This window comes from Mesorhizobium japonicum MAFF 303099, assembly GCF_000009625.1.
Taxonomy (GTDB): domain Bacteria; phylum Pseudomonadota; class Alphaproteobacteria; order Rhizobiales; family Rhizobiaceae; genus Mesorhizobium; species Mesorhizobium japonicum.
On sequence record NC_002678.2, the window covers coordinates 844,682 to 958,760 of the forward strand.

Consider the following 114,079-nt stretch of genomic DNA (forward strand, 5'->3'; position numbering starts at 1 on the left):
ACGCCCGGCCGGAAATTCTCCATCACCACATCGGCGCCGGCGATCAGACGTCGGGCGACTTGCTTGCCTTCCGTGCTCTTCAGATCAATGCCGATGGAGCGCTTGTTGCGGTTGGCGCAGAGATAGAAGCCGCTGACTCCTTCCACATAAACGTCAGCACCCGACCACCGGCGTTCATGGGCCCCATCGATAGGTTCGACCTTGACCACATCCGCTCCCATGTCGGCGAGATATTGGGCGCCCGCAGGACCCTGCAGAAAATGGCAGAAGCTGACGACTTTGATGCCGCTGAGCATTTCTCTTCCCTTGGTTCCGCGCTATTAGTTGCGCCTTTGTGAAATCGTTTTCACGCCTTTTCTTATAGCTGTCAAGCCCAATTTGAAAGGCTTTGTCAAAGAAAGATGGTGTAGCCTTCAGAAAAGAAGTGTGTCATTAGGAAAACGGTTTCTCGAAAACCGTCGGATTCGAGGCTCAATGGATATCGAGGATGGCGGAGCAAAGCTGATTGACGTGGCCAGGCTTGCGAACTGTTCGCCGGCCACCGTCTCCCGCGTGCTCAACGGCAATCCCAACGTGAACGAGGTCGTGCGGGATCGTGTTGTCCGGGCGGCGCGTGATCTCGGCTACGTGCCCAATGGTTCCGCCAGAGCTCTGCGGTCGACCCGGACAAGGTTAGTCGGCGCGATCATCCCCACATTGGACCACGCTATCTACGCCACGATGGTCGATGGACTTCAGGCGCGGCTTTCCGAAAAAGATGTTTCGCTCATCATCAACACCTCGGGCTACGATATCGAACTTGAATACGAGCAGGCACGTCTGCTGGTCGAGCGCGGGGTCGAATCAGTGGTGCTTGTCGGGTCAACGCACCGGCCAGCCACTCTGGCCATGTTCGAAAAGAAGCGCATCAACTATGTCTACACCTACACGTCGACGGCGACGGCGGCAGGTGCGGCCGTGGGGTTCGACAACGAAAAGGCAGGGCGAACCGCCGCCCGTTACTTGCTCGACCTCGGGCACACCAAATTCGCAATGATCGCCGGCATCACCCAGGACAATGATCGCGCGGCAGGTCGCCGCGACGGTTTCTTGAACGAACTCGAACGATCCGGCATCGATCAAGGCATGGTTCCGGTCGTCGAGGGAGCCTACAGGCTGGATGACGGCCGCACCTGCATGCGGCGGCTGATGGAAGCCCCCCGAAGACCAACCGCGGTATTTTGCGGCAGTGATATCCTTGCCGCCGGCGCCATCAAGTACTGCCACGCCGAAGGCATCGCAGTCCCGCAGGAGGTTTCGGTTGTCGGATTCGACAATCTGGAGATTGCAGAATTGACCTCGCCCGAACTGACCACATTGGAGGTGCCCGCGCGCGACATGGGCCGGATTGCCGCCGACTACATCCTGGCCTCACCATCGCAGCGACTGCATCTCAGACAACGGGAACTGTCCATTAGGCTGATTGTCAGGGGAAGCACGGCTGTCGTGAGACGCTAACAACATGTCGGTCGCGTGAGCCATACCTATCCTGAGGCGATTGGACCGAATGACCGCTAGGGGGCCGCTAGCGGACTGTCTGCTTATGGGGCGAAATCGCAAATAAGCAGTCCTCCCGCCCGCCACCAAGCGCGTCATAGCAGAGCCGACAATCGATGAAGCGAAACGACCGGTCTTCTCATAGCTTAGGGCGAAGGTTTCCATCTCGAGGCTCCATCTCAAATGATCGGGTTAGCTCTCGGTCGTCTTCGACCAGACGGATGAACCATTCGCCGGAGGCTTCGATCACTTCAACGCGAGGGTGGACCTTGCCATTCACGCCACCACGTCAATCAGCGCTACCAGCTATTGGATGGTTCTAAAGCCAGGCCCGGCGGCTCTGTGCCGAGTGCAGTTCTCGACTTTCCCGCATCCTTGATCATCGTGCCTCCCGTGAATGTCGAGGCAGATGCGGTAATTGCGGAGGATGGGGGTGTCTTACCATGACAACCTCCTGCGCTAGCCGCAGAGACGCCTTTAAGCTCTTCGGCCTGTTTACAGTTTCTTCCCTGAGGTCCCCCTCGCCCACCAGTCCGAACCTGAAGCCAGGAGGGGTGTTGGGCATTCATGAAGCCTCGTGGAATCACACGTCGCCGAGCAAGGCCGCACTCCTGCGCTGCCTGGCTTGCGGGTTGACGATATCGGCATGTCCTTCGCCACTCATCATCGCCCACAGGTTCTTGGCCGCATGCCAGCCGATGGCCTGAGTTCCTTCAGTCGTCCAGGCGGCGACGTGCGGCGTGCACAAGACGTTGGGTAGCGAAAACAGCGGATCGTCGGTCTTCGGCGGCTCCTGGTCGAACACGTCGAGAGCCGCACCCGCGATTTGGCCATTGGCCAGCGCTGCTCGCAGGGCCGTGTAGTCGATCAGCGATCCGCGCCCGGTGTTCACGACGATAGCTGACGGTTTCATCTTCGCGAACGCGGCAGCGTTCAGGATGTGATGGTTATCCGGGCTCGGCGTTGCGTGCAGCGTCAGGAAGTCGGATTGCTCCACCAGGGTGGGGAAGTCGACGAGTTCGATGCCTGGAGGCGCTTCCTTCAGGAAGGGATCATAGGCAAGGATGCGGGCCTCCCAGCCCGACAGCCGTTGCGCCACGCCACGGCCGATGCGGCCGAGGCCGACGATGCCGACGGTGGCGCCGCGCAGCGTCGCGCCGTGTGTCAGGCCGCGCCACCCGCCACGCCGCATGAATTCGGGCGTCCACGTGCCAAGTTGTTTGGCAACCGCCAGCATCAGGGCGACCGCGTGCTCGCTGACCGTGAAGATCTGAAAATCGTTCGGCGTACTCGAAACCAGAATGCCGTGCTCAGTGGCGGCGTCGATGTCGATGCTGTCGACGCCAATGCCATATTTTGAGATGTAGCGCAGATCCGGAAGCGCCTGCATCACGCGCCTGGTGATGCGGGTGCCGCTTGCCCCCATCAAGGCGATACAGCCATGCGCCTTGGCAATCAGCTCATCCTCGGTGAAGCGCTTGAACGGCATTTCCCAGAGCGCATTGCCGAAAATGACGTTGACCCCACGCTCGCGCAGCCAGTCTAGCGAGGCGTCAGTCGGGTCGTAGCGTTCAAACGCGAGAACGCTGGGCAAGCCTTGAGCGCTCATGATAGTGGCGATCTCCTCGAATACCTTCGATTGTCCCGACGGAACAGTTCTTGCCGATTTCAATCCGCTTCGAGGCGCCGTCAGTCCAGCAAGCTCGCCAGACGCCAGCCACAAACGGCTGCGCATCGCTCGGGCTCTTGAAGGGTGAGGCCGCCACCAAATCACTGACGCTCCATTTTGGATTGCCCGCTAGGAATAGGCGAGCTTCCTCCTGCGCCTCAGGAACGCGACCGGCGAGGGCAAGCGCGGGAACCAGGTGCTCCCTCGAACCCGTCCCGTACGTTTCTTCCCGGCTCAAGGACGCAACAGCTTCTTCGTAGTGACCGGAGGAAATCTGCGCAATTCCCATGATCCAGAAATACCAACCGGGCGGACGAGGATTTATACGGAGCGCCGCGCCACAAGCTCTCAGCGCCGCTTGCGGATCGCCTAAGTAGATTTGAAGCTCACCCATCCATGCAACCGCATCTGCATTGTTGGGATTAAGCCGAACGGCAGCATCGAATTGGGATTTTGCTTCATCCCAGTTGCGCTCATAAAGCTGAACGCAGCCCAGGATCCTGCGAGCGTGGGAATCGTCGGGATCGATTTCCACGGCCCGTTGCGCGTGTATCAGAGCATTTGCGCGGCCGGGTTCCTGTGGCTCTCCCCAGATAATCCAGCCAAACAGCAGTGAGATGGCAAGATTGCTGTGCGCCTCGCAGTAGTTTGGATCGATCTGAATGGCACGTTCCAGGTCAGCACATGCCTCACGGTTGTCCGACCTGGAATTGTTGCACTTGCCTCGCGACCTAACACAAAGATCATAGGCTTCGAGATTTGACGGTCGGGAACGGGCAACAAGTTTCTTTTCACCAAGCTTGCCAGAAATCGCTTCAACAACGCGTCGCGTCACCTCGTCTTGAACATCGAAGATGTCGGCAATTTCGCGGTCGAAGCGTTCGGCCCACACGTGGTTGCCGCCTTCTCCCGCATTGATAAGCTGCACATTGACGCGCAACCGCTTGTTGGATCGCCGGGCGCTGCCCTCGAGGATATATTTGACGCCCAGATCGCGAGAGATCTGACGGACGTCGGTGGGCTTCCCTTTATAGGCAAAGGTGGAGTTGCGGGCGATGACGAAGAAGCCGGACACATTCGACAGATCGGTAATGATGTCCTCCGTCAGCCCGTCAGTGAAAAACTCCTGTTCGGAATCGCCCCTCATGTTGATGAAGGGCAGCACAGCAATCGAATGATTGTCGGGCGGTGCAAGCGGCTGCGAAAACTTCTCTAGAACAAGGGGCTCAGCTGGTGCCGCGGGCTTTGCCTTGGTGGGAACGCCGACCTGTAGCGAATAGACCCGGACTGGCTCGGCGATGTTCTTGAGCTGAACCGCACCGCGATCGTTGATCGCGATATCGAGCCTTGACTTAACCTGCCAGTAGGCTTGCTCGGAAAGACAGATATTGCCGGGTTCGCAAATGCCTTCCAGGCGCGCAGCGATATTGATGCCATCGCCCATCAGGTCGCCATCGCGTTCTTGCACGACGTCGCCCAGGTGAATGCCGATCCGGAACTCGATGCGACGATCATCCGGCACCCCGGCATTGCGCTCGAGCATGGCGTTCTGCACTTCGATCGCGCATCGAACTGCTTCCACCACGCTGCTGAACTCGACGAGGCTCCCGTCACCTGTGCGCTTGACGACGCGACCTCGATGAACGGCGATGGTGGGGTCGATGAGATCGCTGCGCAGCGCCCGCAGCCGTGCCAAGATGCGATCTTCATCCACGCCGGCTAGTCGGCTGTAGCCGACTACATCCGAGACCAGAATCGCTGCTATTTTGCGGGTCTCCCTCATGTCGTGCTCCCTCCATCCAGTCTGGCACTACTGCCAAGCCAAAGGAAGATAGCTCTGAGTCGGTTCTCGGCTGACAGCGGAATGAGGTTTCTGGTGTCCGAAGAAGGATAGTGGAAGTTCTGCCCAGTTGTGCGGACGTTCTATGGCGGCTAGTTGCGCATAGATGCGAGTGCTAAGCTCCCAATAGGAGGCATCGTGGCGCGCCCGGAACGAAAGCTTGTGGCGGTTTTGGCAGCGGACGTAGCTGGCTACTCGCGTTTGATGGGGGCCGATGAGGCAGGGACTCTCTTCCATCTAAAGGCGCTGCGCGCCGAAGTGATCGATCCAAAGATCGCGCAATTCAGGGGTCGGTTGGTCGGCACCGCTGGTGACAGTATGCTGATCGAATTTCCCAGCGCTGTCGATGCCTTGCAGTTCGCAGTCGAGACCCAAGAGCGAATAACGCTGCGCAACACTGACCTTCCGTCGGAACGGCGCATGGCCTTCAGAATGGGCATCAACGCTGGTGAGGTCATCCTGGATGAGACGACCATCTACGGCGATTGCGTAAACGTCGCCGCAAGGCTGGAAAAGGTCAGCGAGCCCGGAGGCGTCGTCATTGGGCGCAGCGTTTATGATCAGGTAAGTGGCAAACTCCCTTACGAGTTCATCGACCTTGGCGATCATACGATGAAGAACATAGCTGGGGCGGTTCGTGCCTACCGGGTAGGCACGGGAGAGCAGGCACAAGAAGGTCCGGTCGCCATCGCCTCGGCGAACGATTTGCCGCTTCCGTTCAAGCCGTCGGTCGCCGTGCTTCCCTTTGCCAATATGTCGGCGGATCCTGAACAGGAGTATTTCTCGGACGGAATAACTGAAGACCTGATCACGGAACTGAGCCGGAGCCAAAGCCTGTTTGTGATCGCTCGCAATTCATCATTCGTCTTCAAGGGAAGGTCCGTAAACACTACTGAGGTGGGAAGGAAGCTGGGGGTACGCTACGTCGTCGAGGGGAGCGTTCGGAAGGCTGGAGCACGGGTAAGGATCACGGCGCAGCTAATAGAGGCTTCGTCCGGAAATCACGTGTGGGCTGAGCGTTATGATCGAAGCATCGACGACCTCTTCGCCGTCCAGGACGAGGTGACAGAACGAATCGCCTGGGCACTGGTCGGCAAGGTTGGAACCGCAGAAATCGCCCGGGCCAGGCAGACGAAAACAAGCCTTGGTGCTTATGACGCATTCCTGCGCGGTATGGAGGCCGCGCACCGTTTTACGGAAGACGACACCATCGCCGCTATCGAGTTCTTTAAGTTGGCTCTTCGCGGGCAGCCCGATTCGGCGCGGGGGCATGCATGCTTAGCGGACGCCTACGCGACGCTCTCCGCCTTCAGGGCCGACGGGGGTCTCAAGGCGTTGGCGATGCAGTCGGCCTTGCGAGCGATTGAACTCGGCGATGCCAGCGGACTCGCAGAGGCGGTTGTTGCTGCTCTATACGCATGGAAAGGCGACTTCGAGGCTGCTGAGACCCATGGGCAACGCGCACTCGTCCTCGGACCTACAAATGCTTTGGCACTCAACTGGGTTGGCTACATCTCTCTTTGGGACGGTCAGCTCGCCAGGGCTCGCGAGATAGGCGAGCGGCTGCAACGGCTCAATCCGCTAGAAGACCGCGATATCCACGAGCTACTCGCCTTTACGCATTATCTACTCGGCGACTATGAGGCGTCACTGCGGTCTTTCCGCCGTTGGGATAACAACAACTATGATCGGGGATTTGCCAATCTGGCTGCATGTTTAGGCCAGCTAGGACGGGCCGAAGAGGCACGATCGGCCTGGGGCAGATGCCTTCAATGCAAACCAGGTTTCACTCTGTCGGACTACAAGCGCGACTCACCATATCGCCGCCAAGAGGACTTGGAGCACTGGCTGGAGGGCCTGCGGAAAGCAGGCATTGCGGATTGACGGATGAGCGATGAACTCCGAAGCGAAACTGCCGCCAATCAGTGACCCGTCACGATTTTCGTCCAGGTGCGCGTAGCCACGCGCTGCGTCTTCTGATCGTACGGAAAGACTGTGAAAAGCTTCTTTAGGGTGGCATCGTCTGGATAGATCGCCGGGTCGCCAAGAATGCTTCTTTCAACGAACTTTTGTGAAGCTTTGTTGCCATTGGCGAAAAACACATAATTCGTGTTCTTGGCGGCGACTTCAGGCTTCATCAAGTAGTTGATGAACGCAGTCGCTTCGTCCGCGTGCGGTGCATCTTTTGGGATTGCCAGTTGGTCGAACCACATGACGGTGCCTTCCCGAGGTACCGAGTAGGCGATTGTGATGCCGTTACCGGCTTGAGCGGCGCGATCGCGCGCCTTCAGGACGTCGCCCGACCAGCCAATCGCGAGGCAAATATCGCCGTCCGCCAAAGCGTTGATGTACCCGGACGACTCGATTTTGCGGACGTCGGGGCGGATACGCATCAACGCCTCTTCGGCCTTACCGAAGTCTTCCGGCGAGGTGCTCTCCGGGTTCAGTCCAAGATAATTCATCGTGATGGGCAGGATTTCGGTGGGCGAATCGACCACATAGACTCCGCAACTGGCAAGCTTCTTCAGCTTCGCGGGATCGAAGAAGACGTCCCAACTGTCGAGTCTGTCGACACCAAGCGCAGCTTTGATCTTCGAGGTGTTGTACCCCAAACCCACCGTGCCCCACATGTAGTTCACGGAATATTGGTTGTCCGGGTCGTACTTGGCGGTGCGCTGCTCGATGACGTCCCACAGGTTGGCGATGTTGGGCAACTTCGATTTGTCCAGCTTCTGAAAGACGCCGGCTTCGACCTGGCGGGCCAGGAAACTGGCGCTCGGCACGACGACGTCGTAGCCGGAGCCGCCAGTAAGCAGCTTGGTCTCGAGGATCTCGTTGGAGTCAAAAACGTCGTACACGACCTTTATACCGGTTTCCTTGGTGAAGTCGTCGATGACCGTGGGATCCAGGTAGTCCGACCAGTCGTAAAGGTTGACCACCTTGTCGGCAGCTTGCGCGGACAGGGTCATGAGCCCGGCAAGTAACGATCCAGCCGACCAAAGAAGCGCCTTGCGGATCATGTGCTCCCCATTGGTTGCAGTCCCAACATGCGAATGCCGTACTTTGTACACGGCCGCGCATGGTTGCTATATTAGCACAGATGAAGGGAATGTGCCCCGCCATGACGTGCAGTGTAATTAGATCGTCTGCGGAAGAAGCCGCCTACAAGACCAGTTGCGAAGCTGGTTGGCGATGTCGGGGAACTGGCGCAAACGTGCCGCGTCGGCTGTTCGCTCGGATGTCCGCTTTTAGGATAGGGGTAGGATCTGCTCAACGACTTACATTGGGCGCAAAGCAGCCGTTCAAAAGATAGCACGCTTGGAAGTTTTTGCTGACGCGCTATCTGGCGCATGTACCAGAAGTCGATGCCCACCCTCAAAACTATCCAAAAACCGTATCTAGCGTCCCACTTTGTCCATAAGCACCCGCAACTCGGGCTGAAGCGCGACCCAAAAAGTTCGAAAAGCTTCCAGGAACCCCAGCCAAACCGGACGCTGGGCAGGCAACTTCGCTCCACTAGCCTCATTCGCCCTACGGCAGGAACTACTTCGGAAATAACATCAAAGGGTTGTCCGAAGACCTTACGAATTCTGCATTGGCTCCACTGCAGTTCGATAGATCGGGCTTAAGCAGACGGTTGCGTCGTTGATCATCAGCCAATAGAGAGGGGATAAATCAGGCAAAAGGACCACCAATGACCAACGAATCCGATACGCGCTCTGCCGAACTAGCTGAGCTAACCGCCGACATTGTCTCAGCATATGTCAGCAACAATCCATTGCCGGTTTCTGGCTTGCCGGACGTGATAGCATCGGTTCATGCTTCGCTGTCCGGACTTGGCACGCCCATCCCACCGGTCGCTGAGCCGCAAACTCCCGCGGTCAACCCGAAGAAGTCGGTGACGCCGGACTTCATTATCTGCCTGGAAGACGGCAAAAAGTTCAAATCACTGAAGCGGCATCTTAGCACGGACTTCGGCCTGACACCGGACGCCTATCGCGCCAAATGGAACTTGCCGCACGACTACCCTATGACAGCTCCGAATTACGCTGCTCAGCGCTCGCAACTGGCGAAGTCCATCGGACTTGGCCGCAAGGCTGAACCCGTCGCACCAGCCAAGAAGGCAAGGAAGCGGAACGTCAAAGCGTAGTCCGCCGCCACCTGACGCGACGGAAAGGCTCAGCTATGTTTTGAGACCGGCGGACCTGAAAAGGACCGTCTGGCCGGTGCCATTTGGGCAACCTCCCAGCGAGGGTGCCGGCCTTTTTCCTAGCGGGGCTCTGCAACTGATACTGTCATCGGGCGCTTGGCGACGATCGACGACCGCCTCGGCTCATAGCTCGTGCCGTGGTCACCGAGCGTTCATCCTCTGACTATCCCGTCACTTCTAGATTGCAAAATGGGGATGAGATTTCGAGAGTAGTTCGCCTGTGTTTCTTGCGCGGGCCCCGCTCAACCTTCTAGGCTAGCTCAAACTCGGCGAAAGGCGTCGCCTCATCCAGTTCGCCTCCGACATCAACCCAAGCACTAATTGGCGGAGGCGATGGGACCGGTGATCGCACTCCTCATTTTCCGGTTGGCCCGGGTCGACCGACCACACTCTGTTGGCAATTGATCCGATTTCTATCCAGACATATCCCCTGCTTCTACTGCCTCATTCAGCGGCTTTTGTTTCCGATGCACATACCCACTCATGGCCGCGCAACTGCATGACCAAGGGTGTGGGAGCGTGCTCGAGCCAGCTCCCATGTTCCCGACGTCGGACATTTGGGGAGCCTGATGGACAACAGGAAATTTTTGACTGCTGAGGAAGTCTCGGAACGCTATCGCGGGAGCATCTCTCTCGGAACGCTGCGAAATTGGCGAGCCAAGAGGATTGGACCGGCGTACGTCAAGCTTGGCAAAGCCGTGTTGTACCCAATTGAGGAACTGGAGACGTGGGATAAAAAGAATACAGTGGCGTGCCGTGCGTCAAAGCGATTCAGCATGAACGGCGCTGAGTGAGCGTGGTTAGTGACGGAAGGAGCATCCAATACCGCCCCCAGAGGCCGCTCCTCACGTTCTCGAACATAGGCATTTTTACAATATCTTTCAATAAGATAGCTTACAGCGAGAGGGAGTTCCACAAGCAACCCGCTCGATACCCGTCGGGAACGGTGGATCACGCCGGGTCACGCTCGAATCAAAATCACTTTGAAAAGGCGTGACTCGAGCATCTCTTTCGCGGAGCAAACTCGGCGCGCGCCGGGTTGATCGAAAACAGAATTAGGCAGTTGTCCTGTGAGGTCGCTATTTGGGGGAAGAATTGCGCCCTTCCCTGCCTCACAATGCAATGCCGATCTCACGCCCCTGCCTGTGATCGGGAGGACTGAAATGGGCCGAGAGCGGTCCGTCAGCTTACGGAGCGATAAGGCCGAAAGCGGTCATTATATTGACAACCCTCCAGAGCTCAGGAGGAGTGTCACTCTTCCCTGAACGCCCGCGCTATCTGATCGGCCAGGGGCTTTACCAGATAGGACAGCATGGTTCGGCTGCCGGTGGCGAAGAACGCCTCGACAGGCATGCCTGGCGCCAGGGTCAGGCCCTTCAGTTTCTTCAGCTCCGTGCGCGGCAGGCTGACGCGAACCGTGTAGAAGCTCGCGCCGCTGCGCTCGTCGACGCTGAGATCGGCGGAGATCTCGCTGACCACACCGCTCAGTTCCGGTGTCACGCGCTGATTGAACGCCGAGAGTTTTAGGGCCACGTCCTGGCCCAGCGAGAGCTGATCGATGTCCTGCGGGGCAATACGGGCCTCGACGGTCAGATCATCCGCCACCGGCACCACGAGCATGATCACCTCGCCCGGCGAAATGACACCTCCGATCGTATGGACGGCAAGCTGGTGGACCACGCCATCCTGCGGACTGCGGATGTCGATACGCTTGAGCTGGTCCTCGGCGGACACCTTGCGTTCGACGAATTCGGATATTTTTCCCTGAACATCGCGCAGCTCGGTCGCGACCTCGCTGCGCAGATCCTGGTCGACCTGGATGATCTGCAACCGGGTTTCGGCGATACGGCCCTTTGACTGGGCGATCGACGCCGTCAGTTGCCCGTGCTCGCCATCGAGCCGCACCGCGTCGCGCTCCAGCGCCGTCATGCGGTCGATCGAGACCAACTTCTTCAGCCAGAGCGTGCGGATGCTTTCGAGCTCGGTGCCGATCAGTTCGATCTCCCGGCTCTTGGCCGTCCGCTGCTCGGTGAGCCCCGAGGCCTCCTCTGCAAGCTGCGCGATGCGCTCTTCCAACTGCGCCTTCTGCCCGGCGCGGGCCTGCCGGCGAAACTCGAACAGCGACTGTTCGCCCGCCATGGCGCGCGCAACGGCGGGGTCATCGCGCCGCGATGTCAATGAAGCCGGAAAGGCAATGCCGGCACGGTCGTCGCGCTCGGCTTCGAGACGGGCCAGCCGCGCCTCGAATTCGTCGAGCCCCTTGGTGACGATCGCCAGGTTGGCGCGAGTGACCGTCTCGTCGAGACGGATCAGCACCTGGCCGGATTTCACCGCATCGCCTTCGCGCGCCAGAATGTCGCCGACCACGCCACCGGTGGGATGCTGCACCTTCTTGACGCTGGAATCGACGACCAGCTTGCCCGGCGCGATCACGGCGCCGGAAAGCTCGGTGACCGCCGCCAGGCTGCCCGCGCCACCGACCAGAAAGATACAAGCCGCCACGCCGCCAAGCAGATAGCGCCGGATGGTCCGGTCGATGGTTGGGGCCGCGGCCATCAGGATGCGTTCTCCTCGGGCGCGGACACGACCTTCAGCGGCACGCCGCCCGGCCGGGTGACCTTGTTCAGGACTTCGTTCTTGGGCCCGAAGGCCTGGACCCGGCCATTGGCCATGACCAGAACCTGATCGAGGCTCGCCAGCGCGCTTGGACGATGCGCCACCACGACGGCGATGCCGCCGCGGGCGCGAACGCCCTGGATCGCCTCGGTCAAGGCGGCCTCGCCTTCGGAATCGAGGTTCGAATTGGGCTCATCGAGGATGACCAGGAACGGATCGCCATAGAGCGCACGCGCCAGCGCCACCCGTTGCCGCTGGCCGGCCGATAGTGCCGATCCGGCCTCGCCGATGCGTGTCTCGTAGCCTTCCGGCAGGTGAACGACCAGGTCGTGCACGCCCGCCGCACGGGCGGCGGACAGGATCTTGTCCGAAGGCGCCTCGGGCTCGAAACGCGCGATGTTCTCGGCAATGGTGCCGTCGAACAACTGTACGTCCTGCGGCAGATAGCCGACATGCCGGCCGAGCTCTTCCGGCGACCACTGGTCGAGTGTTGCACCGTCCAGCCTGACGGCCCCGCGGCCCGGCAGCCAGATGCCGGCGATCGCCCGCACCAGCGAGGATTTGCCGGAAGCACTCGGCCCGATGATTCCGAGGCCGGCGCCCTTCTCCAGGGCAAAACCCGCATCCTGCACCACCACGCGCCGCTCGCCTGGCGGGGTGACGCTGATGCCTTCGACCACGAGTGCGGCCGTCGGCGCCGGCAAAGAAACCGTCGTCGCCGTCTCGGGAAGCAGCGCCAGCAGCTGGGTGAGCCGCGCCCAGGCCTGGCGGGCGGTGACAAAGCTCTTCCAATGCGCGATGGCCAGTTCGATCGGCGCCAGCGCCCGGCTCATCATGATGGAACTCGCAATCATGATGCCGCCTGTCGCCTCCTGGTGAATGACGAGCCAGGCGCCGATCGCCAGTATGCCGGACTGCAGCATCATGCGCAGGATCTTGGAGATGGTTCCGAGCGTGCCGGCAAGATCGCTCGCCTTGGCGTTGGTGCCGAGATACTCGGCGTTGATATCGGCCCAGCGTCCGGCGATGCGCGAACCAAAGCCCATCGCCTGCAGCACCTCGACATTGCGCCGCGTCGCCTCGGCCAGGGTGTTGCGCGCGGCGGCCTGGCGGTTGGCTTCCTTGGCGGGCTCGCGCGTGCGGGCCTCGGCAAACAACGTCAGGCTGAACAGGATGATCGCACCGGCGAGCGCCGTCATGCCGATCCAGAAATGGAAGAGAAAGCAGATGCCGAGATAAAGCGGCATCCATGGCAGGTCGAAAAGCGCCGTAGGCCCCGCGCTCGACAGGAACGACCGCACCTGGTCGAGGTCGCGCAGCGACTGCAGGCCGTCGCCGGCGAGCTTGGTGCGCAAGGGCAGCCGCATCAGTGCCGCATAGACCTGGCCGCTCAGCTTGGCATCCAGCCCCATGCCTATGCGCACCAGCAGCCGCGACCGAATGAGTTCGAGCACGCCCTGGAAGACGAACAGCGTGCCGGCAAACACGGCAAGCCCGACCAGCGTCGGCACGCTGCGCCCGGGGATGACGCGGTCATAGACCTGCAGCATGAAGAACGAGCCGGTCAGCGCCAGTATGTTGACGACACCGCTCATCAGCGCGATGCCGGCAAAGGCACGCCGGAAGGAACCAAGAACCGCCGCGAGGGTCGTTCGCGGCGGCTCTGACGGACGGGACTGCGGCATCGCCTTCAAATGATTTCCAGTTCAGGCATCAGGCGGCGATGAACTGGAAATCGTCCTGATGAAGATTTGCCAGCGCAACATTCTTCAGGGTCAGCGTATTGCCGGCGTCATGGGTGATCACCGTGTCGGCACCGACCTGCGTGGCGGCGGCGAGCACGGAAGCGAAGTCGGCGAAGACGTCGTTGCCGAACTGGATGACATCCTGAGAGCCCGCCCCAACCACGAAATCTGTGATTTTGTCTGAGCCAAAGTTGGTGTGGAAGATGAAGGTATCGCTCCCCGCACCACCAGTCAGCGTGTCATTTCCACCGCCACCTGAGATTCGGTCTGCAACATTGAAGCCGGTGATGGTGTCATTGCCGGTCGTGCCCGCCTGATCGAGCAGAGCAACCCGGATGTCGGCGCGGGTCCAAGTCGTTCCATCAGCGAACACGACCTTCTCGACGCCCCAGCTGTTGTTGTCGTCCAATGTGTTTTTGATCAGCACCGAGCCGCCATCGCCAGCTCCCGGCGCACTCTCGGCGATGACGACGGTCAGGTCGTTGCCATTGCGCACAAGCGAAACGCCGGACGGGTTGATGTCGGTGAATACCAGCCGGTCGTTGACGTCCCAGAAACCCTCGTTGACCGTATCGTTGCCGTCGCCACGGGCATAGAGGTAAGTGTCGTCACCGCCAGCACCGTTCAGCGTGTCGTTCCCGGCTCGGCCATGAAGCGTATCGGCAACATTGAAGCCGGTGATGGTGTCGTTGCCGGCCGTATCCGCCTGATTGAGCAGAGCAACCCGGATGTCGGCGCGGGTCCAAGTCGTTCCATCAGCGAACACGACCTTCTCGACGCCCCAGCTGTTGTTGTCGTCCAATGTGTTTTTGATCAGCACCGAGCCGCCATCGCCAGCTCCCGGCGCACTCTCGGCGATGACGACGGTCAGGTCGTTGCCATTGCGCACAAGCGAAACGCCGGACGGGTTGATGTCGGTGAATACCAGCCGGTCGTTGACGTCCCAGAAACCCTCGTTGACCGTATCGTTGCCGTCGCCACGGGCATAGAGGTAAGTGTCGTCACCGCCAGCACCGTTCAGCGTGTCATTCCCGGCTCGGCCATGAAGCGTATCGGCAACATTGAAGCCGATGATGGTGTCATTGCCGGTCGTACCCGCCTGATCGAGCAGAGCAACCCGGATGTCGGCGCGGGTCCAAGCCGTTCCATCAGCGAACACGACCTTCTCGACGCCCCAGCTGTTGTTGTCGTCCAATGTATTCTTGATCAGCACCGAGCCGCCATCGCCAGCTCCCGGCGCACTCTCGGCGATGACGACGGTCAGGTCGTTGCCATTGCGCACAAGCGAAACGCCAGACCGGTTGATGTTGGTGAATACTAGCCGGTCATTGACGTCCCAGAAGCCCTCGTTGACCGTGTCGTTGCCGTCGCCACGGGCATAGAGGTAAGTGTCGTCACCGCTAGCACCGTTCAGCGTGTCATTCCCGGCAGCACCTCTTATGATGTCGGTCGCACTCGTACCGTTAATCGAGTCGTTGCCTGTTGTACCAAGGAGATCCACCAACTTCCCAACGATCGTTGGCCTGGTCCAGACAGTGCCGTCAGCAAAAAGGATTTTGTCGACGCCTTGACTGATGAAGTCGCCAAGTATGTCCTTCAGCACGATCGATCCTGCATCGCCGGCTCCCGGTGAGCTCTCGGCAATCACGACTTTTACGTCGCTTCCGATGCGCACCAGACTTACCATGGATGGATCGATGTCAGTAAACACCAGTCGGTCATTAATACCGTTGCCTGAGCCATCGGTGACCGTATCGTTGCCGTCGCCGCGAGCGTAGATGTAGGTGTCATTTCCGCCGACACCGTTCAGCGTGTCGTTGCCTCTGCCGCCTGTGATGGTATCGGGGGAATTCGATCCCGTGATCGTGTCATCTCCGGCGGTGGCCCCTAGGCCGAGTATGGCCGCCCGGAAATCATCCCGGGTCCATGCGGTGCCGTCGGCAAAAACGATCTTATCGATGCCTTGGCCGTAGTAGTTAGCGAGCGCATCCTTGAGCAGGATCGAGCCCCCATCGCCGGCGCCTGTCGTGCTCTCCGCAACCACAACCTTAACGTCGTTGCCGATGCCCACCAGCGTGACGTCGTCAGGATTGATATCGCTGAACACCAGCTGGTCGTTGTAGCCGTTGTTAACGCCGTCGATGATGGTGTCGTCGCCACCACCGCGCGCGTAGTGGAAAGTATCGTCCCTCGAAAACCCGACAAGCGTCTCGTCAGCCGTGGTGCCGGTCAGCAGGATGTCGCGCAGTTGCGCCCTGCTCCAATTCGTGCCGTCGGCGAAAACAATCTGGTCGATACCCCGGCCGGCATTGTCTTCGAGAGTATCCTTGAGAACCACCGAGCCTCCGTCACCGGCACCCGGCGCACTCTCGGCTATTACCACCGTCACGTCGTTGCCGTTTCGCACAATCGAGACAGCACTGGAATCGATGTCAGTGAAGGTGAGACGGTCGCCGTAGTCATTATATCCTTCTGTGAGAGTGTCGTTGCCGTCACCACGGGCATAGACATAGTTGTCGTTGCCTCCCGCCCCGTCGATGGTGTCGTTGCCGGCCTTGCCGCTGATGGTGTCGGCAACATTGAAGCCTGTTATGGTGTCGTTGCCGACCGTGGCCGTCTGATCCAACAGCATGACCCTGATGCCGGCTCGAGTCCAAATCGTCCCGTCGGCGAAAACAACCTGGTCGACGCCCCGATTGTGATCGTCGTCCAGTGCGTCCTTGAGCCTCACCGAGCCACCGTCACCGGCGCCTGGCGCACTCTCGGCGATGACAATCGTAACGTCGTTGCCGCTGCGCACAAGTGAGACGGTGCTGGAATTGATGTCGGTGAAGGTCAGGCGGTCACCGACGTCGTTATACCCATCGGTGATGAGGTCATTGCCGTCACCACGAGCATACACATAGTTGTCGTTGCCGCTCGCACCATCCAGGGTGTCGTTGCCCTTGCCTCCGTGCATTATCCCCGAAGCGGCGCTACCGACCAGAACGTCGTCACCATCGGTTGCTGAATCGGAGACTGACATCTGCCGGAGGATGTCGCTGTTCCAAATGGTGCCGTTGTCGAACTGGATGCCTTCTATGCCGTATTGGTCGTAATGATAGATGCCATTCTGAGGCCCGGTGACGGTGAGGGTTCCGGCATCGCCCGCACCAGGTGCACTCTCGGCAATCTGGATAACAAGGCTGCCGTTGAGGCGTGAGAAACTCACCTTCGACGGGTCGACGCTGTGCAAACGAATCCTGTCATCTGAACCTGCTTCGACCTGCGTCTCGAAGATCACATCGTTCCCGTCGCCGCACGTGTAGTCATAGACGTCATTGCCAAGACCACCCGTCAGCGTGTCGTTGCCAGCGCCTCCGGCCATGGTGTCATTGCCGAGATAGCCGTCGAGCGTGTCGTTGCCCAGTCCTCCCAGCAAGGTGTCGTTGCCCGAGCGTCCGTCCAGGAAATCGTCACCGGCCCCGCCGACAAGCCAATTGTCGGAGCCGTCGCCACGGATCTCGTCGCTGAATGCCGTGCCCGTAACGTTTTCGAGACCGCGCAAGGTGGCCACGAGCCGCAAGGCTCCAACCTGCAATGAAGGACCATCGCTGGTCTTCGCCTCACCCTCGTTCTCGACGAGGTCGACATGGATGGCCGCACCGAAGTTTTCAAATGTCGCGGTATCGATGCCTATGCCGCCGTCGAGAGCATCGACATCACCAGGTTCGGCAACGCTCAACGAAAGTGTGTCATTGCCGGTATCGCCAAAGATCAGATCGGCGCCACCCTTTCCGTCTATGAAATCGTTGCCGCGACCACCTTCGATGCGCTGGTCCAGATAGGAACCGATGATCGTGTCGTCGCTACCGCTTCCCGCGAAGAAGGCAGAGCCTTCCTCAGCCCAGAAGCGGATGTCTTCGCGACTCCAGATCGTGCCGTCGGCAAACTCGAAACAATCGAGCCCTTGCCCGAACATCGGCCGCCCCCAGAAGGAGCCTTGATCGATTATTCGCTGCCCGGTGGGAATGATCGTTATGTAAAGGTCATCACCGTTCCTCGAGAGCGCCACATCCTCCGGATTGATGCCCCTGAGATCTAATGTGTCGACCTCCTCAAGCGAACGAGATCCGTCGAAAATCGTGTCGTTCCCGTCGCCGAGATTATAGATGAACCTGTCGTTTCCGGTATTTCCTTGATAAAATGCCGAGATGATCCGGTCGTCGCCCAGACCACCGATAAAAGTGTCGTCGGCGATGTCCGTGCTCTGAAGCGTGTCGCCGGTGTTGGTTCCGCGGTACACGACATTGTGTGCAAGGGTCCCCCTGTCCCAGACGACACCGTTGGCGAATTGCACGGAATCGACGCCAACGCCCCAACCCCAGAAGAAACCCTCATTGGTGATCGTCTGCCCGGTTACAATGTCCTTGATGAGAAGGTCGTTGCCGGACTTCGAGATTTCGACTTCGTCATCTTTGATGTTGGTGAGGACGAGGCGGTCGACGTCGGTAGTCGATGCAGAACCATCAAAGATCATGTCATTGCCGTCGCCGCGACCATAGACGAACGTGTCGCTGCCATTTGATACACCACCGTTAGCGCCTCGGCCGCTGGCGGAAACGATGATGTCATCACCCAGGCCGCCATAGAAGGTCTGGTTCCACGCCGAATTGTCCTGCAACCAGTCGCGTGCGCTTGTGCCGCGCAGCCAGCTCGCCTCGGCATGCTCGCGCATTTGAGATCGATTCCAGATTATGCCATCGGCGAACTCGATCTGATCGATGCCCGATCCCGTTGTCCCATCCTGATAAAGAAAATCCTCGCTGGTGACTGTCTCGTTCGTCACCAGCATCCTTATGACAAGACTGGTACCGCTGTAGGAAAGCTCTACCTGGTCCGACCTTATGTCGGACAGAACCAGCCGGTCTACTTCGGCGAGGGATGCTGAGGCGTCGGAGATAACGTCATTTCCATCACCCTTGCGGTAAACGAAAGTATCGCTTCCGCTATTACCGCCTCCAAAGACCGTTCCACGATAGATTCCAGCCTGTATGAAGTCGTCGCCTTTGCCGCCATCGAACGTGTCATTCTCGACACTTGAGTCCATCAGCGTATCCGAGCCTTCGCCGCCAATCAGCGTGTCGGTTCCGGCTCCGCCTACCAGCGTGTCGTTTCCCTTGCCGCCGTAGAGCAGATCATTGCCGTCACCACCATCGAGGTAATCATTGCCGGCGGCGTCCGGCGTGACCGAGCTTCCGTATCCGTCTAGCGGCGCATCGCCGAAGAGGATGTCGTTGCCCCCGCGGCCCACCAAGGAATCGTTACCGGCACCGCCCGTGAAAAAGTCGTTTCCGCTGCCTCCAGTTACCGAGTTGTGCCCCGCTACTTCGTGGAACACGTTGTCGTAGTTGTCGTTGCCTTGGGCATCGACATAGCCCGAAAACACGTCATTGTTGCCGATATGACCTGGGTCGCCGATTATGTGCCCGGAATTGCCGAATTCATCGGTGAAATAGGCCCATTGCAAATTTCCATTGACGTACTCTGACCATGTCCAGAAGTCTCTGCCAAGGTAGTCTTCCCCCGTCTTGTGGAAGATCTGCTCCCTGTTCAGCGTCGTCCCACCCGCGAACGTGATCTGATCGATGCCGTATGCGGTCAGTCCCCAATCTTCGACAAGATTGCCGGCCGAAGTGAAGAAGCCAGCGATCGATATGACCTCTCCCGTGGACTGCACGCTGATCTGGAGATTGTCGCCGCTGTAGGAGAATTTTACGTCGCTGACGTAGACATCCCTGAGAATAAGCTTGTCGATATCGGCGGAGTTGTTGACGTTGTCAACGATGTAGTCGCTACCGTCGCCTTTCTTCCAGATGTAGGTATCGGCGCCGACGCCGCCGTCCATGATGTCATTGCCGCGACCACTGGTGAACGTGTCGTTAAGGGCCGAGCCGGAAAGGCCATTCGCCTTGTCGTCGCCGCGGATCCAGGCCTCCTTGAGGATCGTCTGGCGGTCCCACACCGCACCGCCTGCAAACTGGATCCTGTCGATGCCGCGTCCATAGTCGTTCCAGTCGTTCAGCTGGTATGGAGCCCCGCTCTGGACGAAGAACGACTGATCCGTGATGGTTTCACCGGTCGCCAGGATCTTGATTGTCAGCGCGTTGCCGACACGGGACAACTCGACGTCGGAGGGCTTGAGATTGGCAAGCACCAGCTTGTCGATCTCCGTCTTGACGCCACTGGTGTCGGTGATGACGTCGAACCCGTCGCCGGCGGCATAGAGGATCGTATCGTTGCCGGCGCCGATCCTGATTTCGTCGTCGCCCTTGCCGCCCTGCAGGACATCGTTGAGCGGCGAATCCTGGACGAGGTTGTCGCGGCCGTCGCCGACAGTGGTGGTGTGGCTGCGGATCGCCTCGCGATCCATCAGCGAACCATCGGCAAATCGGATCTGGTCGATTCCGAGGCCCTTCTCACCCCAGTTGGCGAAGAAATCCTCCGATATGATTTTTTCGTTGGAGCCGGAAATCTTCACGATTAGCGTATCGCCGATCCGCTCGAAAGTGAGGTCCGTTGCCGCCAGATTGGTGAGGAACAGAGTGTCTTTTTCTACCAGCGACGCTGAGCTGTCGCGGATGTAGTCGGTGCCGTCGCCGCGCGTATAAACGAACAGGTCGCTGCCGGCGCCGGAGATCAGCAGGTCGTCGCCTTTGCCACCGACGAACACATTGTCGCCGTCGGTACGGACCAAGCCATCGGCGCCCTGGGTTCCAAGTGCTGCCGTTCCGCCAACGATCTCCGTGGCGATCAACCGCAGGTCATGGTCGGCAATCGTCGACAGCACAGGAGTGGCGGTCGTCAGATAGGCTGCATGGTCGCCATTGAAGGCAACCGACACGATCCCGTCCAATCCGGAGATCGTCTTGACCAGATAGCTTGCCGCCGCTCCCGCCGCCTCGGGCATTATCCCCTTGATGAGGTCGAGCACCATGCCGACATTGCCGGGCGTTTCCGGCGGCTGGGTGCCCGCCGGCCATTCGTGCCGGAAATCAAGCAGCGAATAGAAGAAATAGGGGCTTTCCAGCGCAGTCAGCAAATCTCCGCCGCGCGCAATCGTGCTTCCAGCCGTTTGGGCCAGGAACGCCGTCAGCATGACGTCGACGATCTGGTCGAAGCTCGCCTCGATGTTGGCGCCGAACTCTTGTATCTGCGGAGAGGTTGCCCATTGCTCTCCTCCTCCGTGGACTTCCTTGTAGCCGACACCGAAGAACTTCTCGACAAAGGCCAGATGCTGGGCATCGACATATTGCCCGCGCGTCCCCTCGGCGACGTCGTCCACGGAGGCCCAGCGCAGCAATAGATCCACGAAGGCAGAACGCAACTGCTCCGGCGACAGTGTCGCCGCGGCATCTGTCAATGCGGTCCAATCGGCCTTGAAGGCGCCATCCTGGGTCGCTTTCCAGGCGATCGAATTGATCTGCCCCGACCCGGCCAGCTGCGGCAACTTCTCGACGCCTTCCGATGGCGTGAAATTGGGCGTGTTATCGGCGCGCGTGTCCTGTCGGTCTGTCTGGAAATAGATGGTCTGTGCGTTGCCAGTCGTGCCGTCGGCGCGGGTGAACACGGCCTCATAGCCCACGTCATGACCAGAGTTGGTCCCCGCAACATCGGTTCGCGTCAATGAAATCGAGACGATGCCAGCCTCGGCCAGCGTCATCATCTCGCCGGCATCGGACACGCCATCCTGGTCGAGATCTCGCCAGACCCGGAGCGTGCTGAACACCGCGTCGGACGCATCGATCTTGCCGTCGCCATTGGTGTCGAAAGTTTCCAGCACGGCAAAGCCGTCCTGTGTAGACGAGCCGAAGAGTTCGGACACATCGTCGGCGATGCCGTTTCCATTGGCGTCGCGCACAAGGATACCGTCGTCGGGCGAAACCCAGCCAGTACGTTCGGCGAAGCCGTCACCGTCATAGTCAAAATGGACAGTGGAGCCGGCCAACGGCGAGAGGTGGATGCCGTCGCCGTTGAGGTCGAGGACGAGCGGGTCGTGGTATGTGTTGAAAAGCGGTGATATTAGCGCGCCAAAATCAAAAGCCAATCCTTCGATCTTGCCGGCTATCTGTTTCGCTAGATAGTCGATTGCACCGACGCCAAAATAATCAACGACCCCCACAGCAATCAGCACAGCAATAGCTATAGGAAATACTGGAATAACAGCTCCTAACTCTACAACACCAAGAATCTCTGCGACTAAAAGTGGTAACCTTAGGGCCGCAAGACCTGTATAATATCCTGCCTGAATCGTCACGTAGCATGACGCAATACCGGATGCTAAAATCTGGACCTTATCTCTAGGGTTCGTCGCCGCATCCGCAGACGCAAGAACGCCAACAAGATCAATGACGGCTCCCAATTTATTGTAAATAGCGGGGACCCTAACCCAATCTGGATTAGCACCACGCAACTTGACCGCGACTTCCACAAACCCTTGGGTGAAGCTAGTTAAGAAATTAGCCCAATAAGTCGCATCTTGGTCAGTCGGGTTGGTCAGCAAAGCTCCCGAATATGCATCAAAAGTGAGTGCTCCATGATTAGCAGACGTGAGTGTATAATAAGTTGGATCGCTCATTTCGCGTCATCACCAATTTTTTGATTTTTGACAAAAAGGAAAACATCAGGAAACGCCAGCAAGCATATAGAAATCAAAAACCCATACGCAAAAGATTCAGCTACGGTCAGAGTTTTGTCGTTGACAACAAAAATAGAAAGAGCCACACAAATATATATAAACTTTGCAAAATTACTTAGCCGTCTATTTCCGCTATTTCCGTACAAAATATTATTAAGAGATGAAACTTCATGCGAATCTTTTAAAATATAACCAGTAAGAATCAGTCCACAAATTAGCACTGAATACGACAAGAATGAATGTACACTCTGCCCGACAACTTCAAGATAGCGCAACAAAAAAATTGCTGCAACAATGGTTACAGATGACCACACCGACCACGCGACAAACCTTCTTTTCTCACCAAATATTATATACATATACTTCCCGATACGGGACTCCAACAATTTCCTGATGCCATAGTGGAGCCCTTCCTGTGTATTTGAGGCGATTGACGCCACTCAAGCTGCAACGAGATCGGTAACATAACCGTGATGGCCTGTTAAGAGCCCGTGAAGCAATAGGAGAAGAAAAACTTCGCTATTTTATAAGAAATTTCTAATTTACACTTTAATGCACCGTAGATGTATCGGCGCAGCTTATCTCCCAGGGTATTGCGATAACAGTAAGCTTTTTGCTGCGCTGCCTGCGGCCCAACATCGGAGGCAGGCGCGCCTGGTCTTGAAGCCACCCGATGCGGGCGGGGCCTGCGGCGCACGTTTACCGCGGTCCACAGCAACTATGCGGGCATCATCCCAGCTCGGTAAAAAACATCGCATTTCTGGAAGGGTCGCGCCGGTGCGCTCGCGATGGGCTGAGCCGGTTATGCGAGACACTGGCCGGCGATTGCTGCTCATGATGATATCGGCGCCCATGCCGCCTCAATAGCGAGGCTATGCATTAGGCTCGCTAATATTCCGTCGGCCCGGCGGAGCAGAGCTATCGCATATCTTTGTCCCTTTAATTTTTGGAGGCCTTGACAGGAGAGCTGTGAATCCGACTCCTTTAGGCGGATTGGGCGTACAAGCTTGGCAGCCGCACGGTTTGGGGATGCAAGTACCATCTGGCTTGGTTGGCAAAACACCGTTCTGTGCATGAGAAAATCTCAATCGATACCTTGACGTGTTGTATATGCATGAACGGGCAGGCGGGCCAGACGGCTCCCAAGGCTCTTCTTCATACCGACACTTGAGAATTTTCCCAGCCCTTTCGGGTATCGCTCTGAGTGCAGTGTCGACGGAAATGCTGGAATGACGCCTTCCGACAAACCGCGACATTGAGCACATTCGCCGAGCTTGTCTTCTTTCGGGTAGCCGCAAGACTTACCCCGATGACCGAGATGAGGCGCAAAGCTGTCATCATCGCCTGAGCGCGCCAATGCAGCGCCGAGTCACGGTGAGAAGCCAAGGTCATCGCGGCGGCACTCGCGTTGCGCCAAGATCAGTCGTTCAGGGAGCTCAGAACAGATAAGCACTCGGAAGCCGTTGTTGATCGGTACGTCACAGTACCGAGCGGATGCGATTGTGACCAAGCGTGAAGATCACAAACGGTCATTTGATACATGCCCCAGTCGACGGCACCACCCTTCCCTCACTTGATCACAAGTGATTGATAACTATTGCGAATATGGCCTCGGTAGTTTGATGCACAACCACCCGTCAGGCGATCCGACGCCATCGCGCGCCGACATCGAGATGACGAAAGAGATCATCGAAGCGGGCAAACGGCTGGGCATCGCCGTGCACGACCACATCATCATCGGCCGCAAGGGATACGCCAGCATGAAGGGCCTGCTGCTGATCTAGGGCGACGACCAATATGGCGGCCAGGTCGTCTTCGCCGAGAGGAAAGCCAGGGCGTTCCCGCTTGATGCATCGACCAGGCTTTCGTTATCGACTTCCCGTATTCCAACGTGTTTCTGACCCACCGCTCGGCGATTTTGTCTGACAGCTAGGACCATGGTCCTGGCTGTCATCGGACTTCAGTAGCAAAGCGACCTCATGGCGTTTATTTTCATGAAATATCAAATAGTTATGCCGTCGCCATCACCGAGATCGCGCATTGCGACCGCATTTGTCTAAAGTTTACTCCGTACGATTAGTGGATTCTCATATTACGCTGATCTAGCTCGGTTGGGCGGAGGCGGCGATTCCCGAGGAGACACCATGACAAACCGAAAAACTCTGTTCGCCGCGCTTGCCGCATTGGCGCTTCTGGCGTCGCCGGCGCTCGCCGGCAACGGGAACGGCGGCGGCAATGGCGGCGGCCACGGCAACGGTGGCGGCCATGGCAATGGCGGCGGCAATGCTGGCAGCAACGGCAAAGGCAACAGCGGTGCCTCGCATGGCAAATCCGCGTCGGCCCCGGGACAAGTTGGCAAGGTGGACGCTGACGCAACAGCCGACACCACGGTCGACACGACCACCCAGGTCTCATCCGTGTCGAAGGAGAAAAACATCCATGCCAAGCTCGGCCGGCTGAATTCGCTGCAGCGCAACGTCAACGCCTACATGAATTCCAAGAGCAAGAAGTTCGCTGGCCTCCAGGCCTTCGTGACACAGTCCGCGAAAGCCAAGGTCGCCCAGGCCGCGGCCGAGACGGCAGCCGCCACGGCCGCCGCCGCGCAGGCCCAACTGGATACGTTGAATGCCAAGTTGACCGCGCTGCAGGCTGATCCGACCGCCACGGCTGCGCAGATCCAAGATGTGAAGGATCAGATCACCGCCCAGCAGGCCGTTGTCGACGCCGATAATGCAGCGGCCGACCAGGCAGAGGCGAAGGCAGCCACGGCGACCGTCGGCACCGACCCGGCATCGCTCGATGCAGCGCTGACGGATATGGCCAACAAGCCGGTCGATGACGAGGTCACGGCCTGGGCCCAGGGTGTCCTTGCCGACAAGATCGACCAGATGGCTACCAAGATCGAAGCGCAGACGACGCCTTAGGCGTCGACTGAAACGGTAGTAGCCAAAGGCCGCCGAGCTCCCGCCCGGCGGCTGAAGACATGGCACTGCCAGAGCCGCCCGTCAGCCGCCGAAGCGGGGTTCTGGAACGGCCGTCACGCCGAGGCCGGTGATGGCGAACAGGCTGCCGCGCAGGACACCGTCACCGGGAAAGCGCGGCAGCGGCGGCTTGGCCATCGAGGTGACATAGAGCGTATCGAGTTTCGGCCCGCCGAACATGACGCTGGTGATCTTTTTCACGGGCATATCGATGATACGATCGACGGTACCGTCCGGCGCAAAGCGCACCTGGCGGCCGTCATAGACCAGCGCATTCCACAGATATCCCTGCGCGTCGACGGTCGAGCCGTCGGCCGCAGGTGCGGCCTATCTTCATCGGCACGTCCCAGCAGCGAACTCGCGCCCATCAGCGGTGGCGCGGAACACGCGCCCGTCGAAGCTGTCATCCAGTAAAGGCGCTCCTGTTCGACGTCCCAGAGCGGGCCCGCCCAGCGTCGTCTTCACGTCCACCACGACTTCGATCTTCATTCCATCCTTGTCGGTTTGCAGCGATTGGTCGGCAGGGGTCAGAAGGCGACCTTGTCGCCACCTTTCAGGGACAGGATCTCGCGCGCCTCGTCCGGCGTCGCCACCTCCATGCCAAGCCCTTCGATGATTTTGCGCGCCAGCACGACCTGTTCGGCGTTCGACTTGGCGAGCTTGCCCTTGCCGGCCCACAGGCTGTCCTCCAGCCCGACGCGGATGTTGCCGCCGAGCGCTGCCGATTGCGCGGCGATGCGCAGCTGGCTGGCGCCGGCGCCCAGTACCGACCAGCGGAACTGGTCGCCGAACAACCGGTCGGCGGTGCGCTTCATATGAGCGACGTCTTCCGGATGGGTGCCGATGCCGCCGAGCAGGCCGAACACCGACTGCACGAAGAAGGGCGGCTTCACCAGCCCGCGATCGGCGAAGTGGGAGAGGTTGTAGAGATGGGCAATGTCGTAGCACTCGAACTCGAAGCGCGTGCCATTGTCGTAGCAGGTCGCAAGGATGTATTCGATGTCCTTGAACGAGTTGCGGAAGACGAGGTCGCGAGTCGCCTCCAGATGCGGCTTTTCCCAGTCGAACTTGAAGGTCTCGTATTTGTCGGCGAGGTGATAGAGCCCGAAATTGATCGAGCCCATATTGAGCGAGGCGACCTCAGGCTTGAACTGGGCGGCCGGGCGCACGCGCTCCTCGACCTTCATGTAGGGGCTGCCGCCGGTGGTGATGTTGATGGCGGCATTGGTGCCCTGCTTAACGCGCGGCAGGAAGCGGGCGAAGGCCTCCGGCGTCTGGTCGGGCTTGCCGGTTTCCGGGTCTCGCGCATGCAGGTGCAGGATCGCAGCACCGGCCTGCGCCGCGGCGATCGCCTCGGAGGCGATCTGATCCGGGGTGATCGGCAGATAGGGCGACATGGTCGGCGTGTGGATCGCGCCCGTCACCGCGCAGGTGATGATGACCTTGCCCTTGGCCGCCGATGCGCCTGATTTGCGGCTGGTTTCTTTCATTGTCCGAACTCCTGATCCGATTTCTTCTTGTGCGCCGCCAGCGCCATCAGCCGGCGATCCCGCCAGACCTGCCGGTCACCCAGGCTTCCCCTTGGCAGGCGCTTGCTGCGCTCGGCCTCGACGGTTGCCATGACCTCGCCCGCCCAGTCGACGCGGCGCAGCATCTGCGGGAAGATGTTGGAATAAATGCCCTGGTAACGATCGACATAGTCGCGCACGCCGCCGGGCGCGTTGAGGTCGATGGTCTCGAACGGTCCCATGAAGGACCAGCGCAGCGCCAAGCCGTCGCGGATGCCGATATCGACATCCTCGACACTGGCGTAGCCGTCCGCGACAAGCCGGAAAGCCTCCTCCAGCAAGGCCCCTTGCAGGCGGTTCATGATGAAGCCGTCGAGCTCGCGCCTCATCACCAGCGGCGCGTGGCCGGCATCGATGAGGAAGGCGCGCGTCTTCTCCAGCGTCTCGGCGGAGGTCCAAGGCGCCGGCACCACCTCTGCCGCCGGAATGAGATAGGGCGGGTTGATCGGATGCACGACCAGGCAGCGGTGCCGCCCCTGCAGGTGGTCGGTGAATTTCGACGGCAACAGCGCCGAGGTGGAACTGGCGATGATCGTTTGCGGCCCAGCAAGCCTATCGATCAGCGAGAACACCTCCCGCTTCACATCGAGGTTTTCAGGCGTGTTCTCCTGGACATGGGCGGCATCGGCCAGCGCTTCCGCCAGATCGCCGACGGTGGCGATGCGGCCAAGCACGGTGTCGACGGATTGCCCGCGCAGTAGGTCGTTCGCGGCGAGATCGCCGAGCACGCCCTCTATGTAGTCGCGCGCGCCACCCGTCGCGGCAGGCGACTGGTCCCACATGCGCACATCATGGCCGGCGCGGGCGAAACTGATCGCCCAGGCCCGCCCGATGAACCCACTTCCGACAATCGCGACATTGGCCATGGATCGATCCTCACAGTGTTTCGACGTTGCCGTCGACGCCGAGCGATTGGCCCGAAATGTTGATGCCCGCGTCGGAGAGCAGGAACGCCACCATCGAGGCGACGTCATACGGGCTGGTCATGCGGCGCAGCGAGATGTTCTGCAAATAGCGCCCGGTCATCTCCTCGTGGCTGATGCCGACCTGCTTGGCGCGCGCCGCGATGACGCCTTCGATGCGTGGGCCCTCGATGATGCCGGGCAGGATGGCATTGACCCTGATGCCGTGCGGCCCAAGCTCCTTGGCGAGGCTCTGCGCGAAACCAATGACGCCGAATTTGGCCGCCGAATAGGGCGTGCGGAACGCGTAGCCATGGCGGCCGGCCGCCGACGACATCGACACGATCGAGCCGCCGCCGGCCGCCTTGATCAGCGGCACGGCGCGCCGGGCGCAGAGGAACTGGCCGGTCAGGCAGATGTCGATGCAGCGCCGCCAGTCGTCCGGTTCGATCTCGTCGACACCGCCGGTCGGCCCGGCAATGCCGGCATTGTTGACCAGCGCGTCGAGCCCGCCGAGTTTTTCCTTGACCGTCTCGAACAGCCGGTCGACGTCCTCGTCGCGAGAGACATCGGCCTTGACCGCCGCGACCAGGTCGATCTTGCCGGGAGCCGCGGCCAGCGCCTCGTCGGAGATGTCGCACACGATGATACGTGCTCCGAGCCGCGACAGCGTGTCGGCGATGGCGAAGCCGATGCCGCCGGCGCCCGCCGTCACCAGCACGCGCTGCCCTTTCAGCCCGGCCAGAAATTCGTCCGCCGATACGGGTGCCTTTGCGCTCATCGTCCTGTCCTTTTCATTGCAGCCGCCGTTCGCGCAGCGCCATGAAGGCGCTGAAAACGACCAGCCCGTAAAGAAATTGCCTTGGTGGCGTAGGGCAGCGTGGTGCCGGCCAGCAGCATCTCCAGCGCCGTCAAAAGCAGTACGCCGCCGAGCATGCCGAGATTGCGGCCGCACCCGCCGGTGATCAGCGCTCCGCCGAATGCCTCCCGAGGGCCCAAACCGAAGCCCTCCTCATTCGATGTCGGAGATCGTATCATCATTTGATCAATGATCAATGATGAAATATCTTTACATTCGAGCCGCGATCGCCAACGTTTGACGCGGCAGCCGGAACCCTGCATTCCGGGAACGGGTTGTGGCGCGGCCTTTGCGCCGAAAGGTTTGATGGGAAATGGCCGGAGCGGCGTTCAGGAAGCCTGGTGTCGAGATCGTGCCCCTGTCCAGGGAGACCTTGCAGGACAGGGTCTATCGCCATGTCACCGAATTGATCCTCGACGGCAGCATCGTGCCCGGCGAGATGGTGACGGTGCAAAGCCTCGCCGACGCCTTTGGGGTCAGTCCGATGCCGGTCAGGGAGGCGTTGCGGCGGCTGACTGCGGCCAATGCCTTGATGGTCGTTTCAGGGCGCTCGATCGGCATTCCCGCACTCAGCCGCGCGCGCCTCATCGATCTCAGGAATGTCCGCTTCGAGATCGAGGCGATCGCCGCCGCCTGGGCGGCCGAGCGCATCGACGATCAGGGCATCGCGCAGCTCGGCCAGCATCTGGCAGCGCTGGAACAGGCCAATGCGGCGGGAGACGTCAAATCCTATCTGCGCGCCAACTATGCCTTCCATTTCTCCATCTACCGGGCGGCCGGCTCGGAAAACATCCTCAACATCATCGAGAATCTGTGGCTGCAGATCAGCCCCTATTTCAACATGCTGCATGATTCCGGAAACTATTCGACCGCCAACGAGCACCACCAGGCGATGTTCGCGGCGCTGCGCAACCGCGACGCCGAGGCCGTCCGCCAGGCGATCCGCGCCGATATCGACGCCGCTTTCGACGTTCTGGTCGACCTGCTCAAATAGGTCGCGGCGGCAAAAGACGCGATTTTTTCCGTCAGGATAGTCGCCTCTGGAATTGACCCCAAATTAAGCTATGATGCGCTTGGTATTTCTTGGCGGCGGCTTCGCTCCCCCCTCGAATGCCGGAGGAACGGGACATGGCCGTAGCGCTTGTACTCGTTTTGATCGTCGTGGGCTCAGTGTTGTTTCACCTCCTGAGCCCATGGTGGTGGACGCCGATTGCCTCGAACTGGGCCTATATCGACAACACCATCATCATTACCTTCTGGATCACCGGCGTCGTCTTCGCTGCCGTCGTGCTTTTCATGGCCTATTGCGTGTTCCGCTTCCGTCATCGGGAGGGAAACCGCGCCGCCTACGAACCGGAGAACAAGCGGCTCGAATCGTGGCTCACGATCGTCACCGCGGTCGGGGTCACGGCGTTGCTGGTTCCCGGCCTGTTCGTCTGGAGCCGATTTGTTACCGTTCCACGCGACGCGACTGAGGTCGAGGTCATTGGCCAGCAATGGCAGTGGAGTTTCCGCCTGCCCGGCAAGGACGGCAAGCTCGGCACATCGGATACGCGCGACGTTGGTGCCGACAATCCGCTGGGGATCATCCCCAGCGATCCCAATGGTCGGGACGACGTCGTGGTCGAAGCCGCCGATCTGCATCTGCCGGTCGGCAAACCGGTCAAGATGCTGCTCCGCTCGATCGATGTGCTGCATGATTTCTATGTGCCGGAATTCCGCGCCAAGATGGACATGATCCCGGGCTCGGTGACCTATTTCTGGTTCACCCCGACCAGGACCGGAACCTTCCAGGTCCTGTGCGCCGAGCTTTGCGGCCAGGGACATCCAATGATGCATGGCGTCGTGATGGTCGATACCCAGGAAGATTATGTGGCCTGGCTCGGCCAGCAGCAGACTTTTGCACAATTGTCGGCCCCCAAGCAGACGGGGTCGGCGGACGAGACGACGGGACGGACGGCGGCACCGGGTCCCGAAATTGCAGCAAGGCTCGAAACGGTCGGGTCTCGCTGAAAAAGGACACGGAGGTGTTCCTATGGTCGACATCACCCCTGCAGATGGCATTCCGCCGGCCGAAGTCGCGGAAGTCGAACTCTACCATCCGCACAGTTGGTGGACCAAATACGTCTTTTCGCAGGACGCCAAGGTCATCGCCGTCCAGTATTCGGCGACGGCAACGGCAATCGGCCTGGTCGCCCTGGTGCTGTCCTGGCTGATGCGGCTGCAGCTTGGCTTTCCCGGCACGTTCGACTTCATCACCCCGGAGGCCTACTACCAGTTCATCACCATGCACGGCATGATCATGGTGATCTACCTGCTCACCGCCCTCTTCCTCGGCGGCTTTGGCAACTATCTGATCCCCTTGATGGTCGGCGCGCGCGACATGGTCTTCCCCTATGTCAACATGCTGAGCTACTGGATCTACCTGCTTGCCGTGCTGGTTCTGGTGTCGAGCTTCTTCGCGCCCGGCGGACCGACGGGGGCCGGCTGGACGCTCTACCCGCCGCAGGCCATCATGAGCGGGACGCCAGGCGGCCAGGACTGGGGCATCATCCTGATGCTCTCCTCGCTGATCCTGTTCATCATCGGCTTCACGATGGGTGGCCTCAACTATGTCGTGACCGTGCTGCAGGGCCGCACGCGCGGCATGACGATGATGCGCCTGCCGCTGACCGTCTGGGGCATCTTCACCGCAACCGTCATGGCGCTGCTCGCCTTTCCGGCGCTGTTCGTCGCCAGCGTGATGATGCTGCTCGACCGCGTCCTGGGCACCAGCTTCTTCATGCCGGCGATCTCTGAAATGGGTGAGCAGCTGCAACACAATGGCGGCAGCCCGATCCTGTTCCAGCACCTGTTCTGGTTCTTCGGCCATCCCGAGGTCTACATCGTGGCGCTGCCGGCCTTCGGCATCGTATCCGACCTGATCAGCACCCATGCGCGCAAGAACATCTTCGGCTACCGGATGATGGTCTGGGCCATCGTCGGCATTGGCGCGCTGAGCTTCGTGGTCTGGGCGCACCACATGTATGTCAGCGGCATGCACCCCTATTTCGGCTTCTTCTTCGCCACCACGACGCTGATCATCGCCATTCCGACGGCCATCAAGGTCTACAATTGGGTGCTGACCCTATGGCGCGGCGACATCCATCTCACCATACCAATGTTGTTCGCCCTGGCCTTCATAGTGACCTTCGTCAACGGCGGGCTGACCGGCCTGTTCCTTGGCAATGTCGTCGTCGATGTTCCGCTATCCGACACGATGTTCGTCGTCGCCCATTTCCATATGGTCATGGGTGTCGCCCCGATCCTCGTGGTTTTTGGCGCGATCTACCATTGGTACCCGAAGGTCACCGGCCGGATGCTCGACGAAACCCTGGGCCGGTTCCATTTCTGGGTCACCTTCCTCGGCGCCTACCTGATTTTCTTCCCCATGCACTACCTCGGCCTGATGGGCGTGCCGCGGCGCTATGCTGAACTGACCGACATGACGATCATGACGGAGTCGGCCCATCACCTGAACTCGTTCATCAGCGTCATGGCCTTCATCGTCGGCTTCGCCCAGATGGTGTTCCTGTTCAACCTGATCTGGAGCATCCGCCATGGCCGCGAGGCCGGCGGCAATCCGTGGCGGGCCACGACCCTCGAATGGCAGACGCCGCAAACACCGCCGGCCCACGGCAATTTCGGCAAGGACCTGCCGATCGTCTATCGCTGGGCTTATGATTACAGCGTACCGGGCGCCAAGGAAGACTTCATCCCGCAGAACATGCCGGGCTCCTTCGGCCCCTCAAGGGAGCCGGCATGAGCGTCATCCTGGTCTTCCTGCTCGTCATTGCCGGTTTTGCCGGATGGTGGCTTTCGCACCAGAGGCTGATGGCGAAGCCATGGCTCGAGCAAGGTCTGGCCGGTGATCTTGTCGGCCTCGACCGGTCGGCTCTGCCAACCGCCAAGATCGGCCTCGGCGTTTTCCTCGCTGTCGTCGGCTGCCTGTTCGCGCTTTTCACCAGTGCCTATTTCATGCGGATGGCGGTGTCGGACTGGCAGCCGTTGCCCCTGCCGCGCCTGCTCTGGCTCAACACCGGCGTGCTGATCCTGAGCAGCGTAGCCCTCCAATGCACCTCGGTGGCGGCGCGCAGGGGTCAGATCGACACCGTCAGGCTCGGCCTTGCCACGGCCGGGCTCACGGCGCTCGCCTTCCTGGTCGGACAGCTCATGGCATGGCGGCAGCTGACCGCCGACGGTTATTTCCTGGCCTCCAATCCGGCCAACAGTTTCTTTTACCTGATAACCGGCATGCATGGCTTGCACGTGTTGGGAGGGCTGGTGGGTCTGGGCAGGACCACCACGAGCGCCTGGACTGGAACGCGGCCGGAACGGCTTCGCCTCGGCGTGGAACTATGCGCCATGTACTGGCATTTCCTGCTTTTCGTCTGGCTTGCCATCTTCGCGCTGCTAGCCGGCTGGGCCGCGACGTTCATCGACATTTGCCGGCAGTTGCTGACTTAAGGGGATCAAGCGAATGGCAGAGACACTGACGCATATCGGCCAGACGGAGCCACGGCCCACAGGCTGGCGAGGCATTGCCGCCGATTGGTCCTCGGATCAGCGTGCGTTCAAGAACGTGTCCTGGGGCAAGGCCATGATGTGGATCTTCCTGCTCAGCGACACCTTCATCTTCGGTTGCTTCCTGCTCGCCTACATGACCGCGCGCATTTCGACACGCGAGCCGTGGCCCAATCCGAGCGAGGTCTTTGCGCTGCGTATCGGCGGCTCGGAAATCCCGCTGATCCTTATTGCCATCATGACCTTCGTGCTGATCTCAAGCAGCGGGACGATGGCCATGGCGGTCAATTTCGGCTATCGCCGCGACCGCCGCAAGACGGCAATCCTCATGCTTCTGACCGCGGCACTTGGCGCGACCTTTGTCGGCATGCAAGCCTTCGAATGGACCAAGCTGATCACCGAAGGGGTACGGCCCTGGGGCAATCCCTGGGGTGCTGCACAATTCGGCTCGTCTTTCTTCATGATCACCGGTTTCCACGGCACCCATGTGACGATCGGGGTGATCTTCCTGATCATCGTGGCGCGAAAGGTCTGGCGCGGAGATTTCGACACCGGACGGCGCGGTTTCTTCACCAGCCGCAAGGGCCGCTACGAGAACGTCGAGATCATGGGGCTGTATTGGCACTTCGTCGACCTGGTCTGGGTGTTCATCTTCGCTTTCTTCTATCTTTGGTGAGAGGCAGACATGGCTGAAGCAACCGCAAACGGCCTCGGACAACACGCACTTCATGCTGGTCATGCACATGAAGCGCCGGCCGCCGCCGCCCGTGCCGACGTGCATCAGGAACACCCGATCAAGCTCTATCTGGTGGTATGGGCATGGCTGTTCATCCTCAGCACCTGCTCCTACCTGGTCGATTATTTCGGCCTGCAAGGCTATCTCAGGTGGTCGTTGATCCTGATCTTCATGATCCTCAAGGCAGGGCTGATCGTCGCCGTCTTCATGCACATGGCCTGGGAACGGCTGGCGCTTGCCTATGCGATCATCCTGCCGCCAATACTGGTGCTGGTGTTCGTGACGATGATGGTCTTCGAAGCCGACTACACGCTTTTCACCCGGCTGGCATTTTTCGGAGCCGGCCCCTGACGCGCAAACCGTAGTCAGATGTTGCCGTCGAGCCTCGAACCATCAGCAACTGGTCCATTTTAGTACCGGAAACGGGAGAGTGACTGCCCTCGTTTCCCCACGCGTCGCGAACTCCGGCAAAGGGAGGCCAAGATGACGATCGCAACCAGACTGAAGGACTTTATCGACGAGAAGGGAGTTTCATACGACACAGTCGCCCACCATCGCACGTCCACCAGCAGACAGTCCGCCATTGCGGCGCATGTGCCCGGCAGCATAGTGGCGAAATCGGTCGTGGTTCACCACGAACTCGGCTATGCGCTGGCCGTGGTTCCCAGCACCCACAGGATCGAGCTCGGCACATTGCAGAGCGTCATGGACAAGCGTCTCGGATTAGCCTCCGAAGACGAGGTGACTTCGCTCTTCGCCGATTGCGACACCGGCGCCATCCCGCCGATCGGCGCACCCTATGATGTGCCGGTGATTGTCGATGAAAGCCTTGGTGATGCCGCCGACATTTACTTCGAAGGCGGCGACCACAGAACGCTGGTGCATGTCAGCGGCGAGGATTTCCGCAACTTGACCATGGGCGCATACCGCGCCCGCTTCAGTCACCGGGCTTACTGACGGCTTCGATCAAACCCGCACCGGCATCCTGAGCAATTCGAGGAAAAGCGTGATCGGTTTTCCCCGGGAAAGCGCGTAGCGCTTTCCCTTGCGAATTGCGTTAAAACAAAGAGATAGAGCATTTTACCGTTTCCGCGAAACGGTAAAATGCTCTGGCCGATGCGGTGAGGCGAGACGTCCTCAACTCGTCGGTCTGGCGGGCGACTCCACAACCTTGCGGTAGACGTGCCAGGTGGCGTGGCCGAGGATCGGCAACACCACGGCGAGCCCGGCGAACACCGGCAGCGAGCCGATGATCAGGCCGACGGCGACGATCAGCCCCCAGACAGCCATCACGATCGGGTTCGTCAGGACCACGCGCACCGACGTGTGTATCGCTTCATAAGCACCGACATCGCGGTCGAGCAACAATGGGAAGGCGACGACCGTCGTGCACAACACCACCACGGCGAAGACAAAGCCGATGGCGTGCCCCAGTATGATCAGCGTCCAGCCGCGTCCGGTGGCAAATATCGCGTTGATGAAGCTAGATATCGATTCCGGCGGAGCCGGACCGAAAAGATATTCGTAAAACAGCTTCGCCGTCAAAAGCCACGTGATGAAGATTGCAAACAGCATGATCCCTACCGCGGCGATGGCCGGCAGCGCCGGAGAATTCCTGACCTCGAAAGCGTGCCTCCAGGAAGTGTCGAGTCCGGCTTCCCGTCTACGGCTGATTTCATAGAGGCCTATCGCCGCGAATGGGCCAACCAGCGCAAAACCAGAAACCAGCGGAAACAACAACGGCAAAGCATTGGCGCCCGAGGTCCAGGCGGCGAGCACGACGCCCACGAGTGGATAGATCAGGCAGAGAAAGACGATATGCGACGGTTTGACCATGAAATCATCGACGCCCCGCTTGAGCGCGTCAAAAAGGTCGGAAACAGCGATTTTTCGAATTCTGGTATGTTCCAGCGTCTCGCTGGCGCCTGCTATCACATGAAAGCTTGCCATGACCGTTCCTCCAGACTGGTCCGGAAAGGTCGCGGTTTCGCGGTGCTGTCGTCTGCGGAACTGGCCACGCAAACCGCGACCTGCACCGCCACCAAATATACTCTCTTGTGAGAGACTTGTCGCCCGTTGTCGGCACGGATAGCGGGACGAGCCGCACGGCTGGCTCTGGAGGCCCTTCTTCGATATGCTCACGCAGCGCCGCGTGTCCCTTTGGGCACGTAAAGACGCTGGATCACTTGGATTGGCGCATGATCCTTTGCGAACCGGAGATCGGCTAAGCAGGGTCGATCCCGATCTTCAGGACCATGCACCGGGTCGAAGGCGAAGGTCATGGACGCAAGGACGCTTCTCATACTCGGCCTCGGCATAATCATTCTGCTGTTTCTGGGATTCTGTGCGCTGCCATCGTGACGCACTGCAGCGTCTATGGCACTTGCCGACCGGCCAGAGCGGTTCGCGATCTGCGCTCAAGCCCCGACTGACATCAGCGCGCGCATGGCAATGGTGTCGGCAAGCAGCGCGGCGAAGACCGCGAAAAGATAGACGATCGAATAGGCAAACAGCGCCTTGGCGGGTTTCAGCTCCGTTTCGGAAGCGGCCCGAACCTTCCAGGAATGCCAGATGAAACCGACGCCCAATGCGGCCGAGGCGATTCCGTAGTAGCCGCTGGTGAATCCGAACGCCCAAGGCAGCACGCCGACCGGCGCCAGAAGCAAAGCATAGGCAAGGATTTGCCTTCGCGTCGAAGCAGGGCCGGCCACATTCGGCATCATCGGAATGCCGGCAGCGGCGTAGTCGCCAACCTTGAACAGCGCCAGCGCCCAGAAATGCGGCGGCGTCCACAGAAAGATGATCAGGAACAGGACGAGGCTTTCAACGCCGACGGCGCCAGTTGCGGCCGCCCAGCCAATGACAGGAGGAAGGGCACCAGCCGCGCCGCCGATGACGATGTTCTGCGGCGTCGAGCGCTTCAACCACATCGTGTAGATGACGATGTAGAAGAAGATGGTGAAGGCCAGCAGCGATGCGGCAAGCCAGCCCACCAGTACGCCGAGTGTCATCACCGAAAGCGCGGAAAGCACAAGGCCGAAGCCGAGAGCTTCGCCCGGCGTGACGCGGCCCGACGGAACCGGCCGCTTTGATGTGCGCGACATCAGCGCGTCGATGTCGGCGTCATACCACATGTTGAGGGCCCCCGCCGCTCCTGCTCCGATCGCAATCGCAGCGATTGCAATCACGGCGATGACCGGATTCACAGCGCCAGGCGCCACCATCAGGCCAACGAAAGCGGTGAATACGGCAAGCGCCATGACCCGCGGCTTCAAAAGCGCGAAGAAATCCGCCGCCGTCGCTTCCGAGAGGCGGATGGAGGTATCCTTGAGGCGGCCTTCCCTAGTCGACATCCCAGACGACCACCGATGGAATTAGGCAAGCCGGGCGATGATCCCGCACCGAACGCCCGCGTCCTTTGATCTCGATAAGATCACGGTAAAACAAGGCGTTGGATGGATGGCGGAGGAGCCAGGTCACTTGGAGAACGTTTTCAGATAGGCAATGACGTTGGCCACGTCTGCATCGTTCTTGAGACCGGGAAACGTCATCTTGGTGCCTTTGACCATGGCCTTGGGATCGTGAAGGTAGGTCGTCAGCGTTGGCTCGTCCCATTTGACGCCGGATTTGCCTGCCGCAATCATGGCATCGGAATATTTAAAATCCGGATGCGTACCGGCCGTGCGGCCGATGACGCCGTGCAGCGACGGGCCGATCTTGTTCTTGTCCTCGTTTGCGATGTGGCAGACTTGGCATTTGGTGAAGACCTTCTCACCAGCCGCGGCATCCTGTGCCCGCGACGGATGCGCGATGAAGATCGTAACGGACACCGCAGCGAAAAACGCTAGAGCGCGCATGGCATTTCCTCCCCTGATCGCCATTTATGCCTCGGACGATCGCGCCTGGGCAGAATATCCCTCCCCAGTGGAATTGCGCTACCAACATACCATGGAATCCAGGCGGCGGGTAGAAAAAGCCAAGCATTGCGAAGGTTTAGAACCCGGCCACGCTCAAGGCGGATCCGTCCGGCAGCTTCCGGCGATCTGCTCGACCGCCTCTTCAAGTCCTGCCAGCTCGAAATCCGCCTGGCCGCGGCCTGACAACAAGCCGAACCGCCAGGAAAGCGACAGTCGGCTTGCGGGAACAAGGCGCTTGATGCCGTCGGCACCGTCGCGCACCAGCATTCGGCCGCGTGACCCGACCGACCAGCTCTCGTCGAACTTGCCGCCGCCGTCCACGGTGACCGACACGGTGATCTTGCGGCTGGCCGAAACCCCGTCATTCAACTGCAGCCATTCGGTCCAGCGCGGCTCGCCGTCAGCCCGGCAGGCAATGGTCAGCACCGGGCTGTAACTCAAGGCGCCACCGCCCGTGATCAGCTTGTTGGTGCCATGAAGCGAAGCGGTGACAAGGCCATCGTCATCCGTGCCGAAGCGCCACTCGCCGGCAAGCGCGTCGGCTTGGGCGAGATCGCAGGCAAAGGGCAGAACGAGCGCCAGGGCGACGGCACGCCCCGTTTCGAAGAATAGGCTCAACGCCCCCTCCAGGAACCACACGGTTTGCAGCAGCTGCGCAGATAATGCTCAACGCCAAGTATCGCCAAGTGCCGCTTTCCGCAAAGCGAATCGGCTGTTGCAGTTCCGCAACGAAAAAGGCCGCCTCAAGGGCGGCCTTCGTCGATTCCATGAAGCTCGGGACCTTATTCGGCGTCCTTGGCTGCCTTTTTCTTCGGCGCGGCCTTCTTCTTCGGCTCTTCAGCCTCGTCCTCGTTCGCCTTGGCTTCAGCCTTCTTGGCCGCGGCCTTCTTCGCGGGCTTGGCCTTGGTCGTGGTTTCCGCGTCCTCGTCGTCGGCCATCAGCTCTTCCTTGCTGACCTTGACGTCGGTCACCGAAATCTGGCCGAGAAGGTGGTCGACCACCTTCTCCTCGAACATCGGTGCGCGCAGCGCATTCAGCGCCTCGGGGTTGCTGCGGTAGAACTCGAAAGCTTCCTGCTGCTGGTTGGCCGGGAAGCGGCGAACCTGCTCGAACAGGCCGCGCTGCAATTCCTCGTCCGATACGGTGACGCCGGCCTTCTCGCCGATCTCGGCAAGCACCAGGCCGAGGCGCACGCGGCGTTCGGCAAGGCGCAGATACTCGGCGCGGGCTTCTTCTTCGGTCGTCTCTTCGTCAGCGAAGGTGCGGCCGGCGGCTTCAAGGTCGCGGGTGACCTGGGCCCAGATGTTGTTGAACTCGGCGTCAATGAGCTTCGACGGCGCCTCGAACGAATAGGCGGCATCGAGCTGGTCGAGCAGCTGGCGCTTGACCTTCTGGCGCGTCATCGAGCCGAACTGGTTCTCGATCTGGCCGCGCACGATCTCACGCAGGCGCTCCAGCGATTCCAGGCCAAGGTTCTTGGCGGTCTCGTCGTTGATTTCCAGTTCGCCCGGCTTCGACACTTCCTTGACGGTGACGTCGAAGGTGGCTTCCTTGCCGGCCAGATGTGCCGCCTGGTAGTTTTCCGGGAAGGTCACGGTGACCTGCTTTTCGTCACCGGCCTTGGTGCCGATAAGCTGATCCTCGAAGCCCGGAATGAACTCCTTGGAGCCCAGAACCAGCAGCTGGTCGGTGCCGGCGCCGCCGGCAAAGGCCTCGCCGTCGATCTTGCCGACATAGTCGATGCTGACGCGGTCGCCTTCGGCGGCCTTGCCGGTCTTCGGCTCATAGCTGCGTGCGGATTCGGCGACGCGCTTGACCTGGTCGTCGATCTCGGCGTCCGGCACGTCGAACACCTGACGTGTCACCTTGATGTCGGAGAAATCCTTGATCTCGATCGCCGGGATGACCTCATAGTTGAGGCGGAATTCGAAGTCGGTGCCACCGGCCAGGATCTTCTCGGCTTCCTTCTCGTCCTCGGTCATGATGACTTCGGGCTGCATGGCGGCCTTTTCGCCGCGGCCCGTGATGATCGAGCGGGTCGAATCGTTGAGGATCTCATTGACCACTTCGGCCATGAACGACTTGCCATAGACCTTGCGAAGGTGCTGCACTGGCACCTTGCCCGGCCGGAAGCCGTTGATGCGAACCTTGTTGCGGGCGTCCGACAGCCGCGCCATCAGCTTGGCTTCCATGTCACCGGCCGGCACGGTGATCTTGATCTCGCGCTTGAGACCGGAGTTGAGCGTTTCGGTGACCTGCATCGTAAAACCTTTGTTTTCACCAATGAGACTGCCACGGCCTCTGCCGCTTACAGCCTGCCGGTATAATCTTGCCGGGAATGGCTTTTGGTACGGAACCTGGCGATTTGACCGAAATTACGGCTCAAACTCTCCCAAACTGCGTTCCAAAATGTGAATAAGTTCTTGTTTTTCCTACTTCTTTTCACATTCTGTAGAAGCGGATCGTCGCGTCCCGTCACATTCGACACGCCTTTTGTCACAGGCGAGCCTAATTTTCAACCATCTTCGCGTTTAGGCGAATAACCAACATTTCGGCCCTGACAAGACATCTCGTCTGCGACATTGACAGAATGATGGCTACATGGGATTGCCGGACGATGCGGATGTGGCGGAACTGGTAGACGCCCTGGATTTAGGTTCCAGTGCCGAAAGGCGTGGGGGTTCGAGTCCCTTCATCCGCACCAACCGACCGTGGCTGTTTTATTCGGCCTCTTCCTGATCTTGGCATTATCTTTCCTCGGCGCGGCCATGCGCCTGTCGAGAATCCTACTGATTGATCGCTGAGGAATAGCCGGCAATGGGATCCACTCATTTGCCAAGAAGCGGCGGGTCATATGACGCTCGATTACTGGAACAAGGCGCACATCTGTGGGTTGCTCTCGGTTCGCTTCGGGCTCACGAGCTACCTTGAAATCAACACGAGCACCACTGGCTTCAGGTACGCGGAAGCAAGGCAATTGGGTTTTCAGCCCTGCATGCGCCTGGTGTATCGGACGACAGAGCTGCCGCTCGATGGCCTCCCTGTCGATTTCTCCTCCGCTGATGACGATATCGCGGCATGTCTCGAGGACACACGCCTGAAGGGACAGACGTTCGACCTTGTGTTCGTCGATCCGCATCACACATACGAATGCTCGGCGCGGGATATCAGGGAAGCTTTCCGCATGGTCTCGCCCGGCGGTGCGGTGGTGGTACATGACTGCCTGCCCCCTCACCGGGCTGCAGCCAATCCCTCCTTTTTTGACGGCGAGTGGTGCGGCGTGACCTACAAAGCATACATCGATTTCGTGCTGGGCAATCCAGATCTCGACTATTTCACCATCGATGCCGATTACGGCTGTGGCATCATTCTGAAACCCATCGGGATTGGCGCGAAGATAAAGAACTGGCTGCGCGCCCGGCGGGTTCGCAAGTTGAAGGGCGAGTGGCATGCGATCGGAGACGATTTTGATGCGGCGTTCGACAAGCTTGTGACCGACAAGACAAGACTTCTGCGCCTCGTCGACTTTAGCCTGCTTCGCAGAAAGCTTAGCTGAAAAAATTCTGTCACCCATTCGCATGGATGCCGCTCATGGCAATCATTCGGAGAGGCGACGACACCGAAGCCATCTGCCCGACATCGGCCCACCCATGTCTCAAAGACCTGGCACGCTAGCTTCTGACGGCCTCGTCAACAACCGCTATCGCGTCGACCTCTATGAGGTAGCCTGGGGACATTATCGCCACCCCGACCACCACATTGGCTGGTTTGTGATCTCCAAACAGCGAAATCTGCGCTTCTTCGATGATCGGCACGTGTTCGTCCCGCTTATAATCGACAATGTAGATTGTGATCTTGCAAACCTGTTCGGGCCGTGCGCCTGCCGCACGGAGCGCTCGGCCGAGATTGCCGAATGCCAGGCGCGCCTGCGCCGCGAAATCACCATGCCCAACCAGCTTGCCGTTTATGTCTTCGGGCTGCTGACCTGAGACGAATACCAGCTTGGATCCCGTCGCGACGACAACCTGCGTGTACATCTCTGGAACTGGCAGATCATCGGGGTTGATGAGTTCGAGCGGCACTGAACAATCTCCTGCTTCGTTCGACTGAAACGCCATTGGTGATCACCGCGTCGCTGGCATATAGCGATAGCGGCGATAGGCGTGGCGATCAGCGGCTTGGCCCCGCGCGAAATCCGGGGCGACGAAGCGCTAGCCAACGCGCCGATTGGGCTCAACGCTATCGATACGGCTGACGCAGTGCATCTCGCATGGGGTGTCCGGCGATGATTGATCAATCGACAGCGCACTGTCAATCGATCCTGCCGACGTGCGGTGGCGCACCCACATGTCGCCGCAGCATGCGGATTTGGCGGAACTGGTAGATGCCCTGGATTTAGGTTCCGGTGCCGAAAGACGTGGGGGTTCGAGTCCCTTCATCTGCACCAATGTTTTCGGCGAATGGCCGCTCCCAACGAAATCCAACTTTCAAGAAAGACCCTTGAAATAGTTCGCTGAGAGGTTCTTACTTGCAGCGGGCAGGTTGGGGCTCTGTCGAGCTGTGCGGGTAGTTTCTCTAGTTCTGGCGGTAGGGTCAATTGTCGCGGCAGCAACATGTAAGGTTGAGGCCCTAGAATACACGCCTGTTTCATCTCCAGGGCAGCAGCCGTTTCTTGTTGTTTCCGGCGAGTTCAAAGACCATGAACCCCTGAACGCCTTTAGCAACGCAGTTGTGAACAGCGGGGCCAGGATGATCGTCTTCAACTCCCCCGGCGGCAACGTCGGCAGCGCGCTTCGGTTGGGGCGTATGATCCGCGCGGCAGGGTTGGATACGCTTCAGCTTCGCCAATTGCAGTGCGCTTCAGCCTGCTCACTGGCCTTCCTGGGTGGCGTCCACCGTGTTGCCGAACCAGGTTCAATCGGCATTCATCGGGCTTGGTTGAAATCGGTTGACGGGATGTCCAGAGAAGAAGCAAAGGCCCGTGTCCAGCTCGGAACGGCCGCAATCACATCCTACGTGGTCGAGATGGGAGTGGACCCTGAGCTGATGGAATTGGCTTCGAGCTATGACAAGCATGACATAAGATACCTATCGGCCAGCGAGATGGCAGAGTTGCGTGTGACCAATGTCGCAGCGAACCAATCGCCCGCAGATACATCGCAGGTGTCGACGAGGCCAGATCCTGCGCCCGTGCCAGTGCCTGCACCCGACGCCAGGCAACAGGTGGAGAGCGCTGCGGTCGCCTTCGTCAAGGATCTGATCGAGCATCATGGCGACAACGACGATTTCGCTCTTGCTCAAGTTCAGGCGTCCTACGCTCGCACGGTCGACTATTATGGCAAGTTGACGAACCTGAGTTCGATCATTCAGGACAAGAGGAACTATTACCGGCGATGGCCAGAACGCATATATAACGTCCGCAATGACAGCATTGTGGTCACCTGCGCAAACGATCGCTGCATGGTTTCGGGCATCTATGACTGGGTTGTGCGCAGCCCCTCGATACACAAGCAGGACAAAGGCGCGTCAAACTTTAGCTACACAATATCGACTGGTCCCTATCCCAAAATCATCGCCGAGACGAGTAAGGTCCGGAGTTGATCAGCGGAGTTCTTCATCCCTGGGTCAGTGAACTTTCTTGCAAAAAATCTGTTTGGCTATTTCGTACAGTGGCACACGCGCCCTCCGGCGGGGTACCACAGTTGGTACAAAATGAGTCCGCCCCGGTTCCGCGCTACAGCAACGCTTGTACGGCAAGGCCCTTGATTTAGGGGGCTAGTCTTGATTTGCACCGATGACGGGCATCCATCGTTATTAATATAGCGGCTCTTCGAACAGCGTCTTGTCGCCGTCGACCAGTGCCTTGATCTGCGCGGTGCCGTCGCTGGCGAGCGCAAGCCTTATCCCGAACGGGCGCACCCGCATGTCGCTCTGGATCGCCATCCCCTCGCCTTCCGGCAGGTAGAAGCGCTCGATGCCGTAGTCCGGCGCGATGGTCATGCCCTCGCTGCGCAGATCCCAGCCTTCGGCGACATGGCCTGCAATATCAGCCTCGTCGGCCGCGGCCGTCGTCGGCGCCTTGCCGAACCAGGCAGTGGTCGGTGTCCAATAACCGTCGGCGCCCTTTTTCAGCCGGACCACGATCGACGTATCGTCGCTGGAGAATTTGCCGGCGGGAATGTTGGCGATCATTTTCACCGGAATGCGTGAAATGGCGTAGCCGAGGATGATATAGTCGCCGCGCAGCAGATCGCGCGGATCGACGGGTTCGATCTTCAGCAGCAGTTCCTTGCCGTTGCGCAGGATCGCCGCCCGGCCGGCGATGATCCAGCTCAGGAACCCGATCTGGACAAGTGCCAGCACCAGCGCCGAGATAACAAGCTTCTTTCCGGTCATCATGCGGTGGCTCCCCCCGTTGCCGGACCCTTCATGCGTTTTTCGACGCGGATGATGATGATCGCCAGGATGCCGAGCAGCACCGCGGCGGCAAGGAAGAAGCCGGCCGTGTCGAGCATCGACTGCAAGGTCACGACATAGATCATGGCGAGTTCGAAGGCGAAGCCGAGATAGGCAAACCAGCGCAGGCCGCGGCTCTCCCGTCCCGCCAGCACGATGGCGGCGACGATGCCGGCCAGCGCGACGACCGAGGCAATGGCGAAGCCGTTGTTGTAGGTGCTTTCGTCGGCCAGTTCGAATTGGATGATGGCGAGCCCGGTTAGGAAGCCGAGCAGCGCATGCAGGGGCAAGTAACCGCCGAGCTGCATGATCCTGTCGACCGGTTCCGGCGCGACGACGGAAGCCGCGAAGAGCGCGGCGGAGACGATGACCAGAGGGATCGCCACCGGCAGCGTCGCATGATTCCCGGCCAACAGCACGAGATAGAAGAGCAGCGACAGGATGATCAGGTGCCGCGCGGCCTGGCTGCGGGTCCAGAACGAGACGGCGAACAGCACGATGGCCATGGCGACGAAAGCATGCGGAAAGTTGTTGCGGCTGTAGTAGTCGAACCCCTTCAAGAACAGCCAGACGTCGGCGATGCCGACCGAAGCGACGGTCAGCGGGTTCGACCGCAGCGCGACCGCCGCCAGCGCCGTACCGGCGCCCCAGGTCACCAGCGCGGAAGCCTCGTCGCCGGACAGATGATACATCTGGCCGATCAGCGCGATCGAACCGCCGAAGGCAGCGGCAGCCACGATCCACAGCGCTTCGCCGATCGCCGCGTGGTCGCGCGTCTTCAGCACCGCGCCGCCGACATAACCGCCAAGGATGATGGCAAACAGCGCCGAGACCCGCGCCAGCCGCGGGATGGCATCCCAGTTGGCGGCGACGAAGATCAGGATGGCCGCGCCAAACAGCAGGGCCGCCATCATGGCCAGGATCGAACCGAAGCTCAGTGATTTGCGCGTATTGGCCTCGACGTCTCGCGTCAGCGCACCGGCCGTGGCGGCGTCGATCAGGCCTGCCTGAAGCCACCGCGCAATGTCGGATCTGACCCGTGTCGAATAGCCCGCCATGCCCTGCCTCCCCCGCTAGGTCGTTTTTCAGCCGAACCAGCCAAACCGTTGACGCCACGGCACTTTCCGATTCTGGCTTCTTTGTGTCAGGTCCGTGAAGGCGCGTTAATGTTGCATTGCACAATTTGCATTGCTGCCATGCAGCCATAGCGCTTTTAAATCGATATGAGCCCGCCTATTTATGGTTCGTACACAAACGGAATGATCCGCAAGAAAGACGAAACGAGAACTACCATGAACCTGATCCGCAACTATCGCAACTGGCGCCGCTACAGGGACACCGTGTCCGAGCTGAGCCGCCTGAGCAACCGCGAACTGACCGACCTCGGCATCAGCCGCAGCGACATTCCTTACGTCGCTCGCAAGGCGGTCTAATTCTTTGGACCGCGAATGGTCCGAACAAGTTTCTGAAAAGAGAACGACAATGAACCTGATCCGCAACTATCGTAACTGGCGCGTATACCGCGAGACGGTTACCGAGCTGGGTCGCCTTTCGAACCGCCAGCTGCATGATCTCGGTATCGTCCGCGACGAAATCAAGATCGTCGCCCGCCGGGCGATCTAACGGAATTTCGCTGGGGTCGACCTCCTCCCCGACCTCCAGCGAACGGTCAGCCCTTATCCTCCTCCCGAGGGTTGGCCAACCAAACGGCGCCCGCCGCACCTCCTCCCGCGGCGGGCGTTGTTTCCCCGGAGCGAACGAAATTTGCTCCAAAGGGTTTCGCCCCTTTTCAAAACGCGAAAGAGATTTCGTCAAAGCCGACCTCCTCCCCGGCAATGACGAATAGGCCCAACCTTCACCTCCTCCCGAGGGTTGGCCAACCAAACGGCGCCCGCCGCACCTCCTCCCGCGGCGGGCGTTGTTTCCCTGGAGCAAAACGAATTTTGCTCCAAAGGGTTTTGCCCCTTTTAAAAAATAGCAAAAGAGATTTCGTCAAAGCCGACCTCCTCCCCGGCGATGACGAATACGGTCGATCTTCACCTCCTCCCGAGGATCGACCCCCAAAACGACACCCGCCGGACCTCCTCCCCCGGCGGGTGTTGTTGTTTTCAGAGCAGGCTTTTCGATCAAGCGTTTCCCGTTACCGCCGCACGGCAATTGCAATCGCCGCCCCAAGCGATTATTCCGGCGCTCATGAGCAAAAATCCCATCCACATCATCGGCGGCGGTCTCGCCGGTTCCGAAGCTGCGTGGCAGGCCGCGCAAGCCGGCGTTCCCGTGGTGCTGCATGAAATGCGCCCGGTTCGCGGTACGGACGCGCACAAGACCGACGGCCTGGCCGAACTCGTATGTTCCAATTCCTTCCGTTCCGATGACGCCGAGAACAACGCGGTCGGCCTGCTGCACGCCGAAATGCGGCTGGCCGGCTCGCTGATCATGAGCGCGGGCGACGCCAACCAGGTGCCGGCCGGCGGCGCGCTGGCCGTCGACCGCGACGGTTTCTCCGATGCCGTGACGAAAAAGCTCGAGGCGCACCCGCTGATCAGCATCCAGCGCGAGGAAGTGTCCGGCCTGCCGCCGGCGGACTGGGACCAGGCGATCATCGCCACGGGACCGCTGACCGCCCCATCGCTTGCCCGGTCGATCGCCGAAGCGACGGGCGCCGATGCGCTCGCCTTCTTCGACGCCATCGCGCCGATCATCCATTTCGACACGATCGACATGGACACCTGCTGGTTCCAGTCGCGCTACGACAAGGTCGGCCCCGGCGGCACCGGCAAGGACTACATCAACTGTCCGATGGACAAGGATCAGTATCTTGCCTTCGTGCAGGCGCTCATCGACGGCCAGAAGACCGAATTCAAGCAATGGGAAGGCACGCCCTATTTCGACGGCTGCCTGCCGATCGAGATCATGGCCGAACGCGGCGTCGAGACGCTGCGCTACGGTCCGATGAAGCCAATGGGCCTGACCAACGCGCACAATCCGATGGTAAAAGCCTATGCCGTCGTCCAGTTGCGGCAGGACAATGCGCTGGGCACGCTCTACAACATGGTCGGCTTCCAGACCAAGCTGAAGCACGCCGAGCAGGTCCGCGTCTTCCGCACCATTCCGGGCCTGGAAAACGCCGATTTCGCCCGCCTCGGCGGCCTGCACCGCAACACCTACATCAATTCGCCGACCTTGCTCGACCAATCCCTGCAGCTGAAGTCGCGCCCTGGCCTGCGCTTCGCCGGCCAGATCACCGGCTGCGAGGGCTATGTCGAAAGCGCCGCCATCGGCCTCCTCGCCGGCCGCTTCGCCGCCGCCGAGCGGCTCGGCCAGGCGCCGTCGCTGCCGCCGCTCACCACGGCCTTCGGTGCGCTGCTCAACCACATCACCGGCGGCCACATCGTCTCCGACGACGAACCGGGCAAGCGCTCCTTCCAGCCGATGAATGTCAATTTCGGCCTGTTCCCGCCGGTGGAAGCGGTGAAAATCGAAGGCAAGCGCCTGCGCGGCAAGGACAAGACGGTGGCAAAACGGCACGCCATCACATCGCGCGCGCTGGGCGATTGCCGGCAATGGCTGGGCCTGCCGGCGCCAACAGAAACGGCCGAAGCGGCGGAGTAATTCCCCTATTCCGCCGGCTCGACATTCGCCGTCGGCAGTCCCGGCTTGCCAGCCTCACCCGGATTTCGCCTGACATAGGCAGCTTTCAGGCTCTCCGAGGTTTCGCGCGAGCCGTCATGGCTCCAGCCTGGCGGCTTGATCAGGTAGTTCAGCCGGTCGCTCAAGATCAGCCCCGGCGCAAACGCATCGCTGAACATGCCGATCCATTCGTGGAACGCCACTTTCAACGGGTTGAAGGTGCCCAGATTCTTGACGATGCCGTAGCGCGGCCGGTCCTCTTCCAACTCCTCGACGAATGTGCCGAACATGCGGTCCCAGATGATCAACGTGCCGGCATAGTTGGCGTCGAGATAGCGCGGGTTGGTGGCGTGGTGGACGCGGTGGTGCGAGGGCGTGTTGAAGACGAATTCGAACCAGCCCCACATCTTGCCGATAGTCTCGGTGTGGATCCAGAACTGCCAGACCAGGTTGAAGCCGAAGGTGAAGGCAATCACCGCCGGGTGAAAGCCGAGCAGCACCAAAGGCGCCTGCAGCACGAACATGAAGGTGAACAGACCCGTCCAGCTTTGCCTGAGCGCCGTCGACAGATTGTAGTGCTGGCTGGAGTGATGGTTGACGTGCTCGGCCCACACCCAGCGCACCCGGTGCGCGATGCGGTGGTAGACATAGTAGCGCAGATCGTCGAGCAGGAAGGCAGCGAGGAACACCCAGACCGACAGGCCGAGATTGAAGACGCGGAACTGCCACAGCCACAGCAGCGCCCAGTAGGAGACGACGCCAAGCAACAGCCCGGCGACGACATTGCCTGTGCCCATCATCAGGCTGGTCAGCGTGTCGCGCGTCTCGAACGAGCCCTTGGCGCGGCCGGTGCGCACAAGCCAGAGCTCGATCAGGATGGCGGCGACGAAGAACGGAATGGCCAGCTGGGTGACCTGCGGAAAATCATAGCTGTCCATCACGCGGCCTCCTTGGCGGCATGGCGTGCTTCAAGAGCCTTCAGCAAGGCCTGCGCATCGCCGGCATTGGCCAAGTGGAAGCGGCCGCCCTTCCAGGTGAAGTCGGTCAACCGCATCAGAATTGTGTTCGCCTCGTCGGAACTGGACACCGAGACGTCCGCAGCCGTGACGATACGCGTCAAAAAGCAGTCGCCAATGCTGTGAACGATGCCGGTTCGCCCTCGTCCAAGGTCCAGGAATGCCGTTTTGGCGTTCGCCGTCAGGCGGATCGCTGTCGCCACTTCATCCGGAAAATCCTCGGCGAAACGGCGCAACGCCTGATCGGGATCGGCCAGCGTGGCCGTCTTGCTGCCGCCGGTGAAATGCACCGCGGCAACCGACAGCGCTATGCCAAGGACGACGATCGCGACCAGAACGGGCAAGCTCATGGATTCCCTCCGGGCCGGCCTGTCATCTCTGGCGACAGTTCCCGGCACGGCCGAATCCTTAGCACGATTGACGTTTACGTCAAAGTGCCGGCCAGCCCTTGCTTGCCCGCCGCACCAGCAGCCAGTGCCGGCGCAAGGCCGACAGCCGCGCGACGCCATCGAGCGTCGATTGGCGCGCCCCTTCCGTCCTGTCGAGATAGGCGCGCGACAGTGCCAGCGGCAGGAATGCCGGACGCAGCGATGCCGGCAGCTCTGCAGCGCCCTGCTCGAAAGCGGAAAGATGTTCGCGCGCCAGCGCTATCATCGCGGCCACCGCGCGCTGCGCACCCGGCCCGCCATCGCCGGCAACAAACTCCTCCGGCGACGACCCCGCCGCCGCCAGTATATCGGCCGGGACAAAACACTGCCCGCGCTTGCGGTGCAGCGGCAACAGAAGCAAGAGCCCGGTCATGGCCTGCGCACAGCCCGCCCTGCCCGCCAATTCGGCAAAGCGGGGCGCCTCGACGGGATCGAGCACCATCGCCGCAAGCTGGATGAGCGCGGCTGCCGTCTCGCCGCAATAGCCTTCCAGGTCGGTGCGCGACGGCATCGGATCATCATAGAGATCGAAGATGCGCGCCTCGAGCATGTTGTCGAACGCCAGTTTCGGCAGGTGGTGGCCGGAAATTGTCGCCTTCAGCGCGTCGGCGACGGGATGGCCGATGGCTGCATCATTGTCGGCTGCGATGAGGTCACGCCACCATTGCAGCCGCACCTCGCCCGGTAATGCTTCATGGATGCGATCGCGGATGCCGGCGATTTCAGCATTGAAAGCGTAGAGCGAAAACAGCGCTTCGCGCTTGTCGGCCGGCGCATAGAGTGCCGTCAGATAACGGTCATGATCGGCGGCGCGCACCGCGTCCATGACGATTTTGGCATTTTGCGACATATCAATCGACGGCGATGAGCGCGGCGGCCGCGGCGCGGTCTTCCGCCAGGAGGACATTGTAGGTCCGCACCGCAGCCCCGGTCGACATCGGGTCGGACGCAATGCCAGCCTCTTTCAGCGCCGCCCGCAGCGCCGCTGGCAGAGGCCGGAGATCCTTGCCCATGCCGACCAGCAGGATCTCGACCTTGTCGGCTTCGGCCAACAGTTTTTCGAAATCCACCACCGTCAGCGCTGAAGCGTCCGACGGCTCCCAGCCATGGATGCCGGATGGCAGGCACAGCAGCGAGCCGCGATGCGACATGTCGGCAAAGCGGAACCCGCCATTGCCATAGGCCTCGATCGGCGCGCGGCCGGGGAAATGCGCCTCGCGGATGACGATGCCTTTGCCGGTCACTACTCTGTCACCCCTTCGGGGCCGCGCGTCAGGTCGCGACCGCCTTGCCGCCGTTGACCGGCTTCTCCTCGTCGGCCGAAGCCTGCGGCCGCAGCTTGAACAGGATCAGCAGCGGTGCCGCGATGAAGATCGAGGAATAGGTACCGAAGACAACGCCGAACAGCATTGCCATGGTGAAGGAGCGGATGACTTCGCCGCCGAACAGCACCAGCGCCAGCAACGCCAGGATCGTCGTCACCGAGGTCAGCGTCGTTCGCGACAGCGTCTCGTTGATGGCGTTGTTCAACAGCTGCGGCAGCGGCATTCGCTTGTATTTTCGCAGATCCTCTCGGACGCGGTCATAGACCACGATCGTGTCGTTCAGCGAATAGCCGATGATGGTCAGGATCGCCGCCAGCGACGACTGGTTGAATTCGAGCCCGGTGATGACGAAGAAACCGAGCGTCATGACCACATCGTGCACTGTCGCAACGATGGCGCCGACCGCGAACTGCCACTCGAAACGGAACCAGACATAGACCAGGATGCCAACCAGCGCGACAAGCATGGCGATGGTGCCTTGCTTGGCCAGTTCGCCGGAAACCGTCGGCCCCACGACTTCGACGCGGCGGAAATCATACTGGTCCTGCAACTCGCCGCGTACCTTGTCGATGACCGTCTGCTCGGCATTCTCGCCGCCATCCTGCGTGCCGACGCGGATCAGCACGTCGTTCGGCGCGCCGAACTGCTGCACCTGCACTTCGCCGATGTTGAGCTCCATCAGCCTGGCGCGGATATCGCCGAGATTGGCGTCGCCGCTCTTGGACTTCACCTCGATCATCGAGCCGCCCTTGAAGTCGATGCCGTAATTGATGTCGACCGTCATGAACAGCACCACGGACAGCACCGACAGGAAGCTCGACAGCGCGAACGTCCAGCGGCGGATACCCATGAAGGGGATCTTGGTGCCCGGCGGAATGAAGGTCACCGGCGCCTTCGGCAATTCCTTCGGACGGGCGCGGCGCAGCCAGATCGACACCAGCAGGCGCGTGAAGGTGAAAGCGGTGAACACCGTGGTCAGGATACCGATGGCGTAGGTGATGGCAAAGCCCTTCACCGGGCCGGTGCCGAGATAGAACAGCACCACGGTGGCGATCAGCGACGTAACGTTGGAATCGACGATGGTCGCCAGCGCCTTCGAGAAGCCGGTGTCGATCGCCTGGATCACCGAGCGGCCAGCCCGTCGTTCTTCACGGATGCGTTCGTAGATCAGCACGTTGGAATCGACCGCCATGCCGATGGTCAGCACGATACCGGCAATACCGGGCAAGGTCAGCGTCGCCCCAAGCAGCGACAACAGGCCGACGATCATCGCCACGTGCACCGCCAGCGCGATGTTGGCGAGGAAACCGAGGAAGCCGTAGGCGACGAACATGAAGGCAACGACGAGGATCGAACCGATGATGCCGGCCACCTTGCCGGCATGAATCGAATCCTGGCCAAGGCCCGGACCGACAGTGCGTTCCTCGATCACCGTCAGCGTCGCCGGCAGCGCACCGGCTCGCAAAAGCACGGCCAGATCATTGGCGCTCTGGGCGGTGAAATTGCCTGAGATCTGGCCGGTGCCGCCGAGGATCGGTTCACGGATCTGCGGCGCCGAGATCACCTGGTTGTCGAGGATGATGGCGAACAGCTTGCCAACATTCTGCGAGGTCGCCTGGCCGAAGCGGGCGGCGCCCTTCGAATCGAAGCGGAATGAAACCACCGGCTCGTTGTTCTGCGAATTGTAGGTCGCCTGCGCGTCGACGAGGTTTTCGCCCGAAACGATGACGCGGTTTTCGATCAGATACGGAACCGGCGGATCGTCCTGCGAATACAGCACCGACGAGCCCGCGGGCGGGCGCCCCTTGAGCGCGTCCTGCACCGGCATCGACTGGTCGACCATCTGGAAGGTCAGCTTCGCGGTCTGGCCGAGGATTTCCTTCAGCCGCTGCGGATCCTGCAGGCCCGGCACCTGGACAAGGATGCGGTCATCGCCTTGCCGCTGCACGATAGGCTCGGTGGTGCCGAGTTCGTTGACGCGGCGCTCGACCACTTCGATCGACTGCGCCAATGCGGTCGATGTGCGGTATTTGATACCAGCGTCGGTGACGGTGAACTTGAGCAGACCCGGCTCGGAATCGTCCAGCGACATTTCCTGGATGGAGCCGCCGGAGAATAGGCCAGCGGCAACAGGATCGGTCAAGGTCTTCAACGCCTTTTTCGCAGCGTCGAGCTGGGCCGGATCCGTGATGCGGACCTGCAAAGTGCGCCCGGTGCCGGCAAGGCCGGTATAGCCGATCTTGGCATCACGCAGCAGCGTGCGGATTTCGTCGCGCGTCGTCTCCAGCCGATCCTTGATCAGATCGTTCTGGTTCATCTCCAGCAGGATGTGCGAACCGCCCTGCAGGTCGAGGCCGAGCGTCATCTGCCGCTTCGGCACCCAGCTCGGCAGCTGGGCCAGCGTGCTGGCAGGGAACAGATTGGGCGCGGCGAGGATCACTGTGATGGCAACGGCCACCCAAATCAGGATCATCTTGAAGCGCGAAAAATACAGCATATGGCGTCGTCCGTCAGAGCGTGTCCGCGGATCGCTCCGCCTTGAATTGGGTTATTTCTTGGCGTTCTGGTTGGCCACCGGTTCGCCCTTGACGCGCACATCGGCGATCGTCGAGCGCAGCGCCGTCACCTTGGTGCCACCGCCGAGGTCGATCTCGAGCTCGTTGTCGTCGATCACCTTCGTCACCTTGCCGACGAAACCGCCGCCGGTGACGACCGTGTCGCCGCGGCGGACCGCCGCCAGCATCTCGCCGCGCTTCTTCAGCTGCGTGCGCTGCGGGCGGATGATGAGAAAATACATGATCACGAAAATCAGGACAAACGGCAAAATGCTGATGAACATATCGGGAGAGGCGCCGCCAATGCCTTGGGCGTATGCCGGTGTCACGAACATCGAGGTACTCCTGAATTTTGAAAAACAGCCGCCAAACCGAGTGCTATGAAATTTGGCGGCTCCGTGAAATTTGGCCGGAATATAGTCGGTAAAGTTGTCAATGCAACTGCGCGACCGACCAAATCGGCTGCTTTTCCGGCCTGTTCGCTCGTGTTAGAGCATGATCGCGAAAAGCGGGAGCCGGTTTACCGAAAAGATCACGCTCGAACAAAAGGTTGGGACCGGTTTCGAACCCGACGGATTCGAACGTGTCCCACCTGCCCGCCCCAGGAAACGAGCCAAAAGACCTGAAATGACCGACAGCACCATCGACGCCCTCAACAAGAAACTTGACCGCCTGATCGAGGCTGTCGGCCGCCTCGCCCCGCCGCCGGTGCCTGAAACCGACCTCGCCGAGGCCGACTGTTTCGTCTGGCAGGCGGATCCCGGCTATCTGGAGCCGGTGCGCAAGGTCAACCGCGTCGACATCGGCCTGATCCGCGGCGTCGACCGCGTCCGCGACATCCTCGTCGACAATACCGAGCGCTTCGCCGCCGGCTTTGCCGCCAACAACGTGCTGTTGTGGGGCGCGCGCGGCATGGGCAAATCGTCGCTGGTCAAGGCCGTGCATGCCGAGATCAATGCCAAGTCCAAATCACAAAAGGCCAAGTCCGACCTGCCGCTCAAGCTGATCGAGATCCACCGTGAAGACATCGACACGCTGCCGAAGCTGATGGGTCTGCTGAAGGCCGCGCCCTTCCGCGTCATCCTGTTTTGCGACGACCTGTCCTTCGATCATGACGACACGTCCTACAAGTCGCTGAAGGCGGCACTCGAAGGCGGCGTCGAGGGCCGTCCGGCCAATGTCATCTTCTACGCCACCTCGAACCGCCGCCATTTGCTGCCGCGCGACATGATCGACAATGAGCGCTCGACCGCCATCAACCCGTCCGAAGCGGTCGAGGAGAAGGTCTCGTTGTCCGACCGGTTCGGCCTGTGGCTCGGCTTCCACAAATGTTCGCAGGACGAGTATCTCGAGATGGTCAACGCCTATGCCAGCCATCATGGCCTCGACATCGACCCCGAGCAGCTGCGCGCGGAAGCGCTGGAATGGGCGACGACGCGCGGCAGCCGCTCGGGCCGCGTCGCCTGGCAGTTCACGCAGGATCTGGCCGGGCGGCTTGGCAAGCCGCTCAAGGATTGAGCCACCGCCAAAGCAAACTTCAGGATGTCACTTGGGCGGCCGCGCCCGTCGTACGTCGCGCGGCGTTTGGCCAATCTCGCGGCGCATCCAATGCGCCAGATGTGACTGGTGCGCAAAGCCGGTCAGTTCCGCGACCTCGCTTGTGCTGAGATCGCCTCGCTCCAGCAGAAGGCGCGCGCGTTCGACGCGGCGTCGCAGCACGTAGCGATGCAGGGTGACGCCCGTCGCCACCTTGAACCATGTCCGCAGATGCGAGCTGCTCGCCCCGGCAACCCGGGCCAGTCGATCGATCGAAAGCGGCTCGTGGAGAGCGGCCTCGATGTGCTCCAGGACGCGCTTGAGCTGGGTATCCGACAAGCGGTTCGTCCGTTCGATGTCTATATCGTCGTCGACACCAAGCAGCCTGACCGCCAGCGCGGCGCCAATGCTGTCGGCAAACAGGGAGCCGCTCGGTGCGCCTGCATCGAGATCGTTCTGGAGCGCGCGAGCGAGATGTTCGATGCGCTGGTCACGAAGCAGATGGCGCGTGTCGAGCCGCGATACCAGCGCCCTGCCGCCAAGTTCCGCCGCCACCCTCTCCATCAGGGCCGGCGGCAAGACGATCTCGACCGTGTCGAACGCGGTTTCAGCCTCGAAGCCACCCTCCTCGCCAGCCGGCACCAGGTCGATATCGCCGGCGCGCCTGACGAAATAGCGCCCAACCTGATTGCAGTAGGAGCGTGTCGCCGCGCTTGCATGCACCATGACGCGATGGTGCGGCGCCCGCGGCAGACGATGCACGCCTGCCTCAATGTGCCGGGAGATCATTGCGACGTCGGATGGGGATCGGGCCGGAGCGAATTGTGGACGCATGCTCTCTCGATTCATGGCGAAACCTGTTCAAGATTTGGCAATTCCCGCGCGATTTTCAATGCAGCGAAACTGTACGCACGCCTCTCCATCAAACTTGGAAGAGAGGTTGCCATGAGTTTCTATGTTGTTGTCGGCGCAGGCCCGGTTGGACGCGAGACCGCGCGCCTTCTTGGTGAGGAAGGACATGATGTCGTCCTCACCAGCCGAAGCGTCGGTTCGAACGCGCTGCCGAACGTGCGGACCGTACAGGCCGATGCCACGGATGCCTCGGAACTGTCGCGTATCTGCCGGGGTGCCGATGCCATCTTCATGTGTGCCATGGCCGCATATCATCGGTGGCCGACCGACTTTTTCCCCATCATCGACGGCACCGTGCGCGCGGCCGAAGCGGTCGGCGCCAAGCTCATCGTGCTCGGAAACCTCTATGGTTATGGAGAAAATGCCGATAGCCCGCTTCGCTCCGACCTGCCCCTGGACCCGACTTCGAGGAAGGGAACCGCCAGGACGATCATGTGGCAGCGGGCGGTTCGAGCCGGCATACCGGCGATCGAAATACGCTCCAGCGACTATCTCGGACATGGGGCGATCAGCTACTTCTCACTGATCGCGCTGCCCGCCATCATCGAGGGCAAGCCTACCGCCTTCATCGGAGACCTCGACGCAACCCACGCCTGGGCCTTCACCAAGGACGTCGCGAGGACACTTGTCGCGGCGGCCCTTTACAAGGGTGAGTGGGGACGCGCGTTTCACGTTCCCTCGCAATACGCCTCACCCCGGGAGCTCATCCAGAAAGCCGCGGCGATGCTGGGACAAGAGGTTTCAGGGACACTTTCCTATTCCGTCCCCGAGATCGAAGCCTTGGGCATGCATGAGGCCATCGAGATGAGCTATCTATTCGAGAAACCTTTGCTGGTTGATGCCTCCGATACCGAGGCGCTTCTGGGCGTGAAGGCCAGCAGCCTCGAAGAGATGATCGCCGACACGCTCCGCGATCATCTGTGAACCGTGCGGGCGGGCTTTGCAGCAACTGAAAAAGCCCGCTCCTTGCGGGGCGGGCCAAGCCGGCGGGCCGGACTGGAGGTCAGACGTCCCGCAAAAATCGCTTTCTTCTTCTATTCGAGATAGCCGGACTATTCGAGATAGCCAGAGGGGTCGACCGGCGCCGAGTTCTTGCGCACTTCGAAGTGCAGCTTCGGCGAGTCCGTCGTGCCGCTCATGCCCGACAATGCGATTTCCTGGCCGCGCTTGACCTTCTGGCCGCGCTGCACCTCGATCGAGCTGGCATGACCATAGACGGTGACCAGGCCGTTCTCGTGGCGCACCAGCACCGTATTGCCGAATTCCTTGAGCCCGTCGCCGGCGTAGATGACGACGCCGTTCTCGGCCGCCTTGATCGGCGTGCCCGAGGGCACGGCGATATCGACGCCGTCCTTGCCGGATCCGAAACCGGAGATCACCCGGCCGCGTACCGGCCAGCGCATCTTGCCGATACCCGTGGCATCGGGCGCCACCGCTTCGTCGTCCTCGGCCTGCTGGATGACCTTCGCGTCCTTCTTCGGCGGCGTATAGGATGCAAGCGTTTCCGACGGCGTGGTCTTTGCCGGAGGCTGCGTGGTTGCCGTGGTCACCGGATCGACCTTCGCCGGCTTGGAGCTGGCGACAGTCGCGGTTCCACCCGCCGGTACCTTCAGGGTCTGGCCGATCTTGAGCAAGCCATCCTTCATGCCGTTGGCCTGCTTCAGCGCAACGACGCCGACTCCGGTCTTCCTGGCGATCGAGGACATCGTGTCACCCGACTGGACCGTGTAGGTGCCGCCGGCGCCGGTTGCCTTGGCGACCTGCGCCGGCTTGGGCTCCTTGGGTTGGCTCGCGGCGGCCGAAGCGTCGACCTGCGCGGCGGACTTCCCCTCCTTGAGCTTCGGCTGCTGCGGCAGGACGGCTACCTTGTCCGGCGCGGTGGCCGGCAGGTCGTGCTTGCCATCCTTCGCCGGCCCGTCCTTCAACTGCTTGGCGTCGGCGACCTTCGGCTCGGCCTTGCTCGAATAGGCATAGGCAGGGATGACGATCTTCTGACCGGTCTTCAGCCCCTTGGTCGGGCTCAGGCCGTTCACCTTCATGATGACATCGGCCGGCACTTTGTAATGCGCGGCCAGGCCGGAAATGGTCTCGCCGTCCCTGACGACGATTTCGGTCGCGTGCGGCCTGCCCGCATCGGCCACCTTCGGCGCGTCGGGCTGGGCATTCTTGAATGGCTTGGCAGCCGGCTCGACGGTACCGGTTGTCGTCCTGTCGACATGAGGAGCGGGCCGAACCATGGCCGGCGCCGAGGCGACACGCACCGGATTGGCGGCAGGCGCGAGCGCCGGCGCGGGTTGCGCCTGGGCTGAAGCGGGCGGCGGCAATGGCCGACTCGAAACCGGCTCGAGGCTGGAGCGGCTGACCGACTGCGTGTGGCTGCCGTCGAGCGGCGCGGCCGAGACATCGCCCGGATAGGGCTGCACGGCATCCTGCTTGTTGATGATGGCGCGCTGATTGTTCGTCGAGGAAGTGAAGACGTCGTCGACACTGTTGAACCGCGAAGCCTGGGAACTGCACCCGGCCGCCGCGCCCGCAATCATGAGAACAGCGCAGCCCCGCGCCAGATTGCGACTGTTTGTCTTCAAAACACTGAGTTGCATCGCACTAACCCGCACAAACTCTGCACCAACTGGATCGGATTAAAGCGCGTTAATGTTACTGGTCGGTTAACCCATTAGAATCCGACGAAAATTTTCTTAAAACATTTGGGGATAGCTGGCCGCATGGATCACGAGGCCGAACAGCTGTTCAAACGCGGACCAGTGCTCTGCCGGAAACTAGATGACCGCCGCGACGCTGCGCAGGATCGGCTGCAGCCGCACGAGGCCGATATCCTCGCGCTCGAAACGGCTGCCGACCTTGGTGAGCTTGGCCAGAACCTGCTCGCCCTCTTCCGGCCCGATCGGCGCGATGACGATGCCGCCGCTCGACAATTGGTCGAGCAGGAAGCGCGGCAGGCTGTCGAAGGCGGCCCAAGCGACGATGCGGTCGAACGGGCCTTCGGCAGGCAGGCCGCCGGAGCCGTCAGCCTGGCGCACGATGACATTGCCGATGCCAAGCGCCTCGAAACGCTGCCTGGCCTGCTCGACCAGGGTCTTGTAGCGGTCGATGGTGACGATCCGCGCCGCCAGCCGCGACATCACCGCCGCCGTATAGCCGGAGCCGGTGCCGATCTCGAGCACGCGGTTTCCCGCTTCGATGGCAAGGGCCGCGATTACCGCCGCCTGCATGTCGGCACCTTCGATCGCCTCGCCGCATTCGATCGGCAGCATGCGGTCTGACCAGGCGAGCTGGTGGAAGTGGGCCGGCAGGAAACCGCGCCGCGGTGTTGCCTCGAAAGCCGCGATCAGCGCCTTCGGCACGGTTCCCCTGCCGCGCAGGCGCAACAGGAAAGCGGCAAATCCTTCGCGGTCATCGATTGGCAAATTCATGCAAGCGCCTTGCTCAGCTGGTCACGGATCTCATGCGCGGTAAGGTCGAGCTGCAGCGGCGTCACCGACACCAGACGGTTGCGCAGCGCATGGAGGTCGGTGCCTTGCTTGCCCTCGACCGGCTCGCGGCCGAAGCGCAGCCAGTAGTAAGGCAGGCCGCGCCCGTCACGGCGCTCATCGACCCACAGGCTATGCACGAGTTTGCCTTGCATGGTGACCACCGTGCCAACGACTTCTTCGGGAAGGCAGTTGGGAAAATTGACGTTGAGCAGCACGCCGTCCGGCAGCGGCGTCGCGACGAGCTTCTTCAGCAGCGCCGGCGCCAGCGCCTCGGTGGTCTCATAGGGAACGATGCGATCCTCGCCGACATAAGAGTAGCCCTGGCTAAGCGCGATCGAGCGAATGCCGAGCAGCGCGCCTTCCATGGCGCCGGCGACGGTTCCCGAATAGGTCACGTCGTCGGCTATGTTGGCGCCCGAATTGATGCCGGACAGGATCACGTCGGGCGCGCCAGGCAGGATCTTCTTCACGCCCATGATGACGCAATCGGTCGGCGTCCCGCGCACGGCGAAATGCTTCTCGCCGATCTTGCGCAGCCGCAGCGGCTCCGAGATCGACAGCGAATGCGCATAGCCGGACTGGTCCTGCTCCGGCGCCACCACCCAGACATCGTCGGAGAGTGTACGCGCGACGCGTTCGAGCGACGCCAGGCCCTCGGCGTGAATGCCGTCGTCATTGGTCAGAAGAATGCGCATTACTTCGCTTCGATCTTTGCCAGACCGCCCATGTAAGGCCGCAGCACTTCAGGAATGGTTACGCTGCCATCCTCATTCTGGTAGTTTTCGATGACGGCAATCAGTGCGCGGCCGACAGCGGTGCCCGAACCGTTGAGCGTATGGACGAAGCGGTTGCCCTTGCCGTCTTTGTCCTTGTAACGGGCGTCCATGCGGCGTGCCTGAAAATCGCCGCAGACCGAGCAGGACGAGATTTCGCGATAGGCATTCTGGCCGGGCAGCCAGACCTCGATGTCGTAGGTCTTGCGCGCGCCAAACCCCATGTCGCCGGTGCACAGCACCATGGTGCGGAACGGCAGTTCCAGCCGCTTCAGCACTTCCTCGGCGCATTGCGTCATCCGCTCATGCTCGGCCAGCGACGAATCCTGATCGGTGATCGACACCAGCTCGACCTTGTAGAACTGGTGCTGGCGCAACATGCCGCGCGTGTCGCGCCCGGCCGAGCCTGCTTCCGAACGGAAGCACGGCGTCAGCGCGGTGAAGCGCAGCGGCAGTTTTTCATGCGCGGTGATTTCCTCGCGCACCAGATTGGTGAGCGGCACCTCGGCGGTCGGGATCAGGCCAAGCCTGCCCTCTCCGTGTGGCGTGAAGAACAGGTCCTCCTCGAATTTCGGCAGCTGGTTGGTGCCGAAAAGCACCTCGTCGCGCACCATCAGCGGCGGGATCACTTCCTCATAGCCATGCTCGGTCGTGTGCAGGTCGAGCATGAACTGGCCGATGGCGCGTTCCATCCGCGCCAGGCCGCTTTTCAGCACGGTAAAGCGCGAGCCCGACAGCTTCGCCGCGCGCTCGAAATCCATCATGCCGAGCGCTTCGCCAATCTCGAAATGCTCCTTCACCCAGTTCGACCGGGTCGGCACCTTGCCAACGATGTGCTTGACGACATTGTCGTGTTCGTCCTTGCCGACCGGCACATCGTCGAGCGGCACATTGGGCAGCACCGCCAGCGCGTCGGTCAGCGCCTTGTCGAGCTCGCGCTCGCGCGCCTCGCCATTCTGGATGAAGGTTTTTATATCGCCGACTTCAGCCTTGAGTTTTTCGGCAAGGGCGGCATCGCCCGAACGCATGGCGTTGCCGATCTCCTTCGAGGCAGCGTTGCGGCGCTCCTGCTTGGTCTGCAGTTCGGTGACGTGTTCGCGCCGCGCCTCGTCCCTGGCGATCAAATCATCGACCGTGGACTGCGCCTCGCCGGCCGACCACGAGCGCTTGGCCAGCGCCTCGACAAGGGCCTTCGGGTTGTCGCGAATCCATTTGATGTCAAGCATAGTTTGAACGCTCCTGAGCTAAGCTCCGAGGGCGTAAACCGCATCCTTGACCGATGCAAGATGAGGCTGGGTGGCGGTTGTTGTTTTCCGCCGCCGCTGACGGCTTACGAAGCAGCCGGCGCCGGAGGCTCGTCCGGTGTCTTGTCGGCCACGGTCTCCCCGGCTTCCTGCTTCTCGCGCGCCAAGCGCTCGCGCTCCTGGCTGCGCTCGATCAGCCTGGCCGACCAGATGGCGACCTCGTAGAGCAGGATGGTCGGGATGGCCAAACCGATCTGGCTCATCGGATCGGGCGGCGTCAGCACCGCCGCGACGACGAAAGCAATGACGATCGCCCATTTGCGCTTCTCGGCCAGCGCCTTGGACGACAGCATGCCGACACGTGTCATCAGACTGGTCACCACCGGCAGCTGGAACACCAGGCCGAAGGAGAAGATCAGCGTCATGATCAGGCTGAGATATTCCGACACTTTCGGCAGCAGCGAAATCTGCACCTGGTCGTCCGTGCCGGCCTGCTGCATGGCAAGGAAGAACCACATAACCATCGGGGTGAAGAAGAAATAGACCAGCGACGCGCCCATCAGGAACAGGACGGGTGACGCGATCAAGAACGGCAGGAAGGCGTTGCGCTCGTTCTTGTAGAGGCCGGGCGCGATGAATTTGTAGATCTGCGTGGCGATCAGCGGAAAGGCGATGACCATGCCGCCGAACATGGCGAGCTTGACCTGCGTGAAGAAGAATTCCTGCGGCGCGGTGTAGATCAGCTCGACCTTGTGCGGGTCGAGACCCGCCCACTTCGTCGCCCATTTGAAGGGAACGACCAGGAGGTTGAACAGCTTCTTGGCGAAGAAGAAGCACACCAGGAAGGCGACGAAGAAGCCGCCGAGCGACCAGATTAGCCGGCGACGTAGCTCGATGAGATGCTCGATCAGCGGCGCCGACGATTTTTCGATCTCGTCCTTTTCCTTGTCCGAAACGCTCACTTGGCGGCTCCCGCCGTCTTCTTGGCCGATGGCTTCTTCGCCGGAGCAGGTTTCGGTTCGGCTTTCGCCACGGTCTTTGCCGCAGCCGCCTTTGCGGGCTTTGCTGCTGTCACGGCCTTTGTCGACGCCTTAGGCGCGGATGCTGCTTTTGCGGCCGCAGCAGGTGCGACTTTTGCCGTCACCGACTTCGCGGATGTCGAGGCCTTGGGCTGCGCCTTTGCCGCTGGCGCCGCCTTGGCGGCTTTCTTGGCTGCGGATGCCTTCGGCGCCGCGGCAGGTTCCGTGGATGCCGCCACCACCGATTCATCGGTCATGGCCGGGAAAATCGGCGTCGGCGGCGTGGCTCCCGCGGCGCTGACGCCAGGCATTTCCGTCGCACCGTTCTTCAGCGGCTCGGCCGCCTGCGGCGTCGAAGCGGCAGGCGCTGCCGGATCGGCGGCCGGCTTCGGCTTCATCGCCGCGTCGACGCCGGCGCGCACATCGGCCGCTGCCTGTTCGAACGGATTGAGCTGCTTGCGGATCTCTGCAACGGGGCTGAGGCCCCTGAGTTCGTCGACCGACTTCTTGACGTCGTCGAGCTCGGCTTCCTTCAGTGCTTCGTTGAACTGTTTCTGGAAGTCGGCGGCCATAGAGCGCAGCTTCGCCGTCGTGCGACCGAAGGTGCGCAGCATATTGGGCAAATCCTTCGGCCCGACGACCACGATCATGACGATCGCGATCACCAGCATTTCGGTCCAGCCGACTTCAAACATGGCACTCTGTTCCGACTAGAACTTTTTTGGCTCAGCTCTTGCTGGCTTTTTCCTTCACGGCCGAAACGGTCTCGTCGGCACGGTGTTCGACGGTGCGTTTGTCGTCGGCGACGTCGTCGTCCGCCATGCCCTTCTTGAAGCTCTTGATGCCTTTGGCCATGTCGCCCATCAGCTCGGGAATCTTGCCGCGGCCGAAAACCAGCAGCACGATCACCAGCACGATCATCCAGTGCCAAATCGAAAATGAACCCATAGCAAATCTCTCTCGAATGTTTTCCCTGGCGATGATCTATGCGTTTTCGCGTTGGGATTCAAACACAACAGCGACAGAGTTTATGAAAGGGTGACGGATGTCACGCTTTTTCGACTCGCTGGCCCGCTACCAATCGGCGCATCTACGATCTACCGGCGCAGTTGGACAGAGCGCCAGCGGTCAATCTTCCGTGACGCGCGGCGTCAGCAAGCCGAGTTCCTCCAGATCGATGTCGGTCAGCGGATCCTCGTCCTCGGTCAGCAGGTCGGGGTCGGCCGGCGGCTGCGGGATGGAGAAATTCGACGGCATGCGGCCCGAGAGCAGGCCCGCCCCCTTCAGTTCTTCCATGCCGGGAAGATCGCGGATTTCCTCGAGCGCGAAATGGTCGAGGAAGGTTTCCGTGGTGCCGTAGGTGACGGGACGGCCGGGCGTCTTGCGGCGGCCGCGCATGCGCACCCATTCCGTCTCGAGCAGCGTGTCCAGCGTGCCCTTCGACGTCTCGACACCGCGGATATCCTCGATCTCGGCGCGCGTCACCGGCTGGTGATAGGCGATGATCGCCAGCACTTCGAGCGCAGCGCGCGACAGCTTGCGCTGCTGCACCGTGTCGCGGCTCATCAGGAAGGCGAGATCGCCGGCGGTGCGGAAAGCCCAAGCGTCGCCGACCCGCACCAGATTGACGCCGCGCCGGGAATAGACCTGCTGCAGCTCGGCCATGGCAAGGGCGACATTGATGCCGTCGGGAAGGCGTGCGGCAAGCTGCTTTTCGCTGACGGGTTCGGTGCTGGCGAACACGATCGCCTCTGCCATGCGCACGGCTTCCGCAATATGCAGCCGCTCGGCCGGGTTCTGCACCGGATTCTCGGCCGAAGTCTGGTCGAGATCGCCTTCCAGTTCATCGTCCACCTTGAAGGGGATAACCGAAGCGTTGGCGCGTTCGCTCATGATGCCACCTCGACTGCCTTGATTGCCGGTGCGCGGTGATCGCGCAGATAGATCGGCGCGAACACCTCGTCCTGGCGCAGATCCATCTTGCGCTCGCGCACCAGTTCCAGTGTCGCCGCGAACGAGCTGGCGATCGCCGTGCGCCGCTCTTCCGGGCTGGTCATGTATCGGATGAGGAAGCTGTCCAGCGCCGTCCAGTCGCGCAGCGAGCCGATCAGCCGGGTCAGGATGTCGCGCGCATCCTTGAGCGACCACACACCCCGCCTGGCGATCGTCACATTGGTGACCGCCTGCTTCTGCCGCTGCTGGGCATAGGCGGTCAGCAGATCGTAGAGCGACGCCGAATAGGCGTTGCGCTTCTCGATGATGACCATTTCGGGCATGCCGCGCGCGAACACGTCGCGCCCGAGCCTGTTGCGGTTGACCAGACGCGCCGCCGCATCACGCATCGCTTCCAGCCGCTTCAGCCGGAATTGCAGCACGGCCGCCAGTTCCTCGCCGCTTTCGCCCTCTTCGCCCGGCTGCTTGGGGATCAACAGCTTCGACTTGAGGAAGGCGAGCCATGCCGCCATCACCAGATAGTCGGCCGCAAGTTCGAGCCGCAGCGCCCTCGCTGTCTCGACAAAGGCCAGATACTGCTCGACCAGCGCCAGGATCGAGATGCGCGCCAGATCGACCTTCTGGGTGCGGGCAAGGTGCAGGAGTAGATCGAGCGGGCCTTCGAAGCCGGCCACGTCGACGACCAGCGACGGATCGCCGGTGACGCGTGAATCGTCGTTCTCGGCCCACAGGCGGTCCATCGGTGCGGCCTTCGCGGCCTTGCTTTCCAATGTTTCCGCCACTGCCTTTGTCACTTCCTTGGGTTAGGCCACCGCATCGAAATAGGTGGCAAATTCGGCGCGTATCTCGGTTTCCTCGGCCGCGTCGCGTTTCCTTATATAGGTCAGCGCCCGCTTTGCACGCTCCAGCGACTTGCCTTCAAGCCCCGTGGTGCGCGACGCAATGCCCGCCATCTCCTCGAAAACGCCGTTGCAGTGAAGGACCAGATCGCAGCCCGCCGCAAGGATCGACGCCGCCTTTGTCGGGAAATCCCCAGAAAGTGCCTTCATCGAGGTGTCGTCGCTCATCAGAAGCCCGTCAAAGCCGATGTCGCGGCGGATGATCTCGTCGATGACCTTGCCGGAAGTCGTCGCCGGGTTCTTGGGGTCGATGGCGCTGTAGACCACATGCGCCGTCATCGCCATCGGCAGGTCGTTGAGCTCCCGGAACGGGGCAAAGTCATGCCGTTGCAGATCGCTGAGCGACGCATCGACAACAGGCAGCTCGAAATGCGTGTCGGCAAAGGCCCGTCCATGCCCCGGAATGTGTTTCATGACAGGCAGCACGCCGCCCGACATCAGGCCTTCGGCGGCGGCACTGCCGAGTTCGATGACCGCGCGCGGCTCCTTGCCGTAGGCGCGCGCGCCGATGACGTCGCTGGCGCCTTCGATCGGCACGTCGAGCACCGGCAGGCAATCCGCGGTGATGCCGTAGCGCAGCAGGTCGAAGGCGTGCAGGCGCGCCATCAGCCAGGCAGCGCGGGCGCCGGCGTCATGATCGTCGCGCCACAGCGCGCCAAGCGCCCCGCCCGCCGGATAGTTCGGCGCCAACGGCGGCCGCAGGCGTTGCACCCGACCGCCTTCCTGGTCGATGAACACCAGCGCGTCCGGCCGCCCGATGCAGTCGCGCATCTCGGCGACGAGATCGCGGATCTGCTCGGTCTCGCCGATGTTGCGGGCAAACAGGATGAAGGCCCATGGGCATTCATTGCGATAGAAATTGATTTCTTCGCGGGTGAGCGATTTCCCGGCACAGCCGAGGATCATGGATTTTGATTCGGTCATATCAAGAGTCTAGGGCTTCACGCGGCCAAAGGGAATCGTCTGGGATCTCAGGCCGCTATCACAAGGCATGCTTCCACATGAAAAAGTCAGGTATATGAAAAAACGCTGGGCACATGAAAAAGCCGGCGCAACCTTGGGCCGCGCCGGCTTTGATGGGTTGAACGCGCCTAGCGTGAGACGAAGCAGTTGCCGCCGGCGGCCTTGTAGCTGGTGCACAGATTGATGGCATCGTTGCGCGACTGGGCCACAACGCGGACGCGGTAGAACGTGCCCTTGCCGGCAATCTCGGCCTTGACGATGTTGGCGGTGCGGCCGGCAAGCACGCTGCCATAGCGGCGCTGCAGATCCTGGTAGGTCGACTGGGCGCTTTCCACTGTCGGCTGCGAAGCAACCTGCATCGACCACGAACCATTGCCGGTCGCCGTCGTTGCCGGGTCAATGGACGCGACCTGATCGGGCTTCACCTCGCCGACGACGTCGACGGGCTGGTCGGACGGGCGCTGCGGCGCGATCGCAACCTTGGCCGGCGTGTTGGCCGACTGCGCCTTGGCCGGTTTGGCCGCCGGCTTGAGCGCCGGCTCGTCGCCCGACTGGTCCGCGGCCGGGGCCACGGTGCCGGTCTGGTCGGCATCGGCGGACGGCGCGGCGACATGCTGCGGCGCCGGATCGCTCGGCTCGGCGGCCGCAACCTGCGGCGCGGCCGGCGCCGGATCCTCGCGCGGCACCAGCGAGCCATCCGATTTGACCACCATCGTCCTCACCTTGCGCGGTGCGACGGCGACGACATCGGTGTTGTTGCCCTTGTCGGTATCCTGCAGCACCTGCGCGATGCGATCCTCGGACTTGGGGGCGGGCGCCGTATTGTCGGCCGGAGCAAGATTGCCAGCCGGTGCAGCACTTGCAGTCGGCGCCGCACTGGCGGTCGGCGCGGCATTGCCATCATCGGCTCCGCCGACGGTAGCACCCTGGCCAGCAGAAAGATCGACGGCACGGGCCGGATCCTTGGCCTGCACGTCAACCGGGATCTCGGTGTTGGTGACAAGCTTCTGCTGCACCGGCTCGGCCGGCTTCGCGCCCTTGACCACCGCGTCGTAGACCTTGTTGTCCTGGTTCGGCACCACGGTGCCGCCCGGATTTTCCGGCTTGACCTTGATCGGGGAGTTGTCGGCCTTGACGATCACCGGCGCGTCGCTGCCGCCCTTGCCGCCGAAAGACAGGGCAAAGGCGCCAAGACCGCCTGCGATCGCCACGGCACCGACGATTGCTGCGATGAAAAGGCCACGGCGGCCCGACGGCCTGGCCGCTTCCCGCTCGCCGAGACCCGGAACGGACATTGCTTCGTCCAGCTCTGGATCATAGTCGAGCTCATCGACGGTGAAATCGTCCGCCTGCGAGACCGGCTGGCTGCCGGGCAGATTGTCGAGGTCGAAGCCGTCGGCGGCGTCGGCATAGCCAGTGTTCGCTGCTGCACGGGCGGGCATTTCCGCCGGCCGCGCCGCATAGGTCCGCGCTTCCGGCTGATAGGCCGGTTTGACCCCGTCATAACCCGGTTTGACCCCGTCATAACCCGGTTTGACCCCGTCATAACCCGCTTTGGGTTCTTCATAGGCCGGCGACTGATAGGCCGATTTGTATCCGCCATCAAAGGTCTCATCGGCATAGGCAGCGCTGCTTGCGGGCGCAGCTGGAACAGGCGGAACCTCCACCGTATTCATTTCCGTCAGAAGGCTGGCGAACTCGGCGTCGAGATCGTCATAGCCTGATGCGGCCGGTTCATCTTCCTCGAAATGCAGTTCCGGAATGTCGAGATCGTCCGCCAACGCCACGACGCGCTCAGGCACATCGACCGTTTCGACATCGGGCATCTCTTCTTCGTAGCGCGAGGACGGTCGCGGCTGCGGCGCGGAAGCGGGCGCCGCATAGGGAGCGGCCGCAACCGGCTCGGGCGCACGGTAGGACGGCACCACGGCCACTGCAGGGGCCATTTCCGGCACGGCGGGCCTGGCCGCCATCGAAGCGGCCGGCTGTGCGGCGAATGTCGGCTGCTGGGGAACCGGTGTCACGCGGCTCCACGAACGGGTCGGCTCGGTCGGTGCGGAGCGTTCGGCCAGCCAATCGAGGGAATCGGCCTGATCCTGCCGCGAAGCTGCCTCGTCGCGCGGATCGAGGCTCCTCGCCAAGGCCGCGTCGAACGCATCGTCGTCCAAATCGATGTCGCCATGATCGGCAGGGTCCGCGCCCAGATCCTGGCCTTGAAGCTCATCGACCAGCAGATCGTTGAGATCGGCATCGGCGGCGTGGGCGGCGCTGGAGGCATGCGGATCCGCGGTCGCATGTTCGTCGAGATCCCAGTCGAGATCGGCAGCTTCCTCGGCGGCCTTTGCAGGCGCGGCAGCATATGGAGCAGCATACGGCTGAACGGGAGCGGCAACCGGCTGAGCCACAACGGGCTGAGCCGCGACAGGCTCCTTGGCCGAGGTGCGCGCTGTCATGGCGCCGAGCAGCGCGTTCAACTCGTCTTCGAGGCTGCGTTCGTCCGCCGCGGCGGCCGGCTGGGGCTCAACCATGATGGCTGTCGGCTGGACCGCAGCAGCAACCTCGGCGGCCGGCTCTTCGGCAGGCTCGGCGAACGCGTCGTCCAGGTTCAGATCGAAATCATCGTCCGAAACGGCTTCGGAGCTCGAGAACTCCTCCCTCGCATCCATGGCATCGGCGGGCGCGTCGTGCGCCTCTGCCGCATCAAAGGGCACCGGCTCGTCCGCATGAACGTCGAAATCCATATCGACATCCGCCATTGCGGCCTCGAAGCGACCGTCGAAATCGTCGTCGGAAATCGCCTCAGCCTCGTTCGCGGCCGGCTCCGGATAATCGACCGCGGCCACAGCCGCATGGCGCTGATCCGGCGAATGGTCGTCAAGCATCAGCTCGTCTTCGAGCGAAAGCGCGACCGTGTCGTCGAATTCATGCTCGGCGGCCGGCTCGACAGCCACCGGCGCTTCGGCAACCGCATGCTGGGCCTCGACGGCCTCCTCTTCGATCTCGGCAGCCTCGATGTGGAAATCCTGATCGAGCGACGCGGCAAGCTCGTCTTCCATCGGCAGATCGTCCTCGAAGGGCGAAACGTCCTCGAGCGAACTGGCGACGGCGTTGTCGAAATCGGCGTCGAAGGCAGGTTCGACGGAGGGTGCGGCGTCGGCAGCGCCGGGATTGGCATGGCTGGCGACAGCCCCCTGCTCATCGGCACCCGTGAAGTCCAGATGGAAATCGTCGTCGAGCGACAGCGCAAGATCGTCGTCGGCCGCTTGCGTGGCCGCCGTTTCAAATGCCGGCTCATGAGCCTCGACAACCGGAGCGTCGACGCTGTCACCAGCGTCGAACTCACCCATCAGTTCCTTTTCGAGGTCGATGTCGAAATCGTCCTCTTGCACGGGCTGACTGGCGGCAGCGGCCTGCGGTTCGACCCGCGCCTGCTGCTTGACCGGCTGGCGTGGGTCGAATCCCATGATCCTGGTCAGTTCCGCGAACGGATCATCGTCAGCGACGTCGTTGTTGTCGGCTACTCTCAGCTGGGTTCTGTCTGCCATTATTGTTCCCGAACTCGCACTCATTCGGACGCCATGGACGTCGCGCAGGGTTGGCCCTTACCAGCGCAATGTGGGCAAAAGGTGACAGGTTTTTTAGTCAAACCTAACGCATTTCGGTGGGCGCAGCGGCTCCGATCAGCGTCAGGCCGGACGTCAGAACGTCCGAAACAGCCTGCACCAGCCCTAGTCTGGCATGCGTCAATTGTCGGTCGTTAACCTTAACAAAACGTAAGTCCGGATTATCCGTGCCCCGGTTCCAGTGTCCGTGGAAACTGGAAGCCAGATCATAGAGGTAAAATGCCAGCCTATGCGGCTCCAGCGCAAGAGCGGCGGACTCGATCAGGCGGGGATATTCGGCGAGCTTGCGGATCAGGCCGATCTCGCCCTCGTCGGTCAGCGAAGCCGCGGCGGCAGCCAGGCTCTTGCGATCGAAATTCGCCTCGCCCAATTGCTCGCTTGCCTGCCGGAACACCGAATGGCAGCGCGCCGAGGCGTACTGCACGTAAAACACCGGATTGTCCTTGGACTGTTCGGTCACCTTGGCGAAATCGAAATCGAGCGGCGCATCGCTCTTGCGGTACAGCATCATGAAACGGATGGCGTCGCGGCCAACCTCCTCCACGACTTCCCGTAGCGTGACAAAATCGCCCGACCGCTTCGACATGCGAATGGGCTCGCCGTCACGATACAGCTTGACCAGATTGCACAACAGGACAGTGAGTTTCACCTCGTCGCCGGCGATTGCCCTCGCCAACGCTTCCAGCCGTTTGACGTAACCGCCATGGTCGGCGCCGAGCACGTAAATGAGGTCGACGAAGCCGCGATCGACCTTGTCCTTCAGATACGCCACGTCGGCGGCGAAATAGGTGAACGACCCGTCCGACTTGACCAGCGCCCGGTCCATATCGTCGCCGACCGCCGTCGAGCGGAACAACGTCTGCTCGCGATCTTCCCAATCGTCCGGCTTCTCGCCCTTGGGCGGCGGCAGCTTGCCCTTGTAGATATGCCCCTTCAGCGTCAGGTCATTGATCGCCGAACGGATCTTCCTGGCATTGTCGGCATGCAGCGTGCGCTCGGAGAAGAACACGTCGTGATGGACGTTGAGCAGCGCCAGATCATCGCGGATCATCGCCATCATCGCGTCGATCGCACGGTCCTTGACGATGGCCAGCGCCTCATCCTCCGGCATCTGGAGCAGGCCGTGGCCGAACTCCTTCGCCAGCGCCTGGCCGAGAGGAACCAGATAGTCGCCGGGATAAAGGCCGGGCGGAATCTCGCCGATCTCGTCGCCGAGCGCCTCCCGGTACCGCAGTATGACAGAACGGCCGAGCACGTCGATCTGTCCGCCGGCATCGTTGATGACATATTCCTTGGTCACGTCGTAACCGGCGAAGGCCATCAGATTGGCGAGCGCATCACCGACAACGGCGCCCCGGCAATGGCCGACATGCATCGGCCCCGTCGGGTTGGCCGAGACATATTCGACATTGGTTTTCCGGCCGGCGCCGACCGTCGAGCGGCCGTAATTGCGGCCATCGCCCAGCAGCGCCGACAGATGTGCCTGCCAGAAGCCGTCCTTGAGCCGCAGATTGACGAAGCCCGGGCCGGCAACCTCGGCGGCGGCGACATCCTTGTCATCGCGCAGCGCCAACGCCAGCTTCTCGGCCAGCGCGCGCGGGTTCTGGCCGGTGGGCTTGGCCAGCACCATCGCCGCATTGGTCGCGAGGTCACCATGGCTGGCGTCGCGCGGCGGTTCGACGGCAATGCGCGACAGGTCGGGCGAAATGCCGTCCTTGTCTTTCAAATCAAGAGCTTCGACAGCCTTTGTGACTCGCGCGGTGAAATCGGCGAAGATGTTCATGGGTATTGCTCTGGCGGTTTTAGGCGAATCCGGCTCGTTGGCCGGCAAAATCGCGCTCGCCCTAGCTCAAATCCGGGGTGCGGTCAAACAAACGCCTGTGTTCCTTGAGCGCATAGGTGTCGGTCATCCCTGCCAGGAAATCGGCGACGCTGCGCGCCTTGATGCGATCCTCGGCCCGGTCCAGCCCCTCGCGCCAACCGTCGGGCATGGCGCGCGGGTCGGCGAAATAGACGTCGAACAGGTCCCTGACGATCTGCTCGGCGCCGGCGCGCACCCGCATCACCTCCTCGTGCCGGTAGAGATGCTTGTAGAGAAAGGCCTTCAGTTCCTTCTCGGCCGCGGCCATCTCGGCGGAAAAGGTCACCATCGTCTCGCCCGCCGCCCTCACCGCGTCGGCGCTACGCGGCCCGACGCGTTCCAGATTTGCGGTCGCCGAAACGATGACATCCTCGACCATGGCGGTGATCTGCCGCCGCATCAGTTCGTGGCCGGTGCGCACGTCATCGAGCCTGGGGTAACGTTGGCGTACGCCTTCCAGGATCTTTCCCGGCAGCGAGACGGTTTTCAGCATGTCGAGCGTCAGCAGCCCTGCCCGCAGCCCGTCGTCGATGTCATGCGTGTTATAGGCGATGTCGTCGGCGATCGCGGCGCATTGCGCCTCGATGCCGGCGAAGCGATCGAGTTCGAGATCCTGCATCTGCGAATAATCACGTATCGCCTGCGGTACCGGCCCCTTCAAGCCTTTGCCGCTGGCGTCCGTCAGTGGGCCATTATGCTTGACCAGTCCCTCCAGCGTCTCCCAGGTCAGATTCAGCCCGTCGAATTCGGCGTAGCGCGCCTCCAGCCGCGTCACGATGCGCAGCGACTGGGCGTTGTGGTCGAAGCCGCCCCAGGCCGCCATCTTGTCGTTCAGCGCGTCCTCGCCCGTATGGCCGAAGGGCGTGTGGCCGAAATCATGCACCAGCGCCACCGCCTCGGCGAGATCCTCGTCGCCGCGCAGTGCCCGCGCCACCGCCCGCGCGATCTGCGCCACCTCGATCGAATGGGTCAGCCTTGTGCGGTAGTGATCACCTTCGTGGGCGATGAAGACCTGCGTCTTGTGCTTGAGCCGCCGGAACGCCGTCGAGTGGATGATGCGGTCGCGGTCGCGTTGGAACGGCGTGCGGGTCGGGCTCTCGACCTCGTCGAACAGCCGTCCGCGCGAGAGCGCCGGATCGGTGGCATAGGCCGCGCGCGGCCGATAGCCGAACCCGATGTCGCCCAACTCATTGGTCATGGCTGATGCTGCCGCAGTTGACTTGGCCCTTTGCGCTTCATACCTATCATGTGAAACCGAAAGCAAGGTGACGCCCATGGGCGCTGATGCCAAGACTGCCATGAAAGTCGACATGACCGAGGCCGCCGCCAGGCGGATCGCCGAGATTGTCTCTGGCGAGGCCGGCAAGACGGCGCTGCGCGTTTCCGTCGAAGGCGGCGGCTGCTCCGGATTCTCCTACAAATTCGACCTGGTCGACACGCGCAACGACGACGATGTCGCCATCGAGAAGGACGGCGCCACGGTGCTGATCGACGATTTGTCGCTGGTCTATATGGGCGGCTCGGTGATCGATTTCGTCGACGATCTGATGGGGCAGTCCTTCCAGATCCGCAATCCGAACGCGGTCGCCTCCTGCGGCTGCGGCACGAGCTTCTCCATCTAACGGCATGCCTGCCATCGGCGCGGTCCGTCAGGTCGCGCTGTCGGCCGGACGCAATCTCGATTCGACGCTGGTCTTCTGGCGCGATGTGCTCGGCATGGGCGTTCATGCCCGTTACGATCCGCCGGGCATCGCCTTCATCATGGCCGGCGATGTGAGGATGCTGTTCACCGACGGCATACCGGCCGGCACCGTTTATCTCGATATGACCGGCCTCGAAGCCTTCCACGCCGAGGCGAAAGCCGCGGGCGTCCCCTTCACCGCGCCGCCGGCGCTCGTGCATCGCGATACCGAAGGCACCTTCGGACCGCCGGGGGAAAGCGAGTGGATGGCCTTCCTAAAGGACCCGGCAGGCAATACGATCGGCCTCGTCGAACGCCATCCGCCGCAGGAAGAATAAGACCGTCATGAAAATCGTCACCTGGAACATCAACGGCGTTCGCGCCCGCATCGGCAATCTGACCCATTGGCTGACCGAGAGCGCGCCCGACATTGTCTGCCTGCAGGAGATCAAGACGGTCGACGAGCAGTTCCCGCGCGCCGAGATCGAGGCGCTGGGCTACAATGTCGAAACCAATGGCCAGAAGGGTTTCAACGGCGTCGCGCTGCTGTCGAAGCTGCGCTTTGACGAAGTCATCAGAGGCCTTCCGGGCGACGACACCGATGAGCAGGCGCGCTTCATCGAAGGTGTGTTCTCGACCGACAAGGGCGCGCTGCGGGTCGCCTCTCTCTATCTGCCGAACGGCAATCCGATCGATGACGAGAAGAAATTCCCCTACAAGCTGAACTGGATGGCGCGGCTGGAGCGCTGGGCCGAAGAGCGGCTGAAGCTGGAAGAGGCGCTGGTGCTGGCCGGCGACTACAACGTCATTCCCGAGCCGATCGACGCGCGTTTTCCGGAGAACTGGCTGGGTGACGCGCTGTTCCAGCCGCAGACGCGGCAGGCCTTTCGCCGGCTGCTCAACCTCGGTTTCACCGAAGCGGTGCGCGCGGTCACCGATGCCCCCGACACCTACACCTTCTGGGATTATCAGGCCGGCGCCTGGCAGAAGAACAACGGCATCCGCATCGACCATCTGCTGCTGTCGCCGGAGGCCGCCAACCGCTTCTCGTCGGCCTCGATCGAAAAACATGTGCGCGCCTGGGAAAAGCCGTCCGATCACGTGCCGGTGGCGATCGATCTCGCCTTGCAGCCGGCCTGACCGGGACCCTTCTGCCGGCGAATCGCCCCGACCTTGTATCGCCACAAATCAGGCGCATGATGGAAAATCATCATGGCGGCTGGGGTTCCCATGACCACTCGATTTGTTGCTTGTCCGATCGGCTTGGCATTTGCCACGGCCGCCATGGTGCCGGCTTTTGCCGCCCCGGAATGTCTGGCCAATGGAAAATCCTATCCGGTCGGTCAGGTCGCTTGCCTGACGGTTGCCGACCAGAGCCATCTGGCGCGCTGCGAGATGGTGCTCAACAACACATCCTGGACGAAGATCGGCGACAGCTGCCCCGGAAACACGATGGCGCCGCACCCGCACGTCATGCCGATCTCGACGCCCGCGCCCAGCATGGTGCCGACGGAGCCAACCGAGAATTGATTTTTCTGACTAGCTGATCTCCCCCTCTTGGAGGAGAGCGGCAGGCGACCTTACTGGTCGGCGTTGGTGGTGCCTTTGGTCAGGATGTCATCGGCCAGCGAAATCGCCGTGCGCCGGTCGGCTTCGCCGGCGGCGGCAAAAGCCTCTTCCTGCATGCCGCGGATCCAGGGCTGATCCGTCGGCGACGCGCGTTCGAGCGCGGCGGTCATCATCGCCAGGCCGCGAACGATCTTGCCGCTCTGGAACAGGAGATGGCCAAGCGTCGCCTGCGCGCCCGCATGGCCCTTCGCGGCGGCGAGTTGGAACCAGCGCCCGGCCTGCTTGACGCTGGCCTTCACGCCGCCCTCGCCCTTCAGGAACATCTGCCCCATCTCGAACTGGGCGTTCGGATTGCGGTAGTTGGCGGCGGCACGCATGTAATATTCCTGGGCCGCCACCTCGTTCTCGGTGACCGGGCTGCCGGGAATGCCCTTGCGCAGATAATCGCCGAGCGCCACCAGCGCGTCGGAAACGTAGCTTTCCTCAGGCGAGCCGGGCTCGACGTCCTGGTCGACGATCTCGGAGAAGAACTTGAACGCCTCATAATCGTCGCGCGCCACGCCGTCGCCCTCTGCATACATGCGGGCAAGCTTCCATGTGGCGCCGATCTGGCCGTTTTCGGCCGCGTATTTATAGGCTTCGGCGGCCTGTTCCTTGTGGCCGTTCTTGTAGGCGGAGAAGCCGAATTGGAACACTGCCCAGGGGCTCGACTGTGGCTTCACGCCGGTCTTGTCGTCGAACACCTTGTCGTCGAAGGCCAAAGCCTGGCCGACGGCGCCAAAGATCGCCGCAGCGACCAGTGCCGGAAGGACAGACGACCTCAACAACTCAGATATCCGCATAGCAGTGTGTTTCTTTCGCACCACCCGGATGGGTGACCGCGCCATCCCTGGCAGACCCGACCGTCTGTGCGTATTTCCATATCGCGCCCGACTGATAGTCGGTCGTGCGCGCCTTCCATGTCTTGGCCCGCGCCGCCAGTTCGCTATCCGACAGCGCCACTTCGATCGTGCCGTTCACGGCGTCGATCGAAATCACGTCGCCATCCCGGATGAGGCCGATCGGGCCGCCCACCGCCGCTTCCGGCCCGACATGGCCGATGCAGAAGCCGCGCGTCGCGCCCGAGAAGCGGCCGTCGGTGATCAGCGCCACCTTGCCGCCCATGCCCTGGCCGTAGAGCGCTGCCGTCGTCGACAGCATCTCGCGCATGCCGGGACCACCGCGCGGCCCTTCGTAGCGAATGACGAGAACCTCGCCTTCCCTGTAGTTGCGTTGCGTCACCGCCTCGAAACATTCCTCTTCCGAATCGAAGCAGCGCGCCGGGCCGGAGAATTTCAACTCCGTCATGCCCGCGACTTTCACGATCGCGCCTTCGGGGGCAAGGTTTCCCTTCAAGCCCACGACACCGCCGGTTTGGGTAATTGGTCTGTTGGCCGGGCGGACCACATCCTGGTGTTCATTCCAGGCAACGTGCTCCATGTTTTCGGCCAAAGTGCGGCCAGTCACCGTCAGGCAATCGCCATGCAGATAGCCGTGGTCGAGCAGCGTCTTCATCAACAGCGGAATGCCGCCGGCCTCGAACATGTCCTTTGCGACATATTTGCCGCCAGGCTTGAGGTCGGCGATGTAGGGCGTCTTCTCGAAAATCCTTGCGACATCGAAGAGATCGAATTTGATGCCCGCCTCATGCGCGATCGCCGGCAGATGCAGCGCCGCATTGGTCGAACCGCCGGTGGCGGAAACCACGGTCGCCGCGTTCTCCAGCGCCTTCAGCGTGATGATGTCGCGCGGCCGGATGTTTTTGGCGATCAGCTCCATGATCTTTTCGCCGGAGGCGAAATTGAAGCGGTCGCGCATTTCGTAAGGCGCCGGCGCGCCGCAGGAATAGGGCAGCGCCAGACCGATCGCCTCGGCGACGGTTGCCATGGTGTTGGCGGTGAACTGGGCGCCGCAGGAGCCGGCCGACGGACAGGCCGCCTGCTCGATCTCGAGCAGCTCGGCGTCGCCGATCGTGCCGACGGAGTGCTGGCCGACCGCCTCGAACACGTCCTGCACGGTAATCTGACGGCCGCGATAGCTGCCGGGCAGGATCGAACCGCCATAGATGAAGATCGACGGCACGTTGAGCCGCACCATGGCCATCATCATGCCGGGCAGCGACTTGTCGCAGCCGGCGAGGCCGACCAGCGCATCGTAGCAATGGCCACGCATCGTGAGCTCGACCGAATCGGCGATGACCTCGCGCGACACCAGCGACGACTTCATGCCCTGGTGGCCCATGGCGATGCCGTCGGTGACGGTGATGGTGCAGAATTCGCGCGGTGTGCCGTTGGCGGCGGCGACACCCTTCTTGACCACCTGCGCCTGGCGCATCAGCGAGATGTTGCAGGGCGCGGCTTCGTTCCAGCAGGAGGCGACGCCGACCAGCGGCTGCGCGATCTCGGCGGCGGAAAGCCCCATGGCATAGAGATAGGACCGGTGCGGCGCACGCGCCGGACCGACAGTCACATGGCGGCTAGGGAGCTTAGCCTTTGAAATGACCTTGGCGTCCATTCTCATCCTTGCCGCGGGCGGTGCGGCCTGCCGCATCGCCGAGCCTTTTGGCGCGTGTCCCGAGACAGGTTCGAGGTGCGCCGGGTTTATGGCGGGAAATGGGCAATTTCCCCGGCCTGACTTCTAGCGCAGGGGTTGTTCAGAAAGTGTTGCCAAAACGTCACAAACGCACGAGGCGACTGCAGTGCGGCTTATATGCAACGCCGCTTGGATACCGGGAGCGCCGACGATGCCGGCCCAAACGAAAAAGGCCGGGCAATGCCCGGCCTTTTATGTTCAGTTTCAGTGGGTTACCACTTAACCTTCAAGGAAGTCGAAAGTGCCGTGACAAGGTCGTTGCCAAAGTCGGCGGTGTAGTCGGTGCCGTAAGTGACACCATCATTGCCGAGGACGGAATGTATCGATCCGCTGGTCATCACGCCCACAGCGCCGCCGAAGCGAAGCTCCACGTTCTGAGTTGGCGTGTAGGCCACACCGCCGCTAAGGGTCCAGGTGTCGGTCTGGGCGCTCAGGCCGGTCGTCGTACCGCGATCCCAGGTCAGAACGGCGGCGCCGCTCCACTGGTCATTGAACTTATGGCCGATACCGCCGGAAACCGTCCAACCGTCGCGATAGAGCAGATCAAGCGAGGTGGCGCGTACAGGGCTGGTTGTCGTGCAAGCAACAAGCCCCTGGGTCACGGTCGGGCAGAACGGAATGCTTTGCAGATCGCTCCAATTCACCCACTTGATAGATCCAAAAGCCAGCCAGCCGGGCGCTATGCCCGACTGAAGCTTGAGTTCAACAGAATCTGGAACCTGCGAAGACCCGTAGACATCCGTCACGCGCCCAAGAAGTGGGTTTAACGGGTTAATAAATCCAGGAACTTGAGTCAGATCGAGCGTTCCGCTCAAATTGTCGAGCTTGACCGCCGAATTGTAGACCAGGCTTGCACGCAGCGCGATATCCGGGATCTCGTAAGCGACACCGGCGCGCCAACCCCAACCATCGCCCTCTAGATCAAGGCGACCGATGCCGGTGCCCAAAAGGGGTGAAGGAAGCGGAACAACCAGTTGCTCCTTGTAGCCCGAAACATCCTCATGGAACACGCCGCCGATGAAACGAAACTGGCCCTTGCCGAGATCCATCTTGTACGAGCAGGTCGCACCAAAGGCTTTACTCCTTACCTGCGTGTCAACATTGCTTTGTGCACCCGCCCAGTTCGCACCAGGATTGCTGGAGGCGCCGATGGGCTGCGAATAGTCGCCCAAGCAATCAATCGGGCCCATACCGATCTTGATGCCAGCGTTGGGCACCCAGTAGCTTTCGGTGTCACGGGCTGAACTGGAAAACTTCGGACCAGAAAGAGTACCATCGAGAGGGTCGGTATCCTTTGCGTTTTTAAGGTCGCGCTGCGGCATCACGTAGGTGGCACCGGCTTCACCTGTGATCTGTGCCGGATCGAAAAGCAGGTCGATATCGTACCAACCGCGCTCGAGACCACCGGCATGCGCCGGAGTGGCCACGGTTCCGATCAAAGCCAGCGAAAAGCACCCCGCCCCCAGCAGCGCCTTCAGTCGCAGAATAGTCATAAATGTCCTCCCCGAATTCGAGTGCATCAAGCTAGAACCAATTCAGGTTAACGGCGCAACAACGAATTCCTGGGGCGTACATGTACATGCTTGCCAAACGGATTTCCGACAAAATGGAGGCAGGCACCGCAAGGCCGAAAAACGGCCAGACGCGTACTTAACCGACCGGAGAATGAGGAAAATTCGCCCCAAAAGGCTCAAAAACAGCCATTTTCGGGGGCTTTCGGCCCCATTGTTACATTATGGCAACAATGGGGCTAAAACTTCCGTTTACGTCAACATTAACGTTACGGAATGCCTACTTTCGAGGCAAAAAAGATCGTCATTTTAGAGAAGACTAAAGTCCAGCGAATCTCTCCTCAACCGGCATCGCGGACCCTGGTCAGCGCCACCGCAAGCTTGTCCTGCGCGTCGCGGTATTCGGCGAGCTTTTCGCGCTCGGCCTCGACGATCTCGGCCGGCGCGCTGGCAACGAAGCGTTCATTCGACAGCTTCTTGTGCAGGCGCGCGATTTCCTCGGTGACCTTGGCCAGCTCCTTCTGCAGCCGGGCAGCCTCGGCGGCGAGATCGATCAGGCTGCCGAGCGGCAGGCAGATCGTTGCTTCGTTAAGCACGATCTGCGCCGAGCCCTTGGGCGCCGCATCAGCCAACGAGATGTCGCCGACGCGTGCCAGCCGCTTGATCGCCGAGTCCTGGCGAACCAGCCGCTCGCGTGTCACACCATTGGCGCCGACCACGACCAGAGGCGCGATCGCCGCCGGCGGCACATTCATCTCCGAGCGCACCGAGCGGATGCCGGAGACAAGGTCGACCAGCCAGTTGATGTCGGCGGCGGCCTCGTCATCCTCGAAGTCGGGCGACGGCCAGGCAGCGTGGCAAAGCAGCGACTCGCGTTCCTTGCCCTCGCCCGCCGTCTGCGCCCACAGCTCTTCCGTCATGAACGGCATCATCGGATGCAGCAGCTTGTAGATTTCGTCGAGCACGAAGGCGACGCAGGCGCGGCTTTCGGCCTTGGCCGCCTCGTCAGTGCCCATGAACACCGGCTTCAAGAGTTCCAGATACCAGTCGCAGAACAGGTTCCAGACGAAACGGTAGGCAGCACCGGCCGCCTCGTTGAAGCGGTAGGAGGTGATGCCGTCCGTGATCTGCCGCGCGGCCCGCGTCAGCTCGGTCAGGATCCAGCGGTTGACCGCCAGCTTGGCGTCGTTCAGCCAGAAATCGTCATTGCGGGCGACCTCGTTCATCTCGGCGAAGCGCGTCGCGTTCCACAGCTTGGTGCCGAAATTGCGATAGCCGGCGATGCGCGCCGGGTCGAGCTTCACGTCGCGGCCTTGCGCCGCCATCACCGTCAAGGTGAAGCGTAACGCGTCAGCGCCATACTCGTCGATCAAATCGAGCGGGTCGATGACGTTGCCTTTCGACTTCGACATCTTGGCGCCGTTCTTGTCGCGCACCAGCGCGTGCACATAGACGGTGTGGAACGGCTCCTCGTCCATGAAATGCAGGCCCATCATCATCATGCGGGCCACCCAGAAAAAGATGATGTCGAAGCCGGTCACCAGCACGTCGGTCTGGTAGTACGTCTTCAGCTCAGGCGTCTGGTCCGGCCATCCCAAAGTCGAGAACGGCCACAGGGCCGAGGAGAACCAGGTGTCGAGCACGTCCTCGTCACGGGTCAGGATCTCGCCCGGCTGGAAGTTTTCCAGCCTGTCCTCGACCCAGGCCTTCCACGGGCCTTCGAGCGCCAGATAATATTCGATCGCCGCGCTCAGCGCCTCTTCCTCGGTCTTCTCGACGAAGACGCGCCCATCCGGCCCATACCAGGCCGGGATCTGGTGGCCCCACCACAGCTGGCGCGAGATGCACCAGGGCTGGATGTTCTCCATCCAGTCGAAATAGGTTTTCTCCCAGTTCTTCGGCACGAAGTTGGTGCGGCCTTCGCGCACCGAGGCGATCGCCGGCTTGGCGAGCTCGGCCGCGTTGGCATACCACTGCTCGGTCAGGAACGGCTCGATCGGCACGCCGCCGCGGTCGCCATGCGGCACGGCATGGCGATGCGGCTCGACCTTTTCCAGGAAGCCGCCTTCTTCCATCAGCTCGACGATCTTCTTGCGTGCGACGAAACGGTCGAGCCCGTCAAGCTCGTCCCAGACGGCCTGCCGCTCCGGCGTTGCATCGAGGCCGGCGAGGAAATCTTCATTGTCCTTCAACTTGATGGCGGCTTCGACAGTCAGGATGTTGATCGCCGGCAGCTTGTGGCGCTTGCCGACCTCGAAGTCGTTGAAATCATGCGCCGGCGTAATCTTGACCGCGCCCGAACCCTTTTCGGGATCGGAATACTCGTCCGCCACAACAGGTATCTTACGGCCCACGATCGGCAGCACGACGTTCTTGCCGACCAGATGCCGGTACCGTTCGTCATCCGGATGCACCGCCACCGCCGTATCGCCCAGCATCGTTTCCGGGCGCGTGGTCGCCACCGTAATGAAGGTTTTCGGATTTTCCGGGTCGAAGGTCTCGCCCTCCAGGGGATAGCGGAAGTGCCAGAGATTGCCGTTGACCTCATGCTGCTCGACCTCGAGGTCGGAGATCGCGGTCAAAAGTCTCGGATCCCAGTTCACGAGGCGCTTGTCCTTGTAGATCAGCCCTTCCTTGTAGAGCGTGACAAAGACTTCGAGCACGGCCTTGGACAGGCCTTCATCCATGGTGAAGCGCTCGCGCGACCAGTCGGCCGAGGCGCCGAGCCGCTTCAGCTGATTGAAGATGGTACCGCCGGATTCGGCCTTCCACTCCCACACTTTCTCGATGAACTGCTCGCGCGTCAGGTCGCGGCGATGGATCTGCTTCTCCATCAGCTGCCGCTCGACCACCATCTGCGTGGCGATGCCCGCATGGTCCATGCCCGGCTGCCACAGCACGTTCTTGCCGCGCATGCGCTCGAAGCGCACCAGAATGTCCTGCAGCGTGTTGTTGAGCGCATGGCCCATATGCAGCGAGCCGGTGACGTTGGGCGGGGGAATGACGATGGTGAAGGCTTCGGCCCCCTCCTCCGCCCCGGCGCCGGCGCGGAAGGCGTCCGCCTCTTCCCACACTTTGGCGATCTTCGGCTCGACGGTCTTTGCGTCGTAGGTCTTTTCAAGCATGGGGAAACGGTCCGCGCTGTCGGGATTTTTGCTGGTTCGGTGTAAATCGGAAGGTCTTGGCCAAGTCAACCGCAAGGGCCGCCTCGGTGCATGAGAAGCAAATAGGCGTGCCCGCGCTCATTTCAACGGAGGGTCGTGGCGCGAGGCACTCGCAGCTTGACCGCCGGGCGTCGTAGCCATACCGTGCCCACGCTGCAGTAGGGCGCATCGGCTTCCGGCCGGAGGGGCATTGCCCGCCTACGCCACCTCAACCCCGCAATGCGCCCATGCCGACCCTCGAACACCACAAGAAACAGGCCAAGCTCTATCTCAAATGGCACCGCGAGCGGTACTATCCCGTCGCCGCTGTGATTGGATGGCTCTTGCCGCGTTTTCACCATCTCAGCGACAGCCAGATCCTCGATCACGGCTTCAAGCTTGCCGATGCCCAGGAACTCGTCGCCAGGAAATCAGGTTTCGAGAGCTGGCAGGCGCTGAAGGAAGGCCTTCAAACCGTGACCGATCATGCAGCAACAGACGCCGCAAAACCGCATCTCGCCTTTGCCGAGCCACAGCTCTTTGTCTGCGACATCGCAGCGGCCTGCAATTTCTACCGGCAAAAGCTCGGCTTCGAGACGCGCTTCACCTATGGCGAGCCGCCCTTCTACGCCCAAATCATCCGCGATGGCGCACGACTCAACCTGCGCCATGTCGACAAGCCTCCACTCGCCGCCAACTCGGCCGATGACCTACTGGCGGCGACGATCGTTGTCGACAACATCAAGGCTCTGTTTCTTGAGTATCAGGCGGCCACAGCACCGTTCCACCAGACATTGCGGACCGAACCCTGGGGCGCCCGCACGTTCATCGTCAAGGATCCCGACGGCAATCTCATCTGCTTCACGATCAGCGCGGGCTGACCTCATCGACAAAAACGCCGCCTCATGGGCGGCGTTTCGCGCGCGATCGTTGGAGAAGATTATTGCGCCCCGCGCGCCACACGTTCAATTTCCTCGCGCACCAGGCGCTCGACCAGCGTCGGCAGATTATTGTCCAGCCAGTCCTGCAGCATCGGCCGCAGCATCTCCTCGGCCATCTCGTCGAATGTCTTCTTGCTGCGGCTGGCAAAGGCATCGGACAGCTCGCCGAAGGCCGCGGCGACCTGCCGGCCTGTGTGTTCGGAAAGAATTGCAGGGCGCGCCGCAGGCGCTTCGCTTGCCGCCGCACGCGCCTGAGCGGCGCCTGCCGGAGCTTCGCTTGAAGAAGGCCGTTCGAATGCCGCCTCCGCCACCGGCTCGCTCGCCGGCGCCTCGGGCTGAGCGACCGGCTTGCGGATGCTCCTGTCCGGTATTGCTTTCGCCTGCTCTCCGACGGACGCGATCTCGCGCCGCCAATCGGCAACGATCGCATCGCTTGTCGCGCTGGCCTGCGGGGCCTCAGCCTGCGAGACCATCGGCGCTCCGGCCGTGGCGGGCGGCGCCTGCTCGGCGGCGATCCTGGCGCTGACCTCGGCAAGCGTCATCGACGGCTTGGCCGCCACGGGATCGGCACGCGTCGGCGCATCCATCCGCGCGATCACCGGCTCGGGCGAAGGCGCCTGGACTTCCGCGAGCACGACCGGCTTCTTGACCTCGGGGGCGGCATGCAACTCCGCGCGAAACGCATTCACATCAGCGGCCGGAGCTTCGTCCGGCGAAGGCTCCAGATCCTGCCGCAACTCTTCGGGCTCACCCGGCTGCTTGCGGCCGTTGTCGCTGTCCTCGATGATCCTCCTGATGGAAGCCAGTATCTCTTCCATGGAAGGTTCGCGCTGTGCGCTGCTTGCCGTGGCCATCGTCACATCCGCCGCCCTTGTGACCTGTTAGTCTTCCGCTCCGGCAGAAGCCGGATTCGAATCATGGCGACAGCGTAACCGACGGATCGCCGCACGAGAATCCCCAATCTGGGGACATGTGGGATTTCAACAGATTAGAGGCAATTCCGGGAAAAGTGTGAAATCGGCTTCCCGGGAAAAGCGCATAGCGCGCTCCCTTCGCAATCGCGCCAATGCGAAAAGACAGGCGCGAACCGAAGCGGAACCGGTTTTCAAGCAAGGTTGCGCTCGGGCGGCTCGACGCAAGTCGAGCCGCCGGCGTTTAGCGGCCGTCCGGCGTGCGCAGGCCGAACCACTTGTCCTTGACGGCGTTGTAGTGCTCTTCGGGCTTGTACTTGGTGACCTGCAAGGCAAGCCGGTCAACCGACAGGCGCCCCATTGCCGACAGGATGGCGTAGCTTGCCACGACCACGTCATGTTCGGAATTGGCCTGGTTGATCTTGGCCGTGATGACGGCAGCCTGTGCGTTGAGCACGTCGAGCGTGGTGCGCTGGCCGACATTGCGCTCTTCGATGACGCCGTTCAGCGCCAGTTGCGCGGCATCGATCACCTGCCTGTTGGCCGAGACGCTCTGCTGCGCGGCGGTGTATTGCGACCATGCGGTGGCAACCGCCTGGCGAACCTGGTCACGGCTGACATCGACCTGGATACGGGCCTGGCCAAGCGATTCCTTGCTCTGGCGCACGAGCGCCGGGGTCCGACCGCCCGAATAGATCGGAATGGTCAGTGTCGCGCCGATATTGGCCGAGGTCGAATTTCCGTTGGAACCGGAGAGGTCGGGGATGGCATTGCGATAGTTCTCCGAGACGCCGGCCGACGCCGACAGTTGCGGCAACAGCGCGCCTTCCGCCGACTTCACCGAAAACGCCGCCGCGTCGACCAGGTGCTGCGTAGCGAGAATGGCCGGATGTTCATTCGCCCCGATCGCAATCGCCGCGTCGAGGCTCGACGGCAAGAGTTTGGCCAATGGCGCAGCGGGCTTGAGCTTGCCCGGCTCGTCGCCGACCACCTGGTGATAGGTTGCAGCACTGGCCAGCGCCTGCGCGCGTGCGGCACTCAGCGACGCCACCGCCGAGGCGCGCGACGCATCGGCCTGCGCGACGTCGGTGCGGGTACCTTCGCCAACTTCGAAACGTGACCTTGCCGCACGCGCCTGCTCGGTCAGGAACTGCAGGTTCTGCTCGGTCAGCACCGCGATCTGCCGGTCCCGGATCACGTCCATATAGGCCGTGGCCGCGCTGAACAGCGTGTTTTCCTCGGTGTTGCGCAGGCTCTCCACCGACGCCTTCACCTGGGATTCCGCCGCCGCCACGTTGTTTTTCGTCTGAAAGCCGTCAAACAGCGACTGGTTGATCTGAATGCCGTAGCTACCGGACGTCAGCTTCGAGTTGCCGCCGCCATTTGCCAGGCGCGTGTTTGTGTAGTCGATCGAGGCCGATCCCGTGATCGTCGGACGCCCGGTCGATTTGGCAATGGCCACGCCTTCGTCTGTGACGCGCACACCGGCGCGGGATGAATTCAGCGTGGAATTGTATTGATAGGCCTTGGCGAGCGCGCCGGTGATGGTTTCCGCCGAGGCGGCTAGTGGGGACAGCGCGGTCGCGGAGACGAGGACGGCGGCAAAAAGGGTCTTGGATACAGACGGCACGGGTATATCCCTCATTCGTTTTCCATGGGAACTACGCCGCTCCAGCTTCTCGTTAGAGCAGCCGGAGTGGCGTGTCTCATTCCCTGTCGCTCGGTCCCAAAGTGCCCCCAGTCTGGGATCAGCAACGATTGTTCAAATGTAAGCGACCATGACAAAGCCTTTGCTGCAAGGCTAAATCATTCAGAATTCAAAAGCATGCTCACGTTCGAATCCCGGTAGTGGCTTAATTGCCGCATTAAATGCCCTTCTCCCGGTTACAACCCCCCCAGCCTTGAAAAAAAGTCGCGCCACGCCGGAATTGCCTCGCCCTTCGACCGCGACGAGTCGGCCGCCTTCGGCGAGCTGATCGAGCAACGGCGCCGGCACTTTCTCGACACTGCCGCCGATGAAGATGACGTCATAGGGTGCCTTGGCCGCATGGCCCTGCGCCAGCGCGCCCTGGACCACGGTCACATTGCCGTAGCCAAGGCCGGAAAGGGTCGATGTCGCGGTTTGCGCCAGCGCCGAATCGCTTTCGAGCGCCACGACCGACCTCGCCAGTCGCGACAGGATGGCCGAGGCGTAGCCGGTGCCACAGCCGACATCGAGCGCCGAATCGGTCGCATTGATCTCGGCCAATTGCATCAGCTTGGCCAGCGGCGATGCTTCCATCAGATAGCGAGCGCCATCGGCGCCGTCGGCAATGCGGATGTCCTCGTCGATATAGGCGAGATCACGCTGGCGGTCGCCGACGAAAACCTCGCGCGGCACGGTAAGCATGGCTTCCAGCAGCGGGGCGCTGGTCACGTCGGTGGTGCGCACCTGACCGTCGACCATCTTGACGCGAAGCTCGGAGAAATCAGCGCTCATGTTCCAACCAATCCGCTTGCCGCGCCAGAACCGCGGTTCATTTCGATGAGAACGTCAGGCTCCGGCGCTGAGCGCGCGGGAGCCCGGGTATTGGAGGCCTCGCCCGGAATCGAACCGGGGTGCAAGGATTTGCAGTCCTCTGCGTAACCACTCCGCCACGAGGCCTCGTTGCTCCCGGCGTTCCACCCGGTTCCAATAGGTTGCGGCGAAAATGGCGTCAAGCGGCCACCACGCATTCCGCGCGGTTTCCTCTGCAAGAATCCGACCCTCCACATCGAGCGTCGTGGCCGCGGTGGGCCACCACGCATATTAGACGATCATTAAGTATAGCAGGAGATCACGTGAAACTCCACGCCCGCGCCAGCGTTGAGAAGCGAGGAGGACTGCGCCATGCGGCCGGCAAGCCCGAGCACCGAAACGAACGCCTGGGATGGCTTGTCGCGATCCGGATGCGAGGCGTTGCTGCGCCATGCCATCGACTGCCTTGCGATCGATGGCACCACCAGGCTTTCGCCGCGCGACCGTGCGCGTCTCGCCTCGGCTGCAGTCGTTCTCAGGGAAATCAGCGAGGACTTGGAGAGACGTGCGGACCGAGAAGCCGATTCGCAAAAATCCGAAACCCGAACAACGGCATAACGTGCGGAAGGATGGCGCGGTCAAAGGCCCGGCTTGGTGCCCGTCGTTCCATCCGGCCGTCGCCGCCGCTCCCACCAGACGACCAAGCGGCGCCGGTGGCGCCGCACCATGGCGAATTCATAGGAGAGCACCAGCAATCCGATCGGAACCATCCAGAAGCCGAGAATCGGCAGAAAGCCGAGTATGCCGCCGATGGTCAAAAGAATGCCGATCGTGATTCTGAGGCCACGCGACTGCGGCATGGTGAACTCACGCCCGAAAATCGAGATCTTTCGTGCCGGTATCCGGTTTTCGTCTGCTGCCGTCATCGCCAATGGCTGCCCGTCTGGTCGGTCTAAAAAGCCTGTTTACGAAAGCCGCGACCGCCCTTTCGGTTCCGCGCCCATCGCCAAGACGGCTAATATGAGGACGGCCGCCAGCGATTGCGAGAAACCGCCGCGCGAAAAAGTCTCGGAAAAAAGCGAAATGCTTCTTTGCAAAGCCGAAAGGTGTTTGCTATAGGCTGCGCCACTTGCTGAAGAGCATCCGTTCCCCGGTAGCTCAGTGGTAGAGCAACCGGCTGTTAACCGGTTGGTCGCTGGTTCGAATCCGGCCCGGGGAGCCAAACATTTTCAAACACTTAGCTGAATATTCGCATTCCATTGATTGTGGGATAGTTTGTCCCGGGCAACGTTGGGGGCAACATCCAGATGCCGTTTTCCAAAAAAACGCCGAACCCCTTCCCGCCTTTGGGAAAGCTTTTGCGAATGACACGTGTCCTCCAGATCGCAATCGGCCTCCATGAGATCCAGTGCGCTAATTAGGCTCATAGCGCTGTCCAGGAGCTCGTTCAGACGCATGTCGTCCTTTGGCGAGGCCAAAGGGCTTTTCATATCGGTTGGTCAAGTCTACACCAACGGTCGGGCGAAAACGCTGGTGGGGCGCCATGAAGCCGATCGCGATTGCAATTCCGTTACTCTTCCTCGTGGTGCAGGCTCAAGCACAAGAGCGCAGGGATATCGCCGGCCTGAGTTGCGCCGAAGTTCAGGCACTACTGAAGCAGGACGGCACCACCGTCATTCGCTACCGCTCCATATTCAACCTCAGCCTGACGCGCTACGACCTCTATGTCAGCGGGCAGAAGCAATGCGGTGCTGGCGAGGTGGCTACTGGCGCAGGCGTGCCGACGACCGACACAGATTATTGCCCGGTCCATAAATGCATTGCGAGCAATGTCTTCGTGGCAAGGTAGCCGGCCAGGTCGACCCGCTGAAACGTTCGGGCGTGATCGAACGAACTGAGTTCCGCCACAGCAATATCGACCATGGGGTGTCCCTCCTAATTCCATTCGTTATTGGCCAGGGAGCGCATCGCTTCAATGATCCGCTCTACCTTGCTCTCTGGTTCATTAAACAGGTTTAGGGATAGCATGGCGCCGCCTCGCACGTTCTGCTTTGCCGACCCGACAGGCCGGAAACGGTTGTTGCCCAAATCCTCAATGTAGACGGTGCCTGAAACTCCGCTCCATGATCCCCAGGTCACGCCGGTGGTAAAGGCGACGAGGCCAGCCTGTTCGTCCGCGTTGTCAAGTCTCCATCCGATCTGCAGGACTGCCTCTGCCGCTAGCTTCACAAGCAGTGCTTTAGTGCCGATGAATGTACCGTCAGGCTGAAGCTGAGCCTTTGTCGGCTGCGCTACTTTATTCGGTTCCACGGGCCAGGCTGCCGGAAACGGCGATGCAAGGCCATGTGAATTGGTTGGCTGATCGGGATCGGAGCCCACGGCGCATAGTATTTCTCGCAGTGCATTTGGAGGTTGTCTGTGGAGCCCGAGATCGAGCATCGCTCGGGCCTTGCCAACCAGCCTTTGGCGATGAAGTGGCGTATGAGTTGGCCGCCGCGAACCCGCTCTTCGTGAGTGAAGCCGTTGTAGACGGGCATTCGGGGCCACTTCCAATCCGGCAGGCCAGCAGGTACGAGGAGGTTCATACGATTTGCAACCGGTTTCAAATCCCGAACTCTGGCCCGCTAGGCATCGGGAATTCGCTAAACATTTTGCTATACAAATCGCGCCGCGTCTACCAGCTAACTAATTGAAATTAATAATCATATTCTTTTTAAAGGCTCTGGCCCGGGGAGCCAAATTTTCCAAGGCTTTGCAAATTTCTGAAAATCACCCGAAAACGTCCGTTCTACAGCATGTCTGCAGAATCGAGCTTCGCTTGGACAGCGTAACGTGACAAGCACTGGCCTTAGACAGGCATCCGATCGCCTGTGGGAGATGCCGGAGCGCCTGGGGATTTTCGCAGGGGAGATGTTAACGCGGGGGAAGGCCTACTTTCGGGCTTTTCCGGTCGTTTCAGAGCGGGATGAGCGAGACCTCCGCTTTCCGACCTATTTCCTACTTGCTCATTCGGTTGAGCTTGTTCTCAAATCATATCTAGTCGCCAAGGGGACGCCGAAGAAAGCTTTGGGCAAGAAGCCGCTAGGTCATGATGTCCGAGCGATCTACTCCGAATGCGAACGGAACGGTCTGGCTGTGGCTCATCAGTTGATGCGACCACTCGCAAATCGGCTAACTGAGATCAATTCGGACCTAACTGAGATCAATTCGGACTACGACCTTCGATATCCCTCCGGCTACTTCGATCCCGAGCCCGTCAGAATGCGTGCCTCCAAGCGAGGCATTAATCGCGACAGTCTCCGCAGTAGTTGATCCCAGAGCGGTTGCCGCGCAACTACAGTTTGCGGCAGACACGCGACATATCCAGGGAAGTAAAGTCCGCTGGAGCGACTAACGAACGATGGCTAGAAAACTGAAAAACACGTCTGCGTCCAGTTTCCTACGCGCCGCCTGGGGGCACGCAAAGGCGGCTCGCATTCTAGACCCGCATACTGGATTATCCGAGGGCAGGACGAACGCGACCTTTTTCGCCTTCCACAACGTTCTAGGCTTCGCAATCGAGCTCTACCTGAAAGCTTTTCTGGCGGGTAGAGGCTGGACTGTGGAGAACGCCCAAAGGGTCAAGGACGCCACGCCGAACGCCATTGAGATCGTCACGAAGATCGCCGGCCAGATCGGCTTCCAGGTCTTGCCGGGCGATGGGTGGTCGAGCGCTTCTTCGCCTGGATCAACCGCAGCCGACGGCTGGCCAAGGATTTCGAAGGCATCATCGCCTCCGCCGAAGCCTTCCTCTACGCCGCCTCAACCATGCTCCTCATCCGGCGCCTGGCACGCCATACATGAGTTTCGAGTCGGACTCTTAGGGGCCAGGCTGGGCAAAAAGATCATCCCTAGTAATATTTCCCAGTTTTAGGACTTCTCTCGTGAGAGTTTCCGCGAGTTCAGGATTCGTCCCCAGTAGGTGGTCGTGGAGCTGTTTGAACTGGCGTATTTTGACGGCAACGGCACCGTTGCCCGTGGGAATGCCGAACATGTCCTCGGGGGTCCACTGGTAGATGTGCTCGCGCCAGCACTGCACCATTTTTTCGAGGTATGACAGCGACCATTCAATCTCTGCGTTCTGGAATGTAACGTCTGTTGATACGGAGCGAGCGGGCGTGGACGCGGCAGCGGCGGTTAGCGTTTCGCTCACCGTTGCAGACACACTCAGGCTGAACTCCGAATACGGCGCATCGGATTCGAACTCCAGGCGGTTATCTATAATTCGATACTTTACGGTGATGCTTTCACTTCGAAACTGCCTGCCTAGACCTGGATCGCCGGACCGCACATTGACCGAAACTTCCATACTGATCTGCTCAGGGTCAACTGCCACGTCATTAATTGTCCAAACGTATCCCGGCGCTTCATACCCCTGAGAGAGAGCAGCCAGGACGACTTTGGTGGATTTTAGGTGGCTGCGCTGGGCGTATGAGTTTTCAGGAAACATTCTGCACGGAGTTGCATACACCCACTCCCAATCTGTCGTGTAGGTAACGGTTGACGACATCTGCGCCGGTGCGAACTGAATCGCGGCTTCGCCCAATTTGGTCCCACCAACAGTAACGCCTACAAAATCGGAGTCGTCGTTGAAATTGTTGAGTCGGATGACCAAATTTCCGATCCGATAGTCTCGATCACCTTCAAGGCCAGCAAACGGTATGCAACCAACATAGGTAATGAGTTTGGTGGAAGGATCAAAAGAATGAATCACGGCGCCTGCGACACCTGAAATACCGGGTGCTGGAGTCTCGTTGAGACCTTGGTCGTACTCGCGCGGTCTGCGAATTTCGATTCCATATCCATTTGCGTCCCCGTATGCGGGCGGAACGACTGCCAAGACCTTACGGCGTGTTGGCCAAGACGTTACTCCTACATCGAGCGCTCGGAGGTATACATTGATATGGGCATCTTGGAATGTGGCCGGGAGCTCTTCAACCGAATCGGCATGCACGAAGTCTCCGGTCCGATTCACGAAGAACTGCAATGGAGTAACATACGGACCGGCTATACGCATGACATCCGTCGTAGGCGGAGGGCTGCCGTCGAAAGGCGCAAGACCTGCCGGAAGCTGTGGAGAGGCAGGGCGCTCGAAGGCGTTGTCGGGGAATACAGAGGAACTCATCGTGGAATAGGGACTGCCGTATTCGCCTCCCGCTTGATTTCGTTCATGCTGAAATCCGAAATTGTGTCCAAACTCCTGACAGATCGTGTCGAACCGCGCCCCCTTGTTGACGACCGCAACGACGATGCTTCGTTCGCCGGTGCCGTCCTTGCGTTTGACGCTATAGCTGCCGCCACCGTGAAGATCTATCGCGGCAGGAAACCAGATAACGACGTGGGCGAAAGTGGACCAATCTGGGTCCCACTCGTTAGTGGCCCCGGCGAGGACAGCATTCACAAGCCTTTGCCGGGCCGTCATGCCGAAATTCGGGTCATTGCGTGGGTCAGCAAGCTGAAGTATCGGCAACAGTTGATAACTTAAATCGATTTGCGAGAAAGATGTTTGGGACCAATAGTGGGCGACGCTGTAAGGTATTGTAGGGTCAAGCCAGTTCCGCATTTCGGCGTCGGACCAGACGTCGCTCACTGGAGTGGCTGTAAAATGAGCGCGTATGACTGCAAACATCGCCTACCCTCCTCATTCATTTTGAATTAACTAAACCGACATCCACAGGATGACTGGCCTCGATGGTCAAGTTTTGTGTAAAGTGACGTGATTTGCAAGCTCTGACGCTGACAGCATGAGCGGTCGCGCATCAAAGCCCGGGACTTCGGCGTCCTCCACCCCAAGAGGTTCGAGATTTTCCTTCTTTGCCCCCCGCCCGCAAAAGAGGCGGAGCAAGTCGAACACTGCGTCCGGAAGGCGATCGGGTCGTGCGGGGCGATTATCGCTAGCAACGTCACCGTTTCCCTCTTCGCAAACTGCGGCTTAGCCAAGATCGGGTCGTGCCGCCTGGGGATCTGTGGCGCGATAGCAGCCTCTCGTCACACATCCGAGCTAGGTAGCATCGGGGAATTCCGATCTCAGTCAGCTCGCGCGTTCGTACTTCACCCTTTTCGCGGGCAAATGCGACAGCGCGGTCTCGGAGGGAAGGATTAGGCCCGCCGGCCAATTGGATGCGCTCCGCTCGCTCGCGGAGTGGGTTGTTACGATCGTAACAGCGGATGGCCACACCTATTCTAGAGCCTTCGAACGTGAGTCCGATGCCGTCGCTTTCGCTGTGAACCAGCGTCTGCACCTGGGATTGCAACTTCCGTCGCCCGACCAGTCGCCCTGAACCGGCACCTTGCTTACGCCTTTGTCCTCTTGGGCTGACCAAGGGTCAGGAAGCCATCCCTTATCAGGTCCAACGCGTCGAGCGCGTCTTCATCCAACAAGTTTGTCAAGGGCACTCCACCCACGCGCACAACCTTGTCGTTGTCTATGTCGTAGACCTCCCACAGCCCATCACTGACCCTTCGGATTGCGTGCCGTCTCTCCATAAGGGGTCTCTAATAAACGAGTCACCGAAGCGCCAGCAAGAAAACTCGATCCAAAGAGTTAACGGTGGAAAACCATGCTCGCTTGGCAAGCTCCTGCGAATGACGCACAAAGCGGTCGCGTCAAATCAGATCAAACTGGCAATCGAACTTTTCCACGAAGGCGAGTTCGCCGGCGCCATCACCTCAAATCGTCAAGCACTTCCGAAAGGGAGCTGGCTTGCGTTGTGGTCGAGCGATGCTCGACCACAAGGGCAAAGAGGATGGCAAAGCTTGCCGCTGCCCTGGCTACCAGCCCAAGCGGACTATCCGGGAAAGCTCGGCAATGTCGCCATAGATCATCGAACCCTTGACGAGGAAACATTTGTTACCGAGAACTTTGAAGAGTGGGCTCGACGCGGTGCAAACCGGCCGGTCCTTGTCCTTGGCCTCGGCATAGCCGATGCTGATGGCAAGGACAGCGATAGCAATCAGTGTCGTCTTGGTCATATTGGGCCACCCAAGCCAGCGAGCCTCTGCGAAACATAGGGAGTAGGTTGCGCGCCTGCGTGCATTAGCATCTGCGCATATAAGGCTTCATCCATCAATTAAATGAAGCGGAGTGATGTTTGATCCCGCACTAAAAGGGACACGAGCAGAGCTCCGCCAGCGCGCGTTTCCGCCGATGGCGCACAAGCAAAAAAATCAAGGCGGTGAGCCTCACTTCGAATGTCGGCTTCATTCCTGACTACGAGGGCCGAAGTCGATTTCCCTACGATTTGCATGAGGGAGGACTTCGGCTGGTGGGTCGAAGGAGCCAATTCATCGCGATGTCGCGCCGCTCCCGCTTGCGCGCGGTTGTCCGCCGCGCGATAGATGCGTCGGTTCAGGGAGGACTCATGCGCAAAATCCTGGTCTCGTCGCTGCTGGCCGGCGCCGCGCTTTACGCGAATTGCGCTCTGGCACTCGACAGCAGCAGCACGCCTGTCGTCGTCACCCCGCTCGCATCGCGCACCACCACCGCTTCCGGCCAGCCGATCACGCTGCCGCAGAAGAGCGTGCAGGTGCTGGTGTCGACCTTTGACATCGCGGTGGGCGCGACCTTGCCGGTGCACCGGCACCCCTTCCCGCGCTATGCCTATGTCGAGGCCGGGACGCTGAAGGTCACCAATGTCGAGTCCGGCAACAGCAACACCTATAAGACCGGCGATTTCATCATCGAAATGATCGGGCAGTGGCATCAGGCCACCAATATTGGCGATGGCCCGGTCAAGCTCCTGGTCATCGACCAGGTCGAGGAAGGCGCCAAGAACACGGAACTGCGGCAGTAACCGCCAAGCGCCGCACTCACGCGCCGAAAGGCGGAGGGCAACGCGCCGCCCGCCTTCCCGCTCCGCAGCGGATAACCATCTTGCCCTAGCGCAGGACCGGCGCTCAGCCCCAGGTGCCGACGATCTGTCGTGTCGTCGCGTTCAGCCGGTTGAAGGCGTTGATCAGGGCGATCTGGACAACCAGAGCTGCAAGCGCCTTTTCATCATAGTGGCGGGCGGCTTCGTCCCAGACATCGTCCGGCACGGCGTCGGGCCGGTCGGCGAGCCTCGTGCCGGCCTCGGCCAGCGCCAGGGCCGCCCGTTCGGCGTCGGTGAAGTAGGGCGTCTCGCGCCATGCCGCCAACGCAAAGATGCGCTCGTCCTTCTCGCCGGCCTTCTTCAGCTCGCGGGCGTGCATGTCGACGCAGAGGCTGCAGGCATTGATCTGGCTGGCGCGCAGATGAATGAGCTTGCGCGTCACATAGGGTATATCGGCTGCCTCGGTCGACTTGTCCAACGCCAGCAGCGCCTGCAGGGCGCCTGGGATGAGCATCACGGGATTCTTGAGTCTGGCTTGCATAGTCTTCTCCTTTTGAAGCGTTTCGTCAGGACGTGTTTTGCCGAGCCCGGAAGCAGCGCATCCCGGATTTCAGCAGATGGAATTTCGGCTGCCGCCGCACGGCCACCGGCCAATCAATAACCGGGCGGCTATGGATTACTCATAACTCTACAGTTATAAGACTGTCAAGCTGGGAAATGTCGCCTGGTCCAAACGGCGGTGCGCCGTTCACGCTTTCGCGCTAGCCGCCCGGGTGCTAGGGCTTTGCGCAACATCATGGACTGGATCGACCCCTTGACCACGGAAACCCGCCTGCCCCTGATCGAAATCTGTGTAGAAGGCATCGATGGCCTGCTCGCCGCGCAGGCTGCCGGCGCCGACCGGGTCGAACTGTGCGCCAGCCTCGTCGAGGGCGGCATCACACCGAGCCTCGGCACGGTGCGCGCCGCTCTCGACCAGGCGACCGTGCCGTTTCACGTCATGGTGCGGCCGCGCGGCGGCGATTTTCTCTACAGCGAGACCGAATACCGCTCGATGCTCGCCGATGTCGCGGCACTGCGCGATCTCGGCGTGCCCGGCGTGGTGTTTGGCTGCCTGAACGCCGACGGCACCATCGACGAGAAGCGCATGGGCGAACTGACGGAGGCCGCCGGCCCCCTGAACGTCACTTGCCATCGCGCCTTCGACATGACACGCGACCCGGCCGAGGCGCTGGAGGCGCTGATCCGCTGCAAGGTCGGCCGCGTGCTGACCAGCGGCCAACGCGACAGCGCGATCGAAGGCCTGCCCTTGCTGGCCGATCTGGTGCGGCAGGCCGGCGACCGCATCATCATCCTCGGTTGCGGCGGGCTTGATCTCGCAAACATCGCCGAGGTGCGCCGAAAGACCGGGCTGGCCGAAATGCATTTTGCCGCGCTGAAGGACGTGCCAAGCACCATGCGCTACCGCAATCCCAAGGTCGGCATGGGCGGCTCCGATCTCGACCGCGAGTACCGCAACACATTAACCGACACACCGCTGGTGGCGGCGACGATCGCGGCGGCCAAGGCATGACCTCGCCGATAGACCGTATAGCGCCAGGCGACGAAGCGGACATATTGGCGCTCAACAACGAGCATGCCGCCGAACTGTCCTGGCTCGAAGCCGAACGGCTGTCGTTCCTGCTCGGCGAGGCATTCTACGCACGCCGCATCGGCGATCTCGAAGCATTCATCATGACCTTCGACCAGGAAGCCAATTACGACAGCCCGAACTTCCTCTGGTTTTGCGAACGCTACGAACGCTTCATCTATGTCGATCGCGTCGTCGTGGCGGCGCATGCACGGGGCCGCGGCCATGCGCGCCGGCTGTATCAGGACCTGTTCGAGCACGCAGAGCGCGCCGGCTACATGCTGGTCACCTGCGAGGTCAACGCCGATCCGCCCAACCCTGCCTCGGATGCCTTCCACGCCGCGCTGGGTTTCACCGAAGTCGGCGACGCGGTGATCCACGGTGGCAAGAAAGTGGTGCGTTATTACGTCAAGCAGATCGTCGCCTGATGCTAGCCTCATAAAGAAGACACCTCTAATATACGCGTTCCACCAAATGGAGGAACCGCGATGCCTAGCAACGTCTTCCGCTTCGACGAAAGCTGGGACATTCCCGAAGGCACGCCGCAGCAAGTGTGGGACGTTCTCTCCGACGCCGAACTGCTGCCGCTCTGGTGGGGCGAGGTCTACAAGGAAGTGGTGCCGCTCGATGGCAAGGGCAAGGCGTCCGTCGGCTCGCGGGCAAGGGCACGGGCGCGGGGCGCCCTGCCCTATGAACTGAACTTCATCATCGAGGCCGCCGAACTCGAGCCTGGCCGGCTGGTCGTCGTGAAAACCTTTGGCGACTTCGACGGGCTGTGGCGGGCCGAACTGTCGCCGTCGGGCAGCGGGACCCATGTCCAACTGACCTGGCAGGTCACGGTCGAGAGGCCGATCCTCAAATTCCTGGCACCTCTGCTGCGGCCGGCCTTCGCCTGGAATCATCGCTGGACAACGCCGCGCGGCGAAGCCGGTCTGCGGCGCTACCTCAGGCTCGCAACAACAGTGCCTCGGCGCGATGAGGCCTAATCACCAATTGCGGTTCAACCATTCACGCGCCGGCCGCTCGACGAGGTAGTAGCTGCAGAGCGCGCAGGCAAAGACCCCGACCAGCATCGGCCATGGGCTGATGCCTTGCTCATAGACGAATTTGTAGAAGGGCTGCTGCCACAGATAGAGCGAGTATGACCACAGGCCCAACGTCGCCATGGGCCACGACGAGAGCAAATTGGAAAAAATTGGCGTGCTGAAATCGAGCGCATTGACGGCCAGCGCCAGCAGCGGCACCGCCAGGAGATAGTGGATCGGCGTCGGCACCGGGTCCATGAACAGCAGAACCGCGCCCGCCGCCGCTGCCAGGGCGACATAAGACCCTTTCAGCACCGCCGGCAGCCGGCCTTCGGCCTTGAGCAGGCAGATCGAAGCTGACAGCAGGATCGAGGCGATGTGCACATCGGTGCGCCAGTAGGTAGCCTCGTAATCCAGCCCGAACACCCAGTACGACACCGCGCCATTGGCCATGGCGAGCAAGGCCAGCGCTAGCAGCAAAGGGATGACGCGGTCGCGGCTGGAGAGGAGCGCGCTGATCAGCGCCAGGATGATGTAGGCATGCTCCTCCACGCAAAGCGACCAGATATGGTCGAGCGCCCCGGCCCGTGTGACGAGAATTCCGGCGTAATTGTAGGTGAAAGTCAGCGCTGTCAGCGCCGCCTTCCATTTGAAGGCGATGAACGTGCCGGAGAGCGCAATCATGGAGATGACGACGAACACCAGAAGCGCCGGGTAGATGCGCGAGAAGCGGCGTTTGAAGAACTTCTTCAGCGGGTAGCGTTCGATGAAAAGGATCTCGGCCATTAGCCGGCCGCTCAGCACGAAGAAGAATTCGACGCCGAGCACACCCAGATTGATTCCGGGTACCGGGAAGAAATGGCCGATCAGCACCAGGGCAATCGACAGGCCGCGCCAGCCGTCGAGATAGGCCAATCTTGTTCTGGCTGATCGGTCGACGACGGATCGGGATGGAACCATCTGGGTGGCGGTAATTTCGGACATGCCGATCCCTTCGCATTGGCATGCGAAAGGGCACGGCGGTACATGTCCGAACCCGGCTCGCATTCCCGCCCCGACCCATACTGCAGTGCAATATAAGTTTGTGCAAGTGCGAGATTGGCGGCGATGCGGTTCCTTTGGCAGCAAGCTCCGGAAAGGCTTCGGGCAAAGGAGCGGTCCCGCGGCGTTCCTTCACGAGCCGCACGGCTACACCACCGCCCACGAAAAAGGGGCCAAGATGGCCCCTTTCCTGTCGGCAACCGATGCTGTCAGGCGTTGGCTGCCGCCACCGCGCGCTTGGCCATGACCACGATCAGATTGGCGCGGTAGTCGGCGGAAGCGTGGATGTCGCTCATCAGGTTCTTCGCCGGCACTTTCACGCCGGCGAGCGATGCGGCGTCGAAATTCTTCGCAAGGGCTGCCTCGATCTCCTTCGAGCGGAAGACCCCGTCGTCGCCGGCGCCGGTCACGGCGACGCTGACGCCGTCCTTGCCCTTGGCCACGAACACGCCGACGATCGCGTAACGCGAGGCCGGGTTGCGGAATTTCTCGTAAGCCGCCTTGGCCGGGGCGGTGAAGGAGACCGCCGTTATGATCTCGCCATCCTTCAAGGCCGTTTCGAACAGGCCTTTGAAGAACTTGTCGGCCGATATCTCGCGCTTGTTGGTGACGATCGTGGCGCCCAGCGCCAGAAGTGCCGCGGGATAGTCGGCCGCCGGATCGTTGTTGGCGATCGAACCGCCGATCGTGCCCTTGTGGCGCACCGCCGGGTCACCGATCAGCGACGCCAGATGGGCAAGCGCCGGGCAGGCCTTCTTGAGTTTCTCGTCGTTGGAGACGTCGAAATGCGTGGTAGCCGCGCCGATGGTGACCGTCTTTCCCGACACCTTGACGCCCTGCATCTCCTTGATGTGCGACAGATCGACGAGATCGGAAGGGGCCGCCAGCCGCGTCTTCATAGCGGGGATCAGCGTCATGCCGCCGGACAGCAGCTTGGCGTCGCCGTTCTTCACCAGCTTGGCGGCATCCGCGACCGAGGCGGCACGGTGGTAGTTGACCGAATACATGGTTGTTCCTCCTCAATGCTTCGCGGCGCGGATCGCGGCCCACACGGTGGGCGGCGAGGCGGGCATGGCGATATCGGCGATGCCGATGGCATCGGTGATGGCGTTGATCACCGCCGGCGGCGAGCCGATGGCGCCGGCCTCGCCGCAGCCCTTGATGCCGAGCGGATTGCCCGGGCATGGCGTGTTCGAGGTTGAGACCTTGAACGACGGCAGGTCGCCCGCGCGCGGCATCGTATAGTCCATGTAGCTCGCGGTCAGCAGCTGTCCGCTGGCGTCGTAATGGGCGCCTTCCAGCAGCGCCTGGCCGATCCCTTGCGCGATGCCGCCATGCACCTGGCCTTCCACGATCATCGGATTGATGATGTTGCCGAAATCGTCGGCGGCCACGAACTGGACGATCTCGGTCGTTCCGGTCTCCGGCTCGATCTCGACCTCGCAGATGTAGCAGCCCGCCGGAAAGGTGAAGTTCGACGGATCGTAGAAGGCCGTTTCCTTCAATCCGGGCTCCATCCCTGCCGGCAGATTGTGGGCGGTATAGGCGGCCAGCGCCACCTGGAACCACGGCACGTTCTTGTCGGTACCGGCGACCTTCAGCGCGCCGTTCTCGATGACGATGTCGCCCTCGTCGGCCTCGAGCAGGTGGGCGGCGATCTTCTTGGCCTTGGCCTCGACCTTGTCGAGTGCCTTTGATATCGCCGACATGCCGACCGCGCCCGAGCGCGAACCGTACGTGCCCATGCCCATCTGCACCTTGTCGGTGTCGCCATGGACGATCGAAACCGAATCGATCGGCACGCCAAAACGCTGGTTGACCAGTTGCGCGAAGGTCGTCTCGTGGCCCTGGCCATGGCTGTGCGAGCCGGTCAGCACCTCGATCGTGCCAACGGCATTGACCCGCACTTCGGCCGATTCCCAGAGGCCAACGCCGGCGCCGAGCGAACCGACCGCCGCCGACGGCGCGATGCCGCAGGCCTCGATGTAACAGCTCATGCCGATGCCGCGGAGCAAGCCCTTCTTGGCGGCCGCCGCCTTGCGCTTGGCAAAGCCGGCATAGTCCGAAGCTTTCATGGCCGCATCGAGCGAGGCGCCATAGTCACCGGCGTCATAGTTCATGATCACCGGTGTCTGGTGCGGGAAGGAGGTGATGAAGTTCTTGCGCCGCAATTCGGCAGGTGACACGCCAAGCTCGCGCGCCGCCGCTTCCATCGTGCGTTCCAGGAGATAGGTGGCTTCCGGCCGCCCTGCCCCGCGATAGGCATCGACAGGAGCTGTGTTGGTGTAGACCGTGCGCACATTGGCGTGGATGGCCGGAATGTCGTACTGGCCCGACAACAATGTCGCGTAGAGATAGGTCGGCACGCAGGACGAGAACAGCGACATGTAGGCGCCGAGATTGGCGATCGTGTCGACCTTCAGCCCGGTGATCCTGTTGTTCTTGTCGAAAGCCATTTCCACCGTCGAGACATGGTCGCGGCCATGCGCGTCGGAGAGAAAACTCTCGGTGCGGTCGGCGACCCATTTGACCGGCACGCCGGTTTTCTTGGAAGCCCACAGGCAGACGATCTCTTCGGGATAGATGTAGATCTTGGAGCCGAAGCCGCCGCCGACGTCAGGCGCGATGACGCGCAGCTTGTTTTCCGGCGCGACATTGTAGAAGGCGCTCATCACCAGCCGCGCGACATGCGGGTTCTGCGAGGTCGTCCAGCAGGTATAATGGTCCTCGGCCTTGTCGTAGTGGCCGAGAGCCGCGCGCGGCTCCATGGCATTCGGCACCAGCCGGTTGTTGACGATCTTCATGCGGGTGACATGCGCCGCTGCCTTGATCGCCGCGTCGGTCGCCTTGGCGTCGCCGATCTCCCAATCGAAGATCAGATTGTTCTCGGCCTCGGCATGGATCTGCGGCGCGCCCTTTTCGAGCGCCTTGGTGGCTTCGACGACGGCCTTCAATTCCTTGTATGTGATCTCGACCGCCTCGGCCGCATCGCGGGCCTGCCCCTTGGTCTCGGCCACGACGACGACGACGGCGTCACCGACATAGCGGACCTTGTCGACAGCCAGCGGCGACCAGGCGCCCATCTTCATCGGCGAACCGTCCTTGGAATGGATCATCCAGCCGCAGATCAAATTGCCGATGCCGTCGGCCTTGAGCTCCTTGCCGGTCAGCACGCCGATGACGCCGGGCATCGCTTGTGCTCGTCTGACGTCGATCTTCTTGATCTGCGCATGCGCGTGCGGGCTGCGCACGAAGGCGGCATGCTTCATGCCGGGAACCACCATGTCGTCGACATAGCGGCCGGCGCCGGTGATGAATCTTTTGTCTTCCTTGCGCGCGACCCGAGCGCCAACACCTTCAATGCCCATAAGAAATTCCTCCCGAGATTGTAGGGGAGTAGGTGAGTAGGGCAGTACGGCAGTACGGGAAAACTGGTTCCGGTTCCCTACTGCCCTACTGCCTTACTGCCCTACTGCCTCGTTCACGCAGCTTGTTTCGCCTTGCCCTTGGCCCCCTTGGCCATCGTCTTCGATGCGGCAAGGATCGCCTTGACGATGTTGTGGTAGCCGGTGCAGCGGCAGATGTTGCCTTCAAGCTCGGCGCGCACCGTCGCTTCGTCGAGGCCTTCGGGGTGGCGATTGATCATGTCGGTTGCCGTCATGATCATGCCAGGCGTGCAGAAGCCGCATTGCAGGCCGTGATGTTCCTTGAAGGCGGCCTGCACGGGATGCAGGTCGGCGCCATTGGCGAGACCTTCGATCGTTACAACGCTCGAGCCGGACGCCTGTACCGCGAGCATGGTGCAGGACTTCACCGCCTTGCCGTCGACATGGACGACGCAGGCCCCGCATTGCGAGGTGTCGCAGCCGACATGTGTGCCGGTCAGGCCGAGATTCTCGCGCAGGAAGTGAACCAGCAGCGTTCGATCCTCGGCGGTCCCGCTGACCCGCCTGCCGTTCACCATCAACGAAACGTCCGACATGAATCCTCCCTGGGTATCAACCTTGGTCATCACGCTGCCGACGCGCCGCTGGCACTTCGGCCATGCGTCATTCGTACACCGCACAACGCACAAAAAACAGCGCGACGGAAAAGGCGGATCATTGTACTTTCGGTCATGGCCAAGGCCGAAGGCGCATTCCCCTCGCCCCATTGCCAAAACACCGATTGGAAGCAACAATATCCTTCGACGCCTGCGCGCCAGAAGCCTGTAAAAACAGCCGCGTATAAAAGAGCGTCGGAGGAAATGCGGGAGAACGCCGCTGACCAGTTCACGGACGCGCTACGCCTGCGGCTTGTCGGCGCTGACCACGGATGAGCCCGACCCGGTTGCTTTCGCTCGCGCGGTGGCCAGCGAGGCCGCGGCAATCGACGCTGGTTTTGCCCTCGTGTTCTTTTCCCAGAGCCTTGTCGAGGCCGGCGCCCTGTCGCGGGCGCTCTCGGTGCATGCGCCGGGGCTCCACCATGCCGGCTGCTCCACCGCCGGCGAGATCACGCCGCAGGGGCTCGAGGAAGGCCACATGCTGGCGATGCTGCTTCCCTCGGCGGCGTTCACCGCGGTCAGCGCCATGGTCGACAATCTATCCTCGTCGGGCATGGACAGGATCACAGGCGAGGTCGAGGCCTTGCGGCGCGCCCTGCGCGTCCGGGTGGGCGGCGAGCGGACCAGGAACACCTTCGCGCTCTGCTTCATCGATGGGCTGTCCTATGCCGAGGAAGCGGTCAGTTCGGCCATCCACTGGGGCCTTGACGACATACCGCTGCTCGGCGGCTCGGCCGGCGACGATCTGAAATTCGAAACGACGCGGCTGATCTCGAATGGCAGGGTCACCTCGGACAGCGCCATCATCGTGCTGATCGCCACGGAAATTCCGTTCCACGTTTTCAAGACCGACAATTTCGTTCCGACCGACGAAAAACTGGTGGTCACTGCGTCCGATGCCGATCACCGCATCGTGCGCGAGTTCAACGCCACCAATGCGGCGGAAGAATATGCCGCTTCCGTCGGCATCGTCCCGCAGACCCTGACGCCGCTGAGCTTCGCCTCGCATCCGGTGGTGGTGAAGGTGGGCGGCGAGTATTACTGCCGCTCGATCCAGAAGATGCACGCGGACGGCTCGCTGTCTTTCTTCTGCGCCATCGACGACGGAGTCGTGCTGTCGATCGCCCAGCCAAAGGACATGGTGGAATCGACACGCGCGGCCCTGCGCGAGGTCGAGGAGAGGCTGGGCGGCATCGACCTGATCCTCGGCTTCGACTGCGTGCTGCGCCGGCTCGATGCGCGCAACCGCCAGGTCTTTCGTGACATTTCGGAACTCTACCGGGTCAACAATGTCGTCGGCTTCGGCACCTATGGCGAACAGTATCGGTCGATGCACCTCAACCAGACTTTCACCGGCATCGCCTTCGGCGAACGGCAAGCGGCAGAATAAGGCGGCGCTATAAGATGCCGCTCAGGGACATAAACGATCTCGAAAAACTGAAGAAGATCAACGCCGCGCTGGTCGACCGCGTCGAGCGGTCGATGGACCAGCAGGGCAACGCCTTCTCGCTGTTCCAGACAGCCATCTCGCTGGAAAATCGGGTGCGCACGCGCACCGAGGAGCTGCACTCGACCTTGAGGCGGCTGGAACAATCCAACATCGATCTCAGCGCCGCCAAGGAAAACGCCGAGTTCGCGAACCTGTCCAAGACGAGGTTCCTCGCCGCCGCCAGCCACGACGTGCTGCAGCCGCTGAATGCGGCTCACCTATCCGTCTCGGCGCTCGCCGAGTTGCAGACCAGCGACGAAGGCAGGAAGCTGGTGCGGCAGGTCGAGCGCTCGCTGGAGACGATGGAGGACCTGCTGCGCACCTTGCTCGACATTTCCAAGCTCGATGCCGGCGTGGTGCACCCCGACATCGGCGACGTCAGCCTGGAGGCGCTGTTCTCGTCGCTGCGCTCGGATTTCCAGCCGGTCGCGGAAATGAAGCGGCTGTCCTTGAAATTTCGGCCGGTCAACGCCGTGGTCCGCTCCGACCGGACGCTGCTGCGCCGCATCCTGCAGAACATCCTCTCCAACGCGCTGGGCTATACCCGCTCGGGCGGCGTCCTGGTCGGCACCAGGCATCGCGGCGACACGATCCGCATCGATGTCGCCGATACCGGCTGCGGCATTCCCGAGGACCAGCGCGAGGCGGTGTTCGAGGAATTCCATCGCGGCACCTTGCCCGCCAATGCCGGGCTCGACGGCGGCGGCCTCGGGCTCGGGCTTGCCATCGTGCGCCGCATGGCCGGCGCGCTCGGCCACCCCGTGACCTTCTCCTCGAAGGTCGGGCGCGGCACGATCTTTCATATCGATGTCCCCGTCGGCATCGGCGCCCCCGCCGACGCCATCGCCAGCGCCACCAGCCTGGAGCGGTCGCGCGGCTACGGCCTGTTCGGCACCAAGGTGTTGCTGGTCGAGAACGACGCCGAGGTGCTGGAGGCCATGACCTTCCTGCTCGAGCGCTGGCAGTGCCTGGTGCGGGCCGCGACCTCGACCGACGACGCGCTGGACCTGCTCGGCGACACCGACTGGGTGCCCGACATCATCATTGCCGACCAGCATCTCGACGGCGGCGACCTCGGCACCACCACCATATCGGAAGTCCGCGACTATCTCGGCCGCGCCGTGCCTGCGCTGATAGTTACCGCCGACAGTTCCGAAGCCGTCGCCAAGGCCGCGCGCGCCGGCGGCATCGAACTGATGCGCAAACCGCTGAAACCGGCGCAACTAAGGGCGCTGCTGGCGCATTTGCTGGCTTAGAGTGAGCCCTTCTCCCCGTCTCTATACGGGGAGAAGGTGGCGGCAGCCGGATGAGGGGCGGCGCCGGCGCTTGCGATCTTTCTTCGGCGGTGGGAAAGAATAGCATGCCTTACATTGTTCAAAGAATCATTTTGAAAAGCGGGGAAATAATAACTGAGAGGGCGTTGCCTAATGGGGGTACGCTGGTAAACGCGGATTCTCCGGTAGTGGGAGACGTTCTAGAAATTTCCTTAAATGGGAAGATCATGATGATCGAAATAATATGGGGCCGTTGGGCTGAACACGAAGATATTGATCCAGAGCATGTGTTCAGATTGCGTGCGAAGGAACTCTAAAGTGAGCTAATTGCAGTGACGGTGCACTTTTCATCCCTCAAAACCCCGCCTGATCGCGAAACAGCTCTGCATTGTCCAGCTTCGAAACCTCGATCACCGCCTGCGTGCGGCTGTAGACGTTGAGCTTGCGCAATATCTCCGAGACATGCGCCTTCACCGTGGTCTCGCCGACCTGCAGCTCGTAGGCGATCTGCTTGTTGAGCAGGCCCTGGCGCAGCATTTGCAGCACACGCAGCTGCTGCGGCGTCAGCTTGGACAGCCGCTGGACCATGTCGGCGCGGTCGATGCTGTCGGCGTCGGCCGGCTGGCCTTCATAGGTTTCCGGCACATAGATGGCGCCGTCCATCACCGAGCGGATGGCGGCGGCGAGATCGCTCTTGCGCGCCGATTTCGGGATGAAGCCGGCAGCACCATAGGACAAGGCCTCGGAAATGATCCGCGGCTCCTCGTGGCCCGAAACGATCACCACTGGCAGGCGCGGATAGCGGGTCCTGAGCTGCAGCAGCCCGTCGAAGCCGTGCACGTCGGGCATCGAGAGGTCGAGCAGCGCAAGGTCGAAAGGCTTGGCGTCGGCCAGGAGATCGAGAGCCTCGGCGATCGAGCGCGCCTCGACCGTATCGACCTCGGGATAGGCCATCTGAACGGCGCTGTGCAGCGCCTCGCGAAACAGCGGATGGTCGTCGATGATCAGGAACCGGGCGCGATCGTTGGGTGCTGTCATGTGGCTCGTTCCGGTTTATTGGCCACACCATAGCCCCGCGACCATGGCCGGATTATTAGCAAATAGTCTATCGCGAGTTGATAGGCCGCTGCAAAGTGGGAACCCTGAATTGCTTATGCGGCCCAAAGCCCCCGCTTTATGAAAGCGACGCCTTGCCCGGTCCCCGAAATCGGCCGAAGGTGCCGCCATCATCCTGATAGCCAGCGCAGAGACCGCCATGACCGCCTTCGTCCTTCCCGTGCCGCCAACGCCTTCCGTCGCCATCAGCGGGTCGGACGAGCGCTTTGCCGTGCGGCGCATTTTCTGCGTCGGCCGCAACTATGCAGCGCATGCGCGCGAATTCGGCAATGATGAGCGCGATCCGCCCTTCTTCTTCACCAAGCCGGCCGACGCGGTGGTCGATACCGGGACCGTCATCCCCTACCCGCCGCTGACGGCCAATCTGCACCATGAAATCGAACTGGTCGCCGCGATCGGCAAAGCCGGTTGCCGCATTCCCCGCGACAAGGCGCTGGACCATGTCTGGGGCTACGCCGTCGGCATCGACCTCACCCGCCGCGATCTCCAGGACGAGGCCAAGAAGGCGGCGCGGCCCTGGGACTGGTCGAAGGCCTTCGACCGTTCCGCCCCTTGCGGCCCGCTGATTCCCGCGCAGAAATCCGGGCATCCGGCGAAGGGGCGTATCTGGCTCACCCTCGACGGCAAGGTCCGGCAGGACGCCGATCTCACCGAGCTAATCTGGCCGATAGCAGACATTGTCTCGATCTGCAGCGAGGGCGTAGAATTGCAAGCCGGCGACCTGATCTTCACTGGCACGCCGGCCGGCGTCGGTGCCGTCAAGCCCGGCGAGACGATGACCGGCGGCGTCGACGGCATCGGCACGATCGAAGTCACGGTCGGCCAACCGCAGTCGTGAACGACAAAGCCATGAGCGACATCGTCCTGCACAATTACTACCGTTCCTCCACCTCCTACCGGGTGCGCATCGCGCTGGAGATGAAGGGGCTGAGCTATGACTATGTCCCGCATCATTTGCGCCATGGCGAACATCTGGAACCAGCCTATCTCGCGGTCAATCCGCAGGGGCTGGTGCCGGCATTGGTGCTCGACGACGGCACGCTGTTGACGCAGTCGCTGGCGATCATCGAATATCTCGACGAGATCCATCCCGCGCCGCCGCTGCTGCCGAAGGACCCGCTTGGCCGGGCGCGCGTACGAATGCTGGCGCAGATGATCGCCTGCGACATCCACCCGGTGAACAATCTGCGCGTGCTGACCTCGCTGCGCACTTTGTTCGGCGCCGGCGACCAGGACATCACCAACTGGTTCCGCCACTGGGTGAACGAAGGCTTCCAGCCGCTTGAAAAGATTCTGGCTTCCTCGCCTCAGACCGGAACATTCTGCCACGGCGAGGCGGCGGGGCTGGCCGATATCTGCCTGGCGGCACAGATCACCAGCAACGCCCGTTTCGGCGTCGACCTGACGCCTTACCCGACGATCACCCGCATCAACGCCGCCTGCATGGCGCTGCCAGCCTTCCAGAAAGCCGCTCCGCAGAACCAGATGGATGCCGAATAGGCTTCGTTGGTCCGCGCCGCATCCAGAGCAGCATGTCCGGCGGAATCGATTTCCGCTTGACCAGACAGGGAATCGGCTATCGTTTCCGGCAATGCGTGCCGTCTTAAGGGTGGAGTGACCGATGAAAGCCGTCGTCTTCGAGAAATTCGGCGAAGCGCCGACGATCCAGACCGTCCCCGATCCGAAGCCGGCTGCCGATGGCGTCGTCATCAAGGTCGAGGCGACAGGGCTGTGCCGCAGCGACTGGCATGGCTGGATGGGCCATGATGACGGCATCACCTTGCCGCACGTTCCCGGACATGAACTTGCAGGCGTCGTCGTCGCCGCCGGCAAGCAGGTCAGCCGCTGGAAGGCCGGCGACCGCGTGACGGTGCCGTTTGCCGTCGGCTGCGGCCGCTGCTTCGAATGCAGCTCTGGCAACCATCAGGTCTGCGAGCACCAGACGCAGCCCGGCTTCACCGGCTGGGGCTCGTTCGCCGAATATGTCGGCATCGAGCATGCCGACACCAACCTCGTGCGCCTGCCCGACGAGATGGAATACGCCACCGCCGCCAGCCTCGGCTGCCGTTTCGTCACCTCGTTTCGCGCCATTGTCGACCAGGGGCGGGTCAAGCCCGGCGAATGGGTGGCGGTGCATGGCTGCGGCGGCGTCGGCCTGTCGGCAATCATGATCGCCAGTTCGATGGGCGCCAACGTGATCGCCATCGACCTCACCGACGAGAAGCTGGAGTTCGCCAGAAAAATCGGCGCCGTGGCGACGATCAATGCGTCGACGACGCCGAATGTGGTCAAGGCGGTCAAGCAGATCGCCAATGGCGGCGCGCATATGTCGATGGACGCGCTCGGCCACCCCACCACCTCGTTCAACTCGATCGCCAATCTGCGCCGGCGCGGCCGCCATGTGCAGGTCGGCCTGATGCTGGGCGAGCACGCCCGCCCGCAAGTGCCGATGGACAAGATCATCGCCTTCGAGCTCGAGATCCTCGGCAGCCACGGCATGCAGGCCTATCGCTACCAGGCGATGATGGACATGATCCGCAACGGCAAGCTCAAGCCCGAACTGCTGGTCGGCAAGAAGATCAGCCTCGACGAGGCGCCCGCGGCCTTGATGGCAATGGGTGGCTTCGAGGGCATTGGCATTGGGGTTGTGACGAAATTCTGACAGCGATTCGATAGAAATTGCAGAACAGTCCATGCAACCAAGACGCTAGTAGAACCGCTCGACAAGGTTGCGCTAGTCCGTCAGAACCGACTTCAAGCGATGATCGGTTTGGATCTCGCTGGACCAGCCACACACAGGAACTATGCCGTCGCTATGGCCTATTGGGTAAAGCGTATTGCACTGAAGGATGGCGAAGTAGTCACTGAACGTGAGCTTCGCGCAGACGAAAACCGATTTGCTGGAACGGCTCCGGTGGTCGGTGACTTGATTGAGGTCGAATGTCGCGGCCGCAGGTTTATGGCTGAAGTAGTATGGGGAAATTGGCCCGGCCGCGTTCATCCACACGATACAGTTGTACCGCTTCGGGTTTCCGAGGTTGGGCTTGATCCAGCAACCCCGCTCCGCTTTCCGACTCGTGGCCCAACCTGATCGCGGAGTGACTGCGTCCACTAAGTTCTGTCATTTCACATTAATGAGTTCGCGGCCGAGTCAGCCAATCCTACCGCGCAAACTTCTTCGCACCGAACACGCAGGCCACCACGCCCAACGTGACGACCACCATCAGCGGGCTGACCTGTTCGTGTAGCAGGCTCGCCGCGAGCGCCAGGCCGAAGAAGGGCTGCAGCAGCTGCAACTGGCCGACCGCCGCAATGCCGCCTTGCGCCAGGCCGCGATACCAAAAGACGAAGCCGATCAGCATGCTGAACAGCGAGACATAGCCAAGCCCGATCCAGGCGTGGGAGCCGACGGCGGCAAAGGATGGCGGAAGCGTCGCGAAGCTCAGCACCAGCATGACCGGCAGCGACAGGGTCAGCGCCCAGCAGATCACTTGCCAGCCGCCGAGCCTGCGCGACAGCGCGGCGCCCTCGGCATAGCCCAGGCCGCAGACGATGACGGCGGCGAGCATCAGGCCATCGCCGACCGGCGAGGCGGTTACGCCCTGCGTCAGCGCGAAACCGGCGACGAGTGCGCTACCGATGCACGAAAACAGCCATAACGCCGGGCGAGGACGATCGCCGCCGCGCAGCACACCGAAGATCGCGGTCGCCAGCGGCAGCAGGCCGATGAAGATGATCGAATGCGCCGAGGTGATGTGCTTGAGCGCCAAAGCCGTCAGCAGGGGAAAGCCGACGACCACACCCAGCGCCACGATCACCAGCGACACCAGATCGCCGCGATCCGGACGTTTTTCCCGGAACAGCAGCAGCATCGCAAGTCCAAGCAGTCCGGCAATCGCGGCCCGGGCTGATGTCACGAAGGTCGGGTCGAAATCCATGACCGCCACACGCGTCGCCGGCAGTGAGCCGCTGAAAATCAGCACGCCGATAAATCCGTTCACCCAGCCGCTCGCTGTCTTGTCCATTCCAGGCTCCATTGCTTTCGCCCTCTATCGGGCAGATGCCATGGTGCAGCCAGAGACAATGCGGTACAATTACACGAAACTGTAATGGCATATCGAGCAATACAGATGACCGACCTCACCTTGGAAACCGATGTCGCGCGAACCCTAAGCGCCCCTACTCTGGTCGAAAGCGTCATGGCGACGATCCGCCAGCGGATCGCCGCGCGCAGCCTGACACCGGGAGCCCGGCTGCCGTCGATCCGAGCCTTCGCCCAATCCATGCAAGTGTCCAAATCCACCGTGGTCGAAGCCTATGAACGGCTCGCCGCCGAAGGCGCGATCCGCTCCCGGCCGGGCTCGGGCTTCTATGCCGCCGGCTCGCTGGCACCGCTGTCGCTGGCCGAGATCGGTCCCCGGCTCGACCGTGCCGTCGATCCGCTCTGGGTCTCGCGCCAGTCGCTGGACGCCGGCGACGAGGTGCTGAAACCCGGCTGCGGCTGGCTGCCGGCCTCCTGGATGCCGCAGGCCGCGCTGCGGCGCGCACTGCGCACGGCAGCGCGCGCCGACGATGTCGCGCTGGCCGACTACGGCACGCCGCTTGGGCTGCCGCCGCTGCGGCAACTCTTGGCGCGGCGCATGGCCGGTCATGGCATCGAAGTTTCGCCTGAACAGATCATGCTGACGGAATCGGGTACGCAGGCCATCGATCTTCTGTGCCGGTTCCTGATCGAACCCGGCGACACGGTGCTCGTCGACGATCCCTGCTATTTCAACTTCCACGCTTTGCTGCGCGCCCATCGCGCCAAGGTGATCGGCGTTCCCTACACGCCGTCGGGGCCCGATATCGAGCTGTTCGCGCAGGCGCTCGCCGAGCACCGGCCGCGCCTCTACATCACCAACTCCGCCATCCACAACCCGACCGGCGCGATCCTGTCGCCTGTCATTGCGCATCGTTTGCTGAAGCTCGCCGACCAGTCGGACCTGACCATCGTCGAGGACGACATCTTCGCCGATTTCGAGCACACCCCTGCCCCGAGGCTGGCGGCTTTCGATGGTCTCAACCGCGTCGTCCAGATCGGCAGCTTCTCCAAGACGCTGTCGGCGTCGGTGCGCTGCGGCTTCATCGCCGCGCCCCGAGACTGGATCGAGGGCCTGACCGACCTCAAGATCGCCACGACCTTCGGCGGCGGACGGCTGGCCGCCGAACTGGTGCTGACGCTGCTGAAGGACGGCAGTTACCGCAAGCATATGGATCTGCTGCGCGCCAGGCTCGCGCACGCCATGGCCGAGACCGTCGCCCGGCTGAGGGCGATCGGCATCACGCCCTGGATCGACCAGCCGGCCGGTCTGTTCCTGTGGTGCGGCCTGCCCGACGGTGTTGACGCGGCCGAAGTCGCACGCCGGGCGCTTAGAGACAACGTAGTGCTGGCGCCCGGCAATGCGTTCAGCCTGTCCCGGACGGCCAGCCATTTCCTGCGCTTCAATGTCGCCCAGTGCGAAGACCAGCGGATTTTCAAGGTGCTCGAGGCGGCGATGGCGCGCTGATCTCACCGACTTGCACAGACCTCCCGCACGCATTCGCGCAACCAGCGTTGCGCCGGGTCGGCATCGAGGCGCGGATGCCAGAGCATCGAAATGGTGACTTCCACCGTCGTGACCGGCAGCCGAAAACTGTACATGCCGGCGCGCGCGCCGGCCGTGTGCCGCTCGGGTACGCTTGCGATCAGCTCCGAGGCGCGCGCCATGGCGAGCGCGGCTGAGAAACCCGAGACCATGCACACCACCATCCGCCGCAAGCCAAGCCCACCCAAAGCCTCGTCGATCGGCCCTTTCTCGCGGCCGCGCCGCGAAACGCTGATGTGCCGGCCAGCGGCGTATCGCTCGGGCGTCACCGTGCCCTTGCTCAGGGGATGGCCGGCTCGAACAGCGCCGATGAAGCGGTCGCGAAACAGTGCCTGGATGCGCACTTCGGGCCCGGTTTCGCCGGCAACGCCGATTTCCAGGTCGATCGCCGCGTCGCGTAGCGACATCACATCCTTGTCGGACTTCGGCGCGAAACGCAGCCGCACCTCTGGCGCTTCGGCCCCGATGCGGGCGACGAGGCAAGGCCCGAACTCCTCGACGAAGCCTTCGTTGGTGCGCAGCGTGAAGACCCTGTCCAGGGTTGAGAGATCAAGCAATTCGGCGGGGCGCAGGAGCGCCTCCGCGTCCTGGACGACAGTACCGACCTGGCGGCGCAATTCCTCCGCGCGCGGCGTCGCCACCAGGCCGCGGCCGGCCCGCACCAGCAAAGGATCGCCCGTCGCCTCGCGCAGCCGCGCCAGCGTTCGGCTCATCGCCGAGGGGCTGAGCCGCAGACGGCGCGCGGCGCGGGCCACGCTGCCTTCGGCCAGCAGCACGTCGAGAGCAAAGAGCAGATTGAGATCGGGTGTTGTCATCCGCGGATCGTAGCATGATGTGGCGTCTCATGCACTGATATGATGCAAATACTGCACCTTCCGCCATATCAGCCGAAAGACTAGATCTCCATCGGCTCCAGCTCCGGAGCGAACGGAAAGGAGATCGCCATGGCAGTCGCCGCGCAAAATCGGGACGGCATATCAGCCCCGCTAGAGAATCAATCGGTCGGCTGGGCGCTGGCAAGCCTGTCGCTCGCCACGCTGCTGTCGTCGCTCGGAACCAGCATTGCCAGCGTCGGGCTGCCTTCGCTGATGCAGACGTTCGGCGCGTCGTTCCAAGCCGTGCAATGGGTGGTTCTGGCCTATCTCCTCGTCATCACCACGTTGATCGTCAGCGCCGGGCGGCTGGCCGACATGTTCGGGCGCCGGCCGCTGCTGCTTGGCGGCATCGCGCTGTTCACATCGGCATCGGTGCTCTGCGGCCTGGCGCCGACGCTGTGGCTGCTGATTGCCGCGCGCGCCGTGCAGGGGCTGGGCGCCGCACTGATGATGGCGCTGACGCTGGCCTTTGTCGCGGAGACGGTGAGCAAGGAGCGGACCGGCAGCGCCATGGGCCTGCTCGGCGCCATGTCGGCGATCGGCACGACGCTCGGCCCCTCGCTCGGCGGCCTGCTGATCGCCGGCCTCGGCTGGCGGGCGATCTTCCTGGTCAATGTGCCGCTGGGCCTGCTGACCTTCGCCCTCGCCTGGCGCGCCCTGCCCGCTCGCAACAACACATCTCAGGCCGCCCAAGGCAAGTTCGACGCGATGGGCACTGTCCTGCTGGCCCTGACGCTGGCCGCCTATGCCTTGGCCATGACGCTTGGCCGGGGCCATTTCGGTGCGCTCAACATCGGCCTGCTGGCCGCTACCGCTCTCGGCATCGGTCTATTCGCCGTCGCCCAGAAGCGGGTAAGGAACCCGCTGGTCCAACTCGCCAGTTTCCGGGACCCGCGGCTCAGCGCCAGTCTGGTCATGAGCCTCATCGTCGCCACGGTGATGATGGCGACCCTGGTGGTCGCGCCGTTCTATCTGTCGCGCGGACTAGGGCTCGATGCCGCGATGGTCGGCCTGGTGCTTTCGACCGGGCCGCTTGTCTCGGCCCTGTCGGCGTTGCTGGCCGGGCGGCTCTCCGATCGCTTTGGAGCCCACCGGATGATGGTCGCCGGGCTCACCGGCCTCGCCACGGGCACATTTCTGCTCTCGCTCGCCATGACGAAACTCGGCATTGCCAGCTATGTCGTTCCCATCACTGTCACCTGCTTCGGCTACGCCCTGTTCCAGACTTCCAACAATGCGGCCGTCATGAGCGGTGTCGGCGCCGGCGAACGCGGCGTCATTTCAGGCCTGCTCAATTTGTCGCGCAATCTCGGCCTCGTCACCGGCGCATCCCTGATGGGCGCCATCTTCGCGGTTGCATCGGCCGGCGCCGGCCAAGGAACAGGACAGGACGTTCTGAGCTCCGCCGCAGCCGCCCGGGGCATGCAGGTCACCTTTGAGACGGCAACGGGCCTAGCGCTGGTTGCATTGCTGCTCGCGCTGTTGTCATTCCGCAACGCGGTCAAACATGCGCGATTGGGGCATTCAATGCGAAATGCCTGACATTGCAGGGGCTTGGGCGAACGCTCAGGCCCCCGCCCGTTTGCGGCGCTCATAGAGCATGACCAGCGTTTCGGCCGTCAGCGCCGGCTTTTCCTCGCCTTCGATTTCGACGGTATTGGCTGCCTTCATCAGATATTGGCCGGGCCCCCTGTCCTCCATGGAAAGCAGAACCGTGCGCAAT

The 114,079-nt window shown here is 61.6% G+C and carries 98 protein-coding genes, 3 tRNA genes and 4 pseudogenes (2 of these 105 cut by a window edge); 41 read left to right on the forward strand and 64 right to left on the reverse strand.

Translation table 11 applies throughout. The features are described 5' to 3' along the window. Positions 1-296, reverse strand: partial view of a CaiB/BaiF CoA transferase family protein gene (locus MAFF_RS05240; protein WP_010909841.1) — the start only. 922 nt of this gene lie to the left of the window's left edge; the window shows 296 of its 1,218 coding nt (coding positions 1-296); it begins with the start codon at positions 294-296; its stop codon lies off the left edge, out of view. Between the two features lie 82 nt (positions 297-378). On the opposite strand from MAFF_RS05240, the gene MAFF_RS05245 reads away from it, so the two are divergent. Beyond that, positions 379-1,497, forward strand: a complete 1,119-nt coding sequence (locus tag MAFF_RS05245; RefSeq protein ID WP_244420724.1) for a LacI family DNA-binding transcriptional regulator — start codon at positions 379-381, stop codon at positions 1,495-1,497. A 622-nt stretch (positions 1,498-2,119) separates the two neighbouring features. On the opposite strand, the gene MAFF_RS05250 is transcribed toward MAFF_RS05245, so the two are convergent. Next, positions 2,120-3,145 (reverse strand): hydroxyacid dehydrogenase, encoded by a 1,026-nt coding sequence (locus MAFF_RS05250; RefSeq protein WP_010909843.1) that lies wholly within the window; start codon positions 3,143-3,145, stop codon positions 2,120-2,122. Further along, complete coding sequence (locus MAFF_RS36595) at positions 3,108-4,988, reverse strand: adenylate/guanylate cyclase domain-containing protein (protein WP_010909844.1); 1,881 nt, start codon at positions 4,986-4,988, stop codon at positions 3,108-3,110. Before MAFF_RS36595 ends, MAFF_RS05250 begins: the two co-directional genes overlap by 38 nt. A gap of 195 nt (positions 4,989-5,183) precedes the next feature. On the opposite strand from MAFF_RS36595, the gene MAFF_RS05260 reads away from it, so the two are divergent. Next, positions 5,184-6,929, forward strand: a complete 1,746-nt coding sequence (locus MAFF_RS05260; protein WP_010909845.1) for an adenylate/guanylate cyclase domain-containing protein — start codon at positions 5,184-5,186, stop codon at positions 6,927-6,929. A gap of 38 nt (positions 6,930-6,967) precedes the next feature. Here the strand turns inward: MAFF_RS05260 and MAFF_RS05265 are convergent, their stop codons facing one another. After that, on the reverse strand, positions 6,968-8,065 hold the full coding sequence (locus MAFF_RS05265; RefSeq protein WP_010909846.1) for a polyamine ABC transporter substrate-binding protein: 1,098 nt from the start codon (positions 8,063-8,065) through the stop codon (positions 6,968-6,970). A 674-nt stretch (positions 8,066-8,739) separates the two neighbouring features. Between MAFF_RS05265 and MAFF_RS05270 the strand changes: the two genes are divergently transcribed. Together MAFF_RS05270 and MAFF_RS05275 are read left to right on the forward strand one after the other, a co-directional pair. Next, entirely contained in the window at positions 8,740-9,195 is a 456-nt protein-coding gene (locus MAFF_RS05270; protein ID WP_010909847.1) for a MucR family transcriptional regulator, read from the forward strand. A 629-nt stretch (positions 9,196-9,824) separates the two neighbouring features. Continuing rightward, on the forward strand, positions 9,825-10,049 hold the full coding sequence (locus tag MAFF_RS05275; protein WP_044547785.1) for a helix-turn-helix domain-containing protein: 225 nt from the start codon (positions 9,825-9,827) through the stop codon (positions 10,047-10,049). A gap of 457 nt (positions 10,050-10,506) precedes the next feature. Here the strand turns inward: MAFF_RS05275 and MAFF_RS05280 are convergent, their stop codons facing one another. The 4 genes from MAFF_RS05280 to MAFF_RS39005 form a co-directional block, all read right to left on the reverse strand. Then, positions 10,507-11,811, reverse strand: a complete 1,305-nt coding sequence (locus MAFF_RS05280; protein ID WP_010909848.1) for an HlyD family type I secretion periplasmic adaptor subunit — start codon at positions 11,809-11,811, stop codon at positions 10,507-10,509. Next, on the reverse strand, positions 11,811-13,556 hold the full coding sequence (locus tag MAFF_RS05285; RefSeq protein ID WP_010909849.1) for a type I secretion system permease/ATPase: 1,746 nt from the start codon (positions 13,554-13,556) through the stop codon (positions 11,811-11,813). Before MAFF_RS05285 ends, MAFF_RS05280 begins: the two co-directional genes overlap by 1 nt. A 28-nt stretch (positions 13,557-13,584) precedes the next feature. Next, positions 13,585-21,789: a calcium-binding protein gene (locus tag MAFF_RS41140; protein WP_044547789.1), complete on the reverse strand. Its 8,205-nt coding sequence runs from the start codon at positions 21,787-21,789 to the stop codon at positions 13,585-13,587. A 440-nt stretch (positions 21,790-22,229) separates the two neighbouring features. Continuing rightward, positions 22,230-22,676 carry a hypothetical protein gene (locus tag MAFF_RS39005; protein WP_157865921.1) on the reverse strand — a complete coding sequence of 149 codons (447 nt, stop codon included), beginning with the start codon at positions 22,674-22,676 and terminating at the stop codon, positions 22,230-22,232. A 1,236-nt stretch (positions 22,677-23,912) separates the two neighbouring features. Between MAFF_RS39005 and MAFF_RS37465 the strand changes: the two are divergent. Together MAFF_RS37465 and MAFF_RS05295 are read left to right on the forward strand one after the other, a co-directional pair. Further along, positions 23,913-24,077 (forward strand): annotated as a pseudogene (locus tag MAFF_RS37465) (JAB domain-containing protein); the annotation flags it as partial. Between the two features lie 360 nt (positions 24,078-24,437). After that, on the forward strand, positions 24,438-25,217 hold the full coding sequence (locus MAFF_RS05295; RefSeq protein ID WP_010909852.1) for a hypothetical protein: 780 nt from the start codon (positions 24,438-24,440) through the stop codon (positions 25,215-25,217). An 81-nt stretch (positions 25,218-25,298) separates the two neighbouring features. Here the strand turns inward: MAFF_RS05295 and MAFF_RS40560 are convergent. The 6 genes and pseudogenes from MAFF_RS40560 to MAFF_RS05320 all read right to left on the reverse strand — a co-directional run. Further along, positions 25,299-25,577 (reverse strand): annotated as a pseudogene (locus MAFF_RS40560) (SMP-30/gluconolactonase/LRE family protein); the annotation flags it as partial. A gap of 30 nt (positions 25,578-25,607) precedes the next feature. Then, a complete protein-coding gene (locus MAFF_RS40565; RefSeq protein WP_244420725.1) occupies positions 25,608-25,763 on the reverse strand; it encodes a hypothetical protein in 156 nt (51 codons plus the stop codon). A 38-nt stretch (positions 25,764-25,801) separates the two neighbouring features. Next, a complete protein-coding gene (locus MAFF_RS05305; RefSeq protein WP_010909854.1) occupies positions 25,802-26,764 on the reverse strand; it encodes a 3-keto-5-aminohexanoate cleavage protein in 963 nt (320 codons plus the stop codon). After that, a complete protein-coding gene (locus MAFF_RS05310; protein WP_010909855.1) occupies positions 26,761-27,708 on the reverse strand; it encodes a 3-hydroxyacyl-CoA dehydrogenase in 948 nt (315 codons plus the stop codon). Before MAFF_RS05310 ends, MAFF_RS05305 begins: the two co-directional genes overlap by 4 nt. Positions 27,709-27,718: 10 nt before the next feature. Next, entirely contained in the window at positions 27,719-28,525 is an 807-nt protein-coding gene (locus MAFF_RS05315; protein ID WP_010909856.1) for an SDR family oxidoreductase, read from the reverse strand. 13 nt (positions 28,526-28,538) lie between these two features. Next, a pseudogene (locus tag MAFF_RS05320) lies at positions 28,539-28,722 on the reverse strand (hypothetical protein); the annotation flags it as partial. Between the two features lie 194 nt (positions 28,723-28,916). On the opposite strand from MAFF_RS05320, the gene MAFF_RS05325 reads away from it, so the two are divergent. The 7 genes from MAFF_RS05325 to MAFF_RS05355 all read left to right on the forward strand — a co-directional run bounded on the left by MAFF_RS05325 (position 28,917) and on the right by MAFF_RS05355 (position 34,859). Next, a complete protein-coding gene (locus MAFF_RS05325) occupies positions 28,917-29,597 on the forward strand; it encodes a GntR family transcriptional regulator (protein WP_010909858.1) in 681 nt (226 codons plus the stop codon). 134 nt (positions 29,598-29,731) lie between these two features. Beyond that, a complete protein-coding gene (gene coxB / locus MAFF_RS05330) occupies positions 29,732-30,616 on the forward strand; it encodes a cytochrome c oxidase subunit II (protein WP_010909859.1) in 885 nt (294 codons plus the stop codon). Between the two features lie 22 nt (positions 30,617-30,638). Further along, positions 30,639-32,408 (forward strand): cytochrome c oxidase subunit I, encoded by a 1,770-nt coding sequence (ctaD, locus tag MAFF_RS05335; protein WP_010909860.1) that lies wholly within the window; start codon positions 30,639-30,641, stop codon positions 32,406-32,408. Then, on the forward strand, positions 32,405-33,109 hold the full coding sequence (locus MAFF_RS05340; RefSeq protein WP_010909861.1) for a cytochrome c oxidase subunit 3: 705 nt from the start codon (positions 32,405-32,407) through the stop codon (positions 33,107-33,109). Before ctaD ends, MAFF_RS05340 begins: the two co-directional genes overlap by 4 nt. 13 nt (positions 33,110-33,122) lie before the next feature. Next, on the forward strand, positions 33,123-33,842 hold the full coding sequence (locus MAFF_RS05345; RefSeq protein WP_010909862.1) for a heme-copper oxidase subunit III family protein: 720 nt from the start codon (positions 33,123-33,125) through the stop codon (positions 33,840-33,842). A gap of 9 nt (positions 33,843-33,851) precedes the next feature. After that, positions 33,852-34,253 (forward strand): cytochrome C oxidase subunit IV family protein, encoded by a 402-nt coding sequence (locus MAFF_RS05350; protein ID WP_032930518.1) that lies wholly within the window; start codon positions 33,852-33,854, stop codon positions 34,251-34,253. A 132-nt stretch (positions 34,254-34,385) separates the two neighbouring features. After that, positions 34,386-34,859, forward strand: a complete 474-nt coding sequence (locus MAFF_RS05355) for an aminoacyl-tRNA deacylase (protein WP_010909864.1) — start codon at positions 34,386-34,388, stop codon at positions 34,857-34,859. 180 nt (positions 34,860-35,039) lie between these two features. On the opposite strand, the gene MAFF_RS05360 is transcribed toward MAFF_RS05355, so the two are convergent. The 5 genes from MAFF_RS05360 to tig all read right to left on the reverse strand — a co-directional run bounded on the left by MAFF_RS05360 (position 35,040) and on the right by tig (position 40,080). Further along, positions 35,040-35,852 carry a DUF2189 domain-containing protein gene (locus tag MAFF_RS05360; RefSeq protein ID WP_010909865.1) on the reverse strand — a complete coding sequence of 271 codons (813 nt, stop codon included), beginning with the start codon at positions 35,850-35,852 and terminating at the stop codon, positions 35,040-35,042. 467 nt (positions 35,853-36,319) lie between these two features. Beyond that, positions 36,320-37,255, reverse strand: a complete 936-nt coding sequence (locus MAFF_RS05365) for a heme o synthase (protein WP_010909866.1) — start codon at positions 37,253-37,255, stop codon at positions 36,320-36,322. 123 nt (positions 37,256-37,378) lie between these two features. After that, positions 37,379-37,759, reverse strand: a complete 381-nt coding sequence (locus MAFF_RS05370) for a c-type cytochrome (protein ID WP_032933484.1) — start codon at positions 37,757-37,759, stop codon at positions 37,379-37,381. A gap of 153 nt (positions 37,760-37,912) precedes the next feature. After that, positions 37,913-38,437 carry a hypothetical protein gene (locus MAFF_RS05375; RefSeq protein WP_044547796.1) on the reverse strand — a complete coding sequence of 175 codons (525 nt, stop codon included), beginning with the start codon at positions 38,435-38,437 and terminating at the stop codon, positions 37,913-37,915. Between the two features lie 164 nt (positions 38,438-38,601). Beyond that, positions 38,602-40,080, reverse strand: a complete 1,479-nt coding sequence (gene tig / locus MAFF_RS05380; protein ID WP_010909869.1) for a trigger factor — start codon at positions 40,078-40,080, stop codon at positions 38,602-38,604. Between the two features lie 358 nt (positions 40,081-40,438). Here tig and MAFF_RS05385 point away from each other — a divergent pair. Continuing rightward, a tRNA-Leu gene (locus MAFF_RS05385) sits at positions 40,439-40,523 on the forward strand. A gap of 150 nt (positions 40,524-40,673) precedes the next feature. After that, positions 40,674-41,375: a class I SAM-dependent methyltransferase gene (locus tag MAFF_RS05390; protein WP_010909871.1), complete on the forward strand. Its 702-nt coding sequence runs from the start codon at positions 40,674-40,676 to the stop codon at positions 41,373-41,375. Positions 41,376-41,490: 115 nt separating this feature from the next. Here the strand turns inward: MAFF_RS05390 and MAFF_RS05395 are convergent, their stop codons facing one another. Then, positions 41,491-41,901, reverse strand: coding sequence for a RidA family protein (locus tag MAFF_RS05395; RefSeq protein ID WP_032930521.1), 411 nt, complete (start codon positions 41,899-41,901; stop codon positions 41,491-41,493). A 667-nt stretch (positions 41,902-42,568) separates the two neighbouring features. On the opposite strand from MAFF_RS05395, the gene MAFF_RS05400 reads away from it, so the two are divergent. Then, entirely contained in the window at positions 42,569-43,420 is an 852-nt protein-coding gene (locus tag MAFF_RS05400; protein WP_048894779.1) for a hypothetical protein, read from the forward strand. Positions 43,421-43,633: 213 nt separating this feature from the next. On the opposite strand, the gene MAFF_RS05405 is transcribed toward MAFF_RS05400, so the two are convergent. Together MAFF_RS05405 and MAFF_RS05410 are read right to left on the reverse strand one after the other, a co-directional pair. Continuing rightward, a complete protein-coding gene (locus MAFF_RS05405; protein WP_044547800.1) occupies positions 43,634-44,218 on the reverse strand; it encodes a GDYXXLXY domain-containing protein in 585 nt (194 codons plus the stop codon). After that, on the reverse strand, positions 44,215-45,333 hold the full coding sequence (locus MAFF_RS05410) for a DUF2157 domain-containing protein (protein WP_010909874.1): 1,119 nt from the start codon (positions 45,331-45,333) through the stop codon (positions 44,215-44,217). Before MAFF_RS05410 ends, MAFF_RS05405 begins: the two co-directional genes overlap by 4 nt. A 234-nt stretch (positions 45,334-45,567) precedes the next feature. Here MAFF_RS05410 and MAFF_RS37085 point away from each other — a divergent pair, with 234 nt between their 5' ends. The 3 genes from MAFF_RS37085 (at position 45,568) to trmFO (ending at position 47,887) form a co-directional block, all read left to right on the forward strand. After that, complete coding sequence (locus tag MAFF_RS37085) at positions 45,568-45,708, forward strand: DUF1127 domain-containing protein (RefSeq protein ID WP_013531315.1); 141 nt, start codon at positions 45,568-45,570, stop codon at positions 45,706-45,708. A gap of 49 nt (positions 45,709-45,757) precedes the next feature. Further along, positions 45,758-45,898, forward strand: a complete 141-nt coding sequence (locus MAFF_RS37090) for a DUF1127 domain-containing protein (protein ID WP_013895120.1) — start codon at positions 45,758-45,760, stop codon at positions 45,896-45,898. Between the two features lie 570 nt (positions 45,899-46,468). After that, positions 46,469-47,887, forward strand: a complete 1,419-nt coding sequence (gene trmFO / locus MAFF_RS05415; protein ID WP_010909876.1) for a methylenetetrahydrofolate--tRNA-(uracil(54)-C(5))-methyltransferase (FADH(2)-oxidizing) TrmFO — start codon at positions 46,469-46,471, stop codon at positions 47,885-47,887. 5 nt (positions 47,888-47,892) lie between these two features. Here the strand turns inward: trmFO and MAFF_RS05420 are convergent, their stop codons facing one another. From MAFF_RS05420 to yajC, 6 genes are all read right to left on the reverse strand, one after another. Then, positions 47,893-48,843 (reverse strand): sterol desaturase family protein, encoded by a 951-nt coding sequence (locus tag MAFF_RS05420; protein WP_193364006.1) that lies wholly within the window; start codon positions 48,841-48,843, stop codon positions 47,893-47,895. Further along, a complete protein-coding gene (locus MAFF_RS05425) occupies positions 48,843-49,271 on the reverse strand; it encodes a hypothetical protein (RefSeq protein WP_044547803.1) in 429 nt (142 codons plus the stop codon). The genes MAFF_RS05420 and MAFF_RS05425 overlap by 1 nt, the downstream gene beginning before the upstream one ends. 79 nt (positions 49,272-49,350) lie before the next feature. Next, positions 49,351-50,199, reverse strand: a complete 849-nt coding sequence (locus MAFF_RS05430; protein ID WP_044547806.1) for a phytoene/squalene synthase family protein — start codon at positions 50,197-50,199, stop codon at positions 49,351-49,353. A 1-nt stretch (position 50,200) separates the two neighbouring features. Continuing rightward, the gene (locus tag MAFF_RS05435; protein WP_010909880.1) at positions 50,201-50,593 is read right to left on the reverse strand and encodes an Mth938-like domain-containing protein; all 393 of its coding nucleotides are present in this window, start codon (positions 50,591-50,593) and stop codon (positions 50,201-50,203) included. A 28-nt stretch (positions 50,594-50,621) separates the two neighbouring features. Continuing rightward, complete coding sequence (secDF, locus tag MAFF_RS05440; protein ID WP_010909881.1) at positions 50,622-53,171, reverse strand: protein translocase subunit SecDF; 2,550 nt, start codon at positions 53,169-53,171, stop codon at positions 50,622-50,624. A 51-nt stretch (positions 53,172-53,222) separates the two neighbouring features. Further along, positions 53,223-53,564 (reverse strand): preprotein translocase subunit YajC, encoded by a 342-nt coding sequence (gene yajC / locus MAFF_RS05445; RefSeq protein WP_010909882.1) that lies wholly within the window; start codon positions 53,562-53,564, stop codon positions 53,223-53,225. 292 nt (positions 53,565-53,856) lie between these two features. Here yajC and MAFF_RS05450 point away from each other — a divergent pair, with 292 nt between their 5' ends. Beyond that, positions 53,857-54,747 carry an ATP-binding protein gene (locus MAFF_RS05450; protein ID WP_010909883.1) on the forward strand — a complete coding sequence of 297 codons (891 nt, stop codon included), beginning with the start codon at positions 53,857-53,859 and terminating at the stop codon, positions 54,745-54,747. A gap of 27 nt (positions 54,748-54,774) precedes the next feature. Here MAFF_RS05450 and MAFF_RS05455 read toward each other — a convergent pair whose 3' ends face one another. Next, the gene (locus MAFF_RS05455) at positions 54,775-55,599 is read right to left on the reverse strand and encodes a helix-turn-helix domain-containing protein (RefSeq protein WP_032930533.1); all 825 of its coding nucleotides are present in this window, start codon (positions 55,597-55,599) and stop codon (positions 54,775-54,777) included. A gap of 111 nt (positions 55,600-55,710) precedes the next feature. Between MAFF_RS05455 and MAFF_RS05460 the strand changes: the two genes are divergently transcribed. Further along, the gene (locus tag MAFF_RS05460) at positions 55,711-56,601 is read left to right on the forward strand and encodes an SDR family oxidoreductase (protein ID WP_010909885.1); all 891 of its coding nucleotides are present in this window, start codon (positions 55,711-55,713) and stop codon (positions 56,599-56,601) included. 128 nt (positions 56,602-56,729) lie between these two features. Here the strand turns inward: MAFF_RS05460 and MAFF_RS05465 are convergent, their stop codons facing one another. The 13 genes from MAFF_RS05465 to MAFF_RS05525 form a co-directional block, all read right to left on the reverse strand. Continuing rightward, on the reverse strand, positions 56,730-58,277 hold the full coding sequence (locus MAFF_RS05465; RefSeq protein WP_010909886.1) for a peptidoglycan DD-metalloendopeptidase family protein: 1,548 nt from the start codon (positions 58,275-58,277) through the stop codon (positions 56,730-56,732). A gap of 177 nt (positions 58,278-58,454) precedes the next feature. After that, complete coding sequence (locus MAFF_RS05470) at positions 58,455-59,108, reverse strand: protein-L-isoaspartate(D-aspartate) O-methyltransferase (RefSeq protein WP_010909887.1); 654 nt, start codon at positions 59,106-59,108, stop codon at positions 58,455-58,457. Next, positions 59,105-59,863 carry a 5'/3'-nucleotidase SurE gene (gene surE / locus MAFF_RS05475; protein ID WP_010909888.1) on the reverse strand — a complete coding sequence of 253 codons (759 nt, stop codon included), beginning with the start codon at positions 59,861-59,863 and terminating at the stop codon, positions 59,105-59,107. The genes MAFF_RS05470 and surE overlap by 4 nt, the downstream gene beginning before the upstream one ends. Next, positions 59,863-61,167, reverse strand: a complete 1,305-nt coding sequence (gene serS, locus MAFF_RS05480) for a serine--tRNA ligase (protein WP_010909889.1) — start codon at positions 61,165-61,167, stop codon at positions 59,863-59,865. The genes surE and serS overlap by 1 nt, the downstream gene beginning before the upstream one ends. A gap of 104 nt (positions 61,168-61,271) precedes the next feature. Next, the gene (gene tatC, locus MAFF_RS05485; protein ID WP_010909890.1) at positions 61,272-62,147 is read right to left on the reverse strand and encodes a twin-arginine translocase subunit TatC; all 876 of its coding nucleotides are present in this window, start codon (positions 62,145-62,147) and stop codon (positions 61,272-61,274) included. Next, entirely contained in the window at positions 62,144-62,899 is a 756-nt protein-coding gene (gene tatB, locus MAFF_RS05490) for a Sec-independent protein translocase protein TatB (RefSeq protein WP_044547812.1), read from the reverse strand. Before tatB ends, tatC begins: the two co-directional genes overlap by 4 nt. A gap of 31 nt (positions 62,900-62,930) precedes the next feature. Continuing rightward, complete coding sequence (locus MAFF_RS05495; protein WP_010909892.1) at positions 62,931-63,152, reverse strand: twin-arginine translocase TatA/TatE family subunit; 222 nt, start codon at positions 63,150-63,152, stop codon at positions 62,931-62,933. A 180-nt stretch (positions 63,153-63,332) separates the two neighbouring features. Continuing rightward, complete coding sequence (gene scpB / locus MAFF_RS05500) at positions 63,333-64,097, reverse strand: SMC-Scp complex subunit ScpB (protein WP_010909893.1); 765 nt, start codon at positions 64,095-64,097, stop codon at positions 63,333-63,335. Then, positions 64,094-64,897 (reverse strand): segregation and condensation protein A, encoded by an 804-nt coding sequence (locus tag MAFF_RS05505; protein ID WP_044550554.1) that lies wholly within the window; start codon positions 64,895-64,897, stop codon positions 64,094-64,096. The genes scpB and MAFF_RS05505 overlap by 4 nt, the downstream gene beginning before the upstream one ends. 63 nt (positions 64,898-64,960) lie before the next feature. Beyond that, entirely contained in the window at positions 64,961-65,980 is a 1,020-nt protein-coding gene (gene nagZ / locus MAFF_RS05510; protein ID WP_010909895.1) for a beta-N-acetylhexosaminidase, read from the reverse strand. 167 nt (positions 65,981-66,147) lie between these two features. Further along, on the reverse strand, positions 66,148-69,564 hold the full coding sequence (locus tag MAFF_RS05515; protein WP_044547815.1) for an SPOR domain-containing protein: 3,417 nt from the start codon (positions 69,562-69,564) through the stop codon (positions 66,148-66,150). 103 nt (positions 69,565-69,667) lie between these two features. Then, positions 69,668-71,425 carry an arginine--tRNA ligase gene (argS, locus tag MAFF_RS05520; RefSeq protein ID WP_010909897.1) on the reverse strand — a complete coding sequence of 586 codons (1,758 nt, stop codon included), beginning with the start codon at positions 71,423-71,425 and terminating at the stop codon, positions 69,668-69,670. 61 nt (positions 71,426-71,486) lie between these two features. Then, positions 71,487-72,701: a deoxyguanosinetriphosphate triphosphohydrolase gene (locus MAFF_RS05525; protein WP_010909898.1), complete on the reverse strand. Its 1,215-nt coding sequence runs from the start codon at positions 72,699-72,701 to the stop codon at positions 71,487-71,489. 76 nt (positions 72,702-72,777) lie between these two features. Between MAFF_RS05525 and erpA the strand changes: the two genes are divergently transcribed. From erpA to MAFF_RS05545, 4 genes are all read left to right on the forward strand, one after another. Continuing rightward, positions 72,778-73,125, forward strand: a complete 348-nt coding sequence (gene erpA / locus MAFF_RS05530) for an iron-sulfur cluster insertion protein ErpA (RefSeq protein ID WP_010909899.1) — start codon at positions 72,778-72,780, stop codon at positions 73,123-73,125. 4 nt (positions 73,126-73,129) lie between these two features. After that, on the forward strand, positions 73,130-73,522 hold the full coding sequence (locus MAFF_RS05535; protein ID WP_010909900.1) for a VOC family protein: 393 nt from the start codon (positions 73,130-73,132) through the stop codon (positions 73,520-73,522). Between the two features lie 7 nt (positions 73,523-73,529). Then, entirely contained in the window at positions 73,530-74,324 is a 795-nt protein-coding gene (gene xth / locus MAFF_RS05540; protein ID WP_010909901.1) for an exodeoxyribonuclease III, read from the forward strand. 72 nt (positions 74,325-74,396) lie between these two features. Continuing rightward, positions 74,397-74,714, forward strand: a complete 318-nt coding sequence (locus MAFF_RS05545; RefSeq protein ID WP_010909902.1) for a hypothetical protein — start codon at positions 74,397-74,399, stop codon at positions 74,712-74,714. A gap of 50 nt (positions 74,715-74,764) precedes the next feature. Here the strand turns inward: MAFF_RS05545 and MAFF_RS05550 are convergent, their stop codons facing one another. The 4 genes from MAFF_RS05550 to MAFF_RS05565 form a co-directional block, all read right to left on the reverse strand. Further along, the gene (locus MAFF_RS05550) at positions 74,765-75,595 is read right to left on the reverse strand and encodes a tetratricopeptide repeat protein (protein WP_010909903.1); all 831 of its coding nucleotides are present in this window, start codon (positions 75,593-75,595) and stop codon (positions 74,765-74,767) included. Next, positions 75,582-77,306: a dihydroxy-acid dehydratase gene (ilvD, locus tag MAFF_RS05555; protein WP_044547819.1), complete on the reverse strand. Its 1,725-nt coding sequence runs from the start codon at positions 77,304-77,306 to the stop codon at positions 75,582-75,584. Before ilvD ends, MAFF_RS05550 begins: the two co-directional genes overlap by 14 nt. Before the next feature lie 290 nt (positions 77,307-77,596). Further along, the gene (locus MAFF_RS05560) at positions 77,597-78,877 is read right to left on the reverse strand and encodes an OmpP1/FadL family transporter (RefSeq protein WP_044547821.1); all 1,281 of its coding nucleotides are present in this window, start codon (positions 78,875-78,877) and stop codon (positions 77,597-77,599) included. 359 nt (positions 78,878-79,236) lie between these two features. Continuing rightward, positions 79,237-82,020, reverse strand: coding sequence for a valine--tRNA ligase (locus MAFF_RS05565; protein WP_010909906.1), 2,784 nt, complete (start codon positions 82,018-82,020; stop codon positions 79,237-79,239). 266 nt (positions 82,021-82,286) lie between these two features. Between MAFF_RS05565 and MAFF_RS05570 the strand changes: the two genes are divergently transcribed. Further along, positions 82,287-82,919 (forward strand): bleomycin resistance protein, encoded by a 633-nt coding sequence (locus MAFF_RS05570; protein ID WP_010909907.1) that lies wholly within the window; start codon positions 82,287-82,289, stop codon positions 82,917-82,919. Between the two features lie 59 nt (positions 82,920-82,978). On the opposite strand, the gene MAFF_RS05575 is transcribed toward MAFF_RS05570, so the two are convergent. The 6 genes from MAFF_RS05575 to MAFF_RS05595 form a co-directional block, all read right to left on the reverse strand. Then, positions 82,979-83,833 carry a PopZ family protein gene (locus tag MAFF_RS05575; protein ID WP_032930558.1) on the reverse strand — a complete coding sequence of 285 codons (855 nt, stop codon included), beginning with the start codon at positions 83,831-83,833 and terminating at the stop codon, positions 82,979-82,981. Between the two features lie 301 nt (positions 83,834-84,134). Continuing rightward, positions 84,135-85,535: a TolC family outer membrane protein gene (locus MAFF_RS05580; protein ID WP_010909909.1), complete on the reverse strand. Its 1,401-nt coding sequence runs from the start codon at positions 85,533-85,535 to the stop codon at positions 84,135-84,137. Between the two features lie 165 nt (positions 85,536-85,700). Continuing rightward, positions 85,701-86,369 (reverse strand): protein-L-isoaspartate O-methyltransferase family protein, encoded by a 669-nt coding sequence (locus tag MAFF_RS05585; protein WP_010909910.1) that lies wholly within the window; start codon positions 86,367-86,369, stop codon positions 85,701-85,703. Positions 86,370-86,460: 91 nt separating this feature from the next. Then, a tRNA-Cys gene (locus tag MAFF_RS05590) sits at positions 86,461-86,534 on the reverse strand. 155 nt (positions 86,535-86,689) lie between these two features. Further along, a complete protein-coding gene (locus tag MAFF_RS37470; RefSeq protein WP_010909911.1) occupies positions 86,690-86,872 on the reverse strand; it encodes a hypothetical protein in 183 nt (60 codons plus the stop codon). A gap of 153 nt (positions 86,873-87,025) precedes the next feature. Continuing rightward, positions 87,026-87,313 carry a hypothetical protein gene (locus MAFF_RS05595; protein ID WP_010909912.1) on the reverse strand — a complete coding sequence of 96 codons (288 nt, stop codon included), beginning with the start codon at positions 87,311-87,313 and terminating at the stop codon, positions 87,026-87,028. Positions 87,314-87,534: 221 nt separating this feature from the next. Between MAFF_RS05595 and MAFF_RS05600 the strand changes: the two genes are divergently transcribed. After that, positions 87,535-87,609 (forward strand) — tRNA-Asn (locus tag MAFF_RS05600). 321 nt (positions 87,610-87,930) lie between these two features. Further along, the gene (locus MAFF_RS05610; protein ID WP_010909914.1) at positions 87,931-88,236 is read left to right on the forward strand and encodes a hypothetical protein; all 306 of its coding nucleotides are present in this window, start codon (positions 87,931-87,933) and stop codon (positions 88,234-88,236) included. Positions 88,237-88,322: 86 nt separating this feature from the next. Here the strand turns inward: MAFF_RS05610 and MAFF_RS05615 are convergent, their stop codons facing one another. Continuing rightward, entirely contained in the window at positions 88,323-88,697 is a 375-nt protein-coding gene (locus MAFF_RS05615; RefSeq protein WP_044547828.1) for a hypothetical protein, read from the reverse strand. 1,363 nt (positions 88,698-90,060) lie between these two features. On the opposite strand from MAFF_RS05615, the pseudogene MAFF_RS40410 reads away from it, so the two are divergent. Continuing rightward, positions 90,061-90,230 (forward strand): annotated as a pseudogene (locus tag MAFF_RS40410) (IS5/IS1182 family transposase); the annotation flags it as partial. 16 nt (positions 90,231-90,246) lie between these two features. Here the strand turns inward: MAFF_RS40410 and MAFF_RS39010 are convergent. Together MAFF_RS39010 and MAFF_RS05645 are read right to left on the reverse strand one after the other, a co-directional pair. Further along, positions 90,247-92,055 carry a hypothetical protein gene (locus tag MAFF_RS39010; RefSeq protein ID WP_010909916.1) on the reverse strand — a complete coding sequence of 603 codons (1,809 nt, stop codon included), beginning with the start codon at positions 92,053-92,055 and terminating at the stop codon, positions 90,247-90,249. Positions 92,056-93,197: 1,142 nt separating this feature from the next. Then, on the reverse strand, positions 93,198-93,398 hold the full coding sequence (locus MAFF_RS05645; protein ID WP_010909918.1) for a hypothetical protein: 201 nt from the start codon (positions 93,396-93,398) through the stop codon (positions 93,198-93,200). 389 nt (positions 93,399-93,787) lie between these two features. On the opposite strand from MAFF_RS05645, the gene MAFF_RS05650 reads away from it, so the two are divergent. Then, the gene (locus tag MAFF_RS05650) at positions 93,788-94,219 is read left to right on the forward strand and encodes a cupin domain-containing protein (RefSeq protein WP_010909919.1); all 432 of its coding nucleotides are present in this window, start codon (positions 93,788-93,790) and stop codon (positions 94,217-94,219) included. A gap of 103 nt (positions 94,220-94,322) precedes the next feature. On the opposite strand, the gene MAFF_RS05655 is transcribed toward MAFF_RS05650, so the two are convergent. Beyond that, entirely contained in the window at positions 94,323-94,778 is a 456-nt protein-coding gene (locus tag MAFF_RS05655; protein WP_010909920.1) for a carboxymuconolactone decarboxylase family protein, read from the reverse strand. Between the two features lie 255 nt (positions 94,779-95,033). Between MAFF_RS05655 and MAFF_RS05660 the strand changes: the two genes are divergently transcribed. Genes MAFF_RS05660 through MAFF_RS05670 form a run of 3 tightly spaced genes read left to right on the forward strand, consistent with a single transcriptional unit; the run spans position 95,034 to position 96,853 of the window. After that, positions 95,034-95,810 (forward strand): copper homeostasis protein CutC, encoded by a 777-nt coding sequence (locus tag MAFF_RS05660; protein WP_010909921.1) that lies wholly within the window; start codon positions 95,034-95,036, stop codon positions 95,808-95,810. Beyond that, positions 95,807-96,295, forward strand: a complete 489-nt coding sequence (locus MAFF_RS05665) for a GNAT family N-acetyltransferase (RefSeq protein ID WP_010909922.1) — start codon at positions 95,807-95,809, stop codon at positions 96,293-96,295. The genes MAFF_RS05660 and MAFF_RS05665 overlap by 4 nt, the downstream gene beginning before the upstream one ends. Before the next feature lie 60 nt (positions 96,296-96,355). Next, positions 96,356-96,853 carry an SRPBCC family protein gene (locus tag MAFF_RS05670; RefSeq protein ID WP_010909923.1) on the forward strand — a complete coding sequence of 166 codons (498 nt, stop codon included), beginning with the start codon at positions 96,356-96,358 and terminating at the stop codon, positions 96,851-96,853. On the opposite strand, the gene MAFF_RS05675 is transcribed toward MAFF_RS05670, so the two are convergent. From MAFF_RS05675 to MAFF_RS05690, 4 genes are all read right to left on the reverse strand, one after another. Continuing rightward, on the reverse strand, positions 96,854-97,876 hold the full coding sequence (locus tag MAFF_RS05675; RefSeq protein ID WP_010909924.1) for an acyltransferase family protein: 1,023 nt from the start codon (positions 97,874-97,876) through the stop codon (positions 96,854-96,856). A gap of 266 nt (positions 97,877-98,142) precedes the next feature. Next, positions 98,143-98,940, reverse strand: a complete 798-nt coding sequence (locus MAFF_RS05680; protein ID WP_010909925.1) for an FAD binding domain-containing protein — start codon at positions 98,938-98,940, stop codon at positions 98,143-98,145. 12 nt (positions 98,941-98,952) lie between these two features. After that, the gene (locus tag MAFF_RS05685) at positions 98,953-101,301 is read right to left on the reverse strand and encodes a xanthine dehydrogenase family protein molybdopterin-binding subunit (protein WP_010909926.1); all 2,349 of its coding nucleotides are present in this window, start codon (positions 101,299-101,301) and stop codon (positions 98,953-98,955) included. 113 nt (positions 101,302-101,414) lie between these two features. Further along, on the reverse strand, positions 101,415-101,915 hold the full coding sequence (locus MAFF_RS05690; protein ID WP_032930572.1) for a (2Fe-2S)-binding protein: 501 nt from the start codon (positions 101,913-101,915) through the stop codon (positions 101,415-101,417). Positions 101,916-102,228: 313 nt separating this feature from the next. Here MAFF_RS05690 and MAFF_RS05695 point away from each other — a divergent pair, with 313 nt between their 5' ends. The 3 genes from MAFF_RS05695 to MAFF_RS05705 all read left to right on the forward strand — a co-directional run bounded on the left by MAFF_RS05695 (position 102,229) and on the right by MAFF_RS05705 (position 105,055). Then, on the forward strand, positions 102,229-103,365 hold the full coding sequence (locus tag MAFF_RS05695) for an FIST signal transduction protein (protein ID WP_032930573.1): 1,137 nt from the start codon (positions 102,229-102,231) through the stop codon (positions 103,363-103,365). Between the two features lie 14 nt (positions 103,366-103,379). Then, complete coding sequence (locus MAFF_RS05700; protein WP_010909929.1) at positions 103,380-104,720, forward strand: hybrid sensor histidine kinase/response regulator; 1,341 nt, start codon at positions 103,380-103,382, stop codon at positions 104,718-104,720. A gap of 104 nt (positions 104,721-104,824) precedes the next feature. Next, positions 104,825-105,055 carry a hypothetical protein gene (locus tag MAFF_RS05705; protein ID WP_044547840.1) on the forward strand — a complete coding sequence of 77 codons (231 nt, stop codon included), beginning with the start codon at positions 104,825-104,827 and terminating at the stop codon, positions 105,053-105,055. A gap of 37 nt (positions 105,056-105,092) precedes the next feature. Here the strand turns inward: MAFF_RS05705 and MAFF_RS05710 are convergent, their stop codons facing one another. Further along, positions 105,093-105,776, reverse strand: coding sequence for a response regulator (locus tag MAFF_RS05710; RefSeq protein WP_010909930.1), 684 nt, complete (start codon positions 105,774-105,776; stop codon positions 105,093-105,095). Positions 105,777-105,993: 217 nt separating this feature from the next. Between MAFF_RS05710 and MAFF_RS05715 the strand changes: the two genes are divergently transcribed. From MAFF_RS05715 to MAFF_RS05725, 3 genes are all read left to right on the forward strand, one after another. Then, on the forward strand, positions 105,994-106,692 hold the full coding sequence (locus MAFF_RS05715) for a fumarylacetoacetate hydrolase family protein (RefSeq protein WP_010909931.1): 699 nt from the start codon (positions 105,994-105,996) through the stop codon (positions 106,690-106,692). An 11-nt stretch (positions 106,693-106,703) separates the two neighbouring features. Next, a complete protein-coding gene (maiA, locus tag MAFF_RS05720) occupies positions 106,704-107,354 on the forward strand; it encodes a maleylacetoacetate isomerase (RefSeq protein ID WP_010909932.1) in 651 nt (216 codons plus the stop codon). A gap of 121 nt (positions 107,355-107,475) precedes the next feature. Further along, entirely contained in the window at positions 107,476-108,516 is a 1,041-nt protein-coding gene (locus MAFF_RS05725) for a zinc-dependent alcohol dehydrogenase family protein (protein ID WP_010909933.1), read from the forward strand. 499 nt (positions 108,517-109,015) lie between these two features. On the opposite strand, the gene MAFF_RS05735 is transcribed toward MAFF_RS05725, so the two are convergent. After that, entirely contained in the window at positions 109,016-109,879 is an 864-nt protein-coding gene (locus MAFF_RS05735) for a DMT family transporter (protein WP_044547845.1), read from the reverse strand. Between the two features lie 105 nt (positions 109,880-109,984). Here MAFF_RS05735 and MAFF_RS05740 point away from each other — a divergent pair, with 105 nt between their 5' ends. Further along, positions 109,985-111,403, forward strand: coding sequence for a PLP-dependent aminotransferase family protein (locus tag MAFF_RS05740; RefSeq protein WP_010909935.1), 1,419 nt, complete (start codon positions 109,985-109,987; stop codon positions 111,401-111,403). 2 nt (positions 111,404-111,405) lie between these two features. Here the strand turns inward: MAFF_RS05740 and MAFF_RS05745 are convergent, their stop codons facing one another. Then, entirely contained in the window at positions 111,406-112,296 is an 891-nt protein-coding gene (locus MAFF_RS05745) for a LysR family transcriptional regulator (protein WP_010909936.1), read from the reverse strand. A 129-nt stretch (positions 112,297-112,425) separates the two neighbouring features. Between MAFF_RS05745 and MAFF_RS05750 the strand changes: the two genes are divergently transcribed. Next, a complete protein-coding gene (locus tag MAFF_RS05750; protein WP_010909937.1) occupies positions 112,426-113,898 on the forward strand; it encodes an MFS transporter in 1,473 nt (490 codons plus the stop codon). A 24-nt stretch (positions 113,899-113,922) separates the two neighbouring features. On the opposite strand, the gene MAFF_RS05755 is transcribed toward MAFF_RS05750, so the two are convergent. Then, a protein-coding gene (locus tag MAFF_RS05755) for a MaoC family dehydratase (protein ID WP_010909938.1) crosses the window boundary here: on the reverse strand, positions 113,923-114,079 show its 3' portion. The gene runs 341 nt beyond the window's last position; the window shows 157 of its 498 coding nt (coding positions 342-498); the start codon falls outside the window, past its right edge; the stop codon is at positions 113,923-113,925.

What these genes read in the sequence shown, in the direction of transcription:
- MAFF_RS05715 (WP_010909931.1), top strand. Translation starts at nt 105,994, where the DNA reads ATGACCGCCTTCGTCCTTCCCGTGCCGCCAACGCCTTCCGTCGCCATC.
- MAFF_RS05660 (WP_010909921.1), top strand. Translation starts at nt 95,034, where the DNA reads ATGGACTGGATCGACCCCTTGACCACGGAAACCCGCCTGCCCCTGATC.
- MAFF_RS05655 (WP_010909920.1), bottom strand. Translation starts at nt 94,778, where the DNA reads ATGCAAGCCAGACTCAAGAATCCCGTGATGCTCATCCCAGGCGCCCTG.
- MAFF_RS37090 (WP_013895120.1), top strand. Translation starts at nt 45,758, where the DNA reads ATGAACCTGATCCGCAACTATCGTAACTGGCGCGTATACCGCGAGACG.
- MAFF_RS05725 (WP_010909933.1), top strand. Translation starts at nt 107,476, where the DNA reads ATGAAAGCCGTCGTCTTCGAGAAATTCGGCGAAGCGCCGACGATCCAG.
- MAFF_RS05525 (WP_010909898.1), bottom strand. Translation starts at nt 72,701, where the DNA reads ATGACCAATGAGTTGGGCGACATCGGGTTCGGCTATCGGCCGCGCGCG.
- MAFF_RS05570 (WP_010909907.1), top strand. Translation starts at nt 82,287, where the DNA reads ATGCCGACCCTCGAACACCACAAGAAACAGGCCAAGCTCTATCTCAAA.
- ilvD (WP_044547819.1), bottom strand. Translation starts at nt 77,306, where the DNA reads ATGGACGCCAAGGTCATTTCAAAGGCTAAGCTCCCTAGCCGCCATGTG.
- MAFF_RS05560 (WP_044547821.1), bottom strand. Translation starts at nt 78,877, where the DNA reads ATGACTATTCTGCGACTGAAGGCGCTGCTGGGGGCGGGGTGCTTTTCG.
- argS (WP_010909897.1), bottom strand. Translation starts at nt 71,425, where the DNA reads ATGAACATCTTCGCCGATTTCACCGCGCGAGTCACAAAGGCTGTCGAA.
- MAFF_RS05670 (WP_010909923.1), top strand. Translation starts at nt 96,356, where the DNA reads ATGCCTAGCAACGTCTTCCGCTTCGACGAAAGCTGGGACATTCCCGAA.
- MAFF_RS05470 (WP_010909887.1), bottom strand. Translation starts at nt 59,108, where the DNA reads ATGAATTTGCCAATCGATGACCGCGAAGGATTTGCCGCTTTCCTGTTG.
- MAFF_RS05370 (WP_032933484.1), bottom strand. Translation starts at nt 37,759, where the DNA reads ATGCGCGCTCTAGCGTTTTTCGCTGCGGTGTCCGTTACGATCTTCATC.
- MAFF_RS05365 (WP_010909866.1), bottom strand. Translation starts at nt 37,255, where the DNA reads ATGTCGACTAGGGAAGGCCGCCTCAAGGATACCTCCATCCGCCTCTCG.
- MAFF_RS05705 (WP_044547840.1), top strand. Translation starts at nt 104,825, where the DNA reads ATGCCTTACATTGTTCAAAGAATCATTTTGAAAAGCGGGGAAATAATA.
- MAFF_RS05315 (WP_010909856.1), bottom strand. Translation starts at nt 28,525, where the DNA reads ATGAGCGCAAAGGCACCCGTATCGGCGGACGAATTTCTGGCCGGGCTG.
- MAFF_RS05425 (WP_044547803.1), bottom strand. Translation starts at nt 49,271, where the DNA reads ATGAGCTTGCCCGTTCTGGTCGCGATCGTCGTCCTTGGCATAGCGCTG.
- MAFF_RS05645 (WP_010909918.1), bottom strand. Translation starts at nt 93,398, where the DNA reads ATGACCAAGACGACACTGATTGCTATCGCTGTCCTTGCCATCAGCATC.
- MAFF_RS05535 (WP_010909900.1), top strand. Translation starts at nt 73,130, where the DNA reads ATGCCTGCCATCGGCGCGGTCCGTCAGGTCGCGCTGTCGGCCGGACGC.
- MAFF_RS05740 (WP_010909935.1), top strand. Translation starts at nt 109,985, where the DNA reads ATGACCGACCTCACCTTGGAAACCGATGTCGCGCGAACCCTAAGCGCC.
- nagZ (WP_010909895.1), bottom strand. Translation starts at nt 65,980, where the DNA reads ATGACCGAATCAAAATCCATGATCCTCGGCTGTGCCGGGAAATCGCTC.
- MAFF_RS05700 (WP_010909929.1), top strand. Translation starts at nt 103,380, where the DNA reads ATGCCGCTCAGGGACATAAACGATCTCGAAAAACTGAAGAAGATCAAC.
- scpB (WP_010909893.1), bottom strand. Translation starts at nt 64,097, where the DNA reads ATGAGCGAACGCGCCAACGCTTCGGTTATCCCCTTCAAGGTGGACGAT.
- MAFF_RS05345 (WP_010909862.1), top strand. Translation starts at nt 33,123, where the DNA reads ATGGCAGAGACACTGACGCATATCGGCCAGACGGAGCCACGGCCCACA.
- MAFF_RS05325 (WP_010909858.1), top strand. Translation starts at nt 28,917, where the DNA reads ATGGCCGGAGCGGCGTTCAGGAAGCCTGGTGTCGAGATCGTGCCCCTG.
- secDF (WP_010909881.1), bottom strand. Translation starts at nt 53,171, where the DNA reads ATGCTGTATTTTTCGCGCTTCAAGATGATCCTGATTTGGGTGGCCGTT.
- MAFF_RS05410 (WP_010909874.1), bottom strand. Translation starts at nt 45,333, where the DNA reads ATGGCGGGCTATTCGACACGGGTCAGATCCGACATTGCGCGGTGGCTT.
- MAFF_RS05685 (WP_010909926.1), bottom strand. Translation starts at nt 101,301, where the DNA reads ATGGGCATTGAAGGTGTTGGCGCTCGGGTCGCGCGCAAGGAAGACAAA.
- tatB (WP_044547812.1), bottom strand. Translation starts at nt 62,899, where the DNA reads ATGTTTGAAGTCGGCTGGACCGAAATGCTGGTGATCGCGATCGTCATG.
- MAFF_RS40565 (WP_244420725.1), bottom strand. Translation starts at nt 25,763, where the DNA reads ATGAAGATCGAAGTCGTGGTGGACGTGAAGACGACGCTGGGCGGGCCC.
- MAFF_RS05360 (WP_010909865.1), bottom strand. Translation starts at nt 35,852, where the DNA reads ATGGCAAGCTTTCATGTGATAGCAGGCGCCAGCGAGACGCTGGAACAT.
- MAFF_RS36595 (WP_010909844.1), bottom strand. Translation starts at nt 4,988, where the DNA reads ATGAGGGAGACCCGCAAAATAGCAGCGATTCTGGTCTCGGATGTAGTC.
- MAFF_RS05545 (WP_010909902.1), top strand. Translation starts at nt 74,397, where the DNA reads ATGGCGGCTGGGGTTCCCATGACCACTCGATTTGTTGCTTGTCCGATC.
- MAFF_RS05575 (WP_032930558.1), bottom strand. Translation starts at nt 83,833, where the DNA reads ATGGCCACGGCAAGCAGCGCACAGCGCGAACCTTCCATGGAAGAGATA.
- xth (WP_010909901.1), top strand. Translation starts at nt 73,530, where the DNA reads ATGAAAATCGTCACCTGGAACATCAACGGCGTTCGCGCCCGCATCGGC.
- MAFF_RS05650 (WP_010909919.1), top strand. Translation starts at nt 93,788, where the DNA reads ATGCGCAAAATCCTGGTCTCGTCGCTGCTGGCCGGCGCCGCGCTTTAC.
- MAFF_RS05355 (WP_010909864.1), top strand. Translation starts at nt 34,386, where the DNA reads ATGACGATCGCAACCAGACTGAAGGACTTTATCGACGAGAAGGGAGTT.
- MAFF_RS05710 (WP_010909930.1), bottom strand. Translation starts at nt 105,776, where the DNA reads ATGACAGCACCCAACGATCGCGCCCGGTTCCTGATCATCGACGACCAT.
- MAFF_RS05450 (WP_010909883.1), top strand. Translation starts at nt 53,857, where the DNA reads ATGACCGACAGCACCATCGACGCCCTCAACAAGAAACTTGACCGCCTG.
- MAFF_RS05565 (WP_010909906.1), bottom strand. Translation starts at nt 82,020, where the DNA reads ATGCTTGAAAAGACCTACGACGCAAAGACCGTCGAGCCGAAGATCGCC.
- MAFF_RS05495 (WP_010909892.1), bottom strand. Translation starts at nt 63,152, where the DNA reads ATGGGTTCATTTTCGATTTGGCACTGGATGATCGTGCTGGTGATCGTG.
- MAFF_RS05595 (WP_010909912.1), bottom strand. Translation starts at nt 87,313, where the DNA reads ATGACGGCAGCAGACGAAAACCGGATACCGGCACGAAAGATCTCGATT.
- tig (WP_010909869.1), bottom strand. Translation starts at nt 40,080, where the DNA reads ATGCAGGTCACCGAAACGCTCAACTCCGGTCTCAAGCGCGAGATCAAG.
- MAFF_RS05665 (WP_010909922.1), top strand. Translation starts at nt 95,807, where the DNA reads ATGACCTCGCCGATAGACCGTATAGCGCCAGGCGACGAAGCGGACATA.
- MAFF_RS05465 (WP_010909886.1), bottom strand. Translation starts at nt 58,277, where the DNA reads ATGCAACTCAGTGTTTTGAAGACAAACAGTCGCAATCTGGCGCGGGGC.
- MAFF_RS05460 (WP_010909885.1), top strand. Translation starts at nt 55,711, where the DNA reads ATGAGTTTCTATGTTGTTGTCGGCGCAGGCCCGGTTGGACGCGAGACC.
- ctaD (WP_010909860.1), top strand. Translation starts at nt 30,639, where the DNA reads ATGGTCGACATCACCCCTGCAGATGGCATTCCGCCGGCCGAAGTCGCG.
- MAFF_RS05405 (WP_044547800.1), bottom strand. Translation starts at nt 44,218, where the DNA reads ATGATGACCGGAAAGAAGCTTGTTATCTCGGCGCTGGTGCTGGCACTT.
- MAFF_RS05610 (WP_010909914.1), top strand. Translation starts at nt 87,931, where the DNA reads ATGAAGCCGATCGCGATTGCAATTCCGTTACTCTTCCTCGTGGTGCAG.
- MAFF_RS05515 (WP_044547815.1), bottom strand. Translation starts at nt 69,564, where the DNA reads ATGGCAGACAGAACCCAGCTGAGAGTAGCCGACAACAACGACGTCGCT.
- MAFF_RS05295 (WP_010909852.1), top strand. Translation starts at nt 24,438, where the DNA reads ATGACAAACCGAAAAACTCTGTTCGCCGCGCTTGCCGCATTGGCGCTT.
- maiA (WP_010909932.1), top strand. Translation starts at nt 106,704, where the DNA reads ATGAGCGACATCGTCCTGCACAATTACTACCGTTCCTCCACCTCCTAC.
- MAFF_RS05390 (WP_010909871.1), top strand. Translation starts at nt 40,674, where the DNA reads ATGACGCTCGATTACTGGAACAAGGCGCACATCTGTGGGTTGCTCTCG.
- erpA (WP_010909899.1), top strand. Translation starts at nt 72,778, where the DNA reads ATGGGCGCTGATGCCAAGACTGCCATGAAAGTCGACATGACCGAGGCC.
- MAFF_RS05250 (WP_010909843.1), bottom strand. Translation starts at nt 3,145, where the DNA reads ATGAGCGCTCAAGGCTTGCCCAGCGTTCTCGCGTTTGAACGCTACGAC.
- MAFF_RS39010 (WP_010909916.1), bottom strand. Translation starts at nt 92,055, where the DNA reads ATGTTTGCAGTCATACGCGCTCATTTTACAGCCACTCCAGTGAGCGAC.
- MAFF_RS05585 (WP_010909910.1), bottom strand. Translation starts at nt 86,369, where the DNA reads ATGAGCGCTGATTTCTCCGAGCTTCGCGTCAAGATGGTCGACGGTCAG.
- yajC (WP_010909882.1), bottom strand. Translation starts at nt 53,564, where the DNA reads ATGTTCGTGACACCGGCATACGCCCAAGGCATTGGCGGCGCCTCTCCC.
- MAFF_RS05265 (WP_010909846.1), bottom strand. Translation starts at nt 8,065, where the DNA reads ATGATCCGCAAGGCGCTTCTTTGGTCGGCTGGATCGTTACTTGCCGGG.
- trmFO (WP_010909876.1), top strand. Translation starts at nt 46,469, where the DNA reads ATGAGCAAAAATCCCATCCACATCATCGGCGGCGGTCTCGCCGGTTCC.
- MAFF_RS05550 (WP_010909903.1), bottom strand. Translation starts at nt 75,595, where the DNA reads ATGCGGATATCTGAGTTGTTGAGGTCGTCTGTCCTTCCGGCACTGGTC.
- MAFF_RS05280 (WP_010909848.1), bottom strand. Translation starts at nt 11,811, where the DNA reads ATGGCCGCGGCCCCAACCATCGACCGGACCATCCGGCGCTATCTGCTT.
- MAFF_RS05420 (WP_193364006.1), bottom strand. Translation starts at nt 48,843, where the DNA reads ATGGACAGCTATGATTTTCCGCAGGTCACCCAGCTGGCCATTCCGTTC.
- MAFF_RS05750 (WP_010909937.1), top strand. Translation starts at nt 112,426, where the DNA reads ATGGCAGTCGCCGCGCAAAATCGGGACGGCATATCAGCCCCGCTAGAG.
- MAFF_RS05340 (WP_010909861.1), top strand. Translation starts at nt 32,405, where the DNA reads ATGAGCGTCATCCTGGTCTTCCTGCTCGTCATTGCCGGTTTTGCCGGA.
- MAFF_RS05505 (WP_044550554.1), bottom strand. Translation starts at nt 64,897, where the DNA reads ATGGACCGCCTGTGGGCCGAGAACGACGATTCACGCGTCACCGGCGAT.
- MAFF_RS37085 (WP_013531315.1), top strand. Translation starts at nt 45,568, where the DNA reads ATGAACCTGATCCGCAACTATCGCAACTGGCGCCGCTACAGGGACACC.
- MAFF_RS05270 (WP_010909847.1), top strand. Translation starts at nt 8,740, where the DNA reads ATGACCAACGAATCCGATACGCGCTCTGCCGAACTAGCTGAGCTAACC.
- MAFF_RS05275 (WP_044547785.1), top strand. Translation starts at nt 9,825, where the DNA reads ATGGACAACAGGAAATTTTTGACTGCTGAGGAAGTCTCGGAACGCTAT.
- MAFF_RS05400 (WP_048894779.1), top strand. Translation starts at nt 42,569, where the DNA reads ATGATCGTCTTCAACTCCCCCGGCGGCAACGTCGGCAGCGCGCTTCGG.
- MAFF_RS05680 (WP_010909925.1), bottom strand. Translation starts at nt 98,940, where the DNA reads ATGTATTCGGTCAACTACCACCGTGCCGCCTCGGTCGCGGATGCCGCC.
- MAFF_RS05745 (WP_010909936.1), bottom strand. Translation starts at nt 112,296, where the DNA reads ATGACAACACCCGATCTCAATCTGCTCTTTGCTCTCGACGTGCTGCTG.
- serS (WP_010909889.1), bottom strand. Translation starts at nt 61,167, where the DNA reads ATGCTTGACATCAAATGGATTCGCGACAACCCGAAGGCCCTTGTCGAG.
- MAFF_RS05675 (WP_010909924.1), bottom strand. Translation starts at nt 97,876, where the DNA reads ATGTCCGAAATTACCGCCACCCAGATGGTTCCATCCCGATCCGTCGTC.
- MAFF_RS05455 (WP_032930533.1), bottom strand. Translation starts at nt 55,599, where the DNA reads ATGCGTCCACAATTCGCTCCGGCCCGATCCCCATCCGACGTCGCAATG.
- MAFF_RS05305 (WP_010909854.1), bottom strand. Translation starts at nt 26,764, where the DNA reads ATGAAAGAAACCAGCCGCAAATCAGGCGCATCGGCGGCCAAGGGCAAG.
- surE (WP_010909888.1), bottom strand. Translation starts at nt 59,863, where the DNA reads ATGCGCATTCTTCTGACCAATGACGACGGCATTCACGCCGAGGGCCTG.
- coxB (WP_010909859.1), top strand. Translation starts at nt 29,732, where the DNA reads ATGGCCGTAGCGCTTGTACTCGTTTTGATCGTCGTGGGCTCAGTGTTG.
- MAFF_RS05735 (WP_044547845.1), bottom strand. Translation starts at nt 109,879, where the DNA reads ATGGACAAGACAGCGAGCGGCTGGGTGAACGGATTTATCGGCGTGCTG.
- MAFF_RS05285 (WP_010909849.1), bottom strand. Translation starts at nt 13,556, where the DNA reads ATGCCGCAGTCCCGTCCGTCAGAGCCGCCGCGAACGACCCTCGCGGCG.
- MAFF_RS05580 (WP_010909909.1), bottom strand. Translation starts at nt 85,535, where the DNA reads ATGAGGGATATACCCGTGCCGTCTGTATCCAAGACCCTTTTTGCCGCC.
- MAFF_RS05350 (WP_032930518.1), top strand. Translation starts at nt 33,852, where the DNA reads ATGGCTGAAGCAACCGCAAACGGCCTCGGACAACACGCACTTCATGCT.
- MAFF_RS05690 (WP_032930572.1), bottom strand. Translation starts at nt 101,915, where the DNA reads ATGTCGGACGTTTCGTTGATGGTGAACGGCAGGCGGGTCAGCGGGACC.
- MAFF_RS05430 (WP_044547806.1), bottom strand. Translation starts at nt 50,199, where the DNA reads ATGTCGCAAAATGCCAAAATCGTCATGGACGCGGTGCGCGCCGCCGAT.
- MAFF_RS05310 (WP_010909855.1), bottom strand. Translation starts at nt 27,708, where the DNA reads ATGGCCAATGTCGCGATTGTCGGAAGTGGGTTCATCGGGCGGGCCTGG.